This window comes from Burkholderia territorii (assembly GCF_902833055.1).
Taxonomy (GTDB): Bacteria; Pseudomonadota; Gammaproteobacteria; order Burkholderiales; family Burkholderiaceae; genus Burkholderia; species Burkholderia territorii.
The window spans coordinates 858,051-972,746 of sequence record NZ_CADFEJ010000001.1; the positions used below are offsets into that span (position 1 = coordinate 858,051).

The 114,696-nt window shown below is 68.2% G+C and carries 100 protein-coding genes (1 of these 100 cut by a window edge); 43 read left to right on the plus strand and 57 right to left on the minus strand.

What is annotated here, in order from left to right; genetic code table 11:
• Positions 1-52 precede the first annotated feature (52 nt).
• Both HW466_RS03745 and HW466_RS03750 read left to right on the plus strand, forming a co-directional pair.
• On the plus strand, positions 53-1,381 hold the full coding sequence (locus HW466_RS03745) for a cytochrome-c peroxidase (RefSeq protein WP_239005886.1): 1,329 nt from the start codon (positions 53-55) through the stop codon (positions 1,379-1,381).
• Between the two features lie 98 nt (positions 1,382-1,479).
• Positions 1,480-1,755 carry a CppA family protein gene (locus HW466_RS03750; RefSeq protein ID WP_057928306.1) on the plus strand — a complete coding sequence of 92 codons (276 nt, stop codon included), beginning with the start codon at positions 1,480-1,482 and terminating at the stop codon, positions 1,753-1,755.
• Between the two features lie 129 nt (positions 1,756-1,884).
• Here HW466_RS03750 and HW466_RS03755 read toward each other — a convergent pair whose 3' ends face one another.
• Positions 1,885-3,384, minus strand: a complete 1,500-nt coding sequence (locus HW466_RS03755; RefSeq protein WP_151006041.1) for an aminotransferase-like domain-containing protein — start codon at positions 3,382-3,384, stop codon at positions 1,885-1,887.
• Between the two features lie 194 nt (positions 3,385-3,578).
• On the opposite strand from HW466_RS03755, the gene HW466_RS03760 reads away from it, so the two are divergent.
• Positions 3,579-3,929: a hypothetical protein gene (locus tag HW466_RS03760; protein WP_059507266.1), complete on the plus strand. Its 351-nt coding sequence runs from the start codon at positions 3,579-3,581 to the stop codon at positions 3,927-3,929.
• A 124-nt stretch (positions 3,930-4,053) separates the two neighbouring features.
• Here the strand turns inward: HW466_RS03760 and HW466_RS03765 are convergent, their stop codons facing one another.
• The 8 genes from HW466_RS03765 to gtdA form a co-directional block, all read right to left on the minus strand.
• Positions 4,054-4,476 carry a DUF6691 family protein gene (locus HW466_RS03765; RefSeq protein WP_059450572.1) on the minus strand — a complete coding sequence of 141 codons (423 nt, stop codon included), beginning with the start codon at positions 4,474-4,476 and terminating at the stop codon, positions 4,054-4,056.
• Position 4,477: 1 nt separating this feature from the next.
• The gene (locus HW466_RS03770; protein WP_059540911.1) at positions 4,478-4,912 is read right to left on the minus strand and encodes a YeeE/YedE family protein; all 435 of its coding nucleotides are present in this window, start codon (positions 4,910-4,912) and stop codon (positions 4,478-4,480) included.
• Positions 4,902-5,252 (minus strand): ArsR/SmtB family transcription factor, encoded by a 351-nt coding sequence (locus tag HW466_RS03775; RefSeq protein ID WP_151006042.1) that lies wholly within the window; start codon positions 5,250-5,252, stop codon positions 4,902-4,904. Before HW466_RS03775 ends, HW466_RS03770 begins: the two co-directional genes overlap by 11 nt.
• Before the next feature lie 125 nt (positions 5,253-5,377).
• The gene (locus HW466_RS03780; RefSeq protein ID WP_059798989.1) at positions 5,378-6,739 is read right to left on the minus strand and encodes an MFS transporter; all 1,362 of its coding nucleotides are present in this window, start codon (positions 6,737-6,739) and stop codon (positions 5,378-5,380) included.
• Between the two features lie 76 nt (positions 6,740-6,815).
• Positions 6,816-8,024, minus strand: coding sequence for a 3-hydroxybenzoate 6-monooxygenase (locus tag HW466_RS03785; protein ID WP_151006080.1), 1,209 nt, complete (start codon positions 8,022-8,024; stop codon positions 6,816-6,818).
• A gap of 19 nt (positions 8,025-8,043) precedes the next feature.
• Entirely contained in the window at positions 8,044-8,685 is a 642-nt protein-coding gene (gene maiA, locus HW466_RS03790; RefSeq protein WP_151006079.1) for a maleylacetoacetate isomerase, read from the minus strand.
• 34 nt (positions 8,686-8,719) lie between these two features.
• Positions 8,720-9,418, minus strand: a complete 699-nt coding sequence (locus HW466_RS03795) for a fumarylacetoacetate hydrolase family protein (RefSeq protein ID WP_060024698.1) — start codon at positions 9,416-9,418, stop codon at positions 8,720-8,722.
• A 98-nt stretch (positions 9,419-9,516) separates the two neighbouring features.
• Positions 9,517-10,563, minus strand: coding sequence for a gentisate 1,2-dioxygenase (gene gtdA, locus HW466_RS03800; RefSeq protein ID WP_059944155.1), 1,047 nt, complete (start codon positions 10,561-10,563; stop codon positions 9,517-9,519).
• A gap of 164 nt (positions 10,564-10,727) precedes the next feature.
• Between gtdA and HW466_RS03805 the strand changes: the two genes are divergently transcribed.
• Positions 10,728-11,672 (plus strand): LysR family transcriptional regulator, encoded by a 945-nt coding sequence (locus HW466_RS03805; RefSeq protein ID WP_151006078.1) that lies wholly within the window; start codon positions 10,728-10,730, stop codon positions 11,670-11,672.
• Positions 11,673-11,713: 41 nt separating this feature from the next.
• Here HW466_RS03805 and HW466_RS03810 read toward each other — a convergent pair whose 3' ends face one another.
• Genes HW466_RS03810 through HW466_RS03825 form a run of 4 tightly spaced genes read right to left on the minus strand, consistent with a single transcriptional unit; the run spans position 11,714 to position 15,268 of the window.
• The gene (locus tag HW466_RS03810) at positions 11,714-12,982 is read right to left on the minus strand and encodes an NAD(P)/FAD-dependent oxidoreductase (RefSeq protein WP_174905414.1); all 1,269 of its coding nucleotides are present in this window, start codon (positions 12,980-12,982) and stop codon (positions 11,714-11,716) included.
• On the minus strand, positions 12,979-13,212 hold the full coding sequence (locus tag HW466_RS03815) for a 2Fe-2S iron-sulfur cluster-binding protein (protein ID WP_059450582.1): 234 nt from the start codon (positions 13,210-13,212) through the stop codon (positions 12,979-12,981). The genes HW466_RS03810 and HW466_RS03815 overlap by 4 nt, the downstream gene beginning before the upstream one ends.
• Positions 13,209-14,339, minus strand: coding sequence for an NAD(P)/FAD-dependent oxidoreductase (locus HW466_RS03820; protein ID WP_174905415.1), 1,131 nt, complete (start codon positions 14,337-14,339; stop codon positions 13,209-13,211). Before HW466_RS03820 ends, HW466_RS03815 begins: the two co-directional genes overlap by 4 nt.
• On the minus strand, positions 14,336-15,268 hold the full coding sequence (locus HW466_RS03825) for a 4-hydroxyproline epimerase (protein ID WP_059539512.1): 933 nt from the start codon (positions 15,266-15,268) through the stop codon (positions 14,336-14,338). The genes HW466_RS03820 and HW466_RS03825 overlap by 4 nt, the downstream gene beginning before the upstream one ends.
• 248 nt (positions 15,269-15,516) lie before the next feature.
• Between HW466_RS03825 and HW466_RS32090 the strand changes: the two genes are divergently transcribed.
• The 5 genes from HW466_RS32090 to ilvD all read left to right on the plus strand — a co-directional run bounded on the left by HW466_RS32090 (position 15,517) and on the right by ilvD (position 22,298).
• A complete protein-coding gene (locus tag HW466_RS32090) occupies positions 15,517-15,639 on the plus strand; it encodes a hypothetical protein (protein WP_257785632.1) in 123 nt (40 codons plus the stop codon).
• A 235-nt stretch (positions 15,640-15,874) separates the two neighbouring features.
• Positions 15,875-17,500, plus strand: coding sequence for an APC family permease (locus tag HW466_RS03830; protein WP_059798984.1), 1,626 nt, complete (start codon positions 15,875-15,877; stop codon positions 17,498-17,500).
• A gap of 71 nt (positions 17,501-17,571) precedes the next feature.
• Complete coding sequence (locus tag HW466_RS03835; protein WP_174905416.1) at positions 17,572-19,164, plus strand: aldehyde dehydrogenase (NADP(+)); 1,593 nt, start codon at positions 17,572-17,574, stop codon at positions 19,162-19,164.
• Complete coding sequence (locus tag HW466_RS03840) at positions 19,157-20,179, plus strand: Ldh family oxidoreductase (RefSeq protein WP_059847395.1); 1,023 nt, start codon at positions 19,157-19,159, stop codon at positions 20,177-20,179. Before HW466_RS03835 ends, HW466_RS03840 begins: the two co-directional genes overlap by 8 nt.
• A gap of 259 nt (positions 20,180-20,438) precedes the next feature.
• Complete coding sequence (gene ilvD / locus HW466_RS03845; RefSeq protein ID WP_059507251.1) at positions 20,439-22,298, plus strand: dihydroxy-acid dehydratase; 1,860 nt, start codon at positions 20,439-20,441, stop codon at positions 22,296-22,298.
• A 116-nt stretch (positions 22,299-22,414) separates the two neighbouring features.
• On the opposite strand, the gene HW466_RS03850 is transcribed toward ilvD, so the two are convergent.
• Both HW466_RS03850 and HW466_RS03855 read right to left on the minus strand, forming a co-directional pair.
• Positions 22,415-23,209, minus strand: a complete 795-nt coding sequence (locus tag HW466_RS03850) for an SH3 domain-containing protein (RefSeq protein WP_176316068.1) — start codon at positions 23,207-23,209, stop codon at positions 22,415-22,417.
• A gap of 33 nt (positions 23,210-23,242) precedes the next feature.
• Entirely contained in the window at positions 23,243-23,656 is a 414-nt protein-coding gene (locus HW466_RS03855; RefSeq protein ID WP_151006953.1) for a hypothetical protein, read from the minus strand.
• A gap of 309 nt (positions 23,657-23,965) precedes the next feature.
• Between HW466_RS03855 and HW466_RS03860 the strand changes: the two genes are divergently transcribed.
• Together HW466_RS03860 and HW466_RS03865 are read left to right on the plus strand one after the other, a co-directional pair.
• The gene (locus tag HW466_RS03860; protein ID WP_174905624.1) at positions 23,966-25,528 is read left to right on the plus strand and encodes a sigma-70 family RNA polymerase sigma factor; all 1,563 of its coding nucleotides are present in this window, start codon (positions 23,966-23,968) and stop codon (positions 25,526-25,528) included.
• 201 nt (positions 25,529-25,729) lie between these two features.
• Positions 25,730-26,608, plus strand: coding sequence for a helix-hairpin-helix domain-containing protein (locus tag HW466_RS03865; RefSeq protein WP_151005461.1), 879 nt, complete (start codon positions 25,730-25,732; stop codon positions 26,606-26,608).
• 85 nt (positions 26,609-26,693) lie between these two features.
• Here HW466_RS03865 and HW466_RS03870 read toward each other — a convergent pair whose 3' ends face one another.
• Both HW466_RS03870 and HW466_RS03875 read right to left on the minus strand, forming a co-directional pair.
• Complete coding sequence (locus HW466_RS03870) at positions 26,694-27,119, minus strand: helix-turn-helix domain-containing protein (RefSeq protein WP_059507246.1); 426 nt, start codon at positions 27,117-27,119, stop codon at positions 26,694-26,696.
• Between the two features lie 274 nt (positions 27,120-27,393).
• Entirely contained in the window at positions 27,394-27,834 is a 441-nt protein-coding gene (locus HW466_RS03875; RefSeq protein ID WP_059507245.1) for a MarR family winged helix-turn-helix transcriptional regulator, read from the minus strand.
• A 132-nt stretch (positions 27,835-27,966) separates the two neighbouring features.
• Here HW466_RS03875 and HW466_RS03880 point away from each other — a divergent pair, with 132 nt between their 5' ends.
• Complete coding sequence (locus tag HW466_RS03880; protein WP_151005459.1) at positions 27,967-29,499, plus strand: DHA2 family efflux MFS transporter permease subunit; 1,533 nt, start codon at positions 27,967-27,969, stop codon at positions 29,497-29,499.
• A 37-nt stretch (positions 29,500-29,536) separates the two neighbouring features.
• Here HW466_RS03880 and HW466_RS03885 read toward each other — a convergent pair whose 3' ends face one another.
• Positions 29,537-31,051: an acetyl-CoA hydrolase/transferase family protein gene (locus HW466_RS03885; protein ID WP_059450595.1), complete on the minus strand. Its 1,515-nt coding sequence runs from the start codon at positions 31,049-31,051 to the stop codon at positions 29,537-29,539.
• Between the two features lie 643 nt (positions 31,052-31,694).
• Between HW466_RS03885 and HW466_RS03890 the strand changes: the two genes are divergently transcribed.
• From HW466_RS03890 to HW466_RS03920, 7 genes are read left to right on the plus strand one after another with little or no spacing between them, the layout of a single operon-like run.
• Complete coding sequence (locus HW466_RS03890; protein ID WP_059507243.1) at positions 31,695-32,453, plus strand: CDP-alcohol phosphatidyltransferase family protein; 759 nt, start codon at positions 31,695-31,697, stop codon at positions 32,451-32,453.
• A complete protein-coding gene (locus HW466_RS03895; protein WP_059507242.1) occupies positions 32,450-33,259 on the plus strand; it encodes a HalD/BesD family halogenase in 810 nt (269 codons plus the stop codon). Before HW466_RS03890 ends, HW466_RS03895 begins: the two co-directional genes overlap by 4 nt.
• Positions 33,256-34,257: an HpnL family protein gene (locus tag HW466_RS03900; protein WP_059507241.1), complete on the plus strand. Its 1,002-nt coding sequence runs from the start codon at positions 33,256-33,258 to the stop codon at positions 34,255-34,257. The genes HW466_RS03895 and HW466_RS03900 overlap by 4 nt, the downstream gene beginning before the upstream one ends.
• A gap of 36 nt (positions 34,258-34,293) precedes the next feature.
• Complete coding sequence (locus HW466_RS03905; protein WP_059450599.1) at positions 34,294-35,061, plus strand: phosphocholine cytidylyltransferase family protein; 768 nt, start codon at positions 34,294-34,296, stop codon at positions 35,059-35,061.
• Complete coding sequence (gene aepX, locus HW466_RS03910) at positions 35,058-36,743, plus strand: phosphoenolpyruvate mutase (RefSeq protein WP_059507240.1); 1,686 nt, start codon at positions 35,058-35,060, stop codon at positions 36,741-36,743. Before HW466_RS03905 ends, aepX begins: the two co-directional genes overlap by 4 nt.
• Positions 36,740-37,927, plus strand: a complete 1,188-nt coding sequence (aepY, locus tag HW466_RS03915; protein ID WP_174905625.1) for a phosphonopyruvate decarboxylase — start codon at positions 36,740-36,742, stop codon at positions 37,925-37,927. The genes aepX and aepY overlap by 4 nt, the downstream gene beginning before the upstream one ends.
• Complete coding sequence (locus HW466_RS03920) at positions 37,927-38,991, plus strand: 2-aminoethylphosphonate aminotransferase (protein WP_059450602.1); 1,065 nt, start codon at positions 37,927-37,929, stop codon at positions 38,989-38,991. The genes aepY and HW466_RS03920 overlap by 1 nt, the downstream gene beginning before the upstream one ends.
• Positions 38,992-39,079: 88 nt before the next feature.
• Here HW466_RS03920 and HW466_RS03925 read toward each other — a convergent pair whose 3' ends face one another.
• Positions 39,080-40,231 (minus strand): acyltransferase family protein, encoded by a 1,152-nt coding sequence (locus HW466_RS03925; protein WP_151006104.1) that lies wholly within the window; start codon positions 40,229-40,231, stop codon positions 39,080-39,082.
• 352 nt (positions 40,232-40,583) lie between these two features.
• On the opposite strand from HW466_RS03925, the gene pip reads away from it, so the two are divergent.
• Positions 40,584-41,516, plus strand: a complete 933-nt coding sequence (pip, locus tag HW466_RS03930; RefSeq protein ID WP_059507237.1) for a prolyl aminopeptidase — start codon at positions 40,584-40,586, stop codon at positions 41,514-41,516.
• A 58-nt stretch (positions 41,517-41,574) separates the two neighbouring features.
• Here pip and HW466_RS03935 read toward each other — a convergent pair whose 3' ends face one another.
• From HW466_RS03935 to HW466_RS03965, 7 genes are all read right to left on the minus strand, one after another.
• Entirely contained in the window at positions 41,575-41,847 is a 273-nt protein-coding gene (locus tag HW466_RS03935) for a hypothetical protein (protein WP_059450605.1), read from the minus strand.
• 209 nt (positions 41,848-42,056) lie between these two features.
• Complete coding sequence (locus tag HW466_RS03940) at positions 42,057-43,106, minus strand: transglutaminase family protein (protein ID WP_059540866.1); 1,050 nt, start codon at positions 43,104-43,106, stop codon at positions 42,057-42,059.
• Positions 43,100-45,706, minus strand: a complete 2,607-nt coding sequence (locus HW466_RS03945; RefSeq protein ID WP_174905640.1) for a circularly permuted type 2 ATP-grasp protein — start codon at positions 45,704-45,706, stop codon at positions 43,100-43,102. Before HW466_RS03945 ends, HW466_RS03940 begins: the two co-directional genes overlap by 7 nt.
• Before the next feature lie 227 nt (positions 45,707-45,933).
• A complete protein-coding gene (locus HW466_RS03950) occupies positions 45,934-49,383 on the minus strand; it encodes a transglutaminase family protein (RefSeq protein ID WP_059793778.1) in 3,450 nt (1,149 codons plus the stop codon).
• A 93-nt stretch (positions 49,384-49,476) separates the two neighbouring features.
• A complete protein-coding gene (locus tag HW466_RS03955; protein WP_059450608.1) occupies positions 49,477-50,451 on the minus strand; it encodes a transglutaminase family protein in 975 nt (324 codons plus the stop codon).
• A gap of 8 nt (positions 50,452-50,459) precedes the next feature.
• Positions 50,460-51,401, minus strand: a complete 942-nt coding sequence (locus HW466_RS03960) for an alpha-E domain-containing protein (protein WP_059450609.1) — start codon at positions 51,399-51,401, stop codon at positions 50,460-50,462.
• Between the two features lie 64 nt (positions 51,402-51,465).
• Complete coding sequence (locus HW466_RS03965; protein WP_059450610.1) at positions 51,466-52,881, minus strand: circularly permuted type 2 ATP-grasp protein; 1,416 nt, start codon at positions 52,879-52,881, stop codon at positions 51,466-51,468.
• A gap of 699 nt (positions 52,882-53,580) precedes the next feature.
• On the opposite strand from HW466_RS03965, the gene HW466_RS03970 reads away from it, so the two are divergent.
• The 9 genes from HW466_RS03970 (at position 53,581) to HW466_RS04010 (ending at position 66,490) form a co-directional block, all read left to right on the plus strand.
• Positions 53,581-54,576, plus strand: a complete 996-nt coding sequence (locus tag HW466_RS03970; protein ID WP_059507234.1) for a LysR substrate-binding domain-containing protein — start codon at positions 53,581-53,583, stop codon at positions 54,574-54,576.
• A 647-nt stretch (positions 54,577-55,223) separates the two neighbouring features.
• Positions 55,224-55,649: a hypothetical protein gene (locus HW466_RS03975; RefSeq protein ID WP_060346402.1), complete on the plus strand. Its 426-nt coding sequence runs from the start codon at positions 55,224-55,226 to the stop codon at positions 55,647-55,649.
• Positions 55,650-55,723: 74 nt separating this feature from the next.
• The gene (locus HW466_RS03980) at positions 55,724-56,482 is read left to right on the plus strand and encodes a hypothetical protein (protein WP_174905626.1); all 759 of its coding nucleotides are present in this window, start codon (positions 55,724-55,726) and stop codon (positions 56,480-56,482) included.
• A gap of 104 nt (positions 56,483-56,586) precedes the next feature.
• Positions 56,587-59,406 carry a poly-beta-1,6 N-acetyl-D-glucosamine export porin PgaA gene (pgaA, locus tag HW466_RS03985; protein WP_174905627.1) on the plus strand — a complete coding sequence of 940 codons (2,820 nt, stop codon included), beginning with the start codon at positions 56,587-56,589 and terminating at the stop codon, positions 59,404-59,406.
• Between the two features lie 15 nt (positions 59,407-59,421).
• On the plus strand, positions 59,422-61,515 hold the full coding sequence (pgaB, locus tag HW466_RS03990) for a poly-beta-1,6-N-acetyl-D-glucosamine N-deacetylase PgaB (protein WP_059507230.1): 2,094 nt from the start codon (positions 59,422-59,424) through the stop codon (positions 61,513-61,515).
• Complete coding sequence (pgaC, locus tag HW466_RS03995) at positions 61,512-62,783, plus strand: poly-beta-1,6-N-acetyl-D-glucosamine synthase (RefSeq protein WP_059450616.1); 1,272 nt, start codon at positions 61,512-61,514, stop codon at positions 62,781-62,783. The genes pgaB and pgaC overlap by 4 nt, the downstream gene beginning before the upstream one ends.
• Positions 62,761-63,249 (plus strand): Biofilm PGA synthesis auxiliary protein PgaD, encoded by a 489-nt coding sequence (locus tag HW466_RS04000; RefSeq protein WP_151005617.1) that lies wholly within the window; start codon positions 62,761-62,763, stop codon positions 63,247-63,249. Before pgaC ends, HW466_RS04000 begins: the two co-directional genes overlap by 23 nt.
• Before the next feature lie 119 nt (positions 63,250-63,368).
• A complete protein-coding gene (gene glmS / locus HW466_RS04005) occupies positions 63,369-65,192 on the plus strand; it encodes a glutamine--fructose-6-phosphate transaminase (isomerizing) (protein WP_059944116.1) in 1,824 nt (607 codons plus the stop codon).
• Positions 65,192-66,490: a hypothetical protein gene (locus tag HW466_RS04010; protein ID WP_174905641.1), complete on the plus strand. Its 1,299-nt coding sequence runs from the start codon at positions 65,192-65,194 to the stop codon at positions 66,488-66,490. Before glmS ends, HW466_RS04010 begins: the two co-directional genes overlap by 1 nt.
• Positions 66,491-66,535: 45 nt before the next feature.
• Here HW466_RS04010 and HW466_RS04015 read toward each other — a convergent pair whose 3' ends face one another.
• Positions 66,536-67,378, minus strand: coding sequence for a DUF3626 domain-containing protein (locus HW466_RS04015; protein WP_059951238.1), 843 nt, complete (start codon positions 67,376-67,378; stop codon positions 66,536-66,538).
• Between the two features lie 240 nt (positions 67,379-67,618).
• On the opposite strand from HW466_RS04015, the gene HW466_RS04020 reads away from it, so the two are divergent.
• Complete coding sequence (locus HW466_RS04020) at positions 67,619-68,455, plus strand: c-type cytochrome (protein WP_060346399.1); 837 nt, start codon at positions 67,619-67,621, stop codon at positions 68,453-68,455.
• Between the two features lie 21 nt (positions 68,456-68,476).
• Here HW466_RS04020 and HW466_RS04025 read toward each other — a convergent pair whose 3' ends face one another.
• From HW466_RS04025 to HW466_RS04035, 3 genes are read right to left on the minus strand one after another with little or no spacing between them, the layout of a single operon-like run.
• On the minus strand, positions 68,477-69,733 hold the full coding sequence (locus HW466_RS04025) for a Zn-dependent hydrolase (protein WP_059541385.1): 1,257 nt from the start codon (positions 69,731-69,733) through the stop codon (positions 68,477-68,479).
• Positions 69,726-70,265: an L-2-amino-thiazoline-4-carboxylic acid hydrolase gene (locus HW466_RS04030; protein WP_059450673.1), complete on the minus strand. Its 540-nt coding sequence runs from the start codon at positions 70,263-70,265 to the stop codon at positions 69,726-69,728. Before HW466_RS04030 ends, HW466_RS04025 begins: the two co-directional genes overlap by 8 nt.
• 17 nt (positions 70,266-70,282) lie before the next feature.
• Positions 70,283-71,449 carry a branched-chain amino acid ABC transporter substrate-binding protein gene (locus HW466_RS04035; RefSeq protein WP_151005178.1) on the minus strand — a complete coding sequence of 389 codons (1,167 nt, stop codon included), beginning with the start codon at positions 71,447-71,449 and terminating at the stop codon, positions 70,283-70,285.
• A 175-nt stretch (positions 71,450-71,624) separates the two neighbouring features.
• Between HW466_RS04035 and HW466_RS04040 the strand changes: the two genes are divergently transcribed.
• From HW466_RS04040 to HW466_RS04055, 4 genes are all read left to right on the plus strand, one after another.
• Entirely contained in the window at positions 71,625-72,518 is an 894-nt protein-coding gene (locus HW466_RS04040) for a LysR substrate-binding domain-containing protein (RefSeq protein WP_059507225.1), read from the plus strand.
• 82 nt (positions 72,519-72,600) lie between these two features.
• Positions 72,601-72,819, plus strand: a complete 219-nt coding sequence (locus tag HW466_RS04045; protein ID WP_059450622.1) for a ribbon-helix-helix protein, CopG family — start codon at positions 72,601-72,603, stop codon at positions 72,817-72,819.
• A complete protein-coding gene (locus HW466_RS04050) occupies positions 72,813-72,989 on the plus strand; it encodes a hypothetical protein (RefSeq protein ID WP_170296684.1) in 177 nt (58 codons plus the stop codon). Before HW466_RS04045 ends, HW466_RS04050 begins: the two co-directional genes overlap by 7 nt.
• Positions 72,983-73,348, plus strand: coding sequence for a type II toxin-antitoxin system VapC family toxin (locus tag HW466_RS04055; RefSeq protein WP_151005176.1), 366 nt, complete (start codon positions 72,983-72,985; stop codon positions 73,346-73,348). The genes HW466_RS04050 and HW466_RS04055 overlap by 7 nt, the downstream gene beginning before the upstream one ends.
• A gap of 49 nt (positions 73,349-73,397) precedes the next feature.
• Here HW466_RS04055 and cuyB read toward each other — a convergent pair whose 3' ends face one another.
• Genes cuyB through HW466_RS04070 form a run of 3 tightly spaced genes read right to left on the minus strand, consistent with a single transcriptional unit; the run spans position 73,398 to position 76,369 of the window.
• Positions 73,398-74,099: a cysteate racemase gene (gene cuyB / locus HW466_RS04060; protein WP_151005175.1), complete on the minus strand. Its 702-nt coding sequence runs from the start codon at positions 74,097-74,099 to the stop codon at positions 73,398-73,400.
• Positions 74,100-74,109: 10 nt separating this feature from the next.
• Positions 74,110-75,414 (minus strand): dicarboxylate/amino acid:cation symporter, encoded by a 1,305-nt coding sequence (locus HW466_RS04065; protein ID WP_059847572.1) that lies wholly within the window; start codon positions 75,412-75,414, stop codon positions 74,110-74,112.
• 7 nt (positions 75,415-75,421) lie between these two features.
• On the minus strand, positions 75,422-76,369 hold the full coding sequence (locus tag HW466_RS04070) for an ABC transporter substrate-binding protein (protein ID WP_151005173.1): 948 nt from the start codon (positions 76,367-76,369) through the stop codon (positions 75,422-75,424).
• Between the two features lie 309 nt (positions 76,370-76,678).
• Here HW466_RS04070 and ahpC point away from each other — a divergent pair, with 309 nt between their 5' ends.
• Positions 76,679-77,242, plus strand: coding sequence for an alkyl hydroperoxide reductase subunit C (ahpC, locus tag HW466_RS04075; RefSeq protein ID WP_006750178.1), 564 nt, complete (start codon positions 76,679-76,681; stop codon positions 77,240-77,242).
• A gap of 125 nt (positions 77,243-77,367) precedes the next feature.
• Positions 77,368-78,966: an alkyl hydroperoxide reductase subunit F gene (gene ahpF, locus HW466_RS04080; protein WP_151005171.1), complete on the plus strand. Its 1,599-nt coding sequence runs from the start codon at positions 77,368-77,370 to the stop codon at positions 78,964-78,966.
• Between the two features lie 114 nt (positions 78,967-79,080).
• On the opposite strand, the gene HW466_RS04085 is transcribed toward ahpF, so the two are convergent.
• The 9 genes from HW466_RS04085 to HW466_RS04125 all read right to left on the minus strand — a co-directional run bounded on the left by HW466_RS04085 (position 79,081) and on the right by HW466_RS04125 (position 90,246).
• Positions 79,081-79,884 carry an extensin gene (locus HW466_RS04085; protein WP_174905628.1) on the minus strand — a complete coding sequence of 268 codons (804 nt, stop codon included), beginning with the start codon at positions 79,882-79,884 and terminating at the stop codon, positions 79,081-79,083.
• Between the two features lie 169 nt (positions 79,885-80,053).
• The gene (lpxO, locus tag HW466_RS04090; protein WP_059507219.1) at positions 80,054-80,953 is read right to left on the minus strand and encodes a lipid A hydroxylase LpxO; all 900 of its coding nucleotides are present in this window, start codon (positions 80,951-80,953) and stop codon (positions 80,054-80,056) included.
• 209 nt (positions 80,954-81,162) lie between these two features.
• Entirely contained in the window at positions 81,163-81,717 is a 555-nt protein-coding gene (locus HW466_RS04095) for a carboxymuconolactone decarboxylase family protein (protein WP_059450676.1), read from the minus strand.
• A 31-nt stretch (positions 81,718-81,748) separates the two neighbouring features.
• Entirely contained in the window at positions 81,749-83,083 is a 1,335-nt protein-coding gene (locus HW466_RS04100; protein WP_151005627.1) for an aspartate aminotransferase family protein, read from the minus strand.
• Positions 83,084-83,098: 15 nt separating this feature from the next.
• The gene (locus tag HW466_RS04105) at positions 83,099-84,142 is read right to left on the minus strand and encodes a C45 family autoproteolytic acyltransferase/hydrolase (protein WP_151005629.1); all 1,044 of its coding nucleotides are present in this window, start codon (positions 84,140-84,142) and stop codon (positions 83,099-83,101) included.
• Positions 84,143-84,162: 20 nt separating this feature from the next.
• Positions 84,163-84,891 carry a glutamine ABC transporter ATP-binding protein GlnQ gene (gene glnQ, locus HW466_RS04110; protein ID WP_170296700.1) on the minus strand — a complete coding sequence of 243 codons (729 nt, stop codon included), beginning with the start codon at positions 84,889-84,891 and terminating at the stop codon, positions 84,163-84,165.
• Positions 84,888-85,595, minus strand: coding sequence for a glutamine ABC transporter permease GlnP (gene glnP, locus HW466_RS04115; RefSeq protein ID WP_174905629.1), 708 nt, complete (start codon positions 85,593-85,595; stop codon positions 84,888-84,890). Before glnP ends, glnQ begins: the two co-directional genes overlap by 4 nt.
• A gap of 15 nt (positions 85,596-85,610) precedes the next feature.
• On the minus strand, positions 85,611-86,363 hold the full coding sequence (gene glnH, locus HW466_RS04120) for a glutamine ABC transporter substrate-binding protein GlnH (RefSeq protein WP_151005631.1): 753 nt from the start codon (positions 86,361-86,363) through the stop codon (positions 85,611-85,613).
• Positions 86,364-86,703: 340 nt separating this feature from the next.
• Entirely contained in the window at positions 86,704-90,246 is a 3,543-nt protein-coding gene (locus HW466_RS04125; RefSeq protein WP_174905630.1) for an ABC transporter ATP-binding protein/permease, read from the minus strand.
• Positions 90,247-90,366: 120 nt separating this feature from the next.
• Here HW466_RS04125 and HW466_RS04130 point away from each other — a divergent pair, with 120 nt between their 5' ends.
• A complete protein-coding gene (locus tag HW466_RS04130; RefSeq protein WP_174905631.1) occupies positions 90,367-91,320 on the plus strand; it encodes a LysR family transcriptional regulator in 954 nt (317 codons plus the stop codon).
• Between the two features lie 48 nt (positions 91,321-91,368).
• Here the strand turns inward: HW466_RS04130 and HW466_RS04135 are convergent, their stop codons facing one another.
• Positions 91,369-91,740, minus strand: a complete 372-nt coding sequence (locus tag HW466_RS04135; protein WP_151006938.1) for an MAPEG family protein — start codon at positions 91,738-91,740, stop codon at positions 91,369-91,371.
• A gap of 303 nt (positions 91,741-92,043) precedes the next feature.
• Here HW466_RS04135 and alr point away from each other — a divergent pair, with 303 nt between their 5' ends.
• Positions 92,044-93,165: an alanine racemase gene (alr, locus tag HW466_RS04140; protein WP_151006936.1), complete on the plus strand. Its 1,122-nt coding sequence runs from the start codon at positions 92,044-92,046 to the stop codon at positions 93,163-93,165.
• A gap of 168 nt (positions 93,166-93,333) precedes the next feature.
• On the opposite strand, the gene HW466_RS04145 is transcribed toward alr, so the two are convergent.
• From HW466_RS04145 to HW466_RS04170, 6 genes are all read right to left on the minus strand, one after another.
• A complete protein-coding gene (locus HW466_RS04145) occupies positions 93,334-94,128 on the minus strand; it encodes an enoyl-CoA hydratase (RefSeq protein ID WP_151006451.1) in 795 nt (264 codons plus the stop codon).
• A 220-nt stretch (positions 94,129-94,348) separates the two neighbouring features.
• Entirely contained in the window at positions 94,349-94,714 is a 366-nt protein-coding gene (locus tag HW466_RS04150) for a response regulator (protein WP_006765703.1), read from the minus strand.
• A 36-nt stretch (positions 94,715-94,750) separates the two neighbouring features.
• Complete coding sequence (locus HW466_RS04155) at positions 94,751-95,719, minus strand: chemotaxis protein CheX (RefSeq protein WP_059507210.1); 969 nt, start codon at positions 95,717-95,719, stop codon at positions 94,751-94,753.
• A 22-nt stretch (positions 95,720-95,741) separates the two neighbouring features.
• On the minus strand, positions 95,742-96,326 hold the full coding sequence (locus tag HW466_RS04160) for a hypothetical protein (protein ID WP_060346389.1): 585 nt from the start codon (positions 96,324-96,326) through the stop codon (positions 95,742-95,744).
• Positions 96,323-97,069, minus strand: a complete 747-nt coding sequence (locus HW466_RS04165; RefSeq protein WP_059773316.1) for a methyl-accepting chemotaxis protein — start codon at positions 97,067-97,069, stop codon at positions 96,323-96,325. Before HW466_RS04165 ends, HW466_RS04160 begins: the two co-directional genes overlap by 4 nt.
• Positions 97,066-99,456, minus strand: coding sequence for an ATP-binding protein (locus tag HW466_RS04170; RefSeq protein WP_151004853.1), 2,391 nt, complete (start codon positions 99,454-99,456; stop codon positions 97,066-97,068). The genes HW466_RS04165 and HW466_RS04170 overlap by 4 nt, the downstream gene beginning before the upstream one ends.
• A 488-nt stretch (positions 99,457-99,944) precedes the next feature.
• Here HW466_RS04170 and HW466_RS04175 point away from each other — a divergent pair, with 488 nt between their 5' ends.
• Positions 99,945-100,634, plus strand: a complete 690-nt coding sequence (locus HW466_RS04175; protein WP_151004851.1) for an alpha/beta hydrolase — start codon at positions 99,945-99,947, stop codon at positions 100,632-100,634.
• Positions 100,635-100,667: 33 nt separating this feature from the next.
• Here the strand turns inward: HW466_RS04175 and HW466_RS04180 are convergent, their stop codons facing one another.
• Together HW466_RS04180 and aspA are read right to left on the minus strand one after the other, a co-directional pair.
• Positions 100,668-102,164, minus strand: a complete 1,497-nt coding sequence (locus HW466_RS04180; RefSeq protein WP_059540805.1) for an amino acid permease — start codon at positions 102,162-102,164, stop codon at positions 100,668-100,670.
• A gap of 103 nt (positions 102,165-102,267) precedes the next feature.
• A complete protein-coding gene (gene aspA, locus HW466_RS04185; RefSeq protein ID WP_059450646.1) occupies positions 102,268-103,674 on the minus strand; it encodes an aspartate ammonia-lyase in 1,407 nt (468 codons plus the stop codon).
• Between the two features lie 154 nt (positions 103,675-103,828).
• Between aspA and HW466_RS04190 the strand changes: the two genes are divergently transcribed.
• Positions 103,829-104,803, plus strand: a complete 975-nt coding sequence (locus HW466_RS04190) for a LysR family transcriptional regulator (protein ID WP_059540802.1) — start codon at positions 103,829-103,831, stop codon at positions 104,801-104,803.
• Positions 104,804-104,890: 87 nt separating this feature from the next.
• Here HW466_RS04190 and HW466_RS04195 read toward each other — a convergent pair whose 3' ends face one another.
• The 4 genes from HW466_RS04195 to HW466_RS04210 form a co-directional block, all read right to left on the minus strand.
• Positions 104,891-105,955, minus strand: a complete 1,065-nt coding sequence (locus HW466_RS04195) for an asparaginase (RefSeq protein ID WP_151004849.1) — start codon at positions 105,953-105,955, stop codon at positions 104,891-104,893.
• A gap of 210 nt (positions 105,956-106,165) precedes the next feature.
• A complete protein-coding gene (locus HW466_RS04200; RefSeq protein ID WP_060346385.1) occupies positions 106,166-107,188 on the minus strand; it encodes a DUF2891 domain-containing protein in 1,023 nt (340 codons plus the stop codon).
• Between the two features lie 10 nt (positions 107,189-107,198).
• Entirely contained in the window at positions 107,199-108,149 is a 951-nt protein-coding gene (locus HW466_RS04205; RefSeq protein ID WP_151004847.1) for a DUF979 domain-containing protein, read from the minus strand.
• Positions 108,146-108,835 carry a DUF969 domain-containing protein gene (locus HW466_RS04210; protein WP_059540793.1) on the minus strand — a complete coding sequence of 230 codons (690 nt, stop codon included), beginning with the start codon at positions 108,833-108,835 and terminating at the stop codon, positions 108,146-108,148. The genes HW466_RS04205 and HW466_RS04210 overlap by 4 nt, the downstream gene beginning before the upstream one ends.
• Before the next feature lie 336 nt (positions 108,836-109,171).
• On the opposite strand from HW466_RS04210, the gene HW466_RS04215 reads away from it, so the two are divergent.
• The 3 genes from HW466_RS04215 to HW466_RS04225 all read left to right on the plus strand — a co-directional run bounded on the left by HW466_RS04215 (position 109,172) and on the right by HW466_RS04225 (position 111,953).
• Complete coding sequence (locus tag HW466_RS04215) at positions 109,172-109,396, plus strand: hypothetical protein (protein ID WP_174905632.1); 225 nt, start codon at positions 109,172-109,174, stop codon at positions 109,394-109,396.
• A 396-nt stretch (positions 109,397-109,792) separates the two neighbouring features.
• Positions 109,793-110,797 carry a chemotaxis response regulator protein-glutamate methylesterase gene (cheB, locus tag HW466_RS04220; RefSeq protein WP_174905633.1) on the plus strand — a complete coding sequence of 335 codons (1,005 nt, stop codon included), beginning with the start codon at positions 109,793-109,795 and terminating at the stop codon, positions 110,795-110,797.
• Positions 110,798-110,852: 55 nt separating this feature from the next.
• Complete coding sequence (locus tag HW466_RS04225; protein WP_059450653.1) at positions 110,853-111,953, plus strand: diguanylate cyclase domain-containing protein; 1,101 nt, start codon at positions 110,853-110,855, stop codon at positions 111,951-111,953.
• A 1-nt stretch (position 111,954) separates the two neighbouring features.
• Here the strand turns inward: HW466_RS04225 and HW466_RS04230 are convergent, their stop codons facing one another.
• Entirely contained in the window at positions 111,955-114,204 is a 2,250-nt protein-coding gene (locus tag HW466_RS04230; protein WP_174905634.1) for a putative bifunctional diguanylate cyclase/phosphodiesterase, read from the minus strand.
• Between the two features lie 287 nt (positions 114,205-114,491).
• Positions 114,492-114,696 carry the end of a LysR family transcriptional regulator gene (locus HW466_RS04235; RefSeq protein WP_059808188.1) on the minus strand. 749 nt of this gene lie beyond the right edge of the window, so the window shows 205 of its 954 coding nt (coding positions 750-954); its start codon lies beyond the right edge, outside the window — the gene reads right to left on this strand; the stop codon is at positions 114,492-114,494.

Below are 114,696 nucleotides of genomic sequence, written 5' to 3' on the forward strand. Positions count from 1 at the left end.
CGGCGGCGGTGGCGGCATCGGCGGCCGGGCGGTACGCGTACTTGCCGCCGCCCTGCTCGGCGGCGCGGCGCTCGCGGGCCATGCCGCGCCGTCGGAGACGATCCTGCTTCCCGGTGCGCCGCCGTCGCGCGTCGTCGGCACGATCGGCAACGGGACGCCGCAGGTGACCGGCAAGGTCGACGCGGCGGCCTCCCGTTTCGCGCCCGACCCGACACTCGTCGCGCTGGGCCGCCGGATCTTCTTCGATCCGCGGCTGTCCGAGCCGCGCGGCATGTCGTGCGCGGGCTGCCACGATCCGGGGCGCGCGTTCGCGCCGACATTGTCGGCCGCTTCGCTCACAGGGCCGGGCGTGCCGGAAGGCAGCCGCCATGGACGCTTCAGCCAGCGCAACGCGCCGTCGCTGCTGTACGTGCGCTACGTGCCGCGCCGCCACTTCTACCAGGACGACGACGCTCCCGCGCCGTCGCCGTTCGGCGGCCTCTTCAGCGACGGCCGCGCGGACACGCTCGCCGAACAAATCCGCGGGCCGTTGTTCGATCCGAACGAGATGAATAACCGCACGCCGGCTGCGTTGCTGCGCAAGGTCAACGGCACCGAACTGTCGGACACCCTCGCCGCGCGCTTCGGCGCATCGGTGCGGCGCGACCCCGAGCAGCTCGTGCGCGCGCTGGGCTCGGCCGTCGAGGCCTATCTGCAGAGCGACGACATGGCGCCGTTCACGTCGCGCTTCGACGCGTACCTGCGCACGCGCAAGCCGCTCGCGCCGGCCGAGATGCGCGGCCTGGCGCTGTTCCGCAATCCCGACAAGGGCAACTGCATGAGTTGCCATACGCTGTCGGAGACGTCGAGCCGGCCGGAGCGCTCGCTCTTCACCGATTTCGGCTACGACGCGATCGGCGTGCCGCGCAACCGCGCACTGCCCGCGAACCGCGATCCGCGCCATTTCGACAACGGTCTGTGCGAGACGGCCGCGCGGCTGCGATGGCCCGAGCCGACGCAATGGTGCGGCTACCTGCGCACGCCGGGGCTGCGCAACGTCGCGGTCAAGCAGACGTTCATGCACAACGGCGTGTTCACGACGCTGCGCGACGCGGTCGCGTTCTACAACACACGCTCGACCGACCCGGGTTTTTGGTATCACGGCGCCGGGACGTTCGACGACGTGCCGGCCGCGTATCGCGGCAACATCAACGTCAATTCGACGCCGATGAACCGCCGGCCGGGCACGCCGCCCGCGCTGACCGACGCGGAAATCGACGACATCGTCGCGTTCCTCGGCACGCTGACCGACGCGCGCTACGCGAATCTGGTCCCGCCTGCCCCGCCTGCCGCCCGGGTTGCCGGGGCGCCGGCTGCCCGCACACCTGCGCCGGTGCGCTGAACCCTGGCCGAATGGCCAGGCGCATGCGCGCCCGCTTGCGGTCGCCTCATATACTGGTTATATTTACAGTACTGTATTTATGAACAGTGAGGTGCGCGATGGAACATCTGGTCCGTATCGTCAACGACACCGATCGCCAAGTGCTGGCATGGCTGCGCGCGCAGGTCGGCGACGCCCGCGTCGAGCGCGCGGCGCGCCAGCTCGGGCATACGCGCAAGCCCTTCCCGTCGGCGGTATGCCGATACCTCGGCATGAGCGCGCCGGCCACGCTGCGTCAGGCAGAGCGGCCGCGCGCGGCGCGCGACTTCTCGGTCGGTGATCGCTACCTGTCGCTGATCCGTCAGCACCTCGCCGCGCATGCGGTCAGCCGATGAAATCGCCGAAATCGTATCGTCGGCGCGTCGCTGCGCGGCGGCCGTCGGCGGTGAACACGGCGTGCCGGGTCGGCAGGCCCGTGCCCCCGTCACGGCCGCCGAGCCCGGTAGCCAACGTGCGTGCACGGTTCACACCTGCGCAGCGGCCGCCGCGTCGCGTATCAATTGCCCGAGCATTTCGATCGCTGCTTCATGTGCCGAGTCGAACACCCGCGTGCAGGCAAGCCGGATATACGCGTCAAAGCGGTCGGAGTTCGAAAAGATCGCGCCTGGCGCAATCCTTACCCCGCGAGCCAGCGCGGCATCGAACAATGCTTCGGAACGCACGCCGTCCGGCAACGCGATCCAAAGCAGCATGCCGCCGGGCGGCCGGTTCATCCGCGTGCCGGCCGGAAAATGGCGCGCGATCGCATCGATCGTCACATCGCGCTGCACGCGCAACTGCTCGCGAAACCGGTGCAGGTGGCGATCGAACGCTCCCGAGCCGACGAATTCGGCCGCGACGGCCTGGAGCAACGCGGCGTTGTGCCGGCTGTGCGCGAACTTGAGCATCTTCACGCGCGCGTGCCAGCGGCCCGCGCTCATCCAGCCGAGCCGCATCCCGGGTGCCAGCACCTTGTTGAACGACGGGCAATAAATCACCGTGCCGTCACGATCCCATGCCTTTACGGGCTTCACCACGTGTGGCGCTTCCACGAGCTCGCGATACGGTTCGTCCTCGATCACGGCCACGCCGTGGCGCGAGCAAAGCGCGACCAGCGCGGCCTTGCGCTCGTCGGGCATCACGCTGCCGAGCGGGTTCTGCAGATTCGGCACGACGACCACGGCCCGAATCTCCGGGTACGCGGTCAGCGCGACTTCGAGCGCTTCGATCGACAGCCCGGTCGTCGGGCTGGCCGGAATCTCGAGCGCACGCAGGCCGAGGCTTTCGAGCAGCTGGATCAAGCCGAAAAAGGCCGGCGATTCGATCGCGACCGTGTCGCCCGGGCGTGCCACGGCGCGAAGCGCGAGATTCACGGCATCGACGCCGCCGCTCGTCGACATCACGTCGTCCGGCGATACGGTCACGCCGTACGACAGCGCGCGCTTTGCCATCGTCTGCCGGAATTCGGGCGACCCGCCAACGGGCCCCGCGTCGGTCAGCAGCGTCGGCTTGCGCCGCAGCAACCGGATCGCCAGCGTCTGCAGGCGCTCGGACGGATACAGCGTCGCGAGCGCGGATGCGCCGCCGAGATTCAGCGCATCGGGCTTCGCGTTCGCGCGATCGATCACGCGCGATACGCGCTCATGCAGTCCCGCGAACGGCGGCTCGACGCTCAGCGGCGGCCCATCGCTTTCGGGCAGCGTATCGAGCGCGGCGGCCGCGCGCCGCCTGACGAAATAGCCGGAACGTGGCCTGGCTTCGCACCAGCCCGTATCCTCGAGCCGCCGAAATGCCTGGATCGCGGTCGACAAGCTCACGCCGTGTTGCGCCATGAAGGCACGTACGGACGGCATCCGGTCGCCGGGCGACAGCGTACCCGCCGCGATGATGCGGCGATAGTGCTCGGCGAGTCGTTCGTACAGCGGCTCGCCGGCCATCGGCAAAGGTGTTCGGAACGAGTCCGTGATGAGCGTCATGCGGGTCATCGTGCCCGCGCGCGCCGGCACACGCCAGATACAGATTCTCGGGAAACCCACCGATACAGACGATCAAAATCGTCGGCTGCACCGTAACAGATTCCCGTCCCCTGAATCTGTCCTGCCCGCGCGCATTTCCCTAACCTGATTGCACGCTGTTGCCCGGCCATCGCCGGGCCGCGCAACCGGAAAAAGGACTCGCCATGCGGACGCAAGACATCCGGCTCGATGCCGGGCAAAGCCACTTTGCGTGGTTCGACAAGGGCAGCCAGGTCGTCGTGCTCGACGGCGCGCTGGCGGTCACGTTGCGTCATGGCGGGATAGACTGGCTGCCCGATACGCCGCATTACGTTCGCCGCGTGCTCGACGAAGGCGAGTGCCTGACGATCGAGACGGCCGGTCACATGACATTGTCCGCGGGCGGTGCCGGGCCGGTCGCCGCGCTCATCGCGGCGCCCGGAGCCCGGTCCGGCGTGTTCGCGATGTGGCGCACATGGCTGCACCGGGTAATCACGCCGCTACTCGGCGAGCGCCAGGTCCGCGAGCAGCCCTGACACGGCAGCCCGCGCCGTCGCCGCTGTCGTCACGTAATCGGCGTGTAATCACGCAGGCAACGAGCACGGTTTTGTCTCGGCGCGGGGGCGCGCCGACAATTTCAGCCGCAAGAACCACACGCAGCTACCGCCCCTGCCGCGCGCGCTCGATCCACTCGAACAACGCCATCCCGATCAGCATCGCTGCGACGAAAGCGATGCCCTTGATCGACCCGAACCCGATCGACACGATCGCCGGCCCCGGGCAAAACCCGGCAAGCCCCCATCCGATGCCGAACACGGCGCTGCCGGCGACGAGGCGCACGGTAATCGTCCGCGCGGCCGGCCACTGGATCGGCAAGCCGAGCAACGACCGCGTCCGACGCTTCGCCCACGCAAACGCGAACACGGCAACGCCGATCGCGCCGGCCATCACGAACGCGAGCGACGGATCCCAGCGGCCTGCCAGATCGAGAAAGCCAATCACCTTCTGCGGATTGGCCATCCCCGACACGATGAGGCCGGCGCCGAACAGCAGCCCCGCCAGAAACGCGAATCCTGCCTGCATGTCAGCCTCCGATCATGTGCCGTCGCACGAATACGGTCGCAAATCCCGCGACCATGAATACCGACGTCGCGACGATCGATCTCGCCGCACCGCGCGACAGCCCGCAGACGCCGTGACCGCTCGTGCATCCGCCCGCATAGCGCGTGCCGATCCCGACCAGCAGGCCGGCCGCCAGCAGCTCGCCCCAGCCCGCATCGACCTGCGGCGTCATGACGGCGCCGACGATACGCATCATCAGCGGCGCGGCAATCATCCCGCCGACGAATGCGGCACGCCAGCCGCGCTCGGCTGCGCCGGCCGTGAACAAGCCGCCGACGATGCCGCTGATCCCGGCGATCCGTCCGTTGAACGCCACGAGCCACGCGGCAGCGAGCCCGATCAGCACACCGCCTGCAAGCGACAGCCACGGTGTGAAATGAAGCACATCAACGTGCATGGCGGGCCTCCTTCGCCGGCGCGCCGCAGAACTGTTCGTACAGCACGCCCATCACCGCGATCACGGCCGGGCTGTCGAGCGAATAGTGGATGTTCTTGCCTTCACGGCGCGTGCGGACCAATGCGTTGTCCCGCAACACGCCGAGCTGCTGCGACAGCGTCGGCTGGCGGATATCCAGCCGCGTCTCCAGGTCGCTTACGCAGCGTTCGCCCTGCGACAGCTCGCACAGCAGCAGCAACCGGTCAGGATTGGACAGCACCTTGAGCAGCGCGCATGCCGATTCGGCGGCAGCGCGCATCTGGTCGGGCTCGGGCAGCCTGGTAGAGGGGGCAGTGTTCATGAGGGTGACGGCAAACAATTAACGAAACGATATTATATATATCTATATAACGTAGAGTCGTACTTTCGTTCGATGCCGTCAGATGATGGCGCCATCGACAATGGCCGCACCCTGCCCCTTGCTCACTACGCCTGCTCGCCGGCAATTGTCTCGGCTGCCGCCGTGCGCTTCGCACCCGCCCGCACCGCGCCGAGCACGAGGACCGCGATGCCGGCGATCACGCACGGCACCGCGACGAACGCGAACGCGGTCGACAACGGCAGCCCCGTCGCAAGCATCGCACCGCCCGCCATCGAGCCGACGACGGACCCGCCGCGGCCGATCCCGTTCGCCCAGCTCACGCCCGTGGTCCGGCATTCGGTCGGATAGAACGCCGCCGACAGCGCATTCACGCCGACCTGCGAACCCGATACGCAGAAGCCGGCCGCGAACACGGCCATTGCCGCGCCCACCGGCGATGCGGCCAGCACCCCGATGGCCGCGACGAACACACCCGCCGCCGCATAGCTGCATGCAAGTACGCGCTGCGGATCGAAGCGGTCCATCAGCCAGCCGAGCACGATCGCGCCGAGCGTGCCGCCGACCTGGAACATCGCGGTCACGCGCGCGGCCGTCTGCAGCGTCGCGCCGGTCGTGCGCAACAACGTCGGCAGCCAGCTCGACAGCAGGTAGATGACGAGCAGGCTCATGAAGAAGGTCAGCCACAGCAACAGCGTGCCGCGCAGCAGGTCGGCAGCGAACAGCCGCCCGAGCGGCGACCCGGCCGGCTTGCCGCGCGGCGCGACGAACGACGCGTGCGCAAGATGCGGATCCGGTGCGATGCGCGCGAGCATCGCCGCGATCCGCTCGCGCGGCGCGCCGGTATTGACGAGGTAGCGCACCGACTCAGGCAGCCGCCACGCGAGCATCGGCAGGAGCAGCAGCGGCGCGGCACCGCCGACGACGAGCACCGCGCGCCAGCCGTCGCGTTCGATCAGCGACGCGGCCGCGAGCCCGCCGAGGGCCGAGCCGATCGTGAAGCCGCAGAACATCGTCGTCACGAGCAACGAGCGCCGCCGCGCGGGGCAATACTCGGACGTCAGCGTGATCGCGTTCGGCATCGCGCCGCCGAGCCCGAGGCCCGTCACGAAGCGCCATGCGATCAGTTCGGTCAAGCCGCCCGCACTCGCCGACGCCGCACTCGCGATACCGAAGCACGCGACACAGGCGAGCAGCAGGCGCTTGCGGCCGAACCGGTCGCCGAACGGCCCGAACGCGAGCGCGCCGGCCATCAGCCCGGCGAGTCCGGCGCCGAATACCGGCGCGAGTTGCGCGGGCGACAGTCCCCATTCCGCGCGAATGACGGGGGCGATGAAGCCGATCGATGCCGTGTCGAAACCGTCGATCGCGACGATCAGGAAGCACAGCACGACGATCGCGACCTGAAACGGCGCGACGCGATGCCGGTCGATCCATTCGCTGACGTCGATGGACAGCGTATTGGCCATGATGATGTCTCCTCCATGAAGGCGGTCGCGCGCGATGTCATTGGAATGCGCGCCGCCGGATTCGGGCTGAAGCGCGTCAGGCGACGGTCTTCAGGCAATCCTCCGCGCGCCAGCCGTGCAGCCAGTCCAGCGCGTCGTAGAACTGCGCCTGCGTGCGACCGATCCACAGCCCATTGCGCACCTGCCGCTCGACGCCCTTCGCGTGATAGATCCGTCCCATCTCGCGCGCCGAATACAGCACGCGTGCGGTGCGCGGAATCCGCGCGCGTTCGTACAGCGCAAACGCGGCCTCGAAGTCGCCGTCGCGCTGCGCGACGGCCGCGCCGAGCGTCACCGCATCCTCGAGCGCCTGGCACGCGCCCTGCGCGATGTATTGCGTCATCGGATGCGCGGCGTCGCCGAGCACCGTCGCGCGGCCCGCGCTCCAGCGCTCGACCGGGTCGCGATCGGCGGTCGCCCAGCGCTTCCACGATGTCGGCCGATCGAGCATCTGCTTCGGCAGCGGGTGGATGCCGTCGAAGTACGACAGCACTTCCTCCTTGCTGCCGTCGCGCACGCCCCAGGTTTCCTGCTCGCGGCTGTGGAAGGTGACGACCAGGTTGTATTGCCGTCCGCCGCGCAGCGGGTAGTGAACGAGATGGCAATGCGGGCCGGCCCACACGACCGGCGCATTGATCTGCAGATCCTTCGGCATGTTGTCGACGTCGACGACCGCGCGGTACACGACGTGCCCCGTCACGCGATGCGCATCGCCGATCAGCGCCTGCCGGATCGCGGACTTCACGCCGTCGCAGCCGATCACCGCGTCGGCACGATAACGCTCGCCGTGCTGATCGATCACGGTCACGCCGTTGCCGTCCTGCTCGAACCCGCACACCTGCGTGCTGGTCCGGAATTCGATCAGCGGATGATCCTTCACGGCCTCGTAGATCGACAGGTGGATGTCCGCGCGATGGATCACCGCATACGGGTTGCCGAAGCGTTCGCGATACGCGGCGCCCGTATCGATGCACGCGACTTCCCGCGCATCGAGCGCATCCATCAGTTGCAGCCGGTCGGTGAACACCGCGCGAGCACGTGCCGCCTCCCCGACGCCCAGCGCGTCGAGCGCATTGAACGCATTCGCGGCGAGCTGGATGCCCGCGCCGATCTCGCCGATTTGCGCGGCTTGTTCGAGCAGCTTCACGCGAATGCCCTGGCGCGCGAGCGCCAGCGCCGTCGCGAGCCCGCCGATGCCGCCGCCGATCACGAGTACGCGTCGGCCCGCATTGTTTGTCTCGCCCATGTCTGTCTCCTGCTTCGTGTTACGCGACGTAGTCGGGTTGCCGCATCGGCTGCGCCGCGTCGAACGCCGGCTCGCGCCGCGCGTGTTCATGAACCGCGAGGCTGCGCGGATAGGCGCTCAGGTCGCAATCCATCCGCAGCGCGTTCGCGACCTGCGGCACGAGGCAGACGTCCGCGAGCGTCGGCGCATCGCCGAAACACCACGGGCCCGTGTCCGCGCGCGCGAGCAGGCGTTCGACGCCGGCCATGCCTTCCGCGATCCAGTGCCGGTACCAGGCCGTCTTCTGCTGCGGTGTGACCTGCAGTTCGCTGTCGAGATAGCGCAGCACGCGCAAGTTGTTGACCGGATGGATGTCGCACGCGATCAGCGTCGCGAGTTCCAGCACGCGTGCGCGCTGCCGCGGCTCCAGCGGAATCAGCCGCGGTGCCGGATGAATCTGGTCGAGGTAGTCGATGATCGCCAGCGACTGCCCGAGACGGAAATCGCTGTCGACCAGCGCCGGCACCGACGCCGACGGGTTCACCCGCGCGACGTAGTCGGCCTCGCGGTGCTCGCCCGTGCGAATGTTTACGGGCAGCGTGTCGTACGACAGTCCTTTCAGCGCGAGCGCGATGCGCACCCGATAGGAGGTCGAACTGTTGAAGAAGCTATGCAGTTGCACGATGTGGCCTTTCGATGAAATCGGGGAACGTGCGTCAGACCACGCGCACGGTGAGTTCGCCGAGACGCTCGACGCCGACCTTCATCACGTCGCCCTTGACCACCGCGCCGACGCCTTCCGGCGTGCCGGTAAAGATCACGTCGCCCGGTTCCAGGCGGAAGAACTTCGACAGGTCGGCCACGGTTTCGGCGACCGACCAGATCAGGTGCGACACGTCGCTCTTCTGCTTCGTCGTGCCGTTGACCGTCAGCCACAGGCCGGCGTGCTCGAAGTGACCGACTTCGCTCGCGGGATGCACGGGGCCAATCGGCGCGGAACGATCGAACGCCTTGCCGATTTCCCACGGCCGGCCCATCTCGCGCATCTTCATCTGCAGGTCGCGGCGCGTCATGTCGAGTCCGACCGCGTACCCCCACACGTGCTCGAGCGCGCTTTCGAGCGGAATGTCCGAACCGCCCTTGCCGATCACCGCGACCAGTTCGGCTTCGTAGTGGTAGTTCTGCGTCTGCGACGGATACGCGAGATCGAGCGTTTCGCCGTAGGCGACCGGCACGATCGAGTCGGCGGGCTTGCAGAAGAAGAACGGCGGTTCGCGATCGGGATCGAAGCCCATTTCGCGCGCATGGGCCGCGTAGTTGCGGCCGACGCAGTACACGCGGCGGACCGCGAAACGGGCGTCGCTGCCGGCGACGGGAAGCGCCACCGGCGCTTCGGGCGGGAAAACGTAAGTCATGAACGGCTCCAGCGTAGACATGAAGGAAGGAACGCGCGCCGCGTCGGCGGCGCATCGGACGAATCCGGGATATCGAAAAATCGCGCCGACCGGCGGCGTCACTCGCGCGCTTCGCGCAACAGGTTCAGCGCGGACAACACAGGCCGGTCGGAATAGCTGAACAACACGGAGTCGGACGAGGCCGCCAGCCGCACCGGCGCCCACGACGGCGCTACGAAGATGTCGTGCGGCTCGAATGCGAACGCATCGCCGCCGATGCGCGCGGTGCCGCTGCCTTCGACGACGCAGTAGATCGTCGCGTCGGTGCTGCGATACGTGCGGCCGTCGAAGCCGGCCGGCAGGAACTGCATGAAGGTCGCGATCGTCGGCATCGGCCAGCCGCCCGTCGCGGGATTCACGTAGCGCAGTTTCACGCCGTCCCACGCGTCGAGCTCGCCGTTGCGGTACAGCGCGTCGAGAGCCTCGCGGGTGCGCGCGTACGGATAGCTGAACACCGGCGACGTCGGGTCGCTCGCGCGATGGCGCACCGGCACCATGTTGTGGCCGAAGCGCGCGAAGCTGTCGCCTTCCGCGCGGCTGACGGGCTGCTCGGCCTCCGGGTAATTCTCCGCGAAGCCCGCATCGAGGCTCCCGACGAGCGGAATGTCGAGCCCGTCGAGCCACACGACAGGCTCGCCGCCATCTTCCACCGACGGGTTGCCGTGGTCGTGCCACGCCCACGACGGCGTGATGATGAAGTCGCCCGGATGCATCGTCGTGCGCTCGCCGTTCACCGCGGTCCAAGCACCCTTGCCCTCGACGATGAAGCGCAACGCCGACTGCGTATGCCGGTGGCTCGGCGCGATCTCGCCCGGCAGGATCAATTGCAAGCCGGCATACAGGCTCGGTGTCATGCTCGACTTGCCGGGCAGCCCCGGGTTCTCCAGCACCAGCACGCGGCGCACGGCCTCCTCCGCGCTGATCACGCCGCCGGCCTGCATCACGAGGTCGCGCACCTGCGCGTACTTCCAGATCGCGGCTTGCGCGGCCGGCTGCGGCGTCTTCGGCACGAGGTTGTGCAGCGACTCCCACAATGGCGCGAGGCGCTGTTCGGCGATCCGTGCGTAATAGTCGGCGCGGGACGTATCCGGGTGTCGGCTGGTCATGATGTCTCCTTGGGGCGGCCGATCGCGTTCGGCGCTGTGTCGGGTCGGGGACCGCGTGCTTCAGTCCGTTGGCCCATTTATATTCGACGCAGACATACCCGGTAAAATGGCGAAATCATCTAATCCAGATTATTTTGGATATATCTCCCGACACGGAGCACACGATGGACTGGACCTACCGGCTGCGATTACGGCACCTCCAGGTGCTGCTGAGCCTCGCCAGCACCGGCAACCTGAGCCAGTCGGCGGCAGCGCTCGCGACGACCCAGCCCGCGCTGTCGAAATGGCTGAAGGAGCTGGAAGAGGATGTCGGGCTGCCGTTGTTCGAGCGGCACGCGCGCGGCCTGCGGCCGACGGCCTATGGCGATGCGCTGATCGAGCACGCGCGCCGCGTGGAGGCGCAGCTCGACGTCGCGCGCGACGACATGGCGGCGCTACGCGAAGGCGGCAGCGGCCTCGTCACGATCGGCACGTCGGGCGTCGCGGCCGCCGATACGGTGCCGCTCGCGGTGTCGCAGTTGCTCAAGCGGATGCCGCGCGCGCAAGTGCGTCTCGCCGAAAGCACGATGAACCAGCTGATGCCGCAGCTTGCGCGCGGCGAACTGGACATCGTCGTCGGCCGCTCGGGCTCGGCGTCCGTCGATCCGCACCTGCACGCCGAAGCGCTGTACGTCGATCCGGTGGTGTTCGTCGCGCGGCCGGATCATTCGCTCGTCGGCGCGGCCTGTGTCGGCTGGGACGAGGTGCTGGCCTACTCATGGATCGTCTGGCCGTCGGGCACGCCGGTGCACAACGCGCTGCAAGTCGCGCTGACGGCCGCGGGCCGCGTGCAGCCTCCGCACTGTGTCGAATCGAATTCGTCGATCCTGAACCTCACGTTGCTGAACAACACCGACCTGCTGGGCGTCGCGTCGCATCGCGCCGCGCGGCGCTTCGAGCAGTTGAACGCGATCCGCATCCTGCCGATGCGGCTCGAGGGCCAGGGCGCGGTGTCGATGTACTGGCATCCCGACAGCGCGAATCGCGCGGCCGTCGCTGCCGCGATCGAGTGCCTGCGTGCCTGTGCGGCACCGCAGGTCGGCGGATGGGAGAAAGTGAAGGAGGAGTGAATGGCGAGGCGGCCGGAACCGGACCGCCTCGCGCTGGCGCGTCAGGCGCCGTCGCAGGACGCCGTGTCGTCCAGCATCAGCGTGCCGACGCGCGCGGGCACGAGCGGCGTGCGCGGCACCGGCGGCGTCCAGCCGAACAATGCCTGCGCGGCTGCGCCGCATACACGGCCCTGGCATGCGCCCATTCCGCAGCGCGTCAGCAGCTTCGCAGCCGTCCAGCCCGACGCCGGCGCGACCGCGTCGAAGCGCACGTCCTCGCAACGGCACAGTAGCGTATCGGGCCGCGCGAGCCGGCGAATCGGCTCGCGGATCGCGAAGCGTTCGCGCACCGAATCCGCGAACGCATGCCAGCGCGCGCGCTGGGCAATCAGCCCGTCCAGCGGCGCCGTCTGCCCGGTGGCCGCACAACCTGCAATCTCGCCTTCGACCATCGCCAGTTCGCTGCCGCCGACACCCGTGCACTCGCCCGCCGCGAAACAGCCTTCGCGGCTCGTGCGCTGGTACGCGTCGACCGCGACCGCGCCGTTCTCGATCCGGCAGCCGAGATGGCTCGGCAGCACGGTGTTCGGCACGAGGCCGAAGCCGCATGCGAGCCGGTCGCAATCGACCTCGAACTCGCGCTCGCCCTGCCGGATCCGCACGCGTTCGAGCCGCTGGTCGCCGAACGCCTCGACGACGTGTGCGCCGGGCCGGTAGGCGGCCGTGACGAGCTTCGCGGCCTGCGCCAGTTTCGACGGCCAGCGCCACAACCCCGCGCCGAAGCCGGCAACATCGCTCCACGCGGCCTGTTCGAGCACGTGCGACACCTGCGCGGCGGCCTGACGTGCGGTCGCCGCGCTCGCGAGCAGCAGCGGGCCGCTGCCGGCGATGACGATGCGCTGCCCGCGCACGTCGAGGCCGTACTTGATCAGCGCCTGCAGGCCACCCGCGCCGGTGACGCCCGGCAGCGTCCAGCCGGGAAACGGCAGCAACAGCTCGCGCGCGCCGCAGCACACGATCAGCGTGCGGAATTCGAGGAGAAACCCGCGTTCGTCGTCCTCCAGCAGCAGCGTGCCCGGCTGCGTCTCCGCGACGATACGCGTGGCCGCCAGGTGCGTGACATTCGGCTGACGCAGCACGGCAAGGCGTTCCGCCGCGACCGGCAACGGTGTCGCTGCCGCCGCCTGACGCCAGATCTGGCCGCCCGCGCGCGGGTTGTCGTCGACGATCGCGATCGTCGCGCCGCTTCGTGCGGCGGCCCGCGCGGCCGACAATCCGGCCGGCCCCGCGCCGACGATGGCGACGTCGACGCTCAGTCGTTCCTGTTTCATCGCGTGCGCTCCACCCGCATCCCGTCGCGGCACAGCGTCTGGCAAGCCAGGCGGCGACGGCCGTCGATCGTCATCCTGCACTCCTGGCAGATGCCCATACCGCAAAACGGCGCGCGCGCCGCACCCGTGCACGACACGCGCGTCGTGTCGTCGCCGCTCGCCGCGACGGCGGCCGCGACGGTCACGCCGTCGGCCACCGTCAGCGCACGGCCGTCCAGATGAATGATCATGAAGAAAGCGCTCCGGCTACGTGGGACGCCGTCAGGAAACGTCCCGGCAAATACGGTTCGATGTCGATGGGCGGGCGTTCTCCCGTCATCAGCGCGGCAACGAGCCGCGCGCTGCCCGGCGCGGTCGTCACGCCGAGCCCTTCGTGCCCGACCGCAAGCCACACGCCCGGCCGCGCCGGATGCTCGCCGAGCAGCGGCAGGCCGTCGGGGCTCGCGGAGCGAAAGCCCGTCCATGCGCGAATGCCGTTCAGATCGGCCAGATCCGGCAGGTAGCCGGCCGCACGGCGCAGCATGCGCGCGAGGACCGGCGGCTCGACGCGTGCGTCTTCGGTGTCGAACTGGCGCGAAGAGCCGATCAGGAGCTGGCCGGTGGGCCGCGGCTGCACGTTGAACGCGACCGACGTGCCATCGCTCGCATGCGCGCTCGCCGCATAGCCGAGCTCGACGAGCTGGTGCGACACCTGGCCCGGGTAGCGATCGGTGATCAGCAAATGCCCCTTCTTCGGGCGCAGCGGCAATTCGGGCAACAGCGTGCGCGCGGCGACGCCGTTCGCGACGACGACACGTTCCGCACGCAGCGTGTCGCCGCTCGCGAGCGTCACGCTCGGGCCGTCGACCGCGACCGCGCGATCGCGCCGCGACGTGATGCCCGGCGCGCGTTGCAACAGCCAGCTCGCGGCGACGGGCGCATAGAGAATCGCGTCACCGGGAATTTTCAGCGCGCCGCCGAGGCCCGCACGCAGCATCGGCTCCAGCCGCGCGAGCGTCGCCGCGTCGATCAGCTCGCCCGCCACGCCGTGCGCGGCGAGCGTCGCCTGCTTGGCGCGCGCGAGGTCCATTTCATGCGCATCGGCAGCGAGCCACAGCGTGCCGCAGTTGCGGTACGCGCAGCCTTCCGGCATCTCGCCGGCGAGCGCGCCCCACAATTCGATCGAGTAATGGCTCAGCGCGAGCTCCGCCGCGTTGTCGTCCATCGCGACGAGGTGGCCCATGCCGGCGCCGGTCGCGCCGCCGCTCGCGTCGTCGACGACGAGCACGCGCAGCCCGCGCTGCGCGAGTTCATGCGCACACGCCGCGCCGACGATGCCGGCGCCGATCACGACGACGTCGGTCCGGGTCTCGCTCACGACACGATGCCCCAGCCGAACGGATCGTCTTCCTCGATCAGCAGCGTCGCTTCCGCGCTCAGGTGCGCGCTGCCGCGAATCGTCGGCACGATGCCGCCGTCGGCCTGCGCATAGCTCGCATGGAACACGCTGCCGATCACGCTCGCCTGCCGCCACACGACGCCCGGTTCGAGCTTGCCGTCGGCCGCGAGGCAAGCAAGCTTCGCGCTCGTGCCGGTGCCGCACGGGGAACGGTCGTACGCATGGCCCGGGCACAGCACGAAGCTGCGGCTGTCGTGCTCGGGATCGTCCGCGAACAGTTCGATATGGTCGATTTCGCCGCCGTTCGCGCCGGTGATGCCCGCGCGCTCGAGCCCCGCGCGCACCGCGGACGCATACGCGGTCAGCGCCGCCACGTTGTCGCCGGCCACACGCTGGCCGTGATCGCTGATCAGGAAGAACCAGTTGCCGCCCCACGCGATGTCGCCCTTCACGGGACCGTAACCCGGCACGTCGACATCGACGGCCTTCGCGTGGCGGTACGCGAGCACGTTGCGCACGCTGACCGACAGGTCATCGTGCAGCGTGGCCTCGACGGTGCCGACCGGCGTTTCGATCCGGTGCACGCCCGGCTCGATGCGGCCCATGTGATGCAGCGTGCGCACGACACCGATCGTGCCGTGCCCGCACATCCCGAGATAACCGCTGTTGTTGAAGAAGATCACGCCGGCCGCCGCCTCCGGCGACACGGGTTCGCACAGCAGCGCGCCGACCAGCACATCGCTGCCGCGCGGCTCGAGAATGCACGCGGTGCGATAGCGATCGTGCTCGCGCGCGAGCACGTCGCGGCGCTCGGCCATCGTGCCGTTGCCGAGCGAGGGAAAACCGGACACGACGAGCCGCGTGGGTTCGCCGCCCGTGTGCGAATCGATGATCTGGATGCGCTTCATCATGAGCCGTCCGAAGTGGGGAAAGGAGCATAGCTTCCTCCGTCGCGCGTCCGTCCGCTTGTGGCTTTTCGATGAGGACGACGACGAAATCGGCACAGTGAGGAACGCGTTTCGCTGCCCTTCCGGCCACTGTGCCGATTTCGTCATTTTGCTCCGCGATACGGCTCAAGCGTGATGGGCGTTTGCACGGCGATACTGGTTGCACGTCGACGCGCCCGTCGTCGACCGATACGAAGCAGGAGATTGCAGTGAGCCGAAACGCCATCCAGCGGGCCGACGTTGTGCCAGCACTCAGCAACCGGTTCGTACCGGGCGCTTCCATCGCGTTCGACGCCGCGCATCGCGCCGAGCGCAGCCGCGCGAACCGCTGACCGATTTCCCCCCGGCGGTGCAACGGCCTCCCCCCGTTGCATCGCCACTTCCGTGTCCGGCATGCCCGGCACGGGCCCGTTCGCCGTGGCGCCTGCCCGCGCCGCGCCTGAACGGGCCCCGGCCCGCCCCGGTCGTTCGAACCGGTCGCACGCCGGCCGGCAGGTGTTGCGCCGCTGCTCCGTCGGAGCGCGGCGCAAGCCGCACCTGCCCCGATATTTCCCAGGAGACAAACCCATGCCAGGTCAAGGCAACACCCACCCGTCCGTCCCGCTTTCCCGTTCCGTGCCCGCCGACGGTGGGCACGGCAAGTTCAAGAAGCAGCTGTCGCTGACCGACCTCACGTTCATCGGCCTCGGTGCGATCTTCGGTTCGGGCTGGCTGTTCGCCGCGAGTCACGTGTCGACGATCGCCGGCCCGGCCGGCATCTTCTCGTGGCTGCTCGGCGGCTTCGCGGTGCTGCTGCTCGGCATCGTCTACTGCGAGCTCGGCGCCGCACTGCCGCGCGCGGGCGGCGTGGTCCGCTACCCGGTGTTCTCGCACGGCCCGCTGCTCGGCTACCTGATGGGCTTCATCACGCTGATCGCATTCTCGAGCCTGATCGCGATCGAAGTGGTCGCGGCGCGCCAGTATGCGGCCGCGTGGTTCCCCGGCCTCACGAAGGCCGGGTCGAGCGACCCGACGACGATCGGCTGGCTCGTGCAGGCCGCGCTGCTCTGCTTCTTCTTTTACCTGAACTATTCGAGCGTGAAGACGTTCGCGAAGGCGAACAACATCATCAGCATCTTCAAGTTCATCGTGCCGCTGTCGGTGATCGCGGTGCTCTTCACGTTCTTCAAGCCCGCCAACCTGACCGTGCATGGTTTCGCGCCGTTCGGCATGCCGGGCATCGAGATGGCCGTGTCGGCCGGCGGCATCATCTTCGCGTATCTCGGCCTCACGCCGATCGTGTCGGTCGCAAGCGAAGTACGCAACCCGCAGCGCACGATCCCGATCGCGCTGATCCTGTCGATCCTGCTGTCCACGCTGATCTACGTGCTGCTGCAGCTCGCGTTCATCGGCAGCATCCCGACCGACATGCTGGCCGCCGGCTGGCACGACGTGAGCAAGGCCTTCTCGCTGCCGTACCGCGACATCGCGCTGGCGCTCGGCGTGGGCTGGCTCGCGGTGATGGTGGTCGCCGACGCGATGATCTCGCCGAGCGGCTGCGGCAACATCTACATGAACGCGACGCCGCGCGTCGTCTACGGCTGGGCGAAGACGGGCACGTTCTTCAAGGTGTTCACGCGTGTCGACGAGGCATCGGGCATCCCGCGCGCGGGCCTGTGGCTCACGTTCGGCCTCGCGGTCTTCTGGACCATGCCGTTCCCGTCGTGGGAAGCGCTGATCAACATCGTGTCGGCCGCGCTCGTGCTGAGCTATGCGGTCGCGCCCGTGTCGGTCGCCGCGCTGCGCCGCACCGCGCCCGGCCTGCCGCGGCCGTTCCGCGCGGTAGCGTTCGGCATCACCGGTCCCGCGTCGTTCGTGATCGCCGCGCTGATCGTCTACTGGTCGGGCTGGGGCACGGTGTCCTGGCTGCTCGGCCTGCAGATCGTGATGTTCGTCATCTACCTCGCATGCCGCCGCTGGGTGCCGACCGCGCACCTGAGCCTCGCCGAGCAGGTGCGTTCGTCGGCATGGCTGATCGCGTTCTATGCGGCCATGATCGTGCTGTCGTACTTCGGCGGCTTCGGCGGCACCGGCCAGCTCGCCCATCCGTACGACACGGTCGTCGTCGCGGCCGTCGCGCTCGTCATCTACTACTGGGGCGCCCACACCGGCATCCGCTCCGACAAGCTGCAGCTCGAGGACGACGAAGGCTGACGCGCCCGCTTTCCCCTTTCCACCCCGGCCGGGCACACCACGCCCGGCCCCGCATTTTCCGAGGAAGAAACATGCAACTCACAGGTCAGCTCCTGATCGGCCAGTCGGCCGTCGCCGGACAGAACGGCACCCTTCACGCGATCGCCGCCGAGACCGGCGAACCGCTCGAGCCCGCGTTCGGCGGCGCGAGCCTGCACGACCTGGAGACGGCCTGCGCGCTCGCCGACGAAGCCTTCGACACATATCGCGAAACGCGCCCCGAGCAACGCGCCGCGTTTCTCGACGCGATCGGCCGCAACATCATGGCGCTGGGCGACGAGCTGATCGAGCGCTGCGTCATCGAAACGGGCCTGCCGCGCGCGCGCATCGAAGGCGAACGCGGCCGCACGGTCGGCCAGCTCGCGCTGTTCGCGTCGCTCGTGCGCGACGGCGCTTACGTCGATGCGCGCATCGATCCGGCCCGCCCGGACCGCAAGCCGCTGCCGCGCGTCGATCTGCGCCTGCGCAACGTCGCGATCGGGCCGGTCGCCGTGTTCGGCGCGTCGAACTTCCCGCTCGCGTTCTCGGTCGCGGGCGGCGATACGGCGTCGGCCCTCGCCGCCGGCTGCCCGGTGATCGTCAAGGCGCACTCCGCGCATCCGGGCACGTCCGAGCTCGTCGGCCGCGCGATCCAGCAGGCCGTGCGCGAATGCGGGCTGCCGGCCGGCGTGTTCTCGCTGCTGTTCGACGCGTCGCGCGAAATCGGCCAGGCGCTGGTCGCCGATCCGCGCATCAAGGCCGTCGGCTTCACCGGCTCGCGTAGCGGCGGTGTCGCGCTGATGAACATCGCGGCCGCGCGCCACGAGCCGATTCCCGTCTATGCGGAAATGAGCTCGATCAACCCGGTGCTGCTGTTCCCGGCCGCGCTCGACGCGCGCCACGACGCGATCGCGCCGCAGTTCGTCGCATCGCTCGCGTTGGGCGCCGGCCAGTTCTGCACCAACCCGGGCCTCGTGCTCGCCGTCGACGGCCCCGCGCTGCGCGCGTTCGAAGCCGCGGCGGCCACCGCCGTGCAGGCGGTCTCCGCGCAGACGATGCTGACGCCGCACATCCACGCGAGCTACGCACAAGGCGTGGCCACCCTGCGCGCGCACGGCGCCGTCGAGCTGCTGGCGCAAGGCGTGGAAGGCGGCCGCTACCAGGCGCGCGCTGCGCTGTTCGCGACGTCGGCGGACGCGTTCATCGCCCACCCGGAACTGCGTGACGAAGTGTTCGGCCCCGCGTCGCTCATCGTGCGTTGCCCGGATGCCGATACGCTGCACCGCGTGCTGAAGTCGCTCGAAGGCCAGTTGACGATCGCCGCGCACCTCGCCGCCGACGATGCCGCGCTGTTCGCCGCGCTGCGCCCGACGCTGGAGCGCAAGGCCGGCCGCATTCTCGTCAACGGCTTCGGCACGGGCGTCGAGGTCGGTCATGCGATGGTGCACGGCGGCCCGTTCCCGGCCACGTCCGACACGCGCACGACGTCGGTCGGCGCACGCGCGATCGAGCGTTTCCTGCGCCCCGTGTCGTATCAGGACGTGCCGGACGCGCTGCTGCCCGACGCGATCCGCAACGGCAATCCGCTGAACGTGCCGCAGCGCATCGACGGCGTGCTGGCGCCGCGGGAGGCACACGATGTCTGAGCCGCTTGCCGAAGTCGTCCTGTCGCTCGATGACGTGCACGCACTCGCGTTGCGGGTGCTGACGCACCACGGGATGTCCGATGCGCACGCGCAGGCGATCGCCCGCGTGATCACGCAGGGCCAGCGCGACGAGTGCCACTCGCACGGCGTGTACCGGCTGCTCGTGTGCGTGCGCTCGCTGAAGAAGGGCAAGGTCGACCCGCAGGCCGTGCCGACGCTGCGCCGGTTGTCGTCGTCGATCGTCGCGGTCGATGCTCATCGCGGCTTCTCGCTGCTGAGCTTCGAAACCGGCCTGCCGGTGCTCGTCGAGATGGCGAAGCAGCACGGGATCGCCGCAATGGCGATCAACCATTGCTACCACTTCTCGGCGCTGTGGCCGGAGGTCGAGGCGATCGCCGCAGAAGGGCTGGTCGGCATCGCGATGAACCCGAGCCATAGCTGGGTCGCGCCGGAAGGCGGCCGCGAGCCGGTGTTCGGCACGAATCCGATCGCGTTCGCGTGGCCGCGCCCGGACGGCGTGCCCTTCGTATTCGATTTCGCGACGAGTGCGATCGCACGCGGCGACATCGAGCTGCACGCGAAACAGGGCAAGGCGATCCCGCCGCACTGGGCCATCGACGCCGACGGGCAGCCGACCACCGATCCGAAGGCCGCGCTGCAAGGTGCAATGCGCACGTTCGGCGGCCACAAGGGCTCGGCGCTCGCCGCGATGGTCGAGCTGCTCGGCGGCGCGCTGATCGGCGACATGACGAGCCAGGAGTCGATGGACTTCGACGAAGGCGTCGGCGCGACGCCGTGCCATGGCGAACTCGTGATCGCGTTCGACCCGAAGGTGTTTCTCGGCGACGATCTCGACGCGGGCCTCGCGCGCGGCGAGCGGATGTTCGCGTCGATCACCGGGCAAGGCGCGCGGCTGCCGTCGCAGCGGCGCTTCGACGCCCGAGCGCGCAGCATCGCGCACGGCGTGCGGATTCCGAAGGCACTGTACGACGAAATCCTGACGCTGCTCGACTGACGCGCGATCGCGGCGCGCGGCTTCATCGCCGGCAGGACGGGCGAAGAAGCCGCCGCCCGGTTCGACCGGCGTGTCCCGCGCCCGCGTCCACGCGCACCACCGGCACCGCCCGCTCCCGCGGCGGCCGCATGCCCGGCGGCTGTGGGATAATCGACGAGTTTGCCCAGGGCGCAGCTCAAGAGGTTGTTCGCACGGGCGCGCGAGAGGCCTCCATTCCCGTGCCTCCACCCATTTCCGCGATATTTCTTCAGCCATCACCATGCCCACATACCGTTCCAAAACTTCCACCGCCGGTCGCAACATGGCAGGTGCGCGCTCGCTGTGGCGCGCCACCGGCATGAAAGACGACGATTTCTCGAAACCGATCATCGCGGTCGTCAACTCGTTCACGCAGTTCGTGCCCGGGCACGTGCACCTGAAGGATCTCGGCCAGCTCGTCGCGCGCGAGATCGAAGCCGCCGGCGGCGTCGCGAAGGAATTCAACACGATCGCCGTCGACGACGGCATCGCGATGGGTCATGACGGCATGCTCTATTCGCTGCCGAGCCGCGACATCATCGCCGACTCGGTCGAGTACATGGTGAACGCGCACTGCGCGGACGCGATGGTGTGCATCTCGAACTGCGACAAGATCACGCCGGGGATGCTGATGGCCGCGATGCGCCTCAACATTCCGGTGATCTTCGTGTCGGGCGGCCCGATGGAAGCCGGCAAGACGCGCCTCGCGAACCCGGTCACCAAGGCCATCGAGCTGAAGAAGCTCGACCTCGTCGACGCGATGGTGATCGCGGCCGACCAGTCGTATTCGGATGCCGACGTCGCCGAGGTCGAACGCTCGGCCTGCCCGACCTGCGGTTCGTGCTCGGGCATGTTCACCGCGAACTCGATGAACTGCCTGACCGAGGCGCTCGGCCTGTCGCTGCCGGGCAACGGCACGGTCGTCGCGACGCACGCCGATCGCGAGCAGTTGTTCAAGCGCGCCGGCCGCCGCATCGTCGAGCTGACCCGCCAGCACTACGAGCAGGACGACATGCGCGTGCTGCCGCGCTCGGTCGGCTTCAAGGCGTTCGAGAACGCGATGACGCTCGACATCGCGATGGGCGGTTCGACCAACACGATCCTGCACCTGCTCGCGATCGCGCAGGAAGCCGGCATCGACTTCACGATGAAGGACATCGATCGCCTGTCGCGCGTCGTGCCGCAGCTGTGCAAGGTCGCGCCCAACACGAACAAGTATCACATCGAGGACGTGCACCGCGCGGGCGGCATCATGGCGATCCTCGGCGAGCTGGACCGCGCCGGCAAGCTGCACACCGACGTGCCGACCGTGCACGCGCCGACGCTGAAGGATGCGCTCGACCAGTGGGACATCGTTCGTACGGAAGACGAAGCGGTCCGCACGTTCTATCTGGCCGGCCCGGCCGGGATCCCGACGCAGGTCGCGTTCAGCCAGGACACGCGCTGGCCGAGCCTCGACCTCGACCGTGCCGAAGGCTGCATCCGCTCGTACGAGCATGCGTTCTCGAAGGAAGGCGGCCTCGCCGTGCTGACCGGCAACATCGCGCTCGACGGCTGCGTGGTGAAGACGGCCGGTGTCGACGAAAGCATTCTCGTGTTCGAGGGCTCCGCCCACGTGACGGAGTCGCAGGACGAAGCGGTCGAGAACATCCTGAACGACAAGGTCAAGGCCGGCGACGTGGTGATCGTGCGCTACGAAGGCCCGAAGGGCGGCCCCGGCATGCAGGAAATGCTGTACCCGACCAGCTACATCAAGTCGAAGGGCCTCGGCAAGGCATGCGCGCTGCTGACGGACGGCCGCTTCTCGGGCGGCACGTCGGGCCTGTCGATCGGTCACTGCTCGCCGGAAGCCGCTGCGGGCGGTGCGATCGGCCTCGTGCGCGACGGCGACCGGATCCGCATCGACATCCCGAACCGCACGATCAACGTGCTCGTGTCGGACGAGGAACTCGCACGTCGCCGCGAAGAGCAGAACGCGAAGGGCTGGAAGCCGGCGCAACCGCGCCCGCGCAAGGTGTCCGCTGCGCTGAAGGCCTATGCGAAGCTGGTGATGTCGGCCGACAAGGGCGCCGTGCGCGACCTGTCGCTGCTCGACGACTGATGCGGTGCGGCGGGCCGCGCTAACGGCCCGCCCGCATGATACGGAAGCCGCTCTTCGGAGCGGTTTTTTTCGTCCGGCGCCAGCCGGAAGCCCCGACACCGGGGGCCGTCAATCGATCAATGACGGAACTCGTCGGTGCCGCCCCATCCGCCTCCACCACCGCCGCCGCCGTGGTTTCCGCCGCCTTGCGCCCGCGCGCCGCCGCCGCCCTGATACGTCGGCGGCGCCATCATGCGCGCCGCGCCACCGCTGGGTGCCGGCGCCTGCGGCGGTGCCGGCTGATGCACGGCGCCACCGCCGGGCCTCGGCGCGGGCGCAGGCGCAGGCGCGGGCGCTGCCTGTGGCGCCGGCGCACGGTTCGGGCCGCTCCAGCCACCGCGCGTGGCGGATGGCCGTGCATCGTGCCGCTCCGCTGGCTCACCGCCCGGCGCGCGCTGAATCGGCCCGCCCGGCTGCAGATGCCCGTAGCCGGGCTGCGTCCCGCCGGGGCCGATGCGCGGCTCGGCGCGATGCTCCCAGCGGTCGCGATCGTGAAACCACGGCCGATGGCGGTAATAGCGGTCCCAGTACGCGCCAATCGCGAAGCCGGTCACCGGCACACCGATGATCGCGCCGTACTCGAGCAACGGCACGTAATTGCCCTGGTACGGATAATCGAGCTGCTCCGCGTCGATCCAGCCGCGCACACCCGGCAGCGCGACGTCGCACCACGAGTAGTCGCTCAGGCAGCCGAACACGTCCAGCGCGGTGCCCGGTGGAATCTGCGCAACGACCGGATAATCGGGTGCCGGCCCCGCAAAGATCTCGGCCGCCGAGTTCGTGTAGGCGCTGCTTTGCGCGTCGGCGATGCCCGGCGCGGCCACGATGCCGAACAGGACGGCGCACAAACTTCGGATGATCGTGTTGCTCATGGTGCTCTCCCGCGCGGGGTCGCCGCGCGTCGGTCAGTGTCGGTGGCCCCCGCCCCAATGCCCGCCTCCCCAGTGGCCGCCGCCCCACGGACGGTGCCAGTAGCCGCCGCCCCAATGCCCCCAGAAACCGAGGCCGATCGCGACGGGCGGCCCGTACCAGCCCGGGTAGTACGCGGGATAGTAGGCCGGGTAAGGCACGTAGGCCGGCGCGACATATACCGGAGCCGGTACGTAAGCGTAATCGTCTGCCGGTGGCGGCACCGTGGGCGTCGACGGCGCGCTCGATCCGGCGGATGCCGGCGCGACCGGAAACTCGCGCTGCGACACCGTCGCGGGCACGGGTGCGTAATACGGCGCATAGCCGTACGGGCCGATGTAATAACAGCCGCTCAGCATGAGCATGGTCAGCGCCATGACGACGGGCCGCGCGGCGGGAATCGGGTTCATTCGGGGCTCCGCGGTAAATCGGCGCGTCGCCGCGTGGCGCGCGCCTGACTCTAGCTTACGTCCGCCGCATATTTCTGCGGGTTTGATCGGTTACTTTTTGTTTCGCCACACCAAAAGCGGGGCGCGATCATACGGGCATGCCGCGTGCTCGCGCGTCAGCCGCGCCGACGTTGAAGTTGGCGCAAATGCCCTCAAGTTGACTATCGAGTCAGGCTGGCCGGCGCGGACGGGTGTTCGCGGCCCCCGGCGGCCTGCAATCCGCGGACTTCGGCCCGCACAGACAGGAACGCGGCTCGCGCCGCCATCGACATGACTACGCCACGCCCCACGCTTCGGGCGGACACGCCCCTCGATCCGATCATCCAGCTGCTGGCGCTTGCCGGCGAACAGGGTTATCTGACGCACGCCGACCTCGTCGACGCGCTGCCGCCGGAAAGCGACAGCCCCGACGCGCTGGACGTCGTGCGCGCAGCGCTCGCGGACATCGGCATCGCCGTGCTCGACGAGCCCGCCGCGCCGGCGCCGTTCGCGGGCACCGCACCGGTCGACGTCGATCGCGACGCGCTCGACGAAGGCCGCGCGCTGCTCGGCGATCTTGCCCGTGGCGCCAGTGCATCGACCGATCCGCTCGCGCTGTACATGCGGCGCATCCACGCGGTGCCGCTGCTCAAGCGCGAAGACGAAATCGTCCTTGCACGCGAGATCGAAACGGGCCGCCATCAGGTCCTTCACGCGCTCGCCGGCTGTCCGTCAGCGGTCGAGACGCTGCTCTCGCACCATGCCGCAACGCGCGCAAGCGGTGCGACCGCCAACGAAGGCGACGACGTCGACGATGGCGGAGCCGATGCGCCCGCACCTGCGCGCTACGACGCGCTGCAGGACGCGGTGGCGGCGGTGCGCGACGCATTGCACATGCAAGGTTGCCGCTCGGCCGAGTACCGCGATGCGCGTAATCGTCTGACCGCGCTGCTCGGCACGCTCGCGTGGGTAGCGCCGGCCGTCGACGAAGCGAGCCGCGTCCTGCGCGCGCTCGCCGCCGCTCCGGCGGAAGGCGGGACGACCGCCGCCGCCGGCACCGACGCCGCGTGCTTCGACGCCGTCGCGCGGCGCGCGCTCGGCGCCGCGCTGAGCGACGGCCAGCAAAAGGTGCGCGACGGCACGCGGGCGATGCTCGAGGCAAACCTGCGCCTCGTGCTGTCGATCGCGCGCAAGTACATGAACCGCGGCGTCGACCTGCCCGATCTGGTGCAGGACGGCTGCCTCGGGCTGATGCGTGCGATCGAGAAGTTCGAATACCGGCGCGGTTTCAAGTTCTCGACCTACGCGACCTGGTGGATCCGGCAGGCGGTCGCGCGCGCGGTGGCCGACCGCTCGCGCACGATCCGCGTGCCCGTGCACGTCGGCGACCAGTACCAGCGCGTGCAGCGCCATGCGCTGCGCTTTCGCCAGCGCACGGGCCGCCGTGCGACGCCGGCCGAACTCGCGGCCGAGACCGGGCTCGCCGAGGACAAGCTGCGCGCGGTGCTCGCGCTGCCTGCCGAGCCGCTGTCGCTCGACACGCCGCTGCCCGACGCGGATACCGGTCTCGTCGACCTGCTCGAGGACCAGGCTTCGGCAAGCCCGTTCGAGCGGCTGGCGGACACGCGCATGCGCGAATGCGTGACGTCGCTGTTGCGCTCGGTCACGCCGACCGAGGCCGACGTGCTGCGCCGGCGGTTCGGTCTTGGCGGCGCCGAGCCCGACACCTACGACGCGATCGCGCAGGACGCGGGGATGTCGCGCGAACGCGTGCGGCAGATCGAGAAGCGCGCGCTCGCCACGCTGCGCATGGCCGCGGAGGCCGAGGGCGCACACTCGTTCCTCGACGCGTAACGCGTCACATCGCGCGCGCGTGCGTGCGTGCGTGCCGCAGCAGAGGCACGCACGCGCGGCCCCGGTGCGGCACGTGCAACGTTTGCCATTGACGCACATCAAGTTTTCCTCGTCGCTCGTCATGACAATGTGCTGAAATAACAAGTGGACCGGCGCGCTGCGCGCGGTGTCCATCCGTTTGCACATCACCGGGCGCCCCACATGCAAACGACCATCAGCCAAACACACGAGGAAAACCGGCAGATCGCGGCCTGCCTGCGCGAGGCCGCGCAGTTGCTTGCCGATCAGGGCGCGAATCCTTATCGGGTTGCCGCCTACCGCGCATCGGCCGATACGATCGAATCACTCGCGGACGGTATTCGCATGCGGTTCGATGCGGGCGGTGTCGATGCGCTCGGCGCACTGCCGGAGGTCGGCACGGGCGTCGCGCAGGCGATCGCCGAACTGCTGGTGACCGGACGCTGGCGCCTGCTCGACCGGCTGCGCGGCGACGCGGAGCGCGTGTCGGCATTCGAAGCCGTGCCGGGCATCGGCCACGCGCTTGCCCTGCGAATTCACGACCAGTTGCACATCGATACGCTCGAGGATCTCGAACGCGCGGCCCGCAGCGGCCAGCTCGAAGCGATCCCCGGCGTCGGCCCGCGGCGCGCGGCCGGCATCCGCGCGGCGCTCGACGACGTGCTGAGCCGGCGCCGGCGCTGGCAAGGCCACGCGCGCGACGCCGGCCTCGGCACCGAGCCGCCGGTCGAACTGCTGCTCTACATCGATCGCCTGTACCGCAACAAGGCCGCCGCCGGGATCCTGCCCACGCTCGTGCCACGTCGGCTGAACGCGGACGTGAGCATTCAGCCGCCGGTGATGCACATGACGAAAGGCGGCTGGCATTTCACCGCGCTATGCCCGTATCCGGCACGCCCGCAGGAGTCCGGTCGCACCGCGGACTGGGTCGCGCTCTACTTCTACGATGCGTTGCAATGCGAGTATCAGCGGACCGTCGTCACCGAAACGCTCGGCGCGCTCGTCGGCAAGCGCATCGTGCGGGGACGCGAGATGGAATGCCGCGTGTATTACGCGGGATGACACGTGCGGACGCCGCGGCCATTGCACGGCCGCCGCGCGGCGCGCCCAAGCGGCCGTGCTTCGACAAACCGCGCGACCTGACCCTTTACGCGCCTTCCGTCTTCATGCGACGCGCCGGATGGCGATGCGCCGCGATGCGCAGCAGCTTGCGGAACGACGGACACTCGAGATGGTTCGGCGCCGGGCAAACGGCCGTGTGCCGCAACGCGTCGCGCACCGCGCCGAGACGGCGGATCGTTCGGTCGAGCTCGTCGGCCTTGTCGTCCAGCTTCGCGCGATCGATCGCGGGCCGGCCGTCCGCGTCGAACATCGCGAGGATGTCGTCCAGCGAAAAACCGGCCTCGCGGCCGAGCGCGATCAGCGCAAGGCGCTCCAGCACCGACTCGTCGTACTGGCGCCGCAGCCCGTGACGGCCGTTCGGCACGATCAATCCCTTTTCCTCGTAATAGCGCAGCGTCGACGCGGGCAATCCCGAGCGGCGCGCGACTTCGGCGATATCCAGACGGCTCATGCTCGATCTCAAGTGAACTTGAAGTTGCAAGATAGTCGCTCGACTCCTTCGACACAAGCCTGGGCCGCCATGAACGACCGAAGGCGATTCGCGGCCCGGCAGGCCGTGTCGCCGCGACCGCGCCGAGCTCATCCGATTTCGCGCCGCGCATTATGCTGACCACGGCGGGAACGACACGGCACGGCAACGTCAGGCATCGGGTATTCGGAGCGAGACTTCATCCGGCGGCGTTCCGGCTTGCCGGGCCGCATCGTCGATGCATCGCCCGCCGCGTTCATTCGCCGCCGCTGTCGATCAGGTTGCGGCGCACGCGGCCGAGCAGGCGTACGAGCGTGTCGCGCTCGTCGCGCGTGAAGCCGCGCAACCCGTCGTCGGTGACGGTGTCGCCCACCTCCAGCATCTGCGGAAAGATGTCGCGCGACTTGTCGGTCAGCCGGATCACGAACGCACGGCGGTCGTCGTCGTTCGCGCTGCGTTCGATCCACCCGCAGGCTTCCATCCGGTCGAGCAGCCGCGTCAGCGAGATCGGCGTGATCTCGAGCCATTCCGCGAGCCGCGCCTGGTTCATCTCGCCCTTCCATGTCAGGTACGCGAGCACGCGGCTTTGCGCGCGCGTCAATCCGATGCGCTTCGCGCGCCGGTCGAACAGGCGTCCTTGCAGGCGGGCCACGTCGGAAATCAGGTAGCCGATCCGGTTCTCGTAAGTCTCGTCCATGCGGCGATTATAGGGGCAGGCCGCGAATCGCCCTCGCCATCCGCCAGGCGATGAGCACGAATATAATAAGCGTGCTTATAATTCGAGCCATACCGGATCGCCGTCCACGGCGACCGCCCCACGGAGACACGCTTGAACCCCGCCGCCGACGCCCCCGCCACGCCGCCCGCCCTCAACCGGCCGATGCTGACCTTGTCGATCATGCTCGCGACGCTGATCCAGACCCTCGACAGCACGATCGCGAACGTCGCGCTGCCGCACATGCAGGGCACGCTGTCCGCGTCGCAGGACGAAATTACCTGGGTGCTCACCTCCTACATCGTCGCCGCCGCAATCGCGACGCCGCTGACCGGCTGGCTCTCCGACCGCCTCAGCATGAAGCGGCTGCTGACCCTCTCGATCGCGGGCTTCACGATCGCGTCCGCGCTGTGCGGGCTGTCCGAGTCGCTCGTGCAGATCGTCGGCGCGCGCTTGCTGCAAGGCGTGTTCGGCGCCGCGCTGGTGCCGCTGTCGCAGTCGATCCTGCTCGACATCAATCCGCGCGAGAAACAGGGCCAGGCGATGGCGATCTGGGGAATGGGCGTGATGGTCGGGCCGATCCTCGGCCCGACGCTCGGCGGCTGGCTGACCGACAGCTACAACTGGCGCTGGGTGTTCTTCATCAACGTGCCGATCGGCGCGTTCGCGCTGGCCGGCGTGCTGACCTTCCTGCCCGCCCGCGCGCCACGCCCGCACGTGAAATTCGACGCGTTCGGCTTCGCGACGCTCGCGCTCGCGATCGGCGCATTCCAGGCGATGCTCGATCGCGGCGAACAGCTCGACTGGTTCGGCTCGTACGAAATCCGCATCGAGGCGCTCGTCGCCGCACTGAGCTTCGCATTCTTCCTCGTGCATACCGCGACCGTCGGCAAGGCGTCGTTCTTCAAGTCGGAACTGCTGCGCGACCCGAACTTCGCGACCGGCACGCTGTTCATCTTCGTCGTCGGCGCGGTGCTGTACGCGACGCGCGCGCTGTTGCCGCCGATGTTGCAGAACCTGATGGGCTATCCGGTCGCGACGACGGGCCTCGTCACGGCGCCAAGTGGCGCCGGGACCATGATCGCGATGCTGTTCGTCGGGCGCTTGTTGAAATACGTGGATGCGCGGGCTTTGCTGTTCGCCGGACTGACGATTTCCGCGCTCGCGCTGTGGCAGATGATGCAGTACACGATCGTGCTGTCCGAGGCGGACATCGTGTGGCCCGGCGTGATCCAGGGCTTCGGGCTGGGGCTCGTGTTCGTGCCGCTGAGCGCGCTGTCGTTCTCGACGCTGCAGCCCGAGCTGCGCGCGGACGGCACGGCCACCTACAGCCTGATGCGCAACATCGGCAGCAGTATCGGCATCTCGATCGTGCAGACGCTGATGACGCGCAACACGCAAGTCGCGCATGCCGACCTCGCGACCCACATCACGCCGTTCAACCCGGCCGTGCAGGCGATGGCCGGCAGTCACGCCGACATCGCGCTGCTCGATCGCACGATCAACCAGCAGGCCGCGATGATCGCCTACCTGAACGACTTCAAGCTGATGTTCGTCGCGACGCTGCTGATGATCCCGCTGTTGCTGCTGATCCGCCCGCCGCAGAAAACGGCGAGCGTGAACGTCGCGCATGCGGCGATGGATTGACGATGCGACGCGCACGGGCCCGCCGCGGGCCGCAACGTCAGGCCTTCATCGTCCCGGTGCGCACGTAGCGTTCGTGCCACGACAGCGCTTCGGCGAGCAGGTGCGGCGTGTGCTTGCCGAAGCTCTCGCGCGACGCGCGCTCGAAGTAGTCCTCGAGCATCGGCCGGTAGTCGGGATGCGCGCAGGTCGCGATGATCTTGCGCGCACGCTGCTTCGGCGACAGGCCGCGCAGGTCGGCGAGCCCCTGCTCGGTGACGACCACCGCGACGTCGTGCTCGGTATGGTCGACGTGGCTCGCCATCGGCACGATCCGCGAGATCGCCCCGCCCTTCGCGGTGCTGGCCGACATGAAGCACGACAGGTAGCCGTTGCGCGCGAAGTCGCCCGAGCCGCCGATCCCGTTCTGGATCTTCGTGCCCATCACGTGCGTCGAATTCACGTTGCCGTAGATGTCGGCTTCGATCATCCCGTTCATCGCAATGCAGCCGAGGCGGCGCACGAGTTCCGGATGGTTGCTGATCTCCTGCGGACGCAGCAGGATCTTTTCGCGGAACGTCGCGATCTCGTCGGCGAAGCGCTGCACGGCGGCCGGGCTCAGCGACAGCGCGGTGGCCGACGCGAAGCTCAACGTGCCGTCGTCGAGCAGGTCGAGCATGCCGTCCTGGATCACTTCGGTGTACGCGGTCAGGTTCGAGAAGCCGGCCGAGCTCAGCTCCGCGAGTACCGCGTTCGTTATGTTGCCGACGCCCGATTGCAGCGGCAGCAGGTTCTCCGGCAGGCGGCCGCGCTTCACTTCGTGGCGCAGGAAGTCGATCAGTTGCAGCGCGATCTGCTTCGACGTCGCGTCCGGCGCGGAGAACGCGTTGCTGCGGTCCGGCGCGTCGGTTTCGACGATCGCGACGATCTTCTCCGCCGGGCAGCGCAGGTACGGTTCGCCGATGCGGTCGTCGCTTTTCGTCAGCGGAATCGGCTTGCGGTGCGGCGGCAGCGCGGTGCCGTAATAGACGTCGTGCATCCCGTCGAGACCGAGCGGCTGGCGCGCATTGACTTCGAGGATCACGTGCTTCGCCTGCTCGAGCCACGTCTTGTTGTTGCCGATCGACGCGGACGGAATCAGCCGCCCGTCCTCGCGGATGCCCGCGACTTCGACGATCGCGACGTCCAGGTCGCCGTACAGCCCGAACCATGCGTATTGCGCGACGTGGCTCAGGTGGACGTCCTGGTAGTCGACTTCGCCGGCGTTGATCTTGTCGCGCAGCGTCGGGTCGGACTGGTACGGCAGGCGCATCGAGATGCCGTCGGTGCGGGCGAGCGCGCCGTCGAGTTCCGGCGCCGTCGATGCGCCCGTCAGCACGTTGATCCGGAAGTCCTCGCCGCGCGCGTGGGCCGCCTCGATATGGGCGGCGAGCGCGGCGGGCACGGCCTTCGGGTAGCCCGAGCCGGTGAAGCCGCTCATGGCGACGGTCATGCCGGGACGAATCAGCGCGGCGGCTTCGTCGGCGGTGCGGACGAGCGAACGCAGGGCGGGAGCGAGGATGCGTGAAGAAGACATGGCTGTATATCTGACGCTTGTGGTCTGTCGTTGACGTCGCGGGGGGTGTCTCCTGAGCGACGCGAAGCCCTTGGGGCCGCGAGGGGCGGCCCGGCACCACGGGCACGGTCGGAGTATCGCAGAGGCCATCGCCGCGAAATGTCCGCTGGATGCAAAAGATACTTGCTGAATGCGTCGGGTATCGAACGACCGTTCTGTGACAGCCGTGGCAGCTGCACGTGCATGCATCCGAAAGGTACGGGAAAGCCGGCTGCCGGTTTTCCGCGCGAAAATTACAAACGACGGAACGTGAATCGGCCGACACCGCCCCGGATTCACCGCATGAACGCGAAGAATCCGCATTCGATGGCCGCTCGGCGATCAGCGCGGCCGATTGTCGCCCGACGCGGCATTTGCGAGCCTGATACACGTCAACGCATCGACACGCGCGAATCGCCGCAAGGCCCGTGTACAGGGCCCGTCCACCCTTGACAGCCGCGCGATGCGAACCACACTGGAACAGGTAAGGCCTGCCTGCGCGAACGCCGTTTCGTGCCCCCGGTTCGCAACGGGCCGATGCCCGGAATGCGCGGTAACACTCCCGCATGTCAGGACATTGGTCGAAGAAAAAGCAACAAATTACAATTCCGTATATATTTCGCCGATGGACCAAAGAAAAACCGCCACACATTCCGAACCTCCGCTGCCACGCACCTGGGATGCGCGGCTCGCGCGCTCGCTCGTCCGGCCGCTGATCGACACGCCGGTCACCCCGAATCACCTCACCACCCTTCGTCTGCTGATCGGCGTTGCCGGCGCCTGGTGCCTTGCGCAAGGCGGCTTCGGCTGGAGCAACGCGGGCGCGTTCCTGATCGTGCTGTCGAACTTCGTCGACCACACCGACGGCGAGCTCGCGCGCATCAGCGGCAAATCCAGCAAGATCGGTCACTTTTACGACCTCGCGGCCGATGCGCTCGTCACGGTCGCGCTGTTCGTCAGCATGGGCGTCGGCATCGTGGCCCAAGGCGGCCAGATGGCCGCGTCGCCGGTGCTGCTCGGCGCGGTGGCCGGCGCGGCCGTCGCGTTGATCTTCTTCCTGCGCATGCGGATCGAATCGATCGCCGGCAAGGCCGGCACCAAACAGGCGTTCGCAGGCGGCTTCGAGACGGAAGACGTCCTCTACCTGCTGCCGATCGTCACGCTCGTCGACGGCGTCCAGCCGTTCCTGCTCGCGGCATCGATCGGCGCCCCGCTGTTCGCCGCGTGGGTCGTGATCGACTGGTGGCGTATCGTGCGCCGCAGCGGCGTTCCGCACGAAAATGCCGCGCCGCCCCAGGTTTTCGCGTCCTCCTCGGGCGGCCTGGCGCGCAGCGACAGGTCCGGCGGCGCTCAAAGTTCAACCGAAATCCAGGCTTCCAAATGACTCCTAGCACGCGCGACGACTCCGTGCTGAGCCCGGCACGACCCGCGCCTGCGCGCGCGGCAGCGGCCGATCCCGATCGCACCGTGGCCGACTGCGTCGGCCGTCTCGACCTCGACCGCCTGCGCGGCGACTACACGCGCCAGGGGTCGTTCCTGTACCTCGACACCTTCCTGCCGGCCGACGCGCACGCGAAGCTCGCGGCCGCCGCCCGCGCGATGCAGGCCGGCCTGAACCGCAATTACCTGCCCGGCCACAAGCAGGGCGGCAGCGTGAGCCGGCACACGATCGACGAACAGGCGCCGTACATCGCCGAGCTGTACCGGTCGAAGGCGCTGATCGGTTTCCTCGAGAAGATCACCGGCGACAAGCTGATGCTGTCGCCGGACGACGATCCGCATGCGTACGCGCTGTACTACTACACGAAGCCGGGCGACCACATCGGCTGGCACTACGACACGTCGTACTACGACGGCCGCCGCTACACGCTGCTGATCGGCGTGATCGACGAGTCGTCGTGCCGGCTCGACTACGAGCTGCACACGCGCAATCCGGACGTGCCCGACGAACCGGGCTCCGTGCAGATCGCCGACGGCGGCATCGTGCTGTTCGACGGCGACAAGCTGCGCCATCGCGTCACGCCGCTCGGCCAGAACGAAACACGCGTATCGCTCACCTTCGAATACGTGACCAACCCCGGCATGCGGCCGTGGAAGCGCTTCATCTCGAACATGAAGGACGCGATCGCGTATTTCGGTTTCCGCCAGGTGTTCAAGCAGCTGGCCGCGCGACGGTCGACCGGGTCATGACACGCGCCGGCCTGATCCTGCTGTCCCTCGGAACGGCACTGTTCGTCGCCCTGCTCGCATGGCAGGGCGTCGGCGCGGTCGCGTCGACGTTTCTCGCGGCCGGCTGGGGCCTCGCGCTGGTCGCGGCCTTCCACGTCGTACCGCTCGTGATCGACGCGCTCGCGATCTCGGTGATGTTCCGCCGCGGCCAGGCGGGCGCGGAGCTCGGCGACGCGCTGCGCGCGCGCTGGGTCGGCGAATCGGTGAACAGCCTGCTGCCCGCCGGCCAGATCGGCGGCCCGGTGCTGATGGTGCGCCACCTCGCGCAGCGCGGCACGCGGATGGCCGATGCGGCCGCCGCGGTCACCGTCAGCACGACGATGCAGGCGCTCGCCCAGATGGCCTTCGCGCTGATCGGCATCGCCACGTTCAGCCTGTATGCGACGCACGAATCGGTCGCTCACCTGCGCACGCCGGCGCTGATCGCCACCGGCGTGCTCGGCGCGCTCGCCGTCGCGTTCTACGCGGCGCAGCGGCGCGGGCTGTTCGGCCGCGGGCTGCGTCTCGCGTCGAAGTTGCTCGGCCCGCGCGACTGGTCGTCGCTCGCGACGCGCGCGGACGCGATCGACGACGCCGTCGGCGCGCTGTACCGCGATCGCGCGAAGGTCGCGAAGACCTTCGCGTTGAGCCTCGTCGGCTGGATCGTCGGCACCGCCGAAGTGTGGCTCGCGCTGCACTTCCTCGGGCACCCGGTCAGCTGGCTCGACGCGCTGCTGCTCGAAAGCGTCGGCCAGGCGATTCGCGGTGCGGCATTCGCGATTCCCGGCTCGCTCGGCGCACAGGAAGGCGGCTACCTGCTGCTCGCCCCGCTGGTCGGCCTGCCGCCCGAGGCGGCGCTCGCGCTGTCGCTCGCGAAGCGCGCGCGCGAACTCGCGCTCGGCCTGCCCGGCCTGCTCTATCTGCATTTCAGTGAAAGAAACTGGCAGCGGCGCCGCGCGCCGCAGCCCATCGCCGACTGATCGTTCAGATCCGCCGGCTTTTTGGTTGGAGAACCCATGCGAGCCATCATTCTTGCGGCGGGCCTCGGCTTGCGCCTGCAACAACCGCCCGAGGCGCAATTCCCGAAGTGCCTGCTGCGCTTCGACGACGTGTCGCTGCTCGAGCGCCATCTGCGCGTGCTCGACGCCGCGGGCGTCGATGAAATCGTGCTCGGGCTCGGCTTCCAGCACGAGAAGGTCGAGCAGGAGCTCAAGCGCCTCGGCCGCAGCGCCGAGATCGTGATCAACGAGCGCTACGACCTTGGCAGCGTACTGACCGTGCACACCGTCGCCGATGCGATGACGCGCGGCGGCGACGTGCTGCTGATGGACGCGGACGTGCTGTACGACGAGAACATCCTGCACGCGCTGGTGGCCGATTCCGACAAGGCGGTCGACCGCCTGCTGATCGATCGCGACTTCGAGGCCGGCGACGAGCCCGTCAAGCTGTGCCTGAAGAACGGCGTGCCGGTCGAGCTGCGCAAGCAGCTCGCGGTCGACCTCGAGTACGACACGATCGGCGAGTCGGTCGGCTTCTTCCGCTTCACCGAAGGTACCGCGCGCCGCCTCGCGACGATCGTCGCGGGCTACGTCGACAGCGGCCGCGCGAACATGCCGCACGAGGAAGCCGTGCGCGACCTGCTGCTCGAAGGCGGCCATTCGTTCGACGTGGCCGACGTCACGGGCTCGCCGTGGATCGAAATCGACTTCCCGAACGACGTCGCACGCGCCACGCAAGACATTCTCCCCCTGATTCAACGCACGACCGCAGGAGCCGCACGATGAACGCACGCGAACCCAACTTCTCCGAATCGCGCAGCGCACGCCTGCGCCGCATGCTCGTCAGCAGCGACCTCGAATTCCTGATGGAAGCGCACAACGGCCTGTCGGCACGGATCGTCCGCGAAGCGGGCTTCAAGGGGATCTGGGCATCGGGCCTCGCGATCTCCGCGCAGTTCGGCGTGCGCGACAACAACGAAGCGAGCTGGACGCAGGTCGTCGACGTGCTCGAGTTCATGGCCGACGCGAGCGACCTGCCGATCCTGCTCGACGGCGACACCGGCTACGGCAACTTCAACAACGTGCGCCGCCTCGTGAAGAAGCTCGAGCAGCGCGGCATCGCCGGCGTGTGCATCGAGGACAAGCAGTTCCCGAAGACGAACAGCTTCATCGACGGCGAGCGCCAGCCGCTCGCCGAGATCGACGAGTTCTGCGGCAAGATCAAGGCCGGCAAGGATTCGCAGAGCGATCCCGACTTCTCGATCGTCGCGCGCGTCGAGGCGCTGATCGCCGGTTGGGGAATGGACGAGGCGCTGCGCCGCGCGAACGCATACGCGGAAGCAGGCGCGGACGCGATCCTGATCCACAGCAAGCTGTCGCGCCCGGACGAGATCCTGCAGTTCGCACGCGAATGGAGCGGCCGCGCGCCGCTCGTGATCGTGCCGACCAAGTACTACAGCACGCCGACCGACGTGTTCCGCCAGGCCGGCATCAGCACCGTGATCTGGGCGAACCACCTGATCCGCGCGTCGGCATCGGCGATGCAGTCCGTCGCGCGCGAGATCCACGAAAACGAGACGCTGATCAACGTCGAGGACCGCGTCGCGTCGGTCAACGAGATCTTCCGCCTGCAGGACGCCGACGAATACTCGGCCGCCGAGCGCATCTACCTGTCGTCGTCTTCGCGCGCGTCGAACGCCGCGATCGTGCTCGCCGCGAGCCGCGGCAAGGGCCTGGAAGCCGTCACCGAGGACAAGCCCAAGGTCATGCTGCCGGTCGCCGGCAAGCCGCTCCTGCGCTGGCTTGTCGACGGCTTCAAGAAGCATGGCGTGAACGACATCACCGTGGTCGGCGGCTATCGCGCCGATGCGATCGACACGTCGGGCATCAAGCTCGTCGTCAACGAGCGCCATGCGCAAACGGGCGAACTCGCGTCGCTCGCATGCGCGGCCGAACGCCTGACCGGCGACACCGTGATCTCGTACGGCGACCTGCTGTTCCGCAGCTACATCCTGCGCGACCTCGCGGAGAGCGAGGCCGAGTTCAGCGTCGTCGTCGATTCGTCGCTCACCGAGACCAACCAGAGCGTGCGCGACTTCGCGCTGTGCTCGGCCGCCGACGACCGCGGCCTGTTCGGTCAGAAGACGTATCTGCAACGTGTATCGAGCGACGTCGCCGCCGGCACGCCGCACGGCCGCTGGATCGGCCTGCTGAACGTACGCGGCGCGGGCGTCGAGCGCCTGAAGGCAATGCTCGCGACGCTGCAGGCGCGACCCGATTTCGACACGCTCGACATCCCGTCGCTGCTCAACGAACTGATCGCCGCCGGCGAGAAGATCGAGGTGCAGTACGTGCACGGCCACTGGCGCGGCGTCAACGATCTGGAAGACTTCCGCCGGGCGGGCGACTTCGCGCACGGCCAGACGCCGCTGTCCGAGCCGGGCGCCGGCAACGGGGGCGCGCAATGATCGAAGCGGCCCAGTTCGTCGAGGCCGCGCGCGAACGCGGCTTCGACTGGTACGCGGGCGTACCGTGTTCGTACCTCACGCCGTTCATCAACTACGTGCTGCAGGATCCGACGCTGCATTACCTGTCGGCCGCGAACGAAGGCGACGCGGTCGCGCTGATCGCCGGCGCCACGCTCGGCGGCAAGCGCGGGATCGCGATGATGCAGAACTCGGGGCTCGGCAACGCCGTGAGCCCGCTCACGTCACTCACGTGGACGTTCCGGCTGCCGCAGCTGCTGATCGTCACGTGGCGCGGGCAGCCGGGCGTGGCCGACGAGCCGCAGCACGCGCTGATGGGTCCGATCACGCCGGCGATGCTCGACACGATGGAGATTCCGTGGGAGACGTTCCCGACCGACCCCGAACAGGTCGGCCCGGCACTCGACCGCGCGATCGCGCACATGGACGCGACGGGCCGCCCGTACGCGCTCGTGATGCAGAAAGGCAGCGTCGCGCCGTATGAGCTGAAGGCGAACCCGGCGGCCGCGCCGCGCGCGCATGTCGCCGCGCAATCGGCGGCACGCGCCGATGCGCCCGCCGCGTGGCCGACCCGCCACGACGCACTGCAGCGCGTGATCGCGCACACGCCGGTCGATTCGACCGTCGTGCTCGCGTCGACCGGCTTCTGCGGCCGCGAGCTCTATGCGATCGACGACCGCCCGAACCAGCTGTACATGGTCGGCTCGATGGGCTGCGTGACGCCGCTCGCGCTCGGTCTCGCACTCGCGCGCCCCGACCTGCGCGTGGTGGCGGTCGACGGCGACGGCGCCGCGCTGATGCGCATGGGCGTGTTCGCGACGCTCGGCACCTACGGTCCGTCCAACCTCGTGCACGTGCTGCTCGACAACGGCGCACACGAATCGACCGGCGGTCAGGCAACCGTGTCGCGGCATGTGTCGTTCGCGGGCGTCGCGGCCGCGTGCGGGTATGCGTCGGCGGTCGAAGGCGACACGCTCGACGTGCTCGATGCGGCACTCGACGCGGCGCACCCGGCGGACGGCACGCGCTTCGTGCGGCTCGCGATCCGCACGGGCGTGCCCGACGGCCTGCCCCGCCCGACCGTCACGCCGGTCGACGTGAAGACCCGCCTGATGCGGCATATCGGCGCCGCACGGGTCGAAGCCCATGCTAAAGGAGCCCATTGATGCTGCTGCTGAATCCCGGCCCGGTCACGCTCACCGAACGCGTGCGCCGCAGCCTGCTGCAACCCGACCTGTGCCATCGCGAAAGCGAATTCTTCGATCTGCAGGATGAAGCGCGTGCGCGCCTCGTTGCCGCCTACGCGCTCGATCCGGCCGAATGGGCCGCCGTGCTGATGACGGGCTCGGGCACCGCCGCCGTCGAAAGCATGATCGCGGCGCTCGTGCCGCAGGACGGCAAGCTGCTCGTGATCGAGAACGGCGTGTACGGCGAGCGCATCACGCAGATCGCGACGCAATACGGAATCGCGCACGACGTGCTGAAGCACGAATGGATGCAGGCGCCCGATCTCGCGCAGATCGCCGCGCGTCTCGACGCGGGCGGTTATTCGCACGTCGCGGTGATTCATCACGAAACGACGACCGGCCGGCTGAACGACCTCGGCGCGATCGCGGACGTATGCCGCGCGCGCGGCGTCAAAATGCTCGTCGACGGCGTCAGCAGCTTCGGCGCCGAAGCGATCGACTTCGCCGGCGGCGTGATCGATGCGGTTGCCGCGACCGCGAACAAGTGCCTGCACGGCGTGCCCGGCGCCGCGTTCGTGATCGTGCGCCGCGCCGCGCTCGCGAAGGCCGCGAGCCGCACCTACTACCTCGACCTCGGGCGTCTCGCAAAGCTGCAGGATCAGCGCAATACGCCGTTCACGCCGTCCGTGCATGCGTATTACGCGCTCGTCGAAGCACTGCGCGAGTTCGACGAAGCCGGTGGCTGGCGCGCGCGCCATGCGCATTACAAGGCACTCGCCGATCAGGCACAAGCCGGACTCGCGGCGCGCGGGATGCCGCTCGTGCTGCCCGAAGGCGCATCGTCGGTCGTGCTGCGCGCGTACCGGCTGCCGCAGGGCGTCACGTACGAGACGCTGCACGACGGCCTGAAGGCGCGCGGCTTCGTGATCTACGCGGGGCAAGGCGGGTTGTCGAAGGAACTGTTCCGCATTTCGACGATGGGCGCGATTGGTGCGGCCGACGTCGATCGACTGCTCGACGGTTTTACGGCACTGACGCGGTAAATAGCCGCTTCCGGTCGACGAAAGGCCCGCAAGGGCCTTTTTCGTTTGCGCCGATTTTTCGGCGAGTCGGCACGCAAACCGCACTCGCCTACTTCACCACCTTCGGCCCGATCGCATCCGTCTGCACCGCACCGAGCAGGGCATCATCCCGCGCACGTCGCGCCTCGCGTGCCGTAAAACGATCCTTCAACCGCAGGAACGGTTTCTCGACGAGGAAGTAACTGGCCGTCGCGGCCAGCAGCGCCCACACGATACCGAGCGGGAACGCATGCGGAACCGCGAGTTCAGGATTCGCGAACGGCTGCTGCCACAGATACAGGCTGAACGAGATCGTGCCGACGAACACGACCGGCGCAGCCCGCAGCCATCGCGCGCACCAGAAGTCGCTGCGAAAATTCAGCGCGACGATCACGATCGCGATCAGCGCGGCCTCGAGCGTCACACCGTACGTTGCATTCCAGAATCCGCCGAGCCGATGTTCGGCAACGGGCATCGCGAACAGCACGATCAAGACGAGTGCCGTCACGATGCGCGACTCGCCGCGCCATGAGCGAATCCATGCTTCGAGCCGTTCGCGGTTGAGCGCCGCGTAGCAGCCGATCAGGATCGGATCGACGCCCGTATGCAGCATCATCCCGAGCTGGCCGCGCAGCGCCGGCGCAATGCAGTAGGTAAGCGCGCGCACCAGCGGCACGACCAGGATCAGCGCGGCCAGCCAGCGCGTGCCGCGACGGCGGGCGCCATATACGAACAGCAGCGGCCAGAACCAGTAAAACTGCTCCTCGAGCGCGAGCGACCAGAAATGCCCGAGATACCACGCGCCGGCCGGATGCAGCGTGTTGTCGCCGGTCAGCCCGAACCACGCCGAGTAGTTCCACAAATGCAGCGCCGCATACAGCCACTGGCGGCGATCGACGTCGAGCCAGCCGGCAAAGGCAAGCACGCCGACGGTCGCGAGATACACGTAGCAGGCCGGCCAGATTCGCAGCGCACGGCGCACATAGAACGACGTCAGTGCAATCCCGCCGGTGCGCGCGAACTCCGCACGCAACACGTTGGTGATCAGGAAACCGCTGAGCACGAAGAAGATCAGCACGCCGAGCCGGCCGTCGGCGATCAGCCGCAACGGCGCGAACCAGCCGGTGTAGCCGCCCGGCAGCACGTGCTCCGCATGGCCGACGACGACCATCGTGACCGCGACGGCGCGCAACCCGGTCAGCTGCTTGACGCGATGGTTCATCGGCTCGTTTCCCGTTGGCACGGTGGAGGAACGGAATGAAGGCCGGCGCCCGCAACCGGCTCGCCGCTGTGTCGCCGGGATTTTGTCTGAAAAATATCGGAACGAAATTGCTTCAAAAATTTCGGTGCGCATGGCGGCCCGCATGCCGCATCGCATGCGCGGTGCCGCCCGGCACACGGCGGCCGAAATGAATGGGCATAATGACAAGCCTTGTCCGGCGATGGCCGGTCCGATGCCGACACAACGAATTTTGCGGCGCCGCAATATCCGCGATACCGGCGCTGCGGTATTCCGGTCGCACACGGCCCGTGCCTCGTCCGTTCTCCTGCCGACCCTCACCCGGAGCCTGCCTGTGTATCCACCGATCGAACCTTACGCCCACGGCCACCTCGACACCGGCGACGGCCACCGGATCTACTGGGAACGCTGCGGCAACCCGTCCGGCAAGCCCGCGGTGTTCCTGCACGGCGGCCCGGGCGCAGGCTGCAGCCCCGACCATCGCCGCCTGTTCGATCCCGAGCGCTACGACGTGCTGCTGTTCGACCAGCGCGGCTGCGGGCGTTCGACGCCGCACGCGAGCCTCGACAACAACACGACCTGGGACCTCGTGGCCGACATCGAGCGGCTGCGCGAGATGGTGGGCGCGCAACAGTGGCTCGTGTTCGGCGGCTCGTGGGGCAGCGCGCTCGCCCTCGCCTATGCGCAGACGCATCCGCAGCGCGTGAGCGCGCTCGTCGTGCGCGGCATCTTCACGATGCGCCGCGCGGAATTGCTGTGGTACTACCAGGAAGGCGCGTCGTGGTTGTTCCCGGACCTGTGGGAGGAATTCCTCGCGCCGATCCCGGAAGCCGAGCGCGGCGACCTGATGGCCGCCTATCATCGCCGGCTCACGGGCGACGACGAAGCCGCGAAGCTCGAAGCCGCGCGCGCATGGAGCATCTGGGAAGGCCGCACCATCACGCTGCTGCCCGACCCCGCACTGGCCGCGCACTTCGCGGACGGCCACTACGCGCTCGCGTTCGCGCGAATCGAGAACCACTACTTCGTGAATCGCGGTTTCGTCGACGAAGGCCAGTTGCTGCGCGACGCGCATCGCCTCGCCGGCATTCCGGGCGTGATCGTGCAGGGCCGCTACGACATCGCGACACCCGCGCGCACCGCGTGGGAACTCGCGAAGGCATGGCCAGACGCGTCGTTCGAGATCGTGCCGGATGCCGGGCATGCGTACAACGAGCCGGGCATCCTGAAGGCGCTGCTCGCCGCGACCGACCGGTTCGCCGCGTAAGCTGCAACGCCTGGCGGCGCGTTGCGGCCGGCTATGCGGGCCTGCGCGCGCCGCCCGCTCAAAGCGCGGCTTCGACGATCGTCCGGCCGCTGATCGCCCGCTCGACGAGCTGTTCGTCGCCAACCTTGCGGATCGCATCGTCGAGCAAGCCTTCCGGCTCTTCGGTTGCTACCTTCAGCAGGCCCGACAGCCCGCGCGCGTCGAGCACCACGAGCGTCTCCATCGAATCCGCGCGGCTCACGAGCACGCGGCGGAAAGCGGGACCCGCGCCGAAGCTGGCGCACAGCGCGATCGTCTCGTTGCCGAGCGTGTAGTCGAAGTTCTTGATCATGTCTGCCGCCGTTGCAAGGAAATGGCCACGCGCGACGGCGCGGCGCCGTGACGTCGACGCACCCGTGCGTGCCGCCGGCGTCGAACCAGGGGCTGGTGCGCTCGCCGGCATCACCATGCTAGGCGGGCAGTATTAACGAAGACTTAAACGTCCGGAGGGCGCGGCACGGCGCCGCGCCGCGCCGCGCCGCGCCGATCATGCCGCATGGCCTATGGCGTATCGAGCGGCTCGACCGTCACGCCGACCTTCAGCTCCTGGTCCGCGCCGCCGCCGCGGATCACGCCGCGCAGCGGTGTCACGTCCGCGTAGTCGCGGCCGATCGAGAGCATCACGTAATCGTCGCCGGGTGCGCGGTCGTTGGTCGGATCGAGCTGCAGCCAGCCGCCGTCTTCAGGCCACGCCGGATCGTAGACGTCGACCCATGCATGCGATGCATCCGCGCCGATCAGCCGCGGCTGTCCGGGCGGCGGCTGTGTGAGCAGATAACCGCTCACGTAGCGCGCGGCGAGCCCGAGCGAGCGCAGCGCGCCGATCATCACATGCGCGAAATCCTGACAGACGCCCTTGCGCAACCGCAACGCATCGAGCGCCGTCGTCGTGATGTCGGTGCTGTTCGGCGTATACGCGAAGTCGGCGTGAATCCGCCGCATCAGATCCCACGCGGCCTGCACGAGCGGCCGCCCCGGCGTGAAGCTGGCGGCCGCATACGCGGCCAGCTCGGGATCGCATGCGACGTGCGGCGACGCGAACACGAACTCGCTCGCCGCGTCGTACGGCTGTCCGGCACGAAACCGCAAGCGGTCGCGCACGGCTTCCCATGCCGTTGCATGTTCGGCGTCGGGATGCGCGATCGCGGGCGGCGGCGCACCGCGTGCGCCCTGCGACCATACGGGCGCGCGCACGCGCACCGTGCTGCGGCTGCGCACGAGCAGCGCATCGTGAGGCTGGTTCAGCGCGAACGACGCGCGCGCGTTGCCGAACGCGTCGATCTCGGTGCCGAGCGCTTCCGGCGCGGGCTCGATGTCGAGCGCGAACGACAGCACCTGCTGGCGCGGCGTCGCGAGCGGCTGGAGCCGCGCCTGGTGCTGGGCGGATTCGACGCGGGCGGCGTAGCGGTATTCGGTGTCGTGCGTGACGCGCAGCACGCGGCCGGCCGCGACGGCAGCCGGCGTTGCGGATGTGGCTTGCGCTGCCGCCTGTTTCGCACGGCCGGCGTCGGCCGCGGGCGGCGTCTTCGCTGCGTGTTTCGGCGTCACCATAGCGTCCTGCCCGCCTCGCGCACGTGGCTGAAATAGCGCTCGCCGATCCGGTTCGACAGCTCCCACACGGCCTTCGCGGTCGTGTCGAGCGCGTCGAGCAGCTTGTCGTGCCGGCCGTCGTCGCCGGTTTCGCACAGTTCGTGCAGCGACCAGGCGGGCACGTCCGGAATCGTCTCGGCCAGTTCGGACAGCGCATAGCCCTCGCTGCGCTCGACTTTCGTCAGCCGGCCGCGCAGCGCCTGCACGACCCAGCCGAGCGAGCGCGGGTTGTCGGTGTCGAGCACCACGAGCGACAACAGCGGCGCGACGTCGAAACCGCGCTGGAAGCGCGAGCGGAACGTGATCGTGCTGTCGAACAGCTCCAGCACGAGCTCGAAACCGTCCTGCCGATGCACGGCGCCCTCGTCGAACGCGAACTTCAGCACGCTGCACAGGAAATCCAGCCGGTCGATCTGCCGGCCGATCGACAGCAGCCGCCAGCCGTCGTCGCGCGTCATGTTGTCGGTCTGCGCGCCGGTGATCGCGCCGAGCAGCAGCCCCAGCCGCTCCAGCAGCTGCAGCGCCTCGTTGCCGATTTGCTCCTCGGCTTCCGGATGATCGGCGCTGTCGGCGAACAGTTGCGTCGCGTCGTCGATCAGCCGCCATTGATCGCTCGACAGCCGCTCGCGGATCGCGGCGGCGGCGGCACGCATCCCGAACAGGCACGATGCGATGCCCGACGTGCGGTCCGCGCCGCGCGTCAACGAGGTTGCCAGCGCATGCTGGAACGCGCGCGGCGCATCGACGGCGTTCGGGGCGTCGGCGGCGATCAGCCCCGCGTCGCGACACAGCGTGTCGAGCAACTCGAGATGCGCGGGACTGTCGACGTCGTCCTCGCCGCGCAGCCGTTCGAGCGCGGCGCGCGCCAGACGCATCAGGTTGGTCGCACGCTCCGTGTAGCGGCCCAGCCAGAACAGGTTCTCGGCCGCGCGGCTTGCGATCGCGCGCGGGCGCTCGACGAGGTCGTCGGGGCCGAGGCGGGTTTGCAGCAGCGTCGTCGAATCGACGATGCCTTCGGTCATCACCCATGTATCGACGGTGCTGCCGCCGCGCGGCATCGGCGCGTTGAACAGCGTATCGCGCGTGCCGACCCGCGACAGCCCGCCCGGCAGGAGTCGCCAGCGTTGCGCGCCATCGGCGAGCGCGAACACGCGCAGCAGCAGCGGCTTCGGCACGATGCGCGCGCCGCCGGCGCCGTCGGACGCGCCCGGGCCCGGCCAGGTGGGCGCCTGCGACAGCGGCAGGTCGGCCTGCACCGTGTAATGCTCGGGCCGTGCCAGGATTCGCGCCCGCCATTCGGCCAGTTGCGCCGCCGTGAGCCGCGCGCCGATCACCGGATCGAACGCGCCGCCGGCCTGCACGTCGGCCGGATACGACGGCTTCACGATGCAGCGCGCAAGCTGCGGCAGCGCGTCGTCGCATGCGGCCGCCTCGCCGCACCACCACGAATGCACGGCGGGCAGCGTCAGCGTTTCGCCCAGCAGCGCTTCCGCGAGGCGAGGCATGAAGCCGAGCACGCCCGGCGATTCGAGGAAGCCAGAGCCCGGCGCATTCGCGAGCAGCACGTTGCCCGCGCGCACGGCCTGCAGCAGCCCCGGCACGCCGAGCAGCGAATCGGGCCGCAGTTCGAGCGGATCGAGCCATGCATCGTCGACGCGCCGCAGGATGCCGTGCACGGGTTCGAGCCCGCGCAGCGTCTTCAGGAATACACGGTTGTCGCGGGCGGTCAGGTCGCCGCCCTCGACGAGCGTGAGGCCGAGGTAGCGCGCGAGATACGCATGTTCGAAGTAGGTCGCGCTGTGCGGCCCCGGCGTCAGCAACACGATCCGCGAATTCCTGGCCGCGGGGCTGAGCGCCTGCATGCTCTGCAACAGCGACCGGTATGCGGACGCGAGCCGCTGCACGCGCAGCCCGCGGAAGCCGCGCGGAAACAGCCGCGACACGATCAGCCGGTTCTCGAGCAGATAGCCGAGGCCGGCGGCGCCCTGCGTGTGCTGCGCGACCATCCGCCATTGCCCGTCGGGGCCGCGCGCGAGGTCGAACGCGACGACGTGCAGCCACGTGTCGCCCGGCACGCGTGCGCCGCGCATCGCGCGCAGGTAGCCCGGATGCCCGGTCACGAGCGCGGGCGGCAGCAGGCCGCGCTGCAGGATCGTCTGCGGCCCGTACAGGTCGGTCATCGTCGCGTTCAGCAGCCGCACGCGCTGCAGCACGCCGCGCTCGATCGCCACCCAGTCCTCGGGCGTGACGATCAGCGGCAGCAGGTCGAGCGACCACGGGCCGGCCGCGCCGTCGCCCGCGCGTTGTTCGTGGAGCTGGTAGAACAGGCCGTTCTCGCGCATTCGGCGCTGCAGCGCGTCGGCGCGGCGGTCGAGGTCGGCCACGCCGTCGCTGCCGATCGACGTGAAGAAGCTGCGCCATGCGGGTGCGAGCAGCGGCGCGGCGAGGCCGGCGGCGCTGCCGCGCAGTTCGTCGTAGCGGCCGGCCGCGGCCGGCGCCGCGAGCGCGGCGGCCAGTTCCGCGGCATCCGGCTGCGCGCCGGTATCGAAAAGCGTGGGCATCGCGTCGGCGTCGGCGAGATCGTCGGGGTGAATGGGCGGCACGGTCGGTATCGTTCCGTCGTCAGGAAGCGGACGCGACCGCGCGCCGCCGCACCGGCGGCCCGGCACGGCGGACGCGACGGGCGGCCGCGTTCTGCCCGCATCCTAGCACTGCGGCGTCGCCGCCATCGGCCGGCGGGCCGGGAGGTCGCGAACCGCGCATCGTCGTCCGTCCTTTCATCGGGGAATCACGGCCGTCGCAGGTCGAGCGTGAACGGGAATTCGCGGCTCGGCGCGGCGGCCGCGACGTCCATCCGACCCGGCGTGTGCCCCATCGCGACGAAGCGCGCGAGCCGGCGGCTCTCGGCCTCGTATGCGTTGATCGGGAACGTCGCGTAGTTGCGCCCGCCCGGATGCGCGACGTGATACCGACAGCCGCCGAGCGAGCGTTGCAGCCACGTATCGACGATGTCGAACGTGAGCGGCGCATGCACGCCGATGGTCGGGTGCAGCGCCGACGGCGGCGCCCATGCCTTGTAGCGCACGCCCGCGACGTATTCGCCAACGGTGCCGGTCGGCTGCAGCGGCAGCGCGCGGCCGTTGACGGTCACCACGTGCCGGTTGTCGTTCAGGCCGGTCACGCGCACTTCGAGCCGCTCGACCGACGAATCGACGTAGCGCACCGTGCCGCCGATCGCGCCCTCCTCGCCCATCACGTGCCACGGCTCCAGCGCGCCGCGCAGCGACAGCTGCATCCCGTTCACCGCGATCTGGCCGAACAGCGGGAAGCGGAATTCGAAATGCGGCGCGAACCAGGCCGCATCGAACGCGAACCCGGCGTCGCGCAGCTCGGCCAGCACGTCGTCGAAATCCATCTTCAGGAACGCGGGCAGCATGAATCGATCGTGCAGCGCGGTGCCCCAGCGCGTGAGCGGGGTCGTGTACGGTGCGGCCCAGAAGCGCGCGACCAGCGCGCGCAGCAACAGTTGCTGCACGATGCTCATCCGGGCATGCGGCGGCATCTCGAACGCGCGCAGTTCGAGCAGGCCGAGCCTTCCGGTCGGGGAATCGGGCGAGTACAGCTTGTCGATGCAGAACTCGCTGCGGTGCGTGTTGCCGGTCACGTCGATCAGCAGGTTGCGCAGCACGCGGTCGACGAGCCACGGCGGCATGTCCTGCCCGTACAGCAGCTTGTTGCGCTGGATTTCCGCGAATGCGATGTCGAGCTCGTAGACCTGGTCGTTGCGGGCCTCGTCGACGCGCGGCGCCTGGCTCGTCGGACCGATGAACAATCCCGAGAACAGGTAGGACAGCGACGGATGGTTGTGCCAGTACGCGATCAGGCTCGCGAGCAGGTCCGGTCGACGCAGGAACGGGCTGTCGGCCGGCGTCGCGCCGCCGAGCACGAAGTGGTTGCCGCCGCCCGTGCCGACGTGCCGGCCGTCGACCATGAACTTCTCGCTGGACAGGCGCGTCTGCCACGCGGCGTCGTACAGGAATTCGGTCTGGCCGACGAGTTCGTCGAAGCTGCGCGCCGGATGGATGTTGACCTCGATCACGCCGGGATCGGGCGTGACCTGCAACACCTTGAGCCGCGCATCGCGCGGCGGCGGATAGCCTTCGAGCACGAGTTTCACGCCGAGCGCGTGCGCGGTCAGCTCGATCGCGGCGAGCAGGTCGAGATAGTCCTCGAGCGCGGCCAGCGGCGGCATGAACAGGTACAGGATGCCGTTGCGCACTTCGGCGCACAGCGCCGTACGCGTGATCCATGCGGCCGATTCGAAGCGCTCGGGGCGGCGCTGTGCATCCGGCGTGCCATGCGCGTGCCGTCCGCCGGCGGCCGTGCCGTCGCTGCGCCACTGCATGACCGTTTGCACGGGGGCTTCGCGATGCGCGCCGGCCAGGTAGCGCGGCGCGTCGGCGGTGCCCGCATGGCGCGCGCGGAACGCCGCCGCGTCCGGCAGCGCGTCGCGCGGCGCGAACGGGTCGCGTTCGATCAGGTACGGATAGTCGGCACCGGCGACCCACGGCAGCGAATCGAGCGGCAGCCGATAGCCCATCGGCGAATCGCCGGGCACGAGGTACATCCGCTCGTCGCGGAAGAACCACGGGCCCGTCTGCCAGCGCGGGCCGTCGAGGCCCGACCGATCGCGGCCCGACCGATCGCGGCCCGACACGTCGTCCGCGCGCTTGATCGGCAGCACGTAGCCGACCACGCTGTCGAGCTGCTGGTCGAACACCTTGCGCAGCCGCGCGCGTTCGAGTTCGTCGTCGAGCCGCGAATCGAACGGATCGACGTTGACCGGCAGCCGGCGCTCGCGCCACAGGTAGTACCAGACATCCTCGTAGCCGGGCCGCACGAATTCGTCGGTCAGCCCGAGGCGCGCGGCCAGCGCGTCGATGAAGCGCTTCGCGTCGTCGGTCGTGTATGCGGACGGCTCGCGCTCGTCGGCGAACAGCGACGGATCGTGCCACACGGGCTGGCCGTCGGCGCGCCAGAAGATCGACAGCGCCCAGCGCGGCAACTGCTCGCCGGGGTACCACTTGCCCTGCCCGAAATGCAGGAAGCCGCCTTCGCCGTATTCAGCGCGCAGCCGCTGCACGAGCTCGGTCGCGTAACCGCGCTTGGTCGGGCCGAGCGCATCCGTGTTCCATTCGGCGCCGTCGCGATCGTCGATCGACACGAAGGTCGGCTCGCCGCCTTGCGTCAGCCGCACGTCGCCGGCATTCAGCGCGCCGTCGACGCGTGCGCCGAGCGCCAGCACGCCCTCCCATTGCTGTTCCGTATAAGGCTTCGTCACGCGCGGCGATTCGTACACGCGCGTCACCGTCATCTCGTGCTCGAACGCGACTTCGCATTCGTCGATCAGCCCTTCGACCGGCGCCGCGCTCGTCGGCTGCGGCGTGCACGCGAGCGGGATGTGCCCTTCGCCGGCGAGCAGGCCCGAGGTCGGATCGAAGCCGATCCAGCCGGCGCCCGGCAGATAGACTTCGCACCATGCATGCAGGTCGGTGAAGTCGACGGACGTGCCGCTCGGGCCGTCGAGCGCCTTCACGTCGGGCGTGAGCTGGATCAGGTAGCCGGACACGAAACGCGCTGCGATGCCGAGATGCCGGCACAGCTGCACGAGCAGCCATGCGCTGTCGCGGCACGATCCGGACGCGAGCTCGAGCGTCTGCTCGGGCGTCTGCACGCCCGGCTCCATCCGCACCAGATAGCCGATGTCGTGCTGCAACTGCTGGTTCAGCGCGACGAGGAAGTTCACGGTGCCGGCCGGCGTGCGGTCGACGCCGTCGAGGTACGCGCGGAACAGCGGCGCGGCGCTCGTCTGCGGATCGCATGCGAGATACGGCGCGAGTTCGGTCTTCAGCGCATCGTCATAGTCGAACGGATATTGCTCGGCGCTCGCTTCCAGAAAGAAGTCGAACGGGTTGTACACCGACATCTCGGCAACGAGGTCGATCGTGATCTCGAAGTGTTCGGTGCGTTCCGGAAACACGAGCCGCGCGAGATAGTTCGAGAACGGATCCTGCTGCCAGTTGATGAAGTGCTGCGCGGGCTCGACCGTCATCGAATACGCGACGATCGGCGTCCGGCAGTGCGGCGCGGGCCGCAGCCGCACGATCTGCGGACCGAGGTTGACAGGCCGGTCGTAGCGGTAGCGGGTGGTGTGATGCAGCGCGACGTGGATGGGCATGGGAGAGCCGCTCGGTTCGGGTTGGGCCGGCCGCGCGCGCCGCGTCGCCGTCGCTGCGGCGGCACGGCACGGCGGATTCGGCGAAGGAGTGCGTCAGACGAGTTCCGGCGACTGCACGACACTGATCTCGACGCCGACGGTGCTCGCGCCGAGTCCCGTCACCGGTTGCGCGTCGCGAGCGTCGAGGCCGACCGCGATACGCACGTAGCGCTCGTCCGGGCAGCGGTTCATGAACGGATCGAAGCCGACCCAGCCGAGCCCTTCGACGTAGGCCTCCGCCCACGCATGACCGGCAGGCTGCTGCATCAGCGCGGCTGCCTGCGGTTGCCCGCCGAGCGCCGCCTGCGGCAATCCCTGCGACTGCGCGGCGTGCGATGCGCCCAGCATCTGCTGCATGCCGTCGCCGGTCTGCAGCGCGAGCGCCTCCTCTTCCTCGTCGCCGGCGGCGCTCTGTTTCGCGTCGGCGATCCGTTGCATCGCGCTGTCGGCAAGAACGTAGCCGGAGATGTAGCGCGCGGGCACCTTCAGCGCGCGCGCGGCCGCGATGAACGCATGCGCGTGATCGCGGCTGGTGCCCTCGCCGCTTTGCAGCGCGGTTTCGGCATCGACCGGCGCATCGGCCAGGTTCGGCGCGTATGCGATGCGGCCATGCACTTCCGTCATCAGCCAGTGCAGCGCGTCGAGGCTGCGCGGCTCGATCGGCAGCGCCTGCGTGAGCGCGCGCACGGTGTCGCCGGCCTTCGTGAATGCGGTCTCGCGCTCGAAGATCCACGGCGGCGCATAACCCTCGGGATTGCCGAGAATGCCGGCGCGGTCCTGCGTCTCGACGACGCCGGCCGCGATCACGACGATCTCGTTCTTCGCGCCGCGGTCGTGACGCACGAGGTCGATGCGATTGCCGAGCCCGTCCGTGTAGGACAGCGCCGGCTCGACGCCGTCGATCGTGACCTGCCACGCGCGCACCGTCTGCCCCGGCCCCGATTGCGGGCGCAGCCGCAGCCGTTGCAGCGCATGGGTCGCTTGATCGTCGAACTGATAACGCGAGATGTGTCGGATGGCGAGTCGCATGGCAAGCCTCAATCGAAGTTGTACGCCTGGGCGATGTCGATCCCGAGGCTGTTGTTGCGGCCGATGAAGTCGGTCAGGAACTCGTGCAGGCCGCTCTTGAAGATCCGCTCGACCGACGTGTCGGACAACATCTGCAGAATCTTCGTTGCCGTGTCGTGACACGGGTGTGTCACGCCGTAATCCTTCGCGAGCAGGTTCAGGCTCGACACGACGCGCCCGTAGCAATAGCGCAGCGAACGCGGCATGCGGCCGTTCAGGATCAGGTAGTCGGCGATGTTCATCGGCTTGTACTGCACGTCGTACACCCAGCGATACGAACGGTGCGCGGCCACGCAGCGCAGGATCGTCTCCCACTGGTAGTTGTCGAGGATCGTGCCGACGTGCGACACCGACGGCAGCAGCAGGTGGTATTTCACATCGAGGATCCGCGCGGTGTTGTCGGCCCGCTCGACGAACGCGCCGATCTGTGCGAAATCGAAGATCTCGTTGCGCAGCATCGTGCTGTAGAAGCTGCCGAGAATGAGCGCGGTTTCGCGCTTCACGCCGTCGAGCACCGCCGGCAGCCCGCTCTCCGGCACCGGCTGCGCGAGCGCCTGGCGCAGCGCGAGCCACGCGCCGTTCACGCTCTCCCACGCCTCGCGGGTGAGCGCCGTGCGCACCATCCGCGCGTTCGAGCGCGCGGCCTCGATGCACGACAGCACGCTCGACGGGTTGTCGCGATCGCGCAGCAGGTAATCGGTCACGGTATCGGCGGCATATGCATCGTATTTCTGACGATAGCCGTCGTCCGCGCCCGAGCTGACCAGCACCGACGACCATTCGGCCGGCGCGTCGGACGTGCGCGTGAGCGCCATCCGCAGCCCGGCATCGACGATGCGCGCGATGTTCTCCGCGCGCTCGATATAGCGGTACATCCAGTAGAGACCGCTCGCAGTTCGTCCCAGAAGCATCTCGTGTCCACTCCGTCTTCATTCGGTTCGCGCGCCGGCTGCGGCGCGCGCGGTCGTGCCCGGCTCAGTCGGCCAGCACCCAGGTGTCCTTGGTGCCGCCGCCCTGGCTCGAGTTGACGACGAGCGATCCCTCCTGCAGCGCGACACGCGTGAGCCCGCCCGGCGTGATGCGGATCCGGTCCGACACGAGCACGAACGGCCGCAGGTCGACGTGGCGCGGCGCGAGGCCGGCTTCGGTCAGGATCGGCGTCGTGGACAACGCCAGCGTGGGTTGCGCGATGTAGTTGGCAGGCCGCGCGCGCAGCTTCGCGGCGAACGCCTCGAGTTCGGCCTTCGATGCGCACGGGCCGACCAGCATCCCGTAGCCGCCCGAGCCGTGCACTTCCTTCACGACCAGTTCGTCGAGATGGTCGAGCACGTACTTCAGGCTGTCGGCCTCGCCGCAACGCCAGGTCGGCACGTTCTCCAGCAGCGCCTTGCGGCCCGTGTAGAACTCGACGATCTCCGGCATGTACGAGTAGATCGCCTTGTCGTCGGCGATGCCGGTGCCGGGCGCGTTCGCGATCGTGATGTTGCCGGCGCGGTAGACGTCCATGATCCCGGCGACGCCGAGCACCGAATCGGGGCGGAACGTGAGCGGATCGAGGAACGCGTCGTCGACGCGGCGGTACAGCACGTCGATCGGCCGGAAGCCTTCGGTGGTGCGCATCGCGACGCGGCCGTCGACCACCTGCAGGTCGCTGCCCTCCACGAGATGCACGCCCATCTGGTCGGCGAGGAACGAATGTTCGTAGTACGCCGAATTGTGGATGCCGGGCGTGAGCACGGCGATGGTCGGGTTGTCGGCGTTGCCGCCGGGCGGGCACACGGCCGCGAGCGACTGCCGCAGCATCTGCGGATAGGTCTCGACCGGGCGCACCTTGACCTGCTGGAACAGCTCGGGAAAGAGCTGCATCATCGTCTCGCGGTTTTCCAGCATGTACGACACGCCCGACGGCGTGCGCGCGTTGTCCTCCAGCACGTAGAACTCGTTCTCGCCGGTGCGCACGATGTCGACGCCGATGATGTGCGTGTAAACGTTCCCGGGCGGGCGGAAATCGATCATCTCCGGGATGAACGCCTCGTTGTGCGCGATCAGGTGCTTCGGCACGATGCCGGCCCGCACGATCTCCTGGCGGTGATAGATGTCGTCGAGGAACGCGTTGAGCGCCATCACGCGCTGCTCGATGCCGAGCGACAGCCGGCTCCATTCCGCACCCGAGATGATCCTCGGCACGATGTCGAACGGAATCAGCCGCTCGGCGGCCTGCGCGTCGCCGTACACGGCGAACGTGATGCCCGTCCTGCGGAACACGCCTTCCGCATCGTGGGCCTTCTGGGCGAGGCTCGCAGGATTCTGCGTGTCGAGCCATTGCTTGAGGCGCGCGTAAGGCGCCCTCACCATGTCGCCGGATTGCAGCATTTCATCGAATGGCTTCATCGATCTCTTCTCCGTCGATCGTTTTCCCCGGCATTGCGCATGCCGGACCGGCGTATTCGCTATCTTGCAAGGAACGTGCCTTGCGATATCCCCTCAGGTCCTCCCTTGTGTCGCGCGCGCCCCGCACACCGCTGCGGCACGCCGCACCACCATGGTGCAGCGCGTGACGCAACACGCGCCAGACGCGTGCGATGACGCTCCCGCCGCTCCTGCGGCACCGTGCCTGCCAGCATGGTTCCCCTGCGTGTCACGATTGTGCAATCTGCACTGCACCAATCCTTTCCCTGGCAGCGCGCTTGCCCATGCTCGCGTTGCCGCAGCGCAGCGAACCGCGACACGGCATCGGCGACCCGTCGCGACAGCCCCGCCTGCACCGCGGCGGGGAGTGCGCCACATCCTTCGGTTGCCCGGGCGGAACAGCGGAAAGGCGGGCCGGCGCACGCGGTGCGCGGCCGGCCCTGGGGGAAGTACCGTCTGCGGCAGGTCGGGCAATTCGACGCGGTGAACCAACCGGTTAGCCGGGTCCGGCACCTCAAACGTATGCAGCCGTAATGTCGCCGACAACGCCCATGCATATTTCGACTGACACCGATCGAAAAAAAACATCGGCCCGCATGCGCAAGGCGCGGTACGCTACAAAACCGGTTCAGTGAAACGGCGCCGCCCTTCCGGCGCCGACTATAAAAAGCGAAGATCGAAATGGAAGCAAAGTGGCTGGAAGATTTCCTGAGCCTTGCGGATACCAAGAGCTTTTCCCGCGCCGCACGTCATCGGCACCTCACGCAGTCGGCATTCAGCAGACGAATCGCCTCACTCGAAACATGGATGGACGCGAAGCTGGTCGATCGCAGCATCAACCCGATCGCGCTGACGCCGGCCGGCCAGATGTTCCGCGGGCTGGCCGCCGACATCCTGCGAAGCATGTATGCGGCACGCAACCTCGTGAACGGCTACGACCAGTTCGCGGCAAGCGACCAGGTCGTGCGCTTCGCCGTCGCGCATACGCTCGTGTTCACGCTGTTTCCCGAATGGCTGAAGCAGTTGAACGGCGAGGTCGGCCACGTGACCGCGCGCGTCAACGCGGTGAACGTGCCCGAAGGCGTGCAGCAGCTCGTCGAAGGTGAATGCGACCTGTTGCTCGGCTATCACCATCCGCAACTGCCGATCGTGCTGGATCCGAACCATTTCCCGTTCATCACGCTCGGCGTCGAGCGGATCCTGCCGGTGTCGACGCCGGATGCGCGCGGCAAGCCGGTGTTCGAACTGCCCGGCACACCGGACGCACCGCTGCCGCTCCTCGCGTATTCGTCGGGCGCGTTCCTCGGGAACGTCGTCGAGATGCTGCTGCTCAACGCGTCCGAATCGTATGCGCTGCACCGCTGCTTCGAGACGCACATGTCCGAGGCATTGAAGGGAATGGTCGTGGCCGGGCACGGGATCGGCTGGCTGCCCGAAAGCTGCGTGGCGAAGGAACTCGCGGACGGTTCGCTCGTTCGCGCGGGCTCGGCGGACTGGATCACCGAGCTCGAGATTCGCCTGTACCGGTCCGCGCGCAAACGCGGGCTGGCAGCCGAACAGTTGTGGACCTACATCATGAATCGGCCGCGCGTCGCGGCCGACGCCGCCCGCGCGACCGGGCAGTCGACCGAGCCTGTCGTGCGCGTCGCGCGCCGCAGCGTCGGCGGCAGCCGGTAACGCTTCTCACCGTCCGTCATCGCCCGACTCGACTGAACGCCGCGCGGATTGCATTCCGCGCGGCGTTCGGTTATTACGCCCGCCGGCGCGAAGCATTTTCCGATCCTGCTTCCACTTCAATATACGTTCCGCACGCCCGATCAATTCCATAAATCGCCAAACGTTTGCGAATCCGGGCAAATCGCCGATTCAGATGACGGAAATAACCTGTTACACAACACATCAAAAGTTTCGATTTTCATGTAACGACATTCTCGCCGAAAAAGGTCATGTCGGCGTCATGGACTTATCTCATCTGTACTTCAGGATTCATCGAGACGTCTCGATGACAGAGGCAACTCTTCCTTTTATCAGTCGTTATTTTTCGGCACAAACTTCGGTACCACTTACGTCCGAAATTTGCGAACTGGTCATCGCTACCGGTGAGCAAATTTCATGTTCGGCAATATCGACTTTGTTCAGTGTTGAACCATTTCGTCGAATTAGTCCCAATCCTATTTAAATAAGACATTTAAAACGTGTTCCGTTCGGGCCACACGCGATTGTTTGTTCAAAACCCATCGTGTATCAATAGCATGTCTTGAAAAGAACGCCGTAATTTCAGATCGGAATAAATGTGCTGCCAGCGATTTCGGATGGAGGTTGGAATGTCTTCGTCGTTCGAACAGCATGCTCGCCCGCTCCTCGGCATCGCCGTATCCATGCTCTGCATCCATGCCGTGGCCCAGACCCAGGTCCCGACACCGCCGTCGTCCGACGCCGATGCCGGCCGATACGTGATTTCGTATATCTGCGGCGACGCGCGAATCGACGGCACGGCACCGCTTCCGCCGGATGGCCGTCCGTACAACCTCGGCGTGTCGTTCGTATCGGGCCCGAACGGGCAGCCGCTGTCGAACGTGCAGGTCCGGCTGCGGCGGCACGGCCGCGTGCTCGTCGAATTCAAGGCGACGGGGTCACGCTGTCTGTTCAGCGTGCCCGATGCAAGTTACCGGGTCGAGGGAACCTATCAGGGATCCACCCAGTTCGCGGTCGTCGAAACAGGTGCGCTCACCACGCAGTTGCGCTGGTGAACGCGGCCCGATCCGCGTGGCGATGGCACGCACTCGCGTCGTGCACACGCAACCCATCGATCGAGGAGGATTGAATGACTCGTGCAGAACGACCGGACGGCTCGCCCGTCCGTCAGCCGAAGCCCGCGTGGGGCCCCGGAAAGAATGCGGCACTCAGCATCATTGCGTTTGCCGCGATCTTCGGCGGCTTCGCCTACGTCGAGCGGGACGCGAGAGTCGGTCATGCAACCGTGACGCACGATATCGCCGACATGATCGGCACCGCCGTCGGCAAGTATCGCAACGCCATCACGGCCGCGACGCTCGACACCGCCGGCGCGGCGTCGAGCGTCGCCCCGGCCGAACCGGTGACGCCTTCCGTGGCGGGCACTCCGCCTGCGTCGGCAACGCCTGCGATGTCGGCCGCGGCAGAACCGAACGCGCCGCCCCGGACGACCGCCCGCCCCGCCACGCAACATCCGCGCCGTGCGCATGCGCCGTCCACGGCGCTCGCGGCCAATGCGCAGGCCGCATCGGCGAGCAGCCGCGCCGCGCGCCCAGGCGACACGCACCGGACGTCACGTTCGCAGACGCTGGCCCGCATGAAAAAACACACCGACCCCGCGCCGCGACGAGAGCCGCAATCGTATATCGCCGACTCGGCGCACATGGAGGCCACCAGCGTCACGCGCGACGAACTGGAGGGCGCGCGCGCACTGGCGAAGGCGCGCTGGTGCGCACGGATCGACGAATGGAATTGCGTGGAGCAGAACGCGAGCCGCGCGCTCGCCATCGACCCGACGAACAGCGAATCGCGCGCGCTGCTTGGACAAGCGATCCGTAACCGCCTGTGAACCGGCCGGATGCCGTCGGGCCTCGCTGCCCGGCAGCCCGACGACCGGCGACACGCATCGTCGGGCGTGCAACCGATGTGACCGTTTCAGAGTGAGGAGACATCGTGGCTAACAATCGTAGACAACAATGCACCACCGCCGCTCCGTCCAACCGACGGATCCTCCTGCATGCGCCATTGCTGTTGCTGCTCGTCGCGTCCGGCTCCTGTCTTGCCGCCGAAGGCGACGCGGACCCGCGCGGCGCAAGCGAAATCGCCGGGACGCGCGGCGCAAGCGAAATCGCCGGGACGCGCGGCGCGTCGGACGCGCCGCCGCCCGACATGCAACCGACGGCGGCGTCACTGGATATTGCGCAGGGTCGCAACGCGCTGCCCCCGCAAGCGCCGACGCCGATCGCGCAGGCGTCGGATGCGTCGATGCAGCTCGCGCAGGTGTCCGACCCGCAACCGCAGACGATGCCGACCACGGTCGTGGTGGATCCAAACGCCGCGCAACCGGGCGAACCGGCGCCGGACGCACAGGCGTCGAGCGCACCGATCCGGCTCGCCCAGGCGACCGATACCGCGCCGACGCCGAATGCCCCGGTGCAGCTTGCCCAGCCGCCCGACTCTGCGCCGTCGAACACGCCGGCCCCGAGCGCGCAGCCGTCGGACGTGCCGATCGGTATCGCGCAGGCCGCGAATCCGCAGCCACCCGACACACCGGCGCAAGCCGCCGCGGCAACGTCCGGCACACCGGCGACCGCGTCCGCAGCCGGCCCCGCGCATGCATCGGAGCCGCAGCGGCAACCAGCGCAACTCGCACAGGCCGCGCCCACCGCACCGCCGAACGCGCCGACGCAAACCGCGCAGGCATCCGGCACGCCGATGCCGGGCTCGCCCGCGCCCGTCACCCCGACCCAGAGCTCGCCACCCGCGCCGTCCGCGACGCCGAATTCGCAGACGCCCGGCGCGCAGCTACCGGGCGAGCCGACGCAACGATCGCAAGGCCCCGACGTCGAAGCGCCGAATGCCCAGGCGCCGAATCTGCGTACCGCCGACGTGCCGACCGTTCGCAACGACGTGTTCGGCCTCGCGGCGAGCGGCGGCGCGATCAAGGCGCTCGAAGAAGCGAAGGCACGGCCCGATGCGTTCTCCGCCGTCGACGTCGCGCAGCTGGAGGAACTGTCGATCCGCCAGCAGGTGCGCGGCGGACGCGACAAGTCCCGCTCGATGACGAGTGCCGATCGCTTCGACGGCATCGACAGCGCACTGCGCGCGGCGGACGACCTCGACAAGCGGATGCCCGCGACGCCGGAATATTCGCCGGTCAGGACGGCGCTCGCGGGCGATCGCACGGTCGCGTATGCGGCGCGCGGCGACATGACGAAGGCCGTCACCACGTTCGAGACGATTCCGCCCGACGCGGAAATCTCGATCGACGCGCTGGCCGCCGTCGGGGACGCCTATCTGTACCTGAGCGAACCGGCGAAGGCGAACGTCGTATACCAGCGCGCGCTGAAGCAGGCGACCGCGGCGCCGACCGACCGCGCGACCCGCGGCTTCCAGTACGGCGCGCGCACGCGTGCGATCGAGCTGCGCGAAGGGCTGTTCTGGTCATACGTCGACCAGGGGCGCGCGGCGGAGGCGAAACAGGTGCTCGACGACATCGGCAAGTCGCTGCCGCCGGCCAAGGAGGTGCGCAACTACGGTCCGGAAGAAAGCGACTTTCTGCGCTACTACCGGCTGCGCGCGCAGTACCTGATCTACACGGGCCACGTCGACGAAGGGATCGCCGCGCTCGAGCAGCTCGAGCAACAGGTACCGTTCAACGCGGAGGTCCGTGCCGCGCACGCGGACGCGGTGTCGGGTCAGTCGCATCCGCGCCAGGCGATCGCGATGTATCGCGCGTCGCTGACCGATCACCCGGACAGCGTCGAAATGCTCGCCGGCCTCGGCCGGGCGGCGCTCGTGGCGGACGACTACGCGACCGCGAAGTACGTCGACCAGACCGTCGACAACGTATTCCCCGACAGCGGTGCCGTGCGCGGTTTCAAGCGCGACTACAAGGCATACCGCAGCCCGGTGTTCACGACCGACCTGAGTTACGAGCACGGCAACAGCGCGCTGGCCGACAACAGCTTCACGTCCGACAGCTATGTGTACTCGCAACCGTTCGGCGACAACTGGCGCGTCTTCTCGCACACGTTCTTCGGCTATGCGCAGACCGACTCCGGCAACATCAAGCGCACGCGCACGGGCGTCGGCGGCGACTACCGGCACGGGCCGCTCACCGTGCAGGGCGAGGTCACGCGCTCGTTCGGCTCGGACGGCCGCACCGGCGGCCGCGGGTCGATCGCATATGCGCTGAACGACTACTGGACGGTCAGCGCCGGGCTCGACACCAACGACAACTCGCTGCCGTGGAAGGCCTATGCCGCGCACATCTGGGGCCGCTCGGCGAACGTCTCGGTCGTGTATCGCCAGAACGACCGTCGCGAGGTCAAGCTGAGCTACGGCGTGAGCCGGTACAGCGACTCGAACCTGCATCAGGAAATCACGGCAACCGCCACGCAGCGCGTGTACACGTCCGCCAACCAGCTCGTCAACGTATCGCTGGATCTCGGCACCGACAGCAACACGCGTAACGACGCGCCCTACTTCAGCCCCGGCCGCGACTACGCGGCCGCGTCGACCGTCATGCACCAGCTGACGCTGTGGAAGAAGGGTGACATGTCGCTCCAGCAGCGCCTGTCGGCGTCGGGCGGCGTGTACAACGAGCGCGGCTTCGGCAGCAGCCCGCTGTGGAGCGCGCGTCTCGAGCACGCATGGACGTTCAAGCACGACATCACGCTGAGCTATGGCATCGAAGTCAGCAGCCACGCGTATGACGGCCAGCGCGAGCGCTCGGAAACCGGCTTCCTGTCAGTCAATCTGCCGTTCTAGCAAGGAGTTCGCGTAATGCAATCCAGACGGACCTTCATGTGCGGATGTCTCGGCACGTTCGCCGCCTGTTCGCTGTTCCCGGGCGTGTCGAACGCCCGGATGATCGACCTGCTGCCGCCGTCCGATCCGGCCGACGGCAAGACGTTCCGCGTGATCTGCATGCACGACGTGCGCGACAACCTGATGGCGTCGTTTTCGTCGCCGACAGCGCTGGTCGATCCGTTCGCGGTCGATACCGGCACGCTGACCGCGATCTTCTCGTGGCTGCAGACCAACAACTACCACACCATCACGGTCAAGCAGATCGAGGAATCGCGGCACGGCGGCAGGCCATTGCCGCCGCGCGCGGTGCTGCTCACGTTCGACGACGGCTTTCGCAGCCACTACACGAAGGTGCTGCCGCTGCTCGAACGCTTCAAGTATCCGGCGGTCATGGGCATCGTCACCGCGTGGATCGACACACCTGCGGATACGCCGATCCGCATCAGCGACAAGGTCCAGGTGCCGCGCGACTACTTCCTGTCGTGGGACGAAGTGAAGAAACTCGGCCAGTCGGAATTCGTCGAGCTCGGCTGCCACACTCACAACCTCCATCATGGCGCGATCGCGAATCCGCAAGGCAACGAGTTGCCGGCGACGACGTCGCATCTGTACCTGCAAGATCAGAAACGCTATGAAACGGACGCGGAATTCCACGCCCGCGTGCATGACGACCTGCAGACCTGCGTGCGTCAGATTCGCGAACACACCGGCCTCGTCGCACGCTCGATGGTGTGGCCGTACGGCGCGGAAAACCAGCCCGTGCGCCAGATTTCGACGTCGCTCGGCATGGATATCCAGTTCAGTCTCGATGCCGGCCCGAATACGCCTGACGTGCCGCTGGACCGGCTCAGGCGCATCCTGATGATGTACGACGTCGACATCGGCGGGTTCGAGCGCTCGATGCGCGAGCCGGCGTCCAACCGCGGCGACGTCGACGTGCCAGAGCGCATCGTGCAGGTCGATCTCGACCAGGTCTACGACCCGGATCCCGCGCGGCAGGAGGCGAATCTCGGCAAGCTGATCGAGCGCATCTACCGGATGCAGCCGAAATCGGTGTACCTGCAGGCGTATGCGGATCCGAAGGGCACGGGCGTGGCCGAGGCGGTGTATTTCCCGAACCGGCACCTGCCGATGCGCTCGGACCTGTTCTCGCGTGCCGCGTGGCAACTCAACACGCGCTCCAACGTGCAGGTGTACGCATGGATGCCGGTGCTCGCGTTCCGGCCGCCGGCCGACAAGCAGCGCGGGCTCGAAGCCGTCAGCGCATACGGCGGCGCGCCGCCCCGCGAGAACGGCTCGCGCGTGTTCCGGCTGAGCCCGTTCGATCCGGAAGCGCGGCTGATGATCCAGCAGATCTACGAGGATCTCAGCAAGCACGCGTCGTTCAGCGGCATCCTCTTCAGCGACGACGCCGTGCTCGACGACTACGAGGATGCGGGCCGGCATGCGCTGCGAACCTATTCGCAGTGGGGGCTGCCGGCCGACGTCGGCAAGATCCGCGAGAACCCCGACCTGATGAAGCGCTGGACGCGCCAGAAGTCGCGCTACCTGATCGACATGACGCGGCAGCTCGCGCAGATCGTGCTGGCCCACCAGAACATCGGCGACGTGCTGACCGCGCGCAACATCTTCGCGATGCCGGTGCTCAAGCCCGAGTCGGAAGCATGGTACGCGCAGAACTACGACGATTTCCTTGCCGCCTACGACTACGTCGCGCTGATGGCGATGCCGTACATGGAGCAGGCGAAGGACCCCGAAGGCTGGCTGGACCAGCTCGTGAAGGCGGTGCGCGCGAAACAGCGCGGGCTGCAGCGCACCGTGTTCGAACTGCAATCGTACGACTGGCACGCGCACAAGGACGTGCCGGCCCGCACCCTGCTCGCGCAGATGCGGCGGTTGCGCAGCGAGGGCGCGGTAAATTTCGGCTACTACCCGGACAACTTCCTGAACGGCCAGCCGGAGCTCGACGCGATGCGCGACGTGATGTCGCTGAAGTCGCGCCTCGATCCGACTTCGATCAACGCGCTGATGCAGATGCAGCATGCGCAGGGGACCAAGACGCCATGACCAGCCACAGCATCATCCAGCGCCTGCAGGATTTCGTCTTCTACTATCCGTTCTTCATGTCGTATCTGTGGATGATCGGCGGCGTCGTTCATTACTTCCTGCTGGAGGAAGGCCGCCGGCTGTCGACGCGCACGATCGCGGCGAGCGGAATCCCGAAGATCTCGATCGTCGTGCCGTGCTTCAACGAGGCGGCGAACGCGCGCAGCGTGATCCGCCACCTGGACGCGATGGACTACCCGAATTACGACATCATCGCGGTCAACGACGGCAGCAAGGACAACACCGGCGACATCCTCAACGAGCTGGCCGTCGAGATCCCGCGGCTGCTGGTGATCCATCACGCGCGCAACGAAGGCAAGGCGGTCGGGCTCACCACCGCGGCGGCCGTGTCGAACGCCGAATACCTGCTCTGCATCGACGGCGACGCGCTGCTCGCGCACGACGCGATCGGCTGGATGCTCGAGCACTTCCTGACCGATCCGGGCGTCGGCGCGGTCACCGGCAACCCGCGCATCCGCACGCGCACGTCGTTGCTCGGGCGCATGCAGGTCGGCGAATTCTCGTCGATCGTCGGGCTCATCAAGCGCACGCAGCAGGTGTACGGCCGCATCTTCACGGTGTCGGGCGTGATCACGATGTTCCGCAAGACCGCGCTCGCCGATGTCGGCTACTGGAGCTCGGACATGCTGACCGAGGACATCGACATCAGCTGGAAGCTGCAGTGCCGCGACTGGCGCGTCGTGTACGAGCCGCACGCGCTCAGCTGGATCCTGATGCCCGAGACGCTGAAAGGGCTCTACCGGCAGCGGCTGCGTTGGGCGAAGGGCGGCATCCAGGTGCTGCTCAAGTACGCGGGCACGCTCGCGCGGCCGACGCAGATGATGATGTGGCCGCTGTTCGTCGAGTACCTGATCGGCATCGCATGGGCCTATTCGATGTCGTTCATTCTGCTGCTCGCGGTAATCGACGTCGTCTACCCGCTTCCGCCGAACTGGCATGTGTCCGTGGTGCCGCACTGGCACGGGATGCTGCTGGTCGCGACCTGCATCCTGCAGCTGATCATCGGCAGCATGATCGATCGTCGTTACGACGAAAAACTCCTGATGTACTTCCTTGACACCGTCTGGTACCCCGTCGCGTTCTGGTTGATCAGCATGATCACCACCGTCGTCGCCCTGCCCGCCGTCGTATTGCGGGGCCGCGGCAAGCGCGCCGTTTGGGTCAGCCCCGACCGAGGCATTCAACATGAAGAACGCGCCGATTATTGACCTCTCCCTGCGCGCTCCGCGCGAAATGATCGCGGAACGCGGCGGCATCGTCGGCCCCGTGCTGGTCGCGTGGTTCCGCCTCGTGCGGCCCGCGCTGGTCGGGGGCGTGTGGGCATCGATCTGCATCTACACGTACCGCTACCTGCTGCCATTCAACGAGGCCGAAATGCCGATCGAGCAGATCGTGTTCTACGTGACGAGCATCGCGCTGATCGCCGGCACGATCGTCACGTGGCTGATCGCGGGACGTGTCGTGCATCCGCTCGCGTACCGGTTGCGCGTGTCCAAGATACTGCGGCGCTCGGCCAGCGTGAAGATGCGCTCGGTGCCGCCGAGCGCGCTCGCGGGCGCTCGCCGGCGCGGCGCGCGGCGCACGTCGCGCATTCTCGTCGCGTCGCACGACGCGAACGGCTCGATCTCGGGCATCGAGTGGATCGCGCATGCGGGACCGCAACCCCGCGAATAAGACTCCGGAGACGTGCCGCGCCGGGCGCGATGCATGCCGCGCGGCGCGACACCGCTCTCGAATTCGCGCCGCCGCGCGTCGTGCGCCGGCCGGCAATTTCCTGTAGACGAGGTGAAATCATGTGCGGAATCGTCGGAGCAAGCGGCCTGAGGAATCAGGTGCCACAACTGGTCAATGCACTGAGCCGGCTCGAGTATCGCGGCTACGACTCGTGCGGCATCGCCGTGCTGCGTGACGGCCACCTGCGCAGCGAACGCACGCTGCGGCGCGTGGCGGACCTGCAGGACCGCGTGCTGACACTCGGCCTCGAAGGGCAGACATGCATCGCGCACACGCGCTGGGCCACGCACGGCGCGCCGTCGGAAATGAACGCGCACCCGATCGTGTCGGGCGACACGATCGCGGTCGTGCACAACGGGATCATCGAAAACCACGATACGTTGCGTGCCGAGTTGCGCGAGCGCGGCTACACGTTTCGCGGCGAGACCGACACCGAGGTGATCGCGCACCTGATCCACAGCATGTATCGCGACGACCTGTTCGATGCCGTCACCCGCGCGGTCAAACGGCTGCACGGCGCCTACGCGATCGCCGTGCTGAGCGCACGCGAACCGCAGCGGCTCGTCGCCGCGCGCGCGGGCTCGCCGCTCGTGATCGGCATCGGCGCGGACCAGAACTACCTCGCGTCCGACTGCGCCGCGCTCGGCGACCTGACCGACCGCTTCGTCTATCTGGAAGACGGCGACGTCGCGCTGATCACGCCGGAACGGATCGACGTGGTCGACGCGATCGGCAGCGACGCGCAGCGTCCACTGTGCCTGGTCAAGGCGCGCGACGACGACGCCGCGCTCGGCCCGTATCAGCATTTCATGCAGAAGGAAATCTTCGAACAGCCGAAGGCGATCGCCGCCACGATCGACGGCATCGATGCGATCTCGCCCGCGCTGTTCGGCGGCACCGACACCGCGCGCGCGCTGCTGTCGAAGACCCGGAGCGTGCTGCTGCTGGGCTGCGGCACCAGCTACTACGCGGGCCTGACGGCGAAGTACTGGCTCGAGGGCATCGCGGGCATTCCGGCGCAAGTCGAGATCGCGAGCGAATACCGCTACCGCGACACCGTGCCCGATCCGCGCACGCTGGTGGTCGGTATTTCGCAGTCCGGCGAAACCGCCGACACGATCGGCGCGATCGAGCGCGCGCGCGCGATGGGTCAGGACATGTCGATGGCGATCTGCAACGTGGCGACCAGCTCGATCGCGCGCAACGCGCCGCTCAGCTTCCTGACACGTGCCGGCATCGAGCTCGGCGTCGCGTCGACCAAGGCGTTCACGACGCAGCTCGTCGCGCTGTTCGTGCTGACGTTGACGCTCGCGCAGCAACGCGGCCGGCTCGATGCGGCGCATGTCGCGATGCACCTGAAGAAATTGCACGAACTGCCGGAGCGCATCGGTCACGCACTTGCGCTCGAAACGCAGATCATGGGCTGGGCCGCGAAGTTCGCGCGCACCGAGAACGCGCTGTTCCTCGGCCGCGGCATTCATTACCCGATCGCGCTGGAAGGCGCGCTGAAGCTCAAGGAGGTCTCGTACATCCATGCGGAAGGCTATCCGGCCGGCGAACTGAAGCATGGCCCGCTCGCCCTCGTCACGAGCGCGATGCCTGTCGTCACGATCGCGCCGGACGATCGCCTGTTCCAGAAGCTGAAGTCCAACATGGCCGAGGTGCGCGCACGCGGCGGACGGCTGTACGTGCTCGCGGGCCATCATCTCGAGATCGACGCCGACCGCGACACGCACCTGATCCGCGTGCGCGAATCGGGGGACGCGCTGTCGCCGATCGTCAACGTGATTCCGTTGCAGCTGCTCGCGTATCACGTCGGCTGCGCGCGCGGCGCCGACGTCGACAAGCCGCGCAACCTCGCGAAATCGGTCACCGTCGAATGATGCATCGGCCGGTCGCGACGCGGACCGCCACGGTGCGCCCGCATGCGGGCGCACGCGCCGCCGCGTGGCGTGTCGCGGCGGTGCTCTGCGGCGCGTGTTGCACGCTCGCCGCACCGCCGCGCGCGCGCGCCGCCACGCCGGTCGTGCACACCGTCACGGTGCAGGCGCCCGCCTCGCCGCAGGACAGCGGCGACCCGCGGCGCTTCATGCACGGAATCGGCGTGGCCGACGCCGGCGACGGCCGGCGCTGGGTGTTCTTCAGCAGTTCCGGCATCGTGCCGCGCGGCGCGCTGCGCAACGGCAACTGGCCGCACGACGTGTACGTCGGCGAATGGCAGCCGGGCAAGCCGCGCCTGCAGCACGTCCGGATGTTCATCGGCCGCCCGGAAGCGCAGGAGCCCGTATCGATCGCACAGAACCCGCACGGCGACATCTTCGTCACGTTCGAGGACGGCTGGGACACGCCGAACGTCGTCAGCCAGCGATACGGCCTCTATCGGCGCGATCTGAAACCGATCAAACCCTACCCCAACGACGTGGAATCCGGCGGCCATTCCGGGCACGTCGCCGCAGTGGGCGAACGCTTCGTCGTGTTCTATTCCACCGACTGGATCGACGGCGGCGGCGTCGACAACCTCGGCACCGGCAACGGCGTCTACGTGAAGACGTACGACGCCGAAGGACACGTGCTCAATCACGTGCCGGTCGCGCCGCACCGCCGCGAATGGTGGCCCATGGTCGCCGGCTCGCCGCACCGCGCGCTGTTGGTCTGGCAGAAATACATCGAACACAGCACCGACGCGACGCTCGAATACGCGATGTTCGATCCGGTCACGGCGAAGCTCGACAAGCTCGGGCCGCTGAGCGACGCAATCCAGTACTACGTGTATTCGACCGTCTATGTACCGGCGGTCGACCGCTTCGTCGTCGTCACGACGACGTCGGACAATCGCGGCGTCGCGATGCTGATCGACCCCGACGGCCGCCGTCTCGCGACGCTCGATTGCCTGCCGGCGTCGGTGCGGGAGTCCGGGATCGGGGTCGACGGCGCGCATGCGTACGTGCCGACGCGCGACGGGCGGCTTCTCACCTTGGCGCTGACGCCGACCGGCATGTCCGTGAGCGGCGTGCAGCGCTCGCCGATTCCGTGGGGATCGACCGGCATCGCCGCGTTCGCGGCACACGCCGGGACGATGCATTTCGTGTCGCTGACGCCGTCAGGCACGCGCGAAGCCGATTTCGACACGGCACGGGAATCGCCGTTGCCGAAGGCGGACGCGCAGTGTTCCGGGCATTGACGGCACGGTGCGTGACGTAACGCAATGCGTGGCGGGCGAGCGCACTCAGCCCGCCGCCCCGCTCGTCTGCCCGAACCGCGCCACGCAATGCCACACCCATTTGGCCGTCTGATAGTCGAGCAGGCCGTCACGCGCATGGCCGATCACGGCCGGCGTCACGATGCCGTCGACGGCGATGCGCGCGATCGCGTCGGCCGCCGGCGGCCCACGAAATCGCTCGCACTCGGCCAGCCGATCCAGCGACAACCTGAACCCGCCATGCCACTCGACCCGGCAACCCGAGCGCACGGCAGCGGTCTCGACGGGCGTATGGCGATAGCTGGGATCGAGTACGATCGCGTCGACATCGTGATCGATGCTCACCACGCCGTGAACGTGCGCCTCGATGTAGTTGTCGAGCAGCGGATCGAGGCCGTCGCGGTTTTCGGTCGCGAGCGCGATCAGCGCCGCACAGTCGCCGATCGCGAAATCCGAAGGCCGGTAATGACTGTCCGGATAGCAGAAGGTCGTTCGCCGATGCACATCGCTTCGAAGCCGCAAATGACATGATCCGAAGCGGCACGACCCGCCGACGGGGTCGAGGCGATGGTTCAGCGCGCCGTACTTCGGCCGCAACGCGGGATCGGCGTCATCGTATGCGCCGCCGAACATCCGGCTTTCCCAATGCCAGCGATCGCCGCCGGGATACGCGGTCAGGCCGCCGTTGCTCGTCGCCGTCTCGAACTGCGATCGATAGACACCGTCGCGGACGATCCGTTCGAGCGTGCCGACGCCGTCGACCAGCGTGTCGGGATGGAAATTGAGCGTGACGGGAAACGCGGGGCCTTGCTGCCCCGACGGCCAGGATCGTCGGATATGGGCAAGCGCCCGCTCTGCGGAGGAGTCCATGCGTATCGTCCGGTCGCGTCGAGCGTCGTCGACGGCATCGTGGTGTTCGCGGTGCGGCATCGAATGCCGGGGCCACACCGGGCATGTGTCTGAGGTCGATACTATAGCGCGCGTGCGTGCGGCGCTTCTGCCGCGCCGAAGTCGTCAGCGACGCCCGTAGCGGCTAGACTGTCGCCCGATTGCATCCATCGGCCGCGCGCTCGCCTCCCTGCCGCCGCCGAAACGCCCCACGGAGAACGTATGCTGAAGCGCAGGTGGTTTTCGTTGTTGCTGGTGACGCTGTGTCTGATCGCGACGCACGCGTATGCGCAGGGCTCGCTCGAACTCGATACCGACGGCACGCCTCGCGTGCTGACGCGCCAGGCGCTGCTCGCGCGCGCCGACGCGACCGACATCCACGTGCCGCACGACATCGCGTACGGCCGGCCGATGACGTTCCGCGCGGTGCCGTTCGCCGCCCTGCTCGGCGATACGCCGCTGCCGGCGGACGGCGTGCTCGAAACGCGCGCGGCCGACGGCTTTGCCGCGCAACTGCCGCTGGATCTCGCGCTGCGCCGTGCGCCGGCCGGCGCCGTCGCGTGGCTCGCGATCGAGGATCCCGCGCACCCTTGGCCGAAGCTGCCGGGCAAGCAGGTCGGCGCCGGGCCGTTCTATCTCGTGTGGCTAGGGCCCGACGCATCGTCGGTGCGTGGCGAGCAGTGGCCGTATCAGATCGTCCGCGTCGCGATCGAATCGTCGCCGCTCGCGCGCTGGCCGTCGCTCGCCGTCGATCGGGCGCTGCCGGCGAACGATCCGGCCCGCGCGGGCCAGCGCCTGTTCGTCACGCAATGCCTCGCGTGCCATCGCCTCGACGGTGCGGGCAGCAGCCATGCGGGCCCCGACCTGAATGCGCCGATGAACCCGGTCGACTACTTCCAGCCCGCCGCGCTGCGCCGCTATATCCGCAACCCGGCATCGGTGCGCGACTGGCCGGGCCGCGTGATGCCGGCGTTCCCGCCCGATCAGCTGAGCGACCGGGAACTCGACCAGATCGTCGCGTACCTCGCGTTCATGGCGCGGCGCAAGGCGGGCAAATAAGCCGGGCGCGTCGCATGCTTGTCACGCGTCCGGCTCCTGCGCGCTTTGCAGCACCGCGCGCAGCAGCACGTCGGCGCCCGCCGTCGACCATTCCTGCGTGATCGCCTCGGCCTCGTTGTGGCTCAGGCCGTCGACGCACGGCACGAAGATCATGCCGGTCGGCGCGACGCGCGCGATGTAGCACGCGTCGTGACCCGCGCCGGACACGATGTCCATGTGCGACAGCCCGAGCGCCTGCGCCGCATCGCGCACCGCGTCGATGCAGCGCGGCGCGAACGGCACCGGCGGATACGTGAAGATCTGCTCGATCCGTGCGCCGAGGCCGGCCTCGGCCGCGACGCGCGCCAGTTCCTCACGCAGCGCCGCATCGAGCTCGTCGAGCACCGCATCGTCAGGATGACGAAACTCGACCGTGAAGAAGCAGCTACCCGGCACCGTGTTGCGCGAATTCGGCCGCGCCTCGATCATCCCGACGGTCGCGCGCGCGTGCGGCGCATGGCGACGGCCCAGCGCATCGACGAATCCGATCATCCGCGCGGCGCCCACCAGCGTGTCGCGCCGGAACGCCATCGGCGTCGTGCCGGCGTGCGCATCGACGCCCGTGAGCGTCACCTCGTACCAGCGCTGCCCCTGGCCCGCCGTCACGACGCCGATCGTCCTGCCCGCGCGTTCGAGAATCGCGCCTTGTTCGATATGCAGCTCGTAGGCCGCATGCACCGGATATCCGCCGACGGGCTCGGTGCCCGCGTAGCCGATCCGCGCGAGTTCCTCGCCGATCGTCCTGCCCGCGCCATCCGTTCGCGACAGCCCGAATTCGAGCGAATAGACGCCTGCGAACACGCCCGCGGAAATCATCGCCGGCGCAAAGCGCGACCCCTCCTCGTTGGTCCAGATCACGACGTCGATCGGGCGCTCGGTCTCGATGCCCGCATCGTTCAGCGCGCGCACGACCTCGAGGCCGCCGAGCACGCCGTAGATGCCGTCGTAGCGGCCGCCCGTCGGCTGCGAATCGGCGTGCGAGCCCGTCATCACCGGCGCGGCATCGGGATTGCGGCCCGCGCGGCGCGCGAACACGTTGCCCATGCGGTCCACCCGCACCGTGCAGCCGGCATCGCGCGCCCATTGCACGAACAGGTCGCGCGACTCGCGGTCGAGGTCGGTCAGCGCGAGACGGCAGACGCCGCCTTTCGGCGTCGCGCCGATCTGCGCCATCCGTTCGAGCGACGCCCACAGCCGCGCGCCGTCGACGCGCGGCGCGCCCGCGAGATCGTCACGCATTGCCGGCCTCCGCGGCGCCATCGCGCGGCGCCGTGCGCAGCGCATAGCGGAAATCGCAGCGCTTGCCGCCCTGCATGATCGTGCTGGTGCGCGTGAGCGCGATGCGCGGGTCGTAACCGTCGATGAAGTAGCTGTCGCGTGCGCAGCTCAACAGATGGCCGATCTCGCCGAGGCCCATCGCGTGATACATCTCCGCATAGCTGCAGCGATGCACGTCGTAGTCGTAGTGCGCGTCGTCCGCGCGATGCACCTCGACGTCGAGCGCATCGTCCTTCTCCCACAGCACCTGCAGCGCGATGAACGACTGCACGCTCGTGCCGTCGGGCTCTTGCGCGGCGAACGCGCGGCCCGCGTCGACGGCCGCGCCGCGCACGGCTTCCGCGATCACCGCCTGCGCGCGCTCGGTGCCGAATTCGCGCTTCATGATCTCGTAGATCGGCTTGATGATCTCCGCTTCGATGCGGCGCCGCGCGAGGATGCCGAGGCGCGTGTCCTCGGGTGCCGCCGTGGATGCATGGGTCGTGTCGGTCATGGGTTTCGTCTCCGTCGTCATTTCGTTGCGGGTTTCGCGCCGCCGAGCACGTCGACGACGGTCCACTTGCCGCCGCGTACCTGGTAGATCGTGAATGCCGGGTCCTTCAGGTTGCCTTCGGCATCGAACGCGATGCGCCCCGTCACGCCGGGCCGGTCGATCGCGTGCACGGCCGCGACCAGCTTCGCCGGCTGCGTCGTGCCGGCCTTCTGCGCGGCCGCGATCAGCGTGGCGGCCGCATCGTATGCGAACGGTGCGTGCAGCTCGATCGGTGCGTGATAGCGTGCGCGGTACTGCGCGTCGAACGCCTTGCCGCCCGGCATCCGGTCGAGCGGCAGGCCCGGTTCGAGCGCCGTCACGCCGTCGCCGTCCTTGCCCGCGAGCGACAGGAAGGTCTGGCTCACGAAGCCGCCGGCGCCGAGCAGCGGCGCGTTCACGCCGAGCTGACGCATCCGGCGCGCGATCGGCGCGGCCTGCGCGTCGAGCCCGCCGAAGAACACGAGATCCGCGCGCTTGCCCTTGATCGCGGTCAGCACGCCGCTGAAGTCGGTCGTCTTGTCGTTCACGTACTGGCGATCGACGATCGTGCCGCCGTTCGCCTGCACGCCCTTGATGAACTGGTCGGCAAGCCCCGCGCCGAACGACGTGCGATCGTCGATCACCGCGATGCGCTTGGCCTTCAGGGTCTTCACCGCATAGGCGCCGGTGAAGCTGCCGCCCGCGTCGTCGTGACCCATGATGCGCAACGCCGTCGCATAGCCTTGCTGCGTGTACGCGTGGCCGGTGGACGCCGGCGCGATCTGCGGAATGCCCGCATCGCGATAGATGCGCGACGCCGGCACGCTGCAGCCCGTGTTCCAGTGACCGACGACGCCGATCACATGCTGATCGACGAGTTGCTGCGCGACCGCGACGGCCGTGCGCGGGTCGGATTGATCGTCGGCCGCGACGAGCTTGTAGACGACCGGCTTGCCGCCGATGCTCGGATGCTTCGCGTTCGCGTCGTCGATCGCGAGCTGCGCGCCGTTCTGCAAGTCCTTGCCGATTCGGGCGGACGGGCCGGTGAGCGGCGCGGCGAGACCGATCAGGATCGTCTGCGGCGCGGACTGCGCGAAGGCGGGAACGGCAGCAATCAGCATGGCTGCGGAGAACGCGACGCTGGCGGGAAGAAATGCGATTTTCATGTGTGGGGCGATGGCTCGAATCAAAACATGAAAAATATTAAATATTCAGCACGAGCGCCCCAAATACTCAATTGTTGGATGCTTATGCCATTCCCTGCACAATAGCGCAATTCGCTGTAATCAAAGGATATTTTTACGCTGTCGCTTACCCTGATTTTTCGATAAAATTCGATACATGAAAAATATCGAACAATTGCCGCATGATCCGCCGCTGCGCGCCGTCCGCGCGTTCGAGGCATTCGCGCGTCTCGGCTCGGTCACCGCGGCCGCGCACGAGCTCGACATCACGCCGTCCGCGGTCAGCCACCAGCTGCAGCTGCTCGAGGCATTCATCCAGACGCCGCTGACCGTGCGCGAGGGCCGACTGCTCGCGCTCACCGACGAAGGGCGCGACTACTACCGCTCGATCAGCGCCGCATTCTCGGTGCTGCGCAGCGCGACACGCTTCGTGCGTGACCGGTCGTCGCTGCGGCAGATCACGATCAGCCTGATTCCGCTGCTGGGCATCGGCTGGTTCATCCCGCGGCTGCATGCGTTCCTCGCGGAGAACACCGATGTCGACGTGACGGTGCTGTATGCCCATCACCGCAACTATCGAAGCGACGCGTCCGACCTGTCGATCCGCTTCGGCACCGGCGACTGGCCCGGCTACCGCTGCGAGCGGCTGCTGCCGGGCGCGATGGTGCCGATGTGCAGCCCGTCGTTCCTGAAGCGCCATGGGCCATTCCGCACGCCGGCCGATCTCGCGCGGGCGCCGCTCGTGCACGACGAGGATCGCAGCACCTGGGTCAACTGGCTGCAGGGCGCCGGCGTGCGGCACGTGTCGCATGCGGTAGGGCCGATGTTCGAGGACGGGCAACTGACGTTGAGCGCGGCCCGCGCAGATCTCGGCGCGGCGCTGCTGCGTGCGCCGCTCGTCGAGCGCGAACTGGCGAGCGGCGAACTCGTGAAGCTGTTCGACCACGAACTCGACGACGGGCGCGACTACTACCTGTGCACACGCGAGGATGCCGACATGCCGGACGGCGCGAGACGCCTCGCGCAATGGCTGAGGAAAATCGCCGCGTGAGCGCGCGGTTCGCCACCTGCCGGTGACTTGCGGACGATCATACGCGTATATATGATATGCATATCATATATCGGAGGTTGCAATGAGCCGTATCCTGATCGATCTGTCGAATGGCCAGCTCGACGAACTGGCCGCCATCGTCGAGACTGAGCAACGCCCTCGCGCCGCGATCATTCGCGATGCGATCGACGCGTATATCGCGCAACACAAACGCGCGCATGCCGATCACGTATTCGGCCTGTGGAAGGATCGCGCGGTCGAGGGGCTCACTTATCAGGAGGCACTGCGCTCAGAATGGTAAACACTCGCATCGACACTCGAAGCGCGGCCGGGTATTCGGGCCGCGCGCTTCCGGCCGGCACGTGCTTCGCGCCGCAACGGGCACCTCATCCCGACACCGTGTTCGGTCTCTGGAAAGCGCGTGCGCTCGACGGGCTCGCCTGGCAGGAGGCACTGCGCGCGCAATGGTAAAGGCACTCTTCGACACCAACATCCTGATCGACTATCTCGGCGGCCTGGAGCCGGCGCGCGCGGAACTGGCCCGCTACGACTACCGTGCGATCAGCATCGTGACCTGGATGGAAGTCATGGTCGGCGCGACGGCCGGCGACGATGCGGCGATCCGCGCATGGCTTTCGTCATTCGACATCATCCCGCTCGACAGCACGGTGGCGAACCGCGCCGTAACGATTCGCAAGGAACGTCGCATTCGTCTGCCCGATGCGATCGTCTGGGCATCGGCACAAGTGAACGGCCTGCTGCTCGTATCGCGCAACACGAAGGATTTTCCCGCTACCGAACCCGGCGTCCGGGCGCCTTATCAGGCCTAGCGCGTCCGTCATGCGTGACGGCATCCGCGCAGCCCGCCGTCGTCACGCGTCACACCGCCCGCGCCCACCCGCGCTCGACCGCATGGGCGAGCGTCGCGCGCGCCAACTCCTGCGTGCTGTCGACCAACGCGAACGGTGCATCGCGCAACGCGCGCGCCGCGATCGGAATTTCCGTGCAGCCCATCACCGCCACGCCCACGTCCCGCCGCGCCAGTGTCGCGAGCGCGCGCGTCAGGCAGCGCGCCGAGACATCGATCTTCCCCGCCTTCACCGCCGCGATGCACGCGGCGATTTCGCGCTGCGCGGCCACGCCGGGTATCACCGGCTCGAAGCCGCGTGCACGCAGCGCCGTCTGGTAGAAGCCCGATACCAGCGTGCCGCCCGTGGCGAGCACCGCGACGCGCCGCACACCAGCCGGCAACGCGGCCACCGATGCATCGGCGATATGCAGGATCGGCGCCGCGCTGCCTTCGCTCAGCCGCGCATACCAGTGATGCGCCGAATTGCACGGCATCGCGATCACATCCGCGCCGCAGCGGTTGAGCAGCGCGATGCCGTCGAGCAGCGCCGGTAGCGGATCGGCCCCGCCGTCAATGATCGCGCGCGAGCGATCGGGCGTTCGCGTGAGGTTCGCGACGATCATCGGCAGGTGCTCCTGGTCGCAGCGCGCGCGTGTCAGGCGAATCACGCGATGCATGAAGTCGACCGTGGCCAACGGCCCCATTCCGCCAAGTACGCCGACGAGTGCCATGACACCTCCTTCACGTACGCGGCGGCCGCGCGCAGATCGCCGATACGACGGCCGAGTTGCCGATCACCAGCAACAGCGTCCGCAATATTTCGCAAAACGGATCGATCGCCGCGAACAGCACGAACGCGGCCTCGAACGGCAGGTGCAGCGCCGCGCACACCATGCCGGCGAGCGACACCGTCACGACGCCCGAGGTCCCCGTCGACGCGAAACCGGCGAGTACCGACGCGACCAGCACGACGCAAAGCTCGCCGGGGCCGAGCGACCGCTCGTAGAGTTGCGCGACGAACAGCGTCGCGCTTGCGTAGTACACCATCGGCCCGACGCGCAGCAGCGACACGGCAAGCGGAACGACCAGCTCGACGCGTGCGCGCGCGAAGCCGAAGCCGTCCGCCAGGCACTCGATCATGCTCGGCATGCACGCCACGCTGCTGCGCGTGGCGAGCGCCATCGCGAACGGCGTGCGCAACCCGGCGAGCGTCCCGGCCAGCGTCGCGCCCGAGCGCTTCCAGATCACGACGATCGCGGCCGCGAGCAGCACCAGCGCGACGACGGCGAACGCGGCGACGAAGCGGACCATCGCCTCGAGCGGCCCGAACCCCGACGTGCCGATCTGCGCGGCGCCGCCGCAGAACAGCACGATCGGCGTCGGATACGCGAGCCAGTGCATGATCCGCTGGCAGGTGAAATAGACCGTCTCCAGCGTCTGGCTCAGCGCCGCCGAGATGCTGGCCGGCACGCGTCCCGACGCGAAGCCGAAGAACAACGAGAACACCAGCGCCTTCAGCGTGTCGCCGCTCGCGAGCGCCGCGAAGAAGTTGCCCGGCACCAGCGCGATGAGCATGTCGGCGAGGCCGGACGACTTCTCCGCGGGATCGGTGCCGTACAGCGTCATCACGGTATCGCTTGCCGCGCCGTCGGTGCCGACCAGCGCGCCGAACGCCTTCAGCGTCGCGGTCGACAGATGCTCGCCCGGTCGCATCGCGACCAGCACGACCGCGCCGACCACCACGACGAACACCGACGCGCAGCCGAAGATCGCAATCACGCGCATCACGAGATCCGATGCGCTGCCGTCGCGCAACAGCCGCTGCAGGCTGAAGATCACGGCGGCCGTCATGAACGGCAGCGCCGTCATCTTCAACAGGCCGACGTACACCTCGCCCACGTAGTCGAATTTCGGCGCGGCGTCCGGCCACAGCACGCCCGCCACGATCCCGAGCGCGAGGCTGCCGAACACCGTCAACGGGTGGATCGCGAGCGCATGCAGCCGCTCGATGCGGGGCATGATCCTGCCGTTCTCGTTCATGTGCATGTTCATGTCAGCGACCCATCGCATCGAGCAGGGATTTCACGTCGAGCCGCTTGTTGCGCTCGGCCAGGAACTGGTTGACGAACGCGAGCAGCGTCGGCATCGACACCGGCACGCCGACGGCCAGCGCGTCGGTGAGATCGTCGAAGGTCGCGACGCGCAAGCGGATCGGCGCGGTCGGGTCGTCCTGCATCACGACCTTGACCGCAAGCTCGTCGCGATACACCGCGGTGACCGCCCCCGCGTTGAGCGCGTCGAGCGTCGCCGGCCAGCTCGGGTAGAAATGCACCCGCGCGGCGGGAAAGTCGTTGCGTACGTATTCCGCATAGGCCGACCCCGCGACGACGCCGATCGTGCCGCGGTAATCGCGCACGACTTCGGGCAGCGGGCGCCCTTTCGCAAGCTCCGCGAAGCTGACGCGGTTGATCAGCAGCGCACGCCTCAGGCTGATGTACGGTGTGCTGAAGCGGACCACCTGTGCACGCGGCAACGTGCGCGACAGCTTGCTGATCGCGACGTCGGCCCGCCCGGTCGCGAGCAGATGAACGACCTCGTCGAAAGTGCGTGCATCGCGGTCGAACTGCACGGACACGCCGAGCTTTTTCGCGAGTTCGTCCGCGAGATCGATGTCGACGCCCGCCAGTGCGCCGTTGCGCGACATGAAGAACGGCGGCTGATCGACGCCGAGCACCGCGACGACGAGCGTGCCGCGCGAGACGATGCGGGCGAACTCGGGCGCGAGCAGCCGGCCATCGGGCATCTGCACGAGCCCGGTCGATGTGGTGGCGGGCACGGCCGGCGCGCAGTCATCGACGGCGAGCGCCGGCGCGGCACAGGAAACGGTCACGACAACGCAGGCCGCAGCGCGCGACAGCCCATGCAGGCATCGCCGCTTGCGGTCGATCTCGCGAAACCACGCAAGCTGCGCGCGGATCGCGCGTCCGGAAAAGAGGTTCATGGCGGCAATGGAACGGAGAGTGTCCGACGACCGCGCAGCCGTTCGTGCCTGAACGGTTGCCGGGCCCTTGCGCGGAGCACGTCGCCGCGTCCATCCGCACGCTCAATGTGTCAGAAGCGTCTTCCGGCCGGAATCCGCCGAAAGGCCCGGCCCGGATGGCACGGGTCGGCCGTACGCCCCGCCGCGACGGGGGCCGCAAGCAGATAGGAATTCCCGATGCCGCGGATTGAAACAAGCAATTTCACAAGCCGAGGGTGAACCCGGATACTGGCAACACTTCATCAACACCCAAGCAAAGGAACTCGCAAGATGCCGATCATCAACACCCAAATCAAACCGTTCAAGGCAACCGCATACCACAACGGCGATTTCGTGCCCGTGACCGAAGAGAACTTCAAGGGCAAGTGGTCCGTCGTCGTGTTCTACCCGGCCGACTTCACGTTCGTCTGCCCGACCGAGTTGGGCGACCTCGCCGATCGCTATGCGGAATTCCAGAAGCTGGGTGTCGAAATCTACGGCGTGTCGACCGACACGCACTTCACGCACAAGGCATGGCACGACACGTCGGACACGATCGGCAAGATCAAGTACCCGATGATCGGCGACCCGACGCTCACGCTGTCGCGCAACTTCGACGTGCTGATCGAGGAAGAAGGGATGGCACTGCGCGGCACGTTCGTGATCAACCCGGAAGGCGAGATCAAGCTGTGCGAAATCCACGACAACGGCATCGGCCGCGACGCAGGCGAACTGCTGCGCAAGGTGCAGGCTGCGCAATACATCGCGGCGCACCCGGGTGAAGTGTGCCCGGCCAAGTGGACGCCGGGTGCGGAAACGCTGACCCCGTCGCTCGACCTGATCGGCAAGATCTGACCATCGCGCCGCGCGCTTCGCACGAGGCGCGCGCGTCACGCGAATGCGGGCCGCCTCGTGCGGCCCGCGCCCTTCTCCGGCACGACGTGCCCGACCAGCATCATCAATACGGAATCCGAAACGCCATGCTCGACGCCAATCTCAAGAACCAACTGAAAGCGTACCTCGAAAAGATCACGCGCCCGGTCGAACTCGTCGCGTCGCTCGACGACAGCGCGAAATCGCAGGAACTGCTTGCGCTGCTCAACGAGATTGCGTCGCTGACGTCGCACGTGACCGTGATCGAACGCCGCGACGACGCCGAGCGCAAGCCGTCGTTCTCGATCGGCGAACCCGGCAAGCCGGCCGGCATCCGCTTCGCCGGCATTCCGATGGGCCATGAATTCACGTCGCTCGTGCTCGCGCTGTTGCAGACCGGCGGCCACCCGCTCAAGCTCGACGACGACGTGATCGAACAGATTCGCGCGCTCGACGGCGACTACGCATTCGAGACGTACTTCTCGCTGTCGTGCCAGAACTGCCCGGAAGTCGTGCAGGCGCTGAACGTGATGTCGCTGATCAACCCGCGCATCCGCCACGTCGCGATCGACGGCGCATTGTTTCAGAACGAGGTCGACGCACGCCAGATCATGGCCGTTCCGACGATGTTCCTCAACGGCGAATCGTTCGGCCAGGGCCGCAGCAGCGTGAAGGAAATCCTCGCGAAGCTCGACACGGGTGCCAGCGCCCGTGCCGCGAAGTCGCTCGAGAACAAGCCGGTATTCGACACGCTGATCGTCGGCGGCGGCCCGGCCGGTGCGGCCGCCGCGATCTATTCGGCGCGCAAGGGCATCGCGACGGGCATCGTCGCCGAGCGTTTCGGCGGCCAGGTGCTCGACACGATGGCGATCGAGAACTTCGTGTCGGTGCAGGAAACCGAGGGGCCGAAGTTCGCCACCGCGCTTGAACAGCACGTGAAGCGGTACGACGTCGACATCATGGACGTGCAGCGGGCCGACGCGCTGATTCCCGGCGACGTGCACCAGATCCGCCTCGCGAACGGCGCGGTGCTGAAGGCGAAGACGATCATTCTCGCGACCGGCGCGCGCTGGCGCGAAATCAACGTGCCGGGCGAGCGCGAATACCGCAACCGCGGTGTCGCATACTGCCCGCACTGCGACGGTCCGCTGTTCAAGGGCAAGCGCGTCGCGGTGGTCGGCGGCGGCAACTCGGGCGTCGAGGCCGCGATCGACCTGGCCGGCATCGTAAAGGAAGTCACGCTGCTCGAATACGGTGCGCAACTGCGCGCGGACGAAGTGCTGCAGCGCAAGCTGCGCAGCCTGCCGAACGTGACGATCGTCACGCAAGCGCAGACGACCGAGCTGACCGGCGACGGCAGCAAGCTGGACGGGCTCGTCTACAAGGATCTGCGCTCGGGTGAAACGAAGCGCGTCGATCTCGAAGGCGTGTTCGTGCAGATCGGCCTCGTGCCGAACACCGAATGGCTGAAGGGCACGATCGAACTGTCGAAGCACGGCGAGATCGTCGTCGATGCGCGCGGTGCGACATCGGTGCCGGGCGTGTTCGCGGCCGGCGACGTGACGACGGTGCCGTTCAAGCAGATCGTGATCGCGGTGGGCGAAGGTGCGAAGGCGTCGCTCGGCGCATTCGATCACCTGATCCGGCAAGACGCAACGCCGGCTACCGCCGACGCGCCGCAGGCCGAAGAAGCGATCGCCGCGTAACGCGCGACGCACCGCACCGGTTCGTCTCTCTTGGCCCTGCATGCCCTGGTCGGCGTGCGGGGCCCTTTTTCATCCAGCGTCGCGCGGCGCAGCGTGCGGCCGGCCGCGCCGTCCTCACTGCGCCGCGCCGGGCTCGGCGTTCGCCGGTGTGGCTGCCTTGAAACTGCTCGACTGCCTGACCAGCTGATCGGTCATCGCTGCGGCGACCGGATCCGCGCCCGTCGACGTGTGCTGCCGATCGGCGCCCGGCGTCGCCATCTGCGTGGGCACGTAGCGAGGCGGCGGCAATGACGGGTCGAGCTTTGCCGATTCGCGCACGAGCGCCGCGGTTTCCGGTGTTTCGGCTTTCATCGCGGGTGCCGCGGCTGCATGCCGCTCGAGGCCGTCCCGCTTGCGCGCCGCGCGCCTCGTCGGCTGCTCCGCGAGCGGACTCGGCCCGGTTGCCTGCGCCGCCTGGACCGGCGGTGCCGTCTGCACGGATTGCGCCGCTTGTGCTGGTGCCTTTACCGGCCGGGCGGGCCGGGCCTGCTTCGGGGTCGCATCCTCCGGCTCCACCGTGACGACATGCACGGTCGGCGGCGGCGCACTCGGCTTCGCCGGCGGCGCCTGCGCGGCGATCACCGGCGCGACAGCGGCGGAGGCCGGCGCCCCGCTCGTGCGTGCCGGAGCCGCTTGTTGCGGCACGGCTCTGTCAACATGCGTGGACGGCACGGCGACCGCCGCAGGCGGCGCGATCGTGCCTTGCGCGATGTGGCCGTCGTTCGCCGCCGTCACGGCGGCGGCAGGTGCCGCAGCGTCGCCGATGCCGGCCTCCGCGATCGCGCGGTGGTCCGCACGCAGGAGCATCACGTAGCCGGTGCCAGCCGCGGCAACCAGCAGGCCGCCTGCGATCATCAATGTTTTACGGGTACTCGTCATGCTTGCTCACCGATCTTATCGACGTGAACAAGCCATCATACGCGCGCGATCGCGGCTGATCCCGCACGAATACAATTCGTTTCATTGACGTCGACCCCGAGCGCGGAGCGCTTCCGACACCGCGCCGCCGTATCGTCAGACTATTTGGCGCCGCCTGACGCCGATCCCGTCAGATACAGAAGATCGCCACCGCGATTGCACCGAACAGCGCCCACTTGACGACGTAATACACCGTGCGGTTCCACGCCTTCAGCCGCTTGCCGGCGCGGCGAATCGCATACAGGTACTTGAACGCGCGATTGAGCCCGCCCGTGCGGTCGCCCGTCTCGTTCGGCGACGCGGCCGCGCGCATCAACAGGTGCCCGAACGCGTCGTTGATGCATTGCGCCCACCGATATTTCATCGGCCGGTCGATGTCGCAGAACAGGATCACGCGATCGTGCTCCGTACGATTCTCCGCCCAGTGCAGGTAGGTCTCGTCGAACATCACGGCCTCGCCGTCGCGCCATGCATACGACTCGCCGTCGACGACGATCCGGCACGCATCGTCGTTCGGCGTATCGAGCCCCAGGTGATAGCGCAACGAGCCCGCATACGGATCGCGATGCAGCCCGAGCTTGCCGCCCGGCGGCAGCTGCGCGAACATCGCGGCCTTGATCGACGGAATCCGCGACAGGATCTCGACCGTGCGCGGACACAACGCCTTTGCCGACGGATGCGGCGCGTCGTACCACTTCAGATAGAAGCGCTTCCAGCCGTTGCGAAAGAACGAATTGAAGCCGATGTCGTTGTATTCGCCGGACGCCTTGATGCGGCTCGCATCGCGCAACGCGAGCGCTTCCTCGCGAAAGGTTCGCCATTCGCGCTGCAGCACCGCAAGCTCGGGAAAGTGCCGCGTGTCGAGAAACGGCGTGGTCGGCACCGCCGAGAACGCGTAGGAAAAGCAGTTCAGCGGCGCGGTGAAGGTCGAGTGGTCCGATAGTTGCCTGAACAACCTGTGCCGAATCTTGCCGCGCCGGTGCGTATGAACGACACACGCAATGAACACGAACAACAGGACCCAGCGCATCGATATTTCCCCCGTAAGTTGTTTTACGGAATTCTAGGTACGGGGAAAAATTCTTGCGCTGAAGGGCAAGCGGCGCGATGCGCGTGCGCAAGACGGCGCACGGATGGCGCGCAACCGGCTCCGAAACGCCGAAAAGCCCTTGCACACGGGCTTTTCAGCGCAATCGGGCCGCACGCGCGGCAAGCGTTCGACGCACGCGCGAGCGGCGATTATTCCGGAAACGGCAAATCAGTTTGTCCGTCCGCGCGCATACCGAACGTGTTGAGCGTCATCGCCACGAGCGCGTAGTAGCCGAGCAGCGCGACGAGGTTCACGACGGTTTCGTGGCCGAAACGCGCCCGCGCACGCGCGAACGTCGCATCGCTCACGCGCCGCGTGTCGTACAGCTCGGTCGCGAACGCATGGATCAGCGCATCGTCGTCCGATTCGAACGCCGGCACGACGCCACGGCGGATTGCGTCGGCCGTCGCGGCCGGCACACCGGCATCGAGCGCGATCGGATGATGGATGTGCCACTCGGCCTGCGAGCGCCAGCGCGCGGCCGTCACGAGAATCGCGAGCTCCGACAGGCGCAGCGGCAGACCCGTGCGGTAGCGGCAGAACGCGCCGAGCCGCTGTGCGTGCTGCGCGAGCTCGGGGCTCGCGATCCAGCCGAGGAACGGCCCGTTCAGGTTGCCGCGCGGGCCGCTGAGAATGTCGGCGAGCACGGCCTTCTGCTCGTCGGTGGCCGATGCGGGATCGAAGGGAGGCAGTCTGTCGGTCATGGTCAGGATCCGATGAGGTTGCGGGCTGCGGTCATGCGCCGGCCGATGCCAGCGCCGCATCGATCGCACCGGACAGCCGTTCGACGATCGTGTCGATCTGCTGCGCGGTGCAGACGAACGGCGGTGCGACCAGGATGTGATCGCCATGCACGCCGTCGATCGTGCCGCCCATCGGATAAACCATCAGGCCGCGCTGCACCGCTTCGCGCTTGACCGCCGCATGCAGCTTCAGCGCGGGGTCGAACGTCGCCTTGCTGTCGCGATCGCGCACGAGTTCGACGCCGACGAACAACCCGCGGCCGCGAACGTCGCCGACATGCGGGTGCGCGCCGTAACGATCGCGCAGCGTCGCACGCAGTTGCTCGCCGCGCGCCTTCACGTTGTCGAGCAGCTTCTCTTCGGCGATCACGCGTTGCACTTCGAGCGCGGCCGCGCAGGCCGTCGCATGACCGAGATACGTGTGGCCGTGCTGGAAGAAGCCCGAGCCGTCGACGATCGTCCGGTAGATCCGGTCGCTCACCAGCGTCGCGCCGATCGGCTGGTACCCGGCGCCGAGCCCTTTCGCGATCGTCAGCAAATCGGGCGCGACGCCGTCTTCGTCGCACGCGAACAGATAACCGGTGCGGCCCATCCCCGACATGATTTCGTCGAGGATCAGCAGCACGCCGTACTTGTCGCACACCGCGCGAATCTTCTTCAGGTAGGTGCGCACCGGCGGCACCGCGCCGGCCGTCGCGCCGACCACCGTTTCCGCGACGAATGCCGCGACGTTCTCCGCGCCGAGTTCGACGATCTTGCGTTCCAGCTCGTCGGCGAGGCGCTGCGCATAGGCTTCGTCGGTCTCGCCCGCCTGCTGGTCGCGATACGCATAGCACGGGCTCACATGGTGCGCTTCGATCAGCAGCGGCAGGAACGGCTCGCGCCGCCATGCGTTGCCGCCGATCGCGAGCGCGCCGAGCGTGTTGCCGTGATAGCTCTGGCGACGGGCGATGAAATGGCGGCGCTGCGGCTCGCCCTTCTCGACGAAATACTGGCGCGCGAGCTTCAACGCGGCTTCGATCGCCTCGGATCCGCCCGATACGAAATACACGTGTTCGAGACCGGCCGGCGCGGCCTCCACGAGCCGGTCGGCCAGTTCCTCGGCCACGTCCGTCGTGAAGAACGACGTATGCGCGTACGGCAGTTGCTGTGCCTGTCGCTTGATCGCATCGATCACGCGCTGGTTGCTGTGGCCGAGGCACGACACGGCCGCGCCGCCGCACGCGTCGATATAGCGTTTGCCTGTCGAATCGATGATCTCGATGCCGTCGCCAGCGACGGCGACGGGCAAGGTGACGCGCGGAGCGCGATGAAAAACGGTCGTCATGCGTTGCCTCATGAATCAGAACGCGCCGGGCGCGGACGGCACGACGCGCGTCGCGAAGCACTGCGTGCCGTGCTGGTGAATGGTGAAGTCGATCGCGGTGTCGCGAATCGCGAATACGGCGGTCGCCAGCGTGTTTTCGTCGTCGGGGTCGGCCGGATCGTCGCGATGGATCGGCAGCCCTTCGGGTGCGCGGTCGCCGAGCACGCGCAGCAGCGCGGCCTCGTCGATCGCATCGATGCCCGGCGTCAGCGCATCGACGCGCCGCTGGCGGTCGGCGGACGATTGCGTGACGATCTGCGCTTCCGGCTCGCACCCCGGATGCACGAGATGATTCGCATGACCGGCAAGACGCGCAACGTCGACGATCGAGCAGCGCGCGACGCTCGCCTCGATGCTCAGGAGCCGCGTATCGCCGGTCGCGCCGAGTGTGTGGTGGAAGCCGCTCGCGCGTGCATGCGTGCGCAGCACATGGGCGGCCGCATCGAGCGACGTCGCGTCGAGCACGGCGCGCGCGAGGATCATCCGCGGCACACCGGCCGCCGGCGTGCGGATGCGCAGGTTGTTGATCGCCTGCGCGATGCCCGCGCGGTTCGCGGCGAACGTATGCCCGGGCAGCGAGCCCGGGTAATAGAAGCTGATGAAGCCCGGCTTGCCGTGCGGCTGCACGTCGACCAGCAGGCAGCGCTCGCGCAGGTACGGATCGCCGTCCTCGTTGTGCGCGATCCAGCGCGTGCCGTGCGCGTCGCGCCCGGCGAGCGTCGTGCAGCCGTCCGGCGCGTGATGAATCAGTTCGCCACGGCAGTTCCACAGGAAGATGTCGTCGGCCGGCCAGCCGATGCCCGCCGCGATCCCGTCGAGTTCCGCGACGAGCTCGGGATACGCAGCCAGCGCGGCCTGCCGCAGCGCGGCGACGAACGGATGGCCGCGCCAGCGGCGCACGGCGTGCCATGCGCGGCTCTGCTGCATGTATGCGTCGAACACGGGGCGGGCAAGCTCGCCGAGGCGCACGCCGATGTCGAACGGCGTGCCGGCGATGACGGGAGAAAGGGAAAGCGGCATGTCGGATGATTCGGTTTCGTTCAGGACACGTGTTTCAGGAATTCCTTCAGGCGCGGTGTCGGCGGCCGGTCGATCAGGTCGACCGGATGGCCGTCCTCGGCGATGCCGCCCTGATCCATGAACAGCAATCGGGTGCCGACCCGCTTCGCGAAGCCGATCTCGTGCGTGACGACGATCATCGTCATCCCTTCGGTCGCGAGATCCTGCATCACTTTCAGCACTTCGTGGCGCAATTCCGGATCGAGCGCCGACGTCGGTTCGTCGAACAGCATCAGCCGCGGCCGGATCGCGAGCGCGCGCGCGATCGCGACGCGCTGCTGCTGGTCGCCCGACAGTTCCGACGGGTAATGATTCGCGCGCGATTCGAGGCCGACCTTGTCGAGCAGTGCCATCGCCTGGTCGCGCGCGTCGGCACGCGATGCGCCGCGTACCTGGATCGGCCCGAACATCACGTTCTCGAGCGCGGTCATTTGCGGAAACAGGTTGAACTGCTGGAACACCATGCCGGCTTCGAGCCGGATGTTGCGGATCGTCGATGCGTTGCCGCGCACGCTCTGGCCGTCGACCAGCAACTCGCCGCTCGTGATTTTCTCCAGTGCGTTGATACAGCGCAACATCGTCGACTTGCCCGAGCCCGACGGACCGATCACGACGACCACTTCGCCCGCATCGATCTTCAGGTCGATATGCTTCAGCACCGGCACATGGCCGAAGCTCTTCGACACGTTCTGGAATTCGATCATGCTCATAAGATCCGCATCCTCTTTTCGACGAGCCGAAGCGTCAGCGTCATCGCGCCGGTCAGCATCAGGTAAATGACCGCCACCGCGGTCCATATTTCCACCGCCTGGAAATTGCCGGCAATGATTTCCTGCCCCTTGCGCGTCAGTTCGCCGACACCGATCACGATGAACAGCGACGTGTCCTTGAGGCTCACGATGCACTGGTTGCCGAGCGGCGGAATCAGGCGCCGGAACGCGAGCGGCCCGACCACCTTCAGCAGCACGCGCGGCATCGACAGGCCCATCGCGAGCCCCGCTTCCGTCAGTCCCTTAGGAATCGACAACAACGCGCCGCGCACCACTTCCGCGAGATACGCGCCCGAATTCACCGTGATCGCGATGATCGCGGCCGTCAGGCCGTCGATCCGGATATGCGCGAGCAGCGGCAACGCGAAGTACAGGAACATCACCTGCACGACGATCGGCGTGCCGCGAATCAATTCAATATAAACCTGTGCGAGCACATTCATTGCCTTCGGTCCGTATGCGCGGAACATGCCCGCGATCATCCCGACGACGAATCCGCCCGCCAGCCCGAAAAATGCGATGAACACCGTCAACCGGACCCCGTCCATCAGGTCCGGCAGCGCCGCCCAGATCGCCGACCAATCGAAATTCACGTATCGCTCCCCGTCCGATTCAAGACCGGCGCGGCCGCGCGGCCGCGCCATGTTGCGCCGTCACGCTCACATCTTCGGCGGCTCGGCGCCGAACCACTTCTTGTAGATCTGCGCGTAGCGGCCGTCGGCCCGGATCTTCACGAGCGACGCGTTGACCTTCGGCACGAGCGCGCTGCCCTTCGGAAAGCCGATCCCGTACTTGTCGCCGCTGACCGGCTGGCCCGCGACCTTCACCTTGCCCTTGCCCTCGTTGTTCACGAAGAACAGCACGTTCGGCGTGTCGTGCATCGCCGCGTCGACGCGGCCGGCCTCGAGCGCGAGATAGGCCTGGTCGATGTTCGGGAACTGGCGGATTTCCTTGGGCTTCAGGTGCGCCTTGATCCAGTCGATCGTCGCGGTGCCCGTCTTCGCGGCGATGACCTTGCCGTTCAGGTCGTCGATCGATTTGATCGTCGTGTTGTCCGTCTGCACCATCGCCGCGAGGCCGCTGTCGTAGTACGGCGCGGAGAAGTCGATCGCCTTCTTCCGCTCCTCCTTGATGGTCATCCCCGACAGCGCGACGTCGATGTTCTGCGTCTGCAGCGCCGGGATCAGGCCCGCGAAGTCCATCGGCTGAATCGTGTACTTCCAGCCCTGGTCCTTTGCGATCTCCGCCCACAGATCGAGATCGAAGCCGACGTACTTGTCGCCCTGCTTGAACTCGAACGGCATGAACGAGGTATCGGTGCCGACGACGAGCGTCTTGGTATCCGCGTGCGCGATGCCGGCGCCGAGCGCGGCGACCACCGCGACGGCTTTCAGGAAGGAACGGCGACTCATGACTTTTCTCCGCATGGTTGAGCGATGTAACCGGCCGGCTGGCCGGGGAACGACGACATCAAGCCGCACCGCAACATGCGATGTTGAATTAAACCGTAGTGCAACAAGTGTTGTCAACACGGATACTACGACAACAAAAAAATGCTCAACAGGAAAATGCATCGAGACAAACCCGGGCCGCACGGGCGGGATTGATCGGAGGAAAGTCGTGCGCGAACACAAGACCTCATGCGCGCCGACGCTGCGACGATCGTGATGCCGGCCGTCGCCGGCGCGGCTCAATGAACGGCGTGTACGGCGCGCGACACCGCCGCTGGGCACGGCGTCGAAGCAGCGTCGCTCACGCAGCCACCCCGCTCGCCTGATGCGAGACCAGCCGCGCGTATGCACCCTGCCGCGCGATCAGCGCCGCATGCGTGCCCGCCTCGATGATCCTGCCGTGCTCGATCACGAGGATCGTGTCGGCGTTGCGGATGGTCGACAGCCGGTGCGCGATGATGATCGACGTGCGCTGCGCCATCAGGTCGTCCAGCGCCGCGCGGATCTGCTGCTCGCTGATCGTGTCGAGATGAGACGTCGCTTCGTCCAGGATCAGCACCGGCGCATCCTTCAGGAATGCGCGCGCGATCGCGACGCGCTGGCGCTGCCCGCCGGACAGCTGCACGCCACGCTCGCCGACGCGCGTCGCGAGCCCGTCCGGCAGACGCGCGACGAATTCGCCGAGCGCCGCCTGGTCGATCGCGCGTTGCACGTCCTCGTCCGACGCATCGCTCGCGGCAAGCCGGATGTTCGCTTCGAGCGTGTCGTTGAACAGGTAGGTGTCCTGCGCGACGAGCGCGATGTGCGTGCGCAGCGCGTCGAGCCGCAGGTCGCGCAGGTCGGTGCCGCCGAACGTCACGCGCCCGTGCTGCGGATCCCAGAAGCGCAGCAGCAGGCTCGCGACGGTCGACTTGCCGGCGCCCGATGGCCCCACCAGCGCGACCGTGCTGCCGGGCGGCACCTCGAAACTCACGCCGTCGAGCGCCGGCACGCTGCGCCCCGGGTACGTGAAACCCGCTTCCTCGAACCGCACGGTCGCATCGCCGGACAGCGCGCGCGTGCCGTCGACGACCGTCACCGGCTCCTTCTCGAGCACGCGCAGGCGCCGCGTCGACGCAATCGTGTCGGCCAACTGCCGGGCGACCTGGCCGATCTCGGCCACCGGCATGAACGCGGCCACCGCGACCAGCACCAGCAGCGGCAACGATTCGTGCGCGAACCAGCCGCGCGCGCACAGCAGCGCGCCGAGCGCCGCGACGGCCAGCCCGCCGAGCCCGCTCGCGACTTCGAGCGCGGCGCTCTGCGACGACAGGTCGTCGAGCAGCTTCGCGCGCTGCTGCCGGTATGCGTCGGCTTCGGCGACGAATGCGGCACGCCGCCGCGCGAGCGCCTGGAACGCGGTCAGTTCCGCGAGCCCCTGGATCGTTTCGGTCAGGTGCGCGCCGAGCTGGCCGAGCGCCTCGCGCGCGCCGGTGCCGAGCCGGTCGACGTCGCGCCGCGCCAGCACGGGCGCGAGCCCGGCCCACAGCAGGAACGGCAGCAGCACCAGCGCGAGCGGCCACGCGACCGACGCGAGCAGCACCAGCACGCCGGCCGGCACCAGCACCGCGACGAACGCCGGCGCGACCGTATGTGCGTAGAAGTACTCGACGGTCTCGACGTCCTGCGTCGCGAGCGCGACCAGATCGCCCGAACGGCGACGCAGCAGCCCGGCCGGCGCGAGCCGTTCGAGCGTCGCGAACAGCGCAATGCGCATTTCGGCGAGCAGCCTGTAGGCCATGTCGTGCGCAAGCCACGATTCGAGCCAGTGCAGCACGGCCGCGACCGGCGCGACGACGAGCAGCGCCGCGATGAGCGTGCCGCTCGCGTGTCCGGCCGACACGCCGCCGACCACCAGCGCGCCGATCACGCCGACGCCGATGAACGCGAGCACGCGGCCGATGCCGAACAGCACCGTCAGCACGACCTTGCCCTTCCACGGACTGACGAAGCGCAGCAGCGTTCGCAACGTTTCGGGCCAGCCGATCGTCGCCGCGTCGTCGTTCAGCGGCCTGACCTGCGGGCCCGACGCGGCACGTGCGCCCGCGCCGCCGGCGGTCGCTGTCATGCCGACGGCTTCGGCGGCAGCCTCCAGCTGCGGTCCCATCAGGTCCCGATACGGACCGTCGCTCGCGATCAGTTCGGCATGCGTGCCCTCGTCGACCACCCGCCCGTGGTCGAGCACCAGGATGCGGTCGGCGCCGATCACGCTGGATAGACGGTGCGCGAGCACGAGCGTCGTACGCCCGCGCGTGAGCCGGTCGAGCGCCTGCTGGAACAGCGCCTCGTTCTCCGCATCCACGGACGACAGCGCCTCGTCGAGCACCAGGATCGGCGCGTCGCGCAGCAGCGCACGCGCGATCGCGATCCGCTGGCGCTGACCGCCCGACAGCATCAGACCGCGTTCGCCGATGCGCGTCGCATAGCCGTCGGGCAACGCCGAGATGAAATCGTGCGCATTGGCGGCACGCGCGGCCGCGATCATGTCGGCGTCGCTCGCATCGGGACGGCCGAGGCGCAAGTTGTCGGCGACGCTGCCGTCGAACAGCGTCGCGTCCTGCGCGACCACCGCGATCATCTCGCGCACCTGGCCGGCATCGAGCGTGCGCACGTCGTGGCCGCCGATGCGAATCGCACCGCCCTGCGCATCGTGCTGGCGCAGCAGCAGGCGCACGATGGTCGACTTGCCCGCGCCGCTCGGGCCGACGATCGCGACCGTCTCGCCTTCGCGCACCGCGAAGTGCAGCGCCGCATGCGCGTGCGTGCGACGCCCCGGATAGGCGAAGCTCACGCCGTCGAACACGATCTCCGGCCGCACGTCCGGCACACGCGGCGCGGCTGCGGCCGGCGCGTCGTCGCCCGCGTCGAGCAGCGCATGAATCGCGTGCGCCGCCGACTGGCCGGTCATCCCCTGGTGCAGCACGCCGCGCAGGTCGCGCAACGGCCGGAAGATTTCGCTGCCGGCCATCAGCACGATCAGCAGCGCCTCGAGACTCATGTCGCCGTGGCGCACGCGCCATGCGCCGACCGCGATCGCCGCCGCCGCGCCGAGGCCGGTGCCGAGATCGGTGAAGAGCCGCGTCAGCAGCCCGAGCGCGAGCACCCAGAACGTGCTGTCCGACAGCGCGCGCGCCTTTGCTGCCAGCTTCGCGCCGAACGCACCGCTCTGCCCGAATGCCTTCAGCGTCGGCAGGCCCTGCACCGCGTCGAGAAACTCCTCGCCGAATGCCTTGAACGCGGCCGAGCGTGCCAGTGCCGCGCGCCGGTCGGCGCGATGCACGAGTTGCGGCAGCGCGAGCGTGACGAGCGCCGCGACCAGCAGGATCGCCGCCGTCGGCACGTCCCACCATGCGAGTACCGCGAAGATCATGACCGGCGCGCACGCGGCGATCACGAGCTGCGGCAGATAGACGCCGAAGAAGGTCTGCAGCTGCTCGACGCCGTCGACGACGGCCAGCATCACGCCGCCCGTGCGCTCGCCGCTGAACCATGCGGGACCGAGCGCGGCGATCCGGTCGAACAGCCGCGCGCGCAGCTCGGCCTGCATGCGCCCGGCCGTGTGTTGCGCAAGCACCGTGCGGCGATGGTCGAGCCATGCGCGCAGCAGCACGCAGGCCGCCGTTGCAGCGACCGCACCGGCAATATCGCGCGCCGGCGCACCGGCAAAGACGAGCGCCAGCACGCGGCCGAGAAACACGAAACGCAGGATGCCGACACTCATCGCGAGCAGCCCGAGCGCGACCGCGACGGCAACCCGCCAGCGCAGTCCGGCCATCATCGCCCATAGTCGTCGGTCGAAATACATGAAGCCCTCCGGTCGGTTTTTTCGTGACGGTTCGATTGACCGGACCAAGGCTACCCGCGCCCCCGGCGCGCGGCAAAAGATGATTTTTCAACGGGTGTTGAGTCAACTACAATACCCCGCATGTCGCACCTTCCTCCCCTCAGCGCGCTGCGTGCTTTCGAGGCGGCCGTCCGCCTCGGCGGGTTCGCGCGCGCGGCGTCCGAGCTGAACGTGTCGACGAGCGCCATCAGTCACCAGATCCGCGCGCTCGAGGAATCGCTGGGTGCCCGCCTGCTCGAACGCAGCACCGGCCTCGGCGGCATCGGCCTCACGCAAGCCGGCGCCCGCCTGCTGCCCGCCGTCAGCGATGCGCTGTCGAAGCTGACCGACGCGTGCGACGAGATTCGCGGCGCCACCGCGCAACGGCTGACGGTGTCCGCGAACGCGCCGTTTTCGTCGATGTGGCTCGCGCGCCGCCTCGCGGAATTTTCGTCGCTGCATCCCGAAACGCCGCTGCATGCCGTCGTGGTCGACGACGAACCGGATTTCGCGCGCAGCGGCGTCGATCTCGCGATCGTGCACGTACCCGCGCACCGGCTGCGCGACGACGACGACGTGTTGATGCGCGAAACCGTCTTTCCCGTCTGCAGTCCCGAACTGTATCCGCATGCATCGGGGTACGTATGCCGCTCGCGGCTGCTGCAGGAGATGCACGACGACTGCCCCGAAATCGACTGGCGCAACTGGGCCGTGCACTTCGGGCTGCCGGACGACTTCGAAACGAAGATCGTCCGCTACAGCAGTTTCAGTCAAGTGATCGGCGCGGCGGTGGGCGGCGCGGGCATCGCGCTCGGGCGCGTGCCGCTGATCGAGCCCGAACTGCGCAGCGGCCGCCTCGTGCCGCTGGTGCCGGGCCTCATGCGCGAGGCGTCCTGGCGGCTGGTGCTGCGCCGCAATCCGTCGGCGCGCCACCGGCTGCTCGATCCATTGATCGCGTTCCTGCGCCGCGAGGCCGATGCACCGCCGCTCCAGCTCGCGAAGATCGTTGCGCCCGCATCCAACGACAGCCACGCGCGCGGCGCGGGCGGTGCGTAGCGAAGCCGCGCCCGAAGGCCGCGCGGGCGCTCTCCGTTCATCCTCCCGTCACGGCGCGGCGAAGAACAACGCGACGACGCAGGCCATCCCCGCGAACCACACGAGCGAGCGCAGCGCCGCCCAGTTCAGCACGTACATCAGCGCATAGACGACGCGAATCGCGACGAAAGCCATCGCAAGCTGATCGACGTGGTGTGCATTCGCGCCGTTGTGCCATGCGACGATCAACGCGGCCGTAAACAGCGCCAGCGCTTCCCATGCATTCTGGTGCACGGCCTGCGCCCGCGCGCGCCAGCCTTCGAGCCGCGCCAGGTACTCGCGCGGCGCGTGGTTGTCGTAGCCCTTGCGGGCCTTGGCCAGGAACGTCATCGGGAACGGCAACAGCGCCACGATGAACAGGCACATCTGGGACGTCGTCATCAAAGTCTCCTCCTTTATGATTACATCGAACAATGACACGGTCGCGCAGAGCTTAGCATCGCGCCGTGCTGATCGCGTACCGGTTTTCTAGACGGGGGACTCGGCCGGACACCCTGCCGGACGCCGTGACGGCATGCCGTCGGCACAAAAATTTCCACCAAATCGCCGACAAATACGTTAATTAAAACTGGTCGAACACCAATAAGATAGCGCTCAACACTGGCTCGGCGCGTTGCCGCGCCAGCCTGCTTATCCGCGCCGCGCCTCTGCGCGCACCGAACGACTTTCGACACGAGCCCGCTCATGCCCCGTCCCATCGTCGCCCATATCCGTCCCGACGCCGTCCGCCACAACCTCGATTTCATCCGCCGCACTGCCGCACGCTCGCGCGTGTGGGCCGTGGTCAAGGCCGACGCGTACGGTCACGGGATCGAGCGGATCTATCCGGGCCTCGCAGCCGCCGACGGCATCGCGCTGCTCGATCTCGACGAAGCCGTGCGCGTGCGCGAGCTCGGCTGGGACAAGCCGGTGCTGCTGCTCGAAGGGATCTTCGAGCCGGCCGACGTCGAACTGGCCGATCGCCATCGGCTGACGGTCGCCGTGCATTGCGACGAGCAACTCGACCTGCTGATCGCCGCGAAGCCGCGCCAGCCGATCGACATCCAGCTGAAGATGAACTCCGGGATGAACCGGCTCGGCTACCGGCCCGACGCATTCCGCGCCGCGTGGGAGCGCGCGGCGGCCGCGCCGTCGATCGGCAAGATCACGCTGATGATGCATTTCGCGAATGCCGACGAAGGCGAAGCCGACTGGCAGCTCGAGCAGTTCGACGCGGCCACGGCCGGGATTCCGGGCGAACGTTCGGTATCGAATTCCGCGGCCGTGCTGTGGCATCCGCACGCGCATCGCGACTGGGTGCGGCCCGGCACGATCCTGTATGGCGCGTCGCCGACCGGCGCGTCGCGGCACATCGCCGACACGCCGCTGGTCGCCGCGATGACGCTGACGAGCAAGATCATCGGCGTGCAGACGCTCGCGCCGGGGGAAACGGTCGGTTACGGCCGCCGCTTCACCGCCGACCAGCCGATGCGCATCGGCGTCGTCGCGTGCGGCTACGCGGACGGTTATCCGCGCCACGCGCCGACCGGCACGCCGATCGCGGTGGACGGCGTGATGACGCGCGTCGTCGGCCGCGTGTCGATGGACATGCTGACCGTCGATCTCACGCCGTGCCCGAACGCGGGCATCGGCGCGAGCGTCGAGCTGTGGGGCGATCAGGTGAAGGTCGACGACGTCGCGCAAGCCAGCGGCACGATCGGCTACGAGCTGATGTGCGCGCTCGCGCGCCGCGTGCCGGTCGTGATCGCGCCGCTCGGCGCGTCGACGGTGCAGCAGGCGTCGCGCACGGGCAGCTACGGGCGTTGATGCGCGGCGCGGGCGCGGCGACGCGCTCGCGGGCGCCGCGCGTCCCCTGCATTCGCCATTCGGATTCAGCTTGCGAACTGCTTCACAGGCAGAGCGCCCGCCTCGGCAACGTGCGAAGGACGCTCGCGCGGGCAATGCGCACGGGCGGTCACCCCACCCGCCGCCGTGCTACGAGCGCCACACCGGCGCGCGCTTTTCCAGGAACGCGTCGATTCCCTCGCCGGCATCCTCTTCCATCATGTTGCGCGCCATCACGTCGCCCGCGAACGCGTACGCGTCGTCGAGCGGCAGTTCGCGCTGCCGATAGAACATCTGCTTGCCGTAGCGCACGGCTGCCGGGCTTTTCGCGGCGATCTCCGCGACCTTGCGCGCGACGGCCGCGTCGAGCGCATCCTCGGGCACGGCCTCGTTGACGAGCCCCCAGGCGGCAGCCGTCGCCGCATCGACGAAGCGCCCGGTGACGAGCATGTCGAACGCGCGCTTCGCCGACACGTTGCGGCTCAATGCGACGGCAGGCGTCGAACAAAACAGCCCGACGTTGATTCCGGATACCGCGAAGCGCGCGGTATCGGCTGCGACCGCGAGATCGCACGCGGCGACGAGCTGGCAGCCGGCCGCCGTCGCGATGCCGTGCACGCGTGCGATCACCGGCACCGGCAATGCGCGCATCGCGAGCATCACGCGGCTGCATTGCGCGAACAGCGCGCGGTAGTAATCGAGTTCGGGCCTGGCGCGCATCTGGCGCAGGTCGTGACCCGCGCAGAACGCCTTGCCCTCGGCCGCCAGCACGACGCAGCGCACGTGCGGATCGGCGGCGAGTGAATCGAATGCGTCCTGCAGGCTCGACAGCATCGCCTCCGACAACGCGTTGAACTGTTGCGGCCGGTTCAGCCGCAGCGTGACGACGCCGTCGCGCACGTCGCGCAACAGGATCGGCTCGGGTGTCTCGTGACGGGATTCCATGATGCTCCGCTCGACGGGGTTCGATCGGTCGCGAACCGGCAGTCCGGGCGGCACGCACCCGCGTTCGCGATCGACATGATCACGAATCGTCCTCCACATTGCGCGTGGCGTCCAGCATGGCCGGCTGCGCCGGCCCGCACGCCGCCACGCCGCGAGCCGAAGGCCACACCGACTGCCCGTCGATCGCCGCCCGACGGCGACGCATCGTCCGCGTGCCCGGTCAGCCCGCCAGCTTCTTCAGCGCGTCGAGCACCGCGTCGCCCTTGAACGGTTTCACGATCCAGCCCTTCACGCCGGCGGCCTTGCCGCGCTCCTTCATCGCCGGGCTGCTTTCGGTCGTCAGCATCACGACGTTGACCGACGTATTCGCCAGCTCGCCGCGAATCTTCTCGACCATCGTCAGGCCGTCCATGTTCGGCATGTTCACGTCGCTGATCACGAGCCGCACGCCGGGCGTCGCCTTGAGCTTCGCGAGCCCGTCCTTGCCGTCCACCGCCGTCGCGACGTCGAGCCCGTGATTGCGCAGGAAACCCGCGACTTCGTCGCGCACCGTGCCCGAATCGTCGACCACCAGAATCTTTGCCATGCCGTCTTCCCCTTTCCTTGTTGCTCACTTCAACATTCAAAACAGTTCCAGCTCGCCCGACTCGACCATCGGCCCGACGTCCTGCACGGATTCGCGGAAATCCTCCGGCGACCAGCTCAGGCTGAACACGAAACGCTGGTCGAGCCGCACCGAGCGCCCCGACACGGGGTCGGTCATCCGGTACTTGAAACACAGCTGCGGACAGTCGCCGCCGAACGAGATGAACTTCTGCTTGTGATTGACGACGAGCGGCACCTGTACCGGATGGCGCGCGAGTGCCTCGGCGTCGCCGAGATAACGGTTCTTGAACGCGCCCCACACGAGGTTGGTCAGCTCGCCGAGTACGCTGTTCACGTCGCGGAAATCGGGTGCGCGGCCTTCGCCGCGCGTGCCGCCGATCATGTCGAGCAGCGGTTGCTCGCTCGTTTGCAGCAGCATGTAGCCGCGGCACCATGCGCTTTCCAGCGCGATCAGGCTGAACACCTCGCCGAAGATGATCTGGTCGCGCACGATGCACGGCGTGTCGCGCTCGATCGCAAGGCCCGGAAACAGGCTGTCGAGCCGCGCCTCGGTGATCTCCGCGATGCCGCGCACGAGCGCATTCGGGTAATCGCGGCCGAACAGGTATTCGTCGATCGCACGCTTGAGCGGCGCCAGGTCGTCGGCGGTGTAGGCCGCGCACGCGACGCGCGCGAGCGCATCGGGCAGCCCGTCGCGCGATGCGCCGCCGGCATTCGACACGCGCCGCAGGATGATCGGCAACTCGGGCCGCAGCGCATCGATCTGCGTCGCGATGATCGCGCTTTCCTCCGGCGAGCCGCCGTAGTCCTCGGCGAGCAGGATGGCGCCAAGATCGATGTTCGAGCGCAGCACCTTCAGCAGCCGGTTGCGCCGCACGGTCAGGCCGACCAGGTTGTGCTCGTCGCAGAAGCGCTTGATCGTCGCCGCGTGCGCGCGGCTGTCGTCGAGCACGAGCACCTTGCTGACGGGTTGGTCTACGGTCATCTCGCTGAGTCCTCGCAATCGGTCAAAACAGTTCGAGCTCGCCGCCCGTGTCCACGCTCGCCGCTTCCGGCACGTGGAAATCGACCGGCGCGTTCGCGCACACGCACAGCGTCGCGCCGATCCGCACGTCGCCGTCGAGCGTCACGTCGTAGGCGGCCACGTGATCGGGGTTCAACGCATGCAGGTAGTCGACGCTCGCGCCGCTCAACAGGTAAGGCGTCGACATCCCCAGATCGGGGAACGGCGCGGTCAGCGCCTGGTTGATCGCGCCGCAGCACAGGTTCGCGACTTCCATGAACGCCTCGGGCAGCGGCCGCTGCGCGCTCGCGCCGGACGCTGCCGCTGCAAAATGACGGCGCGTCGGTTCGTCGTCGCGAAAGCGCAGCGCGAGCAGCAACCGGAAATGCAGCGCCGAAATCGTCAGCACTGCGACGTGTTCGGGCACCTTCGGTGTCGCGCGCGGCTTCGTGCGTGACGGATCGTGCGACGCGTCGTGCGCGTCGACGGCGGCCGGCCGGATTTCGCACGCGCCACCGGACGCGAGCCGCGTGCGCGCTGCATCGAAGAAGATTCGCTCGAAACCGGCCCGGGCCTGCGCACTGATCACGCCGCCGCTCCCTCGAGTCGCGCATGCAGCTGCCCGGCAAGCGTCTCGACCGTCGCGAGCGCCGCGGTGATCATCTTGCCGCCCGCCTGGATGTCCTGGAACGTCGCGGCCGTCACGAGGTCGTTGCGATTCAGGCTGTCCCGATAGCTGTTCGACAGTTGCTGCGAGCGCGCGGCAAGCCCGCGCACCTCGCTCGCGACGATCGAGAAGCCGCGACCGGCCGTGCCCGCGCGCGCGGCCTCGATCGACGCGTTCAGCGACACGATCGACACGTGCGCGACGATCGCCGACAACTCCTGGTTCTTCGTGCGCATGTCCTGGTTCTGCGTGGTCAGCGAGATCATCTGCTCGTGCCAGCGCTCGAACGTGCCGGCCAGCCCGCGCAGCCGCGCGGCTTCGCCGGCGAGCTTCGTCGCATGCTGAGACAGTGCGGCGCGCTCGGCCGCGAGTGCCTGCAGCGCGTCGCGCTGCTCGCCGGTGCCGGCCGCCTCGCGCGCCAGCGCGTCCTCGAGTTCCGCTTCGCGACGTGCCCACGCCTGCGCCGCGTCGGCGTGGGCGGCAACGGCCTCATCGGCCCGCGCATCGGCCGCGCCGAGCGCGGCGCGCAACGCGTCGGCTTCGCGCGTCAGCGCGGTAACCAGCCGTGCCCGCGCGATGCGATACACGATCGCGGCAACCGCCGCAGCCACCACGCCGCCCGCCAGCGCGGCGCCCACCGGGATCATCCATGCGTGCACGATCATTGCGCCACGTCGACGTTCGCGACGCCCGCGCCTGCCGGCTGGCCGGCGTCGCGGGCGGCACCGTCCGCCGCGAATCGCGCCGGCAGCGACACGATCGTCTCGAACGTGCGATACGACGCGCCGACGCGATCGTCGGTGAAGCGCAGCGCGATGTCGCCGCCGTCGCGCTTCAGGAAGTTGCGCACCGCGTCCATCCCGACACCGCGCCCGGACACTTCGGTCACCGCGCGCGCGGTCGAGAAGCCCGGGCGAAAGATCAGTTCGGCCACCGCTTCGTCGGTCAGCGCGGCTTCGTTGCCGGCATCGATCCAGCCGCGCTCGCGCGCGACGCCGCGAATCCGGTCGAGCGCGAGGCCGCGGCCGTCGTCGCCGAGCACGAAGCGCAGCGCATCGTCCTCGACGTCGACCGCGATGTCGATCTTGCCCGCCGGCGCCTTGCCCGCCGCGCGACGCTCTTCCGACGTTTCGATCCCGTGGTCGATCGCGTTGCGCAGCAGGTGCATGAACACGTTCTTCAGCGTCGCGCCGATTTCGCTGCGCACGCGATGGCCGTTGCTGTCGATATGCACGACGGGCGCCGGCTTGCCGAGTTCGGCCGCGAGCGACGGCAGCGATTCGATCACGCCGCCCAACGCCTCGCCGATGCTTTGCGTGCCGAACTGGCTCAGCAGTCGACGCACGGAATCGCGCGCCGCGTGCCAGTCGCTCGCGTTCGCCGGATCGGCGCCGTCCAGCATGCGCAGGCTCTCGCTGATATGCGCGCGCTCGACCATCAGGTAGTCGGTGCCGCCGTGCGGCGCCGCCTGGCCATGTCGGCCGAGCGTGACCGCGTTGATCGTCGCGTAGTGGTCGACCGCCTCGCGCACGCGGGCCAGGTCGTCCATCAGCGCGTCACGGTTCCACTCGGGGCCGCTGTCCGCGCGCCGCAGCGATTCGTACGCCTGCTCCGCCTCGTGCACGATGTTGGTCAGGTGCTGCAGGCTGTACGTGCGCGCGTTGCCCTTGATCGTGTGCATGTTGCGGAACAGCGCCGCGACGATCGAATGATCGGCGCGTTCGTGCTGGCGGATCATCCGCTCGTTCTCGCTGAGGAAGCCCTTCGCGCTGTGCACGAAGTCGTGGAACTTGTCCTGGCTGATCGACAGGATTTCGCCGATCATCTCGAGGCGGCGTTGCTGCTCGCCGGCCTGCGCGGTCAGCTCGCGAATCTCGGTCACGTCGCGCACGCACAGCATCAGCCGCACGACCGTGTCGGTCTCGTCGGTGATCGCCGACCAGCTCAGGTCGAGCCATTTCTCGCGGCCGTCCGGCATCCGCTTCGCGACTTCGTTGACGAGCAGATGCTCGTTGAACGCGAAGTTCATGCTGTCCTCGCCGAGGCACGCATGCACCGCCGCTTCGACCTGCGAGCGCGCGTCGGAGCCGATGCTCGAATCGTCGAACACGAGCGCCATCAGGTCGCGCCCGGCGATGTCGCCGGTCTCGAAGATGGTCTCGAGGTAAGCCGAGTACTCCGCATGCACGACGCCGCCTTCGACGACCGTCAGGATCCCTTGCTGCATGTTCTGCAGCATCGCCTGGATGTCGGCGGTCTTCTGCTTCAGTTGCGCGGCATTCTCCTGGATCTTCTCGATCATCCCGTTGAACGCGACGATCGAGTGACCGATCTCGTCCATGCGGCCCACCGGCACGCGGCGCGTGAAATCCTGGCTCGTCGCGATCTCGCTCATCGCCGTCTGCATCCCGATCAGCGGACGCGTGATCTGGCGATACAGCACGAAGCCGAGCGCGGTCAGCAGCACGACGACCGTGCCCGCCACGCCCGCGATCGCGGTGGCCGTCGTCGCGAGCATGCCGTTCAGCGCGCGGATCGCGTCGTCCTTCTGACGGTTCTTCTCGATGCGCAGCGTGTCGACGATGCCCTCGAGTTCGTCGCGATACTGCGCGACGTTCGCGAACAGGAACGCCTGCGCCATCTCGGGCTTGCCGTCGATCTTCATCTTCACGGTGTCGTCGATCGCCGCGAAGTAGTTGGCGGCACTGTCCTTCGCCTGCGCGACGAGGCCTTCCTGCGCGCGGCCGACCGCCGATTTCGCCTGGGCGTCGAGCGCCGCGCGCAGCGCACCCTGCTTCGCCTTCAGCTCGTCGCGCGCCTGTGCGGCGGTGTTCGCGTCGGGCGCGTACACCAGCGTCATGGTCGCGATCTGGATGTTCTTCACGTCGGCGACGAGATCGGCGGACGCGAGCGCGCTCGGCACGATTCCCTGAGTCACCTGACGCACCTCGGACGCGCTCTTGCGCGTCTGGTACACGGCGTATGCACCGATCGCGGAAAGCGCGAAAAACGTCAGGACGACTAGCAGCGTAATGCGATGACGGATGGTCATGAGTACAGCTCCCCGCAGCGATCCGGCTTCGATCGCCCTTTTGTCTATTGAAAGAATGTGAGCGCCGAATTATCGGGGATGGTGTATGACCGTCCGATGACTGAAAATCAATCGATCGTTGAGAAAATCGCAATGGTCAATTGCGGCGAGAAAATACTAAAGTTTTTCTCGAATCGGCCGTTAACCCTTGGCCTCAAAGGCTCGACGGGCTAGCTGTCGGCCTCGACAAATCCAGCCCGGATATTCATTTTTTTATTTGCTATCCGGTAATTCAATTTGGTCGAATGCCGGTAAAACGTTTGCGCATTATCTGCGAATCGAATCGGTCATGCACCTTGTGCCGAACGGCCGGATTCGCCGCGTGGGCCGATATGGGTGACTGACCGTCGAGTCATTCCTGCGGAGAAACAATCAATCGCCGTCCGGCGATTCACGTTCCGCGCCGCGCGTTCTAGACTGTCGGATCACTTCCCCACCGGACCCTTGCAATGACCGACGTGCTGCCGCTGACCACCGACTCCGAATCCGGTCTTCACTACCGGCTGCGCCCCGCCGCCGGCCTGCCCGCGGGCCGCGTGTTGCTGCTGCACGGCGTCGGCGGCAACGAAACCAATCTGCTGAATCTGGCCGGCACGATCGACCCGCGCATCGAAATCGTGTTCGTGCGCGGCCCGCTGACGTTCGGCCCCGGCCAGCACGCGTGGTTTCCGGTGCGCTTCGGCGCGAACGGCCCGGAGATCGACGCGGCCCGCGCCGATGCGAGCCGCGTGCAGCTGATCGCGCTGCTGCGCGCGTTGCGCGCCCGGCCGGCCGACCACGAACACGCCGCACTGCCCACCGTGATCGCCGGTTTCAGCCAGGGCGGCATCATGAGCGCGAGCGTCGCGCTCACGTCGCCGGCCGATGTCACCGCGTTCGCGGTGCTGTGCGGGCGCATCCTGCCCGAGATCGATCCGCTGATCGCGCCGCGCGACGCATTGACCGCACTGCATGCGCTGGTGATCCATGGCCGCTTCGACGACAAGCTGCCGGTGGCCTGGGCCGAAACCGCCGACGCGAAGCTGACGGCGCTCGGTGTCGCGCACGACACGCGGCTGTACGATGCCGGTCACGAGCTGACCGCGGAAATGGCCGGCGACTTCACCCGCTGGGTCGGTGCGCGCACCGGATTGAACTGAGCGCACGGGCGGTCTCCCCGCCCGTGCGTATCGTCAGACGTTGCTCGCCGGATCGGCGCCGATCGGCGCGGCGGCTGCAGCAGCTTCCCGCGCGGCACCGCGCTTCGCGAGCTTCCAGCCGACCACGAGCGCGAGCACGACGACCGGGATCATCGCGACGGTCCACGTGCCGCCCGGATAATCGAACGCCATCATCACCAGCACGCTGACGAGAAACGCGAGCGTCAGCCACGACGTGAACGGCGCACCAGGCATCCGGAACGACACCGGGCTCAGCTCGCCGCGATTGACCGCGCGGCGGAACAGGATCTGGCACATCACGATGAAGCCCCAGGTCGTGATGATCCCGAGCGACGCCATGTTCAGCACGATCTCGAACGCCTGCGCCGGAACGATGTAGTTCAGCGGCACGCCGATCGCATTGACCGCAACCGTGACGAGAATCCCGCCGTACGGCACGCCGCGCGCGTTCATCCGCGACACGAAGCGCGGCGCCGAGCCGCCCATCGCCAGCGAACGCAGCACGCGCCCGGTCGAATAGAGGCCGGAGTTCAGGCTCGACAGCGCGGCGGTCAGCACCACGACGTTCATCACCGTGCCGACGTACGGCACGCCGAGCTTGCCGAAGAACGTGACGAACGGGCTTTCGTGCGCGCTGTACGCGGTCCACGGCAGCAGCATCGTCAACAGCACGACCGAGCCGACGTAGAACAGTGCGATGCGCCACATCACGCTGTTGATCGCCTTCGGCAGCACCTTGCGCGCATCGGCTGTCTCGCCCGCCGCGACGCCGACGAGCTCGATGCTCGCATACGCGAACACGACGCCCTGCACGATCAGCACGGCCGGCAGGATTCCGTGCGGAAAGATCCCGCCGTGATCCGCGATCAGGTGCAGCCCCGGCATCTGCCCGGCGACCGGATGGCCGCTCGCGAGAAACACGGCGCCGACCGCGAGGAACAACGCGAGCGTGCCCACCTTGACGATCGAGAACCAGAACTCCATCTCGCCGAACACCTTGACGCCGATCATGTTCATCACCGACACGATCCCCAGCGCGCCGAGCGCGAACACCCACTGCGGCACGTCCGTGAACACGGCCCAGTACTTCATGTAGATCGCCACCGCGGTGATGTCGACGATACCGGTGGTGGCCCAGTTCAGGTAGTACATCCAGCCGGCGACGAACGACGCGCGCTCGCCCATGAACTCGCGTGCATACGACACGAACGAGCCGCTGGTCGGCCGATGCATCACGAGCTCGCCGAGCGCGCGCATGATCAGGAATGCGAATGCGCCGCACACGAGATACACGACCGCGAGCGCCGGCCCCGCGCTCTGCAGGCGGCCGCCCGCGCCGAGAAAGAGGCCGGTGCCGATCGCCCCGCCCATCGCGATCATCTGCACGTGTCGCGGCTTCAACTGTTTCTCGTAGCCGGTTTCGTGCGACGCGAACATCGCGTCCCGGTCGGCGTGACGGGGGTCCGCGCCGCCGGCCGTGTCGGCCGCGCGCTCGCTGGCGTGCTTCATGGTGTGTCTCCGTTTCTTGATGTGTGGCGCCCGTCGAAGGGGCGCTGCGGGAACGGCCGCGCACGGGCCGCCGGCGGCATGCGCCGGCGTCGCGCGGCAGGAATCAGTACGCGCGCGGGCGGATCAGCGCTTCGGGCTGCAGCGCTTCGTCCAGTTGTGCGGCGGTCATCAGCTGGCGGTCGAGCACGATTTCGCGGATCGACTTGCCGCTCGCATGCGCCTCGGCGGCCACGGCGGTCGCGCGCTTGTAGCCGATGTACGGGTTCAGCGCGGTCGCGAGCGCGACCGAGCGCTCCATCGTTTCGCGCAACCGCTCGGGGTTCGCGGTGATGCCGCTCACGCAGCGGTCCGCGAGCGTCGTGCAGGCGGCGGTCAGATGGCCGAAGCTGCGGAACAGCGCGCTCGCGATCACCGGCTCGAACGCGTTGAGCTGAAGCTGGCCGGCCTCGGCGGCGAACGTCACCGTGAGGTCGTTGCCGAATACTTCGAAGGCGACCTGGTTCACGACTTCCGGGATCACCGGGTTGACCTTGCCCGGCATGATCGACGAGCCGGCCTGCACGGGCGGCAGGTTGATCTCGCCGAAGCCGGCGCGCGGGCCGCTCGACAGCAGCCGCAGGTCGTTGCAGATCTTCGACAGCTTGACCGCGATCCGCTTCAGCACGCCGGACACCTGCACGAACGCGCCGCAGTCCTGCGTCGCCTCGATCAGGTTCGGCGCGGTGCTCAGGTCCAGGCCGGTGATGCGGCGCAGCGCGGCCAGCGCCTTCTGCGCGTATTGCGGATGCGCGGTGATGCCGGTGCCGATCGCGGTCGCCCCGAGGTTGATCTCGCGCATCAGCAAGCCCGCTTCCTGCAGGCGCGCGATGTCTTCCGTCACCATCACCGCGTAGGTCGAGAATTCCTGGCCGAGCGTCATCGGCACCGCGTCCTGCAACTGCGTGCGGCCGAGCTTCAGCAGATCGGCGAACGCGTCGGCCCGCTCCGCGAATGCATCGCGCAGGCGCGCCATCGCGTCGAGCAGATGCTCGACGGCGAAGCAGGTCGCGATCCGGATCGCGGTCGGATAGACGTCGTTCGTGCTCTGCGCGAGATTGACGTGCTCGTTCGGATGCAGGTATTCGTACTGCCCGCGGGCGTGCCCGAGGATTTCGAGCGCGCGATTGCAGATCACCTCGTTGGCGTTCATGTTGGTCGACGTGCCGGCTCCGCCCTGGATGATGTCGACGACGAACTGGTCGTGCAGCCGGCCTTCGCGGATCTCGACGCAGGCGGCGGCGATCGCGTCGCGATACGCGCGCGGCAACAGCCCGAGCTCGCAGTTCGCGTCAGCCGCGGCTTCCTTCACCGCCGCGAGCGCCATGACGAGGTACGGCAGCGACGCGATCGTGCGCCCCGAAATGTCGAAGTTCTCCTTCGCGCGCAGCGTATGGACGCCGTAGTACGCGGAAGCCGGAATGCTTCGTTTCCCTAAAAGATCCGCCTCGACGCGGAAGCCGTTCTCGGTCATGGTGCCCCTCCTGGATTGTCTCTGCCGGCGCGGGGAACCGGCTGCGTTCACCGCTTCCCCGTACGACGGGATCGCATTCTATGCCTTTGCATAAAGAAGCTCGCTTCTGTATTATCGAAAGCGGTTTTGCGTGTGACGCAACAGCGAGAGACGAATGAAAACAACGGCGAGAGACACCGGCATCGATCACCTCGGCGCGATGCGCGCGTTCGTGCGGGTCGTCGAAATGGGGAGCTTTTCCGCGGTCGCGAAGGAGATGCACGTGTCGACGTCGACCGTCGCGCGCAAGATCACGGCCATCGAGGACGCCCTCGGCGTCGCGCTGTTGCATCGCTCGACGCACAGCGTGACGCTGACCGAAGCCGGCCATATCTACCTGGAGCGCGCGGTCACGTTGATCGCCGATCTCGACGACACGCTGCGCGTCGTCGCCGAGCTCAACTCGCAGCCGAGCGGCCCGCTGAAGCTCACGGCGCCGGTCGCGTTCGGCCGCCGTCACCTCGCGCCGCTGATCGCGCCGTTTCTCGCGCGCTACCCGGAGATCCAGCTCGACGTGCGGCTCACCGACAATCACAACGATCTCGTCGCCGGCGGCTTCGACCTCGACATTCACGAAGGCGAGAACTACCTGGACAACCTCGTCGTGCACCGGCTGTCGCGCAACGACAGCATCCTGTGCGCGACGCCCGGCTATCTGGACCGCTGCGGGCGCCCCGCGACGCCCGACGACCTGCGGCATCACAACTGCCTGCGCTACGTGCACCCAGAGGGCGATCCGCGCTGGGAACTCGTGCGCGGCGATGCGCGGCACAGCGTGCTGCCGGCCGGCAACCTCGTCACCGATCATTCGGAACTGCTGCTGGACGCGACCTGCGCGGGGCTCGGCATCGCCGAATTCGAGATCTGGCTGGTGCGCGACCTGCTCGCGAGCGGCCGGCTCGAAGCCGTGCTGCCGCGCTACCGGCTGCAGAACAAGCTCACCGGCGACTACATCTACATCGCGTATCTGGCGAACCGGCGCAGCTCGGCGAAGCTGCGCGTGCTGAAGGACTTTCTCGCGGAGCATCTCGCTCACATCGGCGAGCTGTCGGCAGTCGAGCTGGCGAAGATTCGCGACGCAACCGCGTAGCGGCTGCCGTCGCGCGGGCCGGCAAGCCGGCGCCGATGCCGATGCCGCGCGCACCTTCGGCACGCGACACCGGCACGACGGCCCCGGTCAGGCCGGCTGCAATTCGAACGGAAAGGTCGCGTGCCCGACCTCGACGCCCTGCGTGTTCAGCATCCGCGGCCGGTGGAACGCGGCGAGCCGCGCACGCTGCGCGTCGGTGCCGATCCGCAGCCGCTCGAGCAGTTCGCTGACCATCATGTACAGCACGTCGATGTTGCCATCCTCGATCTTCACCGAGATGCCGAGCGCGCCGTCGGCGCCGAGTTCCCGCGTGCGCGCCGATGCGCGTACGCCGATCCCGTAGCACGCATCCGCGCCGAGCTTGCCGACGACCTGCCCCTCGAACGCGTCCATCAGCACCGTGCAGTAGCGCCCTTCCCCGGCGACCAGCTCCGGATGGCCCGTCATCGCATGATGGATGCGCGCCAGCGCGCGCACGCGATCGGTCGTCGCGGTGCCGCCGGCTTCCACGCGATCCGCGCCGTCGGCGAGCGATGCATAAAGACGCGCGAGGCGGTCGAGCGGGAATGCCGGCGTCGGCAGATTGCAGCCGTCGATCGCCCAGTCGAGTTCGTCGCCGGGCAGGCCGCACGCATCGGCGACCACCTGCTTCACTCGCACCTGCATCGGATGCGTCGGCAGATGGTAGTCGGCGATCGCCGCGCCGATCGCCCGCGCGCCGGCGAGCATCCCGACGTGCTTGCCCGAGCAGTTGCTGCACACGCCGGTCGGCGTGTAGTCGCGCTTGATCCACGACCGGTACACCGCGTCCGACAACGGCGCATGGCCGCCGCAGCGCAAATCCGACTCCTGTGCGTCGACCTTCGCCAGCATCGCCCGCGTGCGTGCGATATGCCGCTCCTCGCTGCTGTGCGACGCGCACATCAGCGCGATGTCCGCATCGTCGAAGCCGAAACGCTCGGGCGCACCCGTCTCGATCACGGACAGCGCCTGGGCCGGCTTCGCCGCCGAGCGCGCGAGCGTCATCCGGAACGGATCGCCGAGCCGGAACAGCAGCCTGCCGCCGGCATCCACCACCGCCACATCGGCGACGTGCGTGTTCTCGATCGCATTGCCGCGGTACGTCACGACCGCTGCGCGTTGGGTGTCCATCTGTGCTGTCTCCTTCTTCGGGCCGGATTGCCGGGGCCCGTGCTACCGGTACGGCAGTGTATCGGCTCTGCCGCCGGGTCGAGCCGCCCGGTCCGTGGAAAGCGGTATTGCGCCCGATGCAAAGCCGCTCGGGGCACCTCGCGCGCGGCACGTCGCGCGACGCGCGCCCGGCCGTCTCGCCCGCCAAATGCCGATGTTCAGCAGGTGCGACTACGCGTCCAGCGCCAGCAGCGCGAACGTCGCGAGCCAGTGCTCGCCCATGTAATCGCCGGCCACGTGCGCGAGCGCGCTCGCGAGATGCCGGTCGGCCGCCTCGAGCAGCTTCGCGCGCCGCGCATCGCCTTCCGGCAGCGCGCCGGCGAGCGAGCGCTGGCACCATGCGCGGCTCAGATTCAACCCGTCGAGATGCGCGATCTTGCCGTCGCTGCGGTCGCTGACGGTCGCCGGCTCGAACAGCGTCGCCGGCTCGCCGCGCGCGAGATCGGGCAGGAAACGCGCGAACCACCCGTCGAATTCGGCGGCTGGCAGCACACGCCGCATCAGCTCCGCTTCCATCAGCGCGGGCGACAGGAATTCGTCGCCCGACGGCTCCCACGCCTGGCACCCGGCATCGTTCAGATGCCAGCGTTTCGCCGTTTCGACGATCAGCGCCGCGAGCCCGTCGCGCTGCGTCGCGCGCGCGAAGTCGAGCGCGAGCGCGAGGGCGAACGCGGTGTTGAAGTGCGTGCCGACCCGCAGCGGGTAGGTGGCCTTCGGCAGGAAGGTCTCGAAGCGCGCGACGAACAGTTCGGCGAGCGGCGCGATCGTCTTCGCCCAGCGGGCGGCCTGCGGCACCACGCCCTTCAGCGCGAGCCGCTCCAGTTGCGCGGACAGCGCGAGCAGCCACGCCCAGCCGTATGGCCGCTCGAAACCGGCGTTGTGCGGCAGCGCGAGATAGGCGCGTTCGCCGGCGACGTTCGCGTCGGTGAAATGCGCGTCGACGACGGCGATGATCCGCTCGGCCTCCGGCAGCGCCGGATAGCGTTCGAGCACGCTCAGCACGAGCCAGTAGCCGTGCACGCACGAATGCCAGTCGTAGCTGCCGTAGAAGATCGGGTGCAGTGCGCGTGGCCCTTGTACGTCGTGCGGGCCTTCGAGCGAGTGCGTGAGCTTGTTCGGATATTCGCGGGTCAGGTGCGCGAGCGCGAGCGACGCGAATTTCGATGCGAGTTCGGGAGTCAGTCGGTCGGTCATGGGCGTCTCGTCAGAAGCGGAATACGAATGCGTACATCAGCAGCGTGTTCACGGCCAGCAGCAGCACGGCGGTCGGCCACTGCGCCTTGATCACGCCGTTCTTGTCCTTCAGTTCGAGCAACGCGGCCGGCACGATGTTGAAGTTCGCGGCCATCGGCGTCATCAGCGTACCGCAGAAGCCGCTCAACATCCCGATCGCGCCCATGATCGCCGGGTTGCCGTGAAACTGGTGGACGATCAGCGGCAGGCCGATGCCGGCCGTCATCACCGGGAACGCGGCGAACCCGTTGCCCATGATCATCGTGAACAGCGCCATGCCGACCGTGTAGGCGGCGACGACCGCGAACGGCGAATCGATCGGCACCCATTCCCTCACGAGCCCCGAGACCACGCCGCCGACGCCCGCGACCGCGAACAGCGCGCCGAGCGCCGCGAGCATCTGCGGCAGGATCGCGGCCCAGCCGACCGCGTCCATCGTGTGACGCGCTTCCTTCAGCGCATGCACCGGCGAATCGCGCAGCATCGCGAGCGCGACGGCGAACGCGACGAGCGTGCCGAGCACGAGCGAGATCAGCGTCACGCTCTTCGGATCGACGAACGGCACCAGCTTCAGCGCGAACGTGCCGATCAGCGTGACGAGCGGAATCAGCAGCGCCGGAAGGAACAGCCGGTTGCCGAAGCGCAGCGCTTTCGCGTCGCGTCGCGCGGCCGCCGCATCGCCGGCTTCGTCCGACTTGCCGCGCCCGAGCTTGCCGGAGCCCGCGATCAATGCGAGTGCGATCGCGAGACAGCCCGTCACGAAGTGCGGCAGCAGCGCGCCGAACAGGAACGTGAGCGCGTAGATCGCCCAGAACGCGAAAGTGACGACACGGCGCGGGTTCGTGCGGTCCGTCAGGTTGAAGCACGCGAACGCGGCGAACATCAGGCCGGCGAGCGTGTACAGCGGTTCGAGGCCGATCATCGCGCGCCCTCCCGCCCGAATGCGCCGAAGCCGCGCGAGAGCCGGTGATCGAGCAGTGCGAGCCGCGTGCAGTGGATCAGCAACGCCGCGATCGCCGTCGGAATCGCCCAGACCGACAGGTGCAGCGGCTCGATCGCGATTCCGTTCTGTTCGAGAAAGCCCTTGATCAGCAGGATCGACTGGATCGCGATGAAGATGTCCTCGCCGAAGAACACGGCGACGTTGTCGGCGGCCGATGCGTGCGCGCGGATCTGCTGGCGCACGGATTCAGGCAGGTCGCCGAGCCGGCTGACGGCCGCGGCTTCCGCCATCGGCGCGATCAGCGGACGCACCATCTGCGCGTGGCCGCCGAGCGACGTGAGGCCGAGCGCGGCCGTCACCTGACGCAGCACGAAGTACAGCATCAGCACGCGCCCGGTGGTCGCCGCGTGCACGCGCGAGATCATCCGCTTCGCCTGCTCCTTGAGCCCGTTGCGCTCGAGCAACGCGATCACCGGCAGCGTCAGCCAGATCAGACCCATGTAGCGGTTGTCGGTAAACGCCTTGCCGAACGCGCTGACGATATCGACGACATTCATGCCGCCCGCCAGCCCCGTCGCGAGGCCCGCGATCGTCACCACCAGCAGCGCGTTGAAGCGCAGCGCGAAGCCGATCACGACGATCGGCACCCCAATCAGCACCAGCATTGCCCCTCCTTGTGATGGATGCGCGGTGCCGTGAAGGCCCGCCGCCCTGCCCGGTTTCGACCGGTTCAGGCGGCAAAATCTAACACGAGACTTTATCGATAAAAAGTCGACAATTTGAAGTTTCGGGTAAACGTTGAAATCGCCGCGACGTTGCGTCGGCCAAGTGTTCGCGCCCTTTCGGCCGAACGATTCGCGACGGGCGGCCACGACGCCCCGGCTCGCACGTCGCGGCCGGCGTGCCGGCGGCGGGCCGCGCCCGGCGCGTCCGCCGCGCATGGCGGAGCGCCGGTGCGCCGACTACACTGGAAGGCATCCGCAACGTTCGGGAGAGCCGCCATGATTGACGTATTCCAGACCATCGGCAGCCGCGCGTTCTCCGCTCATCTGGCGAAGGACGGGATGGTGACGCTGATGGAGCAACGCCACGAGGTCGATCGCGTGACGCTCGCAACCGCCTATGCCGCGCTCGTCGAGGAAGCGGAGGAGGAAGCCGACCTGCTCGACGCAACGGTCGAAGGAATGATGCGCGCGCTGATCCAGGGATACGCGCGCAGCCATTGAACGGCTGAACGCGCACCGGGCGCGGTATGCCGGCCCGCGCGGCCGGCTTGCCGGCGCCGGTGCCAGCGCGTGCGCCCGTGCCGCGCGCGCCTCCTTCCCGGCGAAAACGACCGCGCGGCGGCGGATCGCCGCGCCGCCACATCCTCCTGCACACGGCTGTCCGGCCGCCCGCGGGCGGCAAAATCCCGCCCGACCATAGAAGAAAGGGTCGGAAACGATGCAATGCGCAATTTTTTCGATTGCCGCCGCTCGCGCCGCATGACAGCATTCGGGCGTCGCCAATCGAAAAGAATTCCGTGCCGCCCGCTCGTCGATGCCGTTCCGCGGCGCCGAGGCACCGCCTTTCATGAACCCGGCCCATTTCCAACACTACGAACCGACCGGAGTATCCCGCTTGTGAACATCGGCATCGTCAACGACCTCCCGCTTGCCGTCGAGGCGATGCGCCGTGCGCTCGCGCACCGGCCCGAGCATCGCGTGCTGTGGGTCGCGACCGACGGCGCGCAGGCCGTCGAACTGTGCGCCGCGCAACCGCCCGACGTCGTGTTGATGGACTTGATCATGCCGAAGTTCGACGGCATCGAGGCGACGCGGCGGATCATGCGTTCCGGCCGCCCGTGCGCGATCCTGATCGTGACGAGTTGCATCGGCGCGAACGCGTGGCGCGTGTTCGAGGCGATGGGCGCCGGCGCGCTCGACGCGGTCGACACGCCGCGCCTCGGCGAAGGCGCGGGCGGCGACACCGCGCGGTTGCTGCTCGCGAAGATCGACCAGATCGGCCGCCTGCTCGATGCACCCGGCTCAGTCCATGCGGCCGGCCCGGCCTCGCGCATGCGCGGCGGCCCGCTGATCGCGATCGGCGCATCCGCCGGCGGACCCGGCGCGCTCGCCTCGATCCTCGGCAGCCTGCCGGCCGATTTCAACGCGCCGATCGTGATCGTCCAGCACGTCGATCGCGCGTTCGCCGAAGGGATGGCGCAATGGCTCGACGGCCAGACGCCGCTGGCGGTGCGCGTCGCGCACGAAGGCGACCGCCCTCAGCCGGGCGTCGCGCTGCTCGCGGCAACCGACGATCATCTGCGCATCACGCGCACCGGCACGCTCCAATACACGCGCGAACCGGCCGCCACACCGTACCGGCCGTCGGTCGACGTGTTCTTCAACAGCGTGACCGAACACTGGCCGGGCCGCGCGATCGGCGTGCTGCTGACCGGCATGGGACGCGACGGCGCGATCGGCCTGAAGGCACTGCGGATGAAGGGCTGTCACACGATCGCGCAGGACGAGGCGACGAGCGCCGTCTACGGCATGCCGAAGGCGGCGGCGACGCTCGGTGCCGCGCGCGCGATCCTGCCGCTCGAGCGCATCGCGGGCGAACTGATCGCACTCGCACGGATCTGAGCCCGATGAAACCCTGTCACACCCGTCGCTGCCATGGCGCGACCCGGCATCAATCATGACTAGCGACTTCACCCGCCCGCCCGGCGGCCTGCATGCGGCGTTCGACGCCGCGCACACAGCGCCCGCGCCACACGCCGACGCCCCCGCGATGGTCCTGCTGGTCGACGACCAGACGATCGTCGCGGAAGCCATCCGGCGCGCGCTCATCGACGAAGACGGCATCGACTTCCACTACTGCCCGCGCTCGGACGACGCACTGGCGAGCGCGATCGAGACGCGGCCGACCGTGATCCTGCAGGATCTCGTGATGCCCGGCACCGACGGGCTGAGCCTCGTGAAGGCGTACCGCGCGAATCCGGCGACGCGCGACGTGCCGATCATCGTGCTGTCGACGCAGGAAGAGCCGGTGATCAAGAGCGCCGCGTTCGCGGCCGGCGCGAACGACTACCTCGTGAAACTGCCCGATCGCATCGAGCTGATCGCGCGAATCCGCTATCACTCGCGCTCGTACATGAACCTGCTGCAGCGCGACGAGGCCTATCGCGCGTTGCGGCAATCGCAGCAGCAACTGCTCGAGGCCAATCTCGAACTGCGGCGCCTCACGCATTCGGATGGGTTGACCGGGCTGTCGAACCGCCGCTATCTCGACGAATACCTGGCCGCCGAGTGGCGGCGCGGCACGCGCGAGCGCAGCGAGCTGTCGCTGCTGATGATCGACGTCGACAACTTCAAGCTGTACAACGACACGTACGGCCACGTGTCGGGCGACAGCGTGCTCAAGCAGGTCGCGGCCACCATCGAACGCTGTCTCGGGCAGGCCGGCGATCTCGCCGCGCGTTTCGGCGGCGAGGAGTTTGCGGTCGTGATGCCGGCCACGTCGCCGGGCGCCGCGCGGCTGCTCGGCGAGAAGATCCGCCTCGCGGTCGAGTCGCTGCGGCTCGAGCACGCGCACTCGTCGACGGGCCGCTATGTGACGATCAGCATCGGCGGCGCGAGCATCGTGCCGGCCGCGGGCCTGCCGACGACGTCGCTGATCGAGGCGGCCGACCGCGCGCTCTACCGCGCGAAGCACGACGGCAAGAATCGCGTGGAGATCGATGCGCCGCCCGCAGCGCCGGCGCCCACTTCCCCGCCGGCAGGCGGCGGTTTCGCGTGACCTAGACGGCGACGAGCCGGCGCGCGTAGTCGACGGGATCGAGCGGCCGGCCGAACAGGTAGCCCTGTTGCATGTCGCAGCCGATCTGCTGCAGAAACCACGATTGCGCCTGGGTTTCGACGCCTTCCGCGGTGACTTTCATCCCGAGCGAATGCGCCATCGCGACGACGGCCTGCGTGATCGCGACCGAGTCGCGATGATCGGGCACGCCCGACACGAACGAACGGTCCACCTTCAGGTTGTGCAGCGGAAAACGCTTCAGGTATGCGAGCGACGAATAACCGGTGCCGAAGTCGTCGACCGAGATCCGCACGTTCATGTCCGTGAGCGCCTCGAGCATCGGCAGCACGGTGTCCGTATCGTTCATCAGCAGTCCTTCGGTAATCTCCAGCTCGAGTGCTCCGGGATCGAGCCGCGTCTGCTCGAGGCAGCGATCGACCGACTCGACGAGCCCCTCGTGGAACTGCCGGGGCGACAGGTTGACCGCCACCATCAGGTCGGGGGCGATCGTGCGGCGCCATTCGGCGGCCTGCCGGCAGGCCGTCTCGAGCACCCACTGGCCGATCGCGACGATGAGCCCGGTGTCTTCGGCGACCGGGATGAATTCCGCCGGCGACATCGGCCCGAGCTCGGGGCTCGTCCAGCGCAGCAGCGCTTCCGCGCCGACCGTGCGGCCGCTGCGCGCGTCGACCACCGGCTGGTAGGCGAGCCGCAGCGCATCCGACGCGATCGCGCGCCGCAGCGACTGCTCGATCGCGAAGCGGCGCTGCAGGCGCAGGTTCAACTGCGCGGTGAAGAACGTGAAGTGGTTGCGGCCGCGCTGCTTCGCGTCGTACATCGCGGAATCGGCGTTGCGCATCAGCGTGGTCGCATCGTCGCCGTCGCGCGGTGCGACGCTGATCCCGATCGACACGCCGAGCCAGTACTCGTTGTTCGCGATCGCGAACGGCTTCGCGATCGTATCGATCACCTCGCGTGCGAGCACGGCGAGTTCGTCGGGGTCGTCGCAGTCGTCGACGAGGATCACGAACTCGTCGCCGCCGACACGCGTGAGCGCGTGGCGCCCACCCGCGCACGCCGCGAGGCGCGCCGCGACGCTGCGCAGCAGCGCGTCGCCGGCGTCATGGCCGGCCGTGTCGTTGACCTTCTTGAAGCCGACGAGATCGATGAACAGGATCGCGACACGCGCAGGCCCCGCCGCCGCATCGCGCGCGCCGAACAGCTCGCGCATCCGGTCGGCGAGCCAGCGCCGGTTGTACAGGCCCGTGAGCGCGTCGCGTGTCGCCAGATAGCGCAGCTGTTGCTGCGCTTCGCGCACGGGGCCGATGTCGTGAAACGACATGAGTACCGATTCAGGCCGCGTTTCGCCCGGCTTCACGATCGGCACCGCGTTGCCGCGAACCCAGATGACGTCACCGTCGGCGAGCCCGAAGCCGACCGAGTAGTCAAGCTGCGGCATCGCCATCGTGAGCGCACGCCGGCTCGGCCATTCGTCGGGCGCGATCGGCGTGCCGTCCTCGTACAGCTTGTACAGGATCACGGTCGACAGCCGGCGGCCGACGAGGTCGCCCTTCACGCGCATCATCCGGTTCGCGCTCGGATTGCTCGCGACCACCACGCCATCGGGCGACACGACGACAATCCCTTCGTTGAGGCTGTTGACGACCAGGCGGTGATGTTCCTCGCTGCGCGCGAGCTGCCGCGCGATCGAGTCCTGATGCACCGCGAGGCCGACGCTGTTGCCGATATCGCGCAGCAGGTCTGTTTCCGCGTCCGTGGGGCGCCGCGGCGCGCGATGATAGACGGCGAACGCGCCGAGCACGGTGCCCGCGTCGTCCACGAACGGCACCGACCAGCACGCGCGCAGGCCGAACGGCAACGCGAACGATCGGAAGTCGGCCCACAGCGGATCGGTTTCGATGTCCTCGACGGCGATCATCCGCCGCTCGTACATCGCCGTGCCGCACGAGCCCGCGGCAGGCCCGATCGATGCGCCGTCGATCACCGCGCTGTACTGCGCGGGAAGCGACGGCGCGGCGCCGACGTGTACGTGCACGCCATCCGCATCGAGGAGCAGGATCGTGCACGACGCGCCGTCGCCGAGCAGCGCCTCGGCGCGCCGGCATACCTCGACGAGCAGTTCCGGCAAAGGTGTGTTGCGCGTGATCAGCCTCAGCACACTCTGCTCGGACGCGAGCACTTCCGCCGCGAGGCCGAGGCTGTAGCGAGAACTTTGCGGTTCAGTATTCAAGACGAATCCTGCCGTCAGTTCGACCGGGTCTGATGCGCCCGATTCGTTGGTGATGCTTCGTGCCGTTTCCGCAGCCGGTCGGCGTGCGCCGGTGCGTCCCCATTCGGGCGCGCCCCTGACGCGCACCACAATACATTTAATACCAATCCGTGCCGGGCTGCGCGTCCGCGCGCATCAGGGCTTACGCGCGGTCGCGGCGGCCCGCCGCCGTGACCGATTCATCCGATGATTGCGGCGCACGGCCGCGCGTCCTCCTCTGACGGCTCGCCCGCGACGCCCCGCCGCGCTCACTCCCCGACGAATCGCAATTGCTCCGACTCCCCCATCAGCAATGCACGATTCGCGTCCGCCGCCGCGCGCAGGTAATCCCACAGCGCCGTCACGCGGCGCAGTTTGCGCAGGTCCTCGCGACAGGTCAGCCAGAAGCAGCGCGTGACCACCACGTCGTCCGCCAGCACCGGCACCAGCGCCGGCTGCGTGGCGGCCATGAAG

What these genes read in the sequence shown, in the direction of transcription:
- HW466_RS03900 (WP_059507241.1), top strand. Translation starts at nt 33,256, where the DNA reads ATGACACGCGCCGGCCTGATCCTGCTGTCCCTCGGAACGGCACTGTTC.
- HW466_RS03980 (WP_174905626.1), top strand. Translation starts at nt 55,724, where the DNA reads ATGACTCGTGCAGAACGACCGGACGGCTCGCCCGTCCGTCAGCCGAAG.
- lpxO (WP_059507219.1), bottom strand. Translation starts at nt 80,953, where the DNA reads ATGCGCTGGGTCCTGTTGTTCGTGTTCATTGCGTGTGTCGTTCATACG.
- pgaB (WP_059507230.1), top strand. Translation starts at nt 59,422, where the DNA reads ATGCAATCCAGACGGACCTTCATGTGCGGATGTCTCGGCACGTTCGCC.
- HW466_RS03815 (WP_059450582.1), bottom strand. Translation starts at nt 13,212, where the DNA reads ATGATCATTCATCTGGACGGCCGTGCGCTGACGGTGGCCGACGGCGTG.
- HW466_RS04215 (WP_174905632.1), top strand. Translation starts at nt 109,172, where the DNA reads ATGATTGACGTATTCCAGACCATCGGCAGCCGCGCGTTCTCCGCTCAT.
- HW466_RS03840 (WP_059847395.1), top strand. Translation starts at nt 19,157, where the DNA reads ATGTCTGAGCCGCTTGCCGAAGTCGTCCTGTCGCTCGATGACGTGCAC.
- HW466_RS03975 (WP_060346402.1), top strand. Translation starts at nt 55,224, where the DNA reads ATGTCTTCGTCGTTCGAACAGCATGCTCGCCCGCTCCTCGGCATCGCC.
- HW466_RS04180 (WP_059540805.1), bottom strand. Translation starts at nt 102,164, where the DNA reads ATGAAGCACGCCAGCGAGCGCGCGGCCGACACGGCCGGCGGCGCGGAC.
- glnH (WP_151005631.1), bottom strand. Translation starts at nt 86,363, where the DNA reads ATGAGTCGCCGTTCCTTCCTGAAAGCCGTCGCGGTGGTCGCCGCGCTC.
- HW466_RS04205 (WP_151004847.1), bottom strand. Translation starts at nt 108,149, where the DNA reads ATGATCGGCCTCGAACCGCTGTACACGCTCGCCGGCCTGATGTTCGCC.
- HW466_RS04135 (WP_151006938.1), bottom strand. Translation starts at nt 91,740, where the DNA reads ATGACGACGTCCCAGATGTGCCTGTTCATCGTGGCGCTGTTGCCGTTC.
- HW466_RS04010 (WP_174905641.1), top strand. Translation starts at nt 65,192, where the DNA reads ATGCATCGGCCGGTCGCGACGCGGACCGCCACGGTGCGCCCGCATGCG.
- HW466_RS03805 (WP_151006078.1), top strand. Translation starts at nt 10,728, where the DNA reads ATGGACTGGACCTACCGGCTGCGATTACGGCACCTCCAGGTGCTGCTG.
- HW466_RS03895 (WP_059507242.1), top strand. Translation starts at nt 32,450, where the DNA reads ATGACTCCTAGCACGCGCGACGACTCCGTGCTGAGCCCGGCACGACCC.
- HW466_RS03905 (WP_059450599.1), top strand. Translation starts at nt 34,294, where the DNA reads ATGCGAGCCATCATTCTTGCGGCGGGCCTCGGCTTGCGCCTGCAACAA.
- HW466_RS03860 (WP_174905624.1), top strand. Translation starts at nt 23,966, where the DNA reads ATGACTACGCCACGCCCCACGCTTCGGGCGGACACGCCCCTCGATCCG.
- HW466_RS04200 (WP_060346385.1), bottom strand. Translation starts at nt 107,188, where the DNA reads ATGACCGACCGACTGACTCCCGAACTCGCATCGAAATTCGCGTCGCTC.
- HW466_RS04050 (WP_170296684.1), top strand. Translation starts at nt 72,813, where the DNA reads ATGGTAAACACTCGCATCGACACTCGAAGCGCGGCCGGGTATTCGGGC.
- HW466_RS03785 (WP_151006080.1), bottom strand. Translation starts at nt 8,024, where the DNA reads ATGGGCGAGACAAACAATGCGGGCCGACGCGTACTCGTGATCGGCGGC.
- HW466_RS03760 (WP_059507266.1), top strand. Translation starts at nt 3,579, where the DNA reads ATGCGGACGCAAGACATCCGGCTCGATGCCGGGCAAAGCCACTTTGCG.
- HW466_RS04130 (WP_174905631.1), top strand. Translation starts at nt 90,367, where the DNA reads ATGTCGCACCTTCCTCCCCTCAGCGCGCTGCGTGCTTTCGAGGCGGCC.
- HW466_RS04095 (WP_059450676.1), bottom strand. Translation starts at nt 81,717, where the DNA reads ATGACCGACAGACTGCCTCCCTTCGATCCCGCATCGGCCACCGACGAG.
- HW466_RS03755 (WP_151006041.1), bottom strand. Translation starts at nt 3,384, where the DNA reads ATGACCCGCATGACGCTCATCACGGACTCGTTCCGAACACCTTTGCCG.
- HW466_RS03865 (WP_151005461.1), top strand. Translation starts at nt 25,730, where the DNA reads ATGCAAACGACCATCAGCCAAACACACGAGGAAAACCGGCAGATCGCG.
- HW466_RS04175 (WP_151004851.1), top strand. Translation starts at nt 99,945, where the DNA reads ATGACCGACGTGCTGCCGCTGACCACCGACTCCGAATCCGGTCTTCAC.
- HW466_RS03775 (WP_151006042.1), bottom strand. Translation starts at nt 5,252, where the DNA reads ATGAACACTGCCCCCTCTACCAGGCTGCCCGAGCCCGACCAGATGCGC.
- HW466_RS03875 (WP_059507245.1), bottom strand. Translation starts at nt 27,834, where the DNA reads ATGGACGAGACTTACGAGAACCGGATCGGCTACCTGATTTCCGACGTG.
- HW466_RS03955 (WP_059450608.1), bottom strand. Translation starts at nt 50,451, where the DNA reads ATGCGACTCGCCATCCGACACATCTCGCGTTATCAGTTCGACGATCAA.
- HW466_RS03965 (WP_059450610.1), bottom strand. Translation starts at nt 52,881, where the DNA reads ATGAAGCCATTCGATGAAATGCTGCAATCCGGCGACATGGTGAGGGCG.
- cuyB (WP_151005175.1), bottom strand. Translation starts at nt 74,099, where the DNA reads ATGGCACTCGTCGGCGTACTTGGCGGAATGGGGCCGTTGGCCACGGTC.
- HW466_RS04170 (WP_151004853.1), bottom strand. Translation starts at nt 99,456, where the DNA reads ATGACCATCCGTCATCGCATTACGCTGCTAGTCGTCCTGACGTTTTTC.
- aspA (WP_059450646.1), bottom strand. Translation starts at nt 103,674, where the DNA reads ATGACCGAGAACGGCTTCCGCGTCGAGGCGGATCTTTTAGGGAAACGA.
- HW466_RS04020 (WP_060346399.1), top strand. Translation starts at nt 67,619, where the DNA reads ATGCTGAAGCGCAGGTGGTTTTCGTTGTTGCTGGTGACGCTGTGTCTG.
- alr (WP_151006936.1), top strand. Translation starts at nt 92,044, where the DNA reads ATGCCCCGTCCCATCGTCGCCCATATCCGTCCCGACGCCGTCCGCCAC.
- HW466_RS03925 (WP_151006104.1), bottom strand. Translation starts at nt 40,231, where the DNA reads ATGAACCATCGCGTCAAGCAGCTGACCGGGTTGCGCGCCGTCGCGGTC.
- glmS (WP_059944116.1), top strand. Translation starts at nt 63,369, where the DNA reads ATGTGCGGAATCGTCGGAGCAAGCGGCCTGAGGAATCAGGTGCCACAA.
- HW466_RS04210 (WP_059540793.1), bottom strand. Translation starts at nt 108,835, where the DNA reads ATGCTGGTGCTGATTGGGGTGCCGATCGTCGTGATCGGCTTCGCGCTG.
- HW466_RS03750 (WP_057928306.1), top strand. Translation starts at nt 1,480, where the DNA reads ATGGAACATCTGGTCCGTATCGTCAACGACACCGATCGCCAAGTGCTG.
- HW466_RS03940 (WP_059540866.1), bottom strand. Translation starts at nt 43,106, where the DNA reads ATGGTGACGCCGAAACACGCAGCGAAGACGCCGCCCGCGGCCGACGCC.
- HW466_RS04225 (WP_059450653.1), top strand. Translation starts at nt 110,853, where the DNA reads ATGACTAGCGACTTCACCCGCCCGCCCGGCGGCCTGCATGCGGCGTTC.
- HW466_RS04195 (WP_151004849.1), bottom strand. Translation starts at nt 105,955, where the DNA reads ATGGACACCCAACGCGCAGCGGTCGTGACGTACCGCGGCAATGCGATC.
- HW466_RS03870 (WP_059507246.1), bottom strand. Translation starts at nt 27,119, where the DNA reads ATGAGCCGTCTGGATATCGCCGAAGTCGCGCGCCGCTCGGGATTGCCC.
- HW466_RS04000 (WP_151005617.1), top strand. Translation starts at nt 62,761, where the DNA reads ATGAAGAACGCGCCGATTATTGACCTCTCCCTGCGCGCTCCGCGCGAA.
- HW466_RS03960 (WP_059450609.1), bottom strand. Translation starts at nt 51,401, where the DNA reads ATGCTTCTGGGACGAACTGCGAGCGGTCTCTACTGGATGTACCGCTAT.
- HW466_RS04145 (WP_151006451.1), bottom strand. Translation starts at nt 94,128, where the DNA reads ATGGAATCCCGTCACGAGACACCCGAGCCGATCCTGTTGCGCGACGTG.
- HW466_RS03770 (WP_059540911.1), bottom strand. Translation starts at nt 4,912, where the DNA reads ATGCACGTTGATGTGCTTCATTTCACACCGTGGCTGTCGCTTGCAGGC.
- HW466_RS04070 (WP_151005173.1), bottom strand. Translation starts at nt 76,369, where the DNA reads ATGAACCTCTTTTCCGGACGCGCGATCCGCGCGCAGCTTGCGTGGTTT.
- HW466_RS04150 (WP_006765703.1), bottom strand. Translation starts at nt 94,714, where the DNA reads ATGGCAAAGATTCTGGTGGTCGACGATTCGGGCACGGTGCGCGACGAA.
- ahpC (WP_006750178.1), top strand. Translation starts at nt 76,679, where the DNA reads ATGCCGATCATCAACACCCAAATCAAACCGTTCAAGGCAACCGCATAC.
- HW466_RS03945 (WP_174905640.1), bottom strand. Translation starts at nt 45,706, where the DNA reads ATGCCCACGCTTTTCGATACCGGCGCGCAGCCGGATGCCGCGGAACTG.
- HW466_RS04025 (WP_059541385.1), bottom strand. Translation starts at nt 69,733, where the DNA reads ATGCGTGACGATCTCGCGGGCGCGCCGCGCGTCGACGGCGCGCGGCTG.
- HW466_RS04190 (WP_059540802.1), top strand. Translation starts at nt 103,829, where the DNA reads ATGAAAACAACGGCGAGAGACACCGGCATCGATCACCTCGGCGCGATG.
- ahpF (WP_151005171.1), top strand. Translation starts at nt 77,368, where the DNA reads ATGCTCGACGCCAATCTCAAGAACCAACTGAAAGCGTACCTCGAAAAG.
- HW466_RS03780 (WP_059798989.1), bottom strand. Translation starts at nt 6,739, where the DNA reads ATGGCCAATACGCTGTCCATCGACGTCAGCGAATGGATCGACCGGCAT.
- aepY (WP_174905625.1), top strand. Translation starts at nt 36,740, where the DNA reads ATGATCGAAGCGGCCCAGTTCGTCGAGGCCGCGCGCGAACGCGGCTTC.
- HW466_RS03835 (WP_174905416.1), top strand. Translation starts at nt 17,572, where the DNA reads ATGCAACTCACAGGTCAGCTCCTGATCGGCCAGTCGGCCGTCGCCGGA.
- HW466_RS03765 (WP_059450572.1), bottom strand. Translation starts at nt 4,476, where the DNA reads ATGCAGGCAGGATTCGCGTTTCTGGCGGGGCTGCTGTTCGGCGCCGGC.
- HW466_RS04040 (WP_059507225.1), top strand. Translation starts at nt 71,625, where the DNA reads ATGAAAAATATCGAACAATTGCCGCATGATCCGCCGCTGCGCGCCGTC.
- HW466_RS04035 (WP_151005178.1), bottom strand. Translation starts at nt 71,449, where the DNA reads ATGAAAATCGCATTTCTTCCCGCCAGCGTCGCGTTCTCCGCAGCCATG.
- HW466_RS03830 (WP_059798984.1), top strand. Translation starts at nt 15,875, where the DNA reads ATGCCAGGTCAAGGCAACACCCACCCGTCCGTCCCGCTTTCCCGTTCC.
- HW466_RS04165 (WP_059773316.1), bottom strand. Translation starts at nt 97,069, where the DNA reads ATGATCGTGCACGCATGGATGATCCCGGTGGGCGCCGCGCTGGCGGGC.
- HW466_RS04055 (WP_151005176.1), top strand. Translation starts at nt 72,983, where the DNA reads ATGGTAAAGGCACTCTTCGACACCAACATCCTGATCGACTATCTCGGC.
- HW466_RS03970 (WP_059507234.1), top strand. Translation starts at nt 53,581, where the DNA reads ATGGAAGCAAAGTGGCTGGAAGATTTCCTGAGCCTTGCGGATACCAAG.
- HW466_RS03810 (WP_174905414.1), bottom strand. Translation starts at nt 12,982, where the DNA reads ATGAAACAGGAACGACTGAGCGTCGACGTCGCCATCGTCGGCGCGGGG.
- HW466_RS03885 (WP_059450595.1), bottom strand. Translation starts at nt 31,051, where the DNA reads ATGTCTTCTTCACGCATCCTCGCTCCCGCCCTGCGTTCGCTCGTCCGC.
- HW466_RS04015 (WP_059951238.1), bottom strand. Translation starts at nt 67,378, where the DNA reads ATGGACTCCTCCGCAGAGCGGGCGCTTGCCCATATCCGACGATCCTGG.
- HW466_RS04125 (WP_174905630.1), bottom strand. Translation starts at nt 90,246, where the DNA reads ATGTATTTCGACCGACGACTATGGGCGATGATGGCCGGACTGCGCTGG.
- gtdA (WP_059944155.1), bottom strand. Translation starts at nt 10,563, where the DNA reads ATGACCAGCCGACACCCGGATACGTCCCGCGCCGACTATTACGCACGG.
- ilvD (WP_059507251.1), top strand. Translation starts at nt 20,439, where the DNA reads ATGCCCACATACCGTTCCAAAACTTCCACCGCCGGTCGCAACATGGCA.
- HW466_RS04065 (WP_059847572.1), bottom strand. Translation starts at nt 75,414, where the DNA reads ATGCACATGAACGAGAACGGCAGGATCATGCCCCGCATCGAGCGGCTG.
- HW466_RS03920 (WP_059450602.1), top strand. Translation starts at nt 37,927, where the DNA reads ATGCTGCTGCTGAATCCCGGCCCGGTCACGCTCACCGAACGCGTGCGC.
- HW466_RS04030 (WP_059450673.1), bottom strand. Translation starts at nt 70,265, where the DNA reads ATGACCGACACGACCCATGCATCCACGGCGGCACCCGAGGACACGCGC.
- HW466_RS03855 (WP_151006953.1), bottom strand. Translation starts at nt 23,656, where the DNA reads ATGAACCCGATTCCCGCCGCGCGGCCCGTCGTCATGGCGCTGACCATG.
- HW466_RS03935 (WP_059450605.1), bottom strand. Translation starts at nt 41,847, where the DNA reads ATGATCAAGAACTTCGACTACACGCTCGGCAACGAGACGATCGCGCTG.
- HW466_RS03890 (WP_059507243.1), top strand. Translation starts at nt 31,695, where the DNA reads ATGGACCAAAGAAAAACCGCCACACATTCCGAACCTCCGCTGCCACGC.
- HW466_RS04155 (WP_059507210.1), bottom strand. Translation starts at nt 95,719, where the DNA reads ATGACCGTAGACCAACCCGTCAGCAAGGTGCTCGTGCTCGACGACAGC.
- HW466_RS04105 (WP_151005629.1), bottom strand. Translation starts at nt 84,142, where the DNA reads ATGCCGCTTTCCCTTTCTCCCGTCATCGCCGGCACGCCGTTCGACATC.
- glnP (WP_174905629.1), bottom strand. Translation starts at nt 85,595, where the DNA reads ATGGCGCGGCCGCGCGGCCGCGCCGGTCTTGAATCGGACGGGGAGCGA.
- pgaC (WP_059450616.1), top strand. Translation starts at nt 61,512, where the DNA reads ATGACCAGCCACAGCATCATCCAGCGCCTGCAGGATTTCGTCTTCTAC.
- HW466_RS03950 (WP_059793778.1), bottom strand. Translation starts at nt 49,383, where the DNA reads ATGCCCATCCACGTCGCGCTGCATCACACCACCCGCTACCGCTACGAC.
- HW466_RS04045 (WP_059450622.1), top strand. Translation starts at nt 72,601, where the DNA reads ATGAGCCGTATCCTGATCGATCTGTCGAATGGCCAGCTCGACGAACTG.
- HW466_RS04085 (WP_174905628.1), bottom strand. Translation starts at nt 79,884, where the DNA reads ATGACGAGTACCCGTAAAACATTGATGATCGCAGGCGGCCTGCTGGTT.
- glnQ (WP_170296700.1), bottom strand. Translation starts at nt 84,891, where the DNA reads ATGAGCATGATCGAATTCCAGAACGTGTCGAAGAGCTTCGGCCATGTG.
- HW466_RS03825 (WP_059539512.1), bottom strand. Translation starts at nt 15,268, where the DNA reads ATGAAGCGCATCCAGATCATCGATTCGCACACGGGCGGCGAACCCACG.
- HW466_RS04100 (WP_151005627.1), bottom strand. Translation starts at nt 83,083, where the DNA reads ATGACGACCGTTTTTCATCGCGCTCCGCGCGTCACCTTGCCCGTCGCC.
- aepX (WP_059507240.1), top strand. Translation starts at nt 35,058, where the DNA reads ATGAACGCACGCGAACCCAACTTCTCCGAATCGCGCAGCGCACGCCTG.
- HW466_RS03850 (WP_176316068.1), bottom strand. Translation starts at nt 23,209, where the DNA reads ATGAGCAACACGATCATCCGAAGTTTGTGCGCCGTCCTGTTCGGCATC.
- HW466_RS03795 (WP_060024698.1), bottom strand. Translation starts at nt 9,418, where the DNA reads ATGACTTACGTTTTCCCGCCCGAAGCGCCGGTGGCGCTTCCCGTCGCC.